Source organism: Streptomyces sp. NPDC020192 (assembly GCF_044388685.1).
Taxonomy (GTDB): Bacteria; Actinomycetota; Actinomycetes; order Streptomycetales; family Streptomycetaceae; genus Streptomyces.
On the sequence record NZ_JBIRXG010000008.1, the window covers coordinates 225,012 to 335,361 of the forward strand.

Annotated in this window: 116 protein-coding genes, 1 pseudogene and 1 riboswitch (2 of these 118 only partly in view); of the genes and pseudogenes, 68 read left to right on the plus strand and 49 right to left on the minus strand. The window is 70.5% G+C overall.

Annotated elements, in window-relative coordinates; translation table 11 throughout:
* Window positions 1–705 carry the 5' portion of a helix-turn-helix domain-containing protein gene (locus ACH47Z_RS18085; protein ID WP_399074612.1) on the minus strand. Its footprint begins 81 nt before the window's first position, so 705 of the gene's 786 nt are visible here — the first part of the coding sequence; its start codon is at window positions 703–705; its stop codon lies off the left edge, out of view.
* A 122-nt stretch (window positions 706–827) separates the two neighbouring features.
* Between ACH47Z_RS18085 and ACH47Z_RS18090 the strand changes: the two genes are divergently transcribed.
* The 16 genes from ACH47Z_RS18090 to ACH47Z_RS18165 all read left to right on the plus strand — a co-directional run bounded on the left by ACH47Z_RS18090 (window position 828) and on the right by ACH47Z_RS18165 (window position 12,485).
* On the plus strand, window positions 828–1,058 hold the full coding sequence (locus ACH47Z_RS18090; protein ID WP_399074614.1) for a helix-turn-helix domain-containing protein: 231 nt from the start codon (window positions 828–830) through the stop codon (window positions 1,056–1,058).
* On the plus strand, window positions 1,055–1,231 hold the full coding sequence (locus tag ACH47Z_RS18095; protein ID WP_399074616.1) for a hypothetical protein: 177 nt from the start codon (window positions 1,055–1,057) through the stop codon (window positions 1,229–1,231). Before ACH47Z_RS18090 ends, ACH47Z_RS18095 begins: the two co-directional genes overlap by 4 nt.
* 128 nt (window positions 1,232–1,359) lie before the next feature.
* The gene (locus ACH47Z_RS18100) at window positions 1,360–1,866 is read left to right on the plus strand and encodes a hypothetical protein (RefSeq protein ID WP_399074618.1); all 507 of its coding nucleotides are present in this window, start codon (window positions 1,360–1,362) and stop codon (window positions 1,864–1,866) included.
* Between the two features lie 160 nt (window positions 1,867–2,026).
* Window positions 2,027–2,341, plus strand: coding sequence for a hypothetical protein (locus ACH47Z_RS18105; RefSeq protein ID WP_399074620.1), 315 nt, complete (start codon window positions 2,027–2,029; stop codon window positions 2,339–2,341).
* Window positions 2,338–4,386 (plus strand): AAA family ATPase, encoded by a 2,049-nt coding sequence (locus ACH47Z_RS18110; RefSeq protein WP_399074622.1) that lies wholly within the window; start codon window positions 2,338–2,340, stop codon window positions 4,384–4,386. Before ACH47Z_RS18105 ends, ACH47Z_RS18110 begins: the two co-directional genes overlap by 4 nt.
* Before the next feature lie 9 nt (window positions 4,387–4,395).
* On the plus strand, window positions 4,396–4,746 hold the full coding sequence (locus ACH47Z_RS18115; RefSeq protein WP_399074624.1) for a hypothetical protein: 351 nt from the start codon (window positions 4,396–4,398) through the stop codon (window positions 4,744–4,746).
* The gene (locus ACH47Z_RS18120; protein ID WP_399074626.1) at window positions 4,743–5,102 is read left to right on the plus strand and encodes a hypothetical protein; all 360 of its coding nucleotides are present in this window, start codon (window positions 4,743–4,745) and stop codon (window positions 5,100–5,102) included. Before ACH47Z_RS18115 ends, ACH47Z_RS18120 begins: the two co-directional genes overlap by 4 nt.
* A gap of 40 nt (window positions 5,103–5,142) precedes the next feature.
* Window positions 5,143–5,319, plus strand: a complete 177-nt coding sequence (locus ACH47Z_RS18125; protein ID WP_399074628.1) for a hypothetical protein — start codon at window positions 5,143–5,145, stop codon at window positions 5,317–5,319.
* 151 nt (window positions 5,320–5,470) lie between these two features.
* Window positions 5,471–5,752, plus strand: coding sequence for a hypothetical protein (locus tag ACH47Z_RS18130; protein WP_399074630.1), 282 nt, complete (start codon window positions 5,471–5,473; stop codon window positions 5,750–5,752).
* Between the two features lie 8 nt (window positions 5,753–5,760).
* Window positions 5,761–6,363, plus strand: a complete 603-nt coding sequence (locus ACH47Z_RS18135; RefSeq protein WP_399074632.1) for a hypothetical protein — start codon at window positions 5,761–5,763, stop codon at window positions 6,361–6,363.
* Window positions 6,363–6,617, plus strand: a complete 255-nt coding sequence (locus ACH47Z_RS18140) for a hypothetical protein (RefSeq protein ID WP_399074634.1) — start codon at window positions 6,363–6,365, stop codon at window positions 6,615–6,617. Before ACH47Z_RS18135 ends, ACH47Z_RS18140 begins: the two co-directional genes overlap by 1 nt.
* Window positions 6,614–7,000, plus strand: coding sequence for a hypothetical protein (locus tag ACH47Z_RS18145; protein WP_399074636.1), 387 nt, complete (start codon window positions 6,614–6,616; stop codon window positions 6,998–7,000). The genes ACH47Z_RS18140 and ACH47Z_RS18145 overlap by 4 nt, the downstream gene beginning before the upstream one ends.
* A gap of 53 nt (window positions 7,001–7,053) precedes the next feature.
* The gene (locus ACH47Z_RS18150) at window positions 7,054–7,548 is read left to right on the plus strand and encodes a hypothetical protein (RefSeq protein WP_399074638.1); all 495 of its coding nucleotides are present in this window, start codon (window positions 7,054–7,056) and stop codon (window positions 7,546–7,548) included.
* Window positions 7,490–8,068 carry a hypothetical protein gene (locus ACH47Z_RS18155; protein WP_399074640.1) on the plus strand — a complete coding sequence of 193 codons (579 nt, stop codon included), beginning with the start codon at window positions 7,490–7,492 and terminating at the stop codon, window positions 8,066–8,068. Before ACH47Z_RS18150 ends, ACH47Z_RS18155 begins: the two co-directional genes overlap by 59 nt.
* A gap of 190 nt (window positions 8,069–8,258) precedes the next feature.
* Complete coding sequence (locus tag ACH47Z_RS18160; protein WP_399074642.1) at window positions 8,259–8,699, plus strand: hypothetical protein; 441 nt, start codon at window positions 8,259–8,261, stop codon at window positions 8,697–8,699.
* A 3-nt stretch (window positions 8,700–8,702) separates the two neighbouring features.
* The gene (locus ACH47Z_RS18165; protein ID WP_399074644.1) at window positions 8,703–12,485 is read left to right on the plus strand and encodes a phage tail tape measure protein; all 3,783 of its coding nucleotides are present in this window, start codon (window positions 8,703–8,705) and stop codon (window positions 12,483–12,485) included.
* Between the two features lie 56 nt (window positions 12,486–12,541).
* Here ACH47Z_RS18165 and ACH47Z_RS18170 read toward each other — a convergent pair whose 3' ends face one another.
* Both ACH47Z_RS18170 and ACH47Z_RS18175 read right to left on the minus strand, forming a co-directional pair.
* Window positions 12,542–12,898, minus strand: a complete 357-nt coding sequence (locus ACH47Z_RS18170; protein WP_399074645.1) for a hypothetical protein — start codon at window positions 12,896–12,898, stop codon at window positions 12,542–12,544.
* An 81-nt stretch (window positions 12,899–12,979) separates the two neighbouring features.
* Entirely contained in the window at window positions 12,980–13,567 is a 588-nt protein-coding gene (locus tag ACH47Z_RS18175) for a hypothetical protein (RefSeq protein WP_399074647.1), read from the minus strand.
* A 352-nt stretch (window positions 13,568–13,919) separates the two neighbouring features.
* On the opposite strand from ACH47Z_RS18175, the gene ACH47Z_RS18180 reads away from it, so the two are divergent.
* The gene (locus ACH47Z_RS18180) at window positions 13,920–14,138 is read left to right on the plus strand and encodes a hypothetical protein (RefSeq protein WP_399074649.1); all 219 of its coding nucleotides are present in this window, start codon (window positions 13,920–13,922) and stop codon (window positions 14,136–14,138) included.
* Between the two features lie 201 nt (window positions 14,139–14,339).
* Complete coding sequence (locus tag ACH47Z_RS18185) at window positions 14,340–14,732, plus strand: hypothetical protein (protein WP_399074651.1); 393 nt, start codon at window positions 14,340–14,342, stop codon at window positions 14,730–14,732.
* A gap of 36 nt (window positions 14,733–14,768) precedes the next feature.
* Here the strand turns inward: ACH47Z_RS18185 and ACH47Z_RS18190 are convergent, their stop codons facing one another.
* Window positions 14,769–14,960, minus strand: a complete 192-nt coding sequence (locus ACH47Z_RS18190) for a hypothetical protein (protein WP_399074653.1) — start codon at window positions 14,958–14,960, stop codon at window positions 14,769–14,771.
* A 104-nt stretch (window positions 14,961–15,064) separates the two neighbouring features.
* Window positions 15,065–15,277 (minus strand): hypothetical protein, encoded by a 213-nt coding sequence (locus tag ACH47Z_RS18195; RefSeq protein ID WP_399074655.1) that lies wholly within the window; start codon window positions 15,275–15,277, stop codon window positions 15,065–15,067.
* A 234-nt stretch (window positions 15,278–15,511) separates the two neighbouring features.
* On the opposite strand from ACH47Z_RS18195, the gene ACH47Z_RS18200 reads away from it, so the two are divergent.
* Window positions 15,512–15,715 carry a cold-shock protein gene (locus ACH47Z_RS18200; RefSeq protein ID WP_399074656.1) on the plus strand — a complete coding sequence of 68 codons (204 nt, stop codon included), beginning with the start codon at window positions 15,512–15,514 and terminating at the stop codon, window positions 15,713–15,715.
* A 98-nt stretch (window positions 15,716–15,813) separates the two neighbouring features.
* Here the strand turns inward: ACH47Z_RS18200 and ACH47Z_RS18205 are convergent, their stop codons facing one another.
* The 22 genes from ACH47Z_RS18205 to ACH47Z_RS18310 all read right to left on the minus strand — a co-directional run bounded on the left by ACH47Z_RS18205 (window position 15,814) and on the right by ACH47Z_RS18310 (window position 28,231).
* Complete coding sequence (locus tag ACH47Z_RS18205; RefSeq protein WP_399074658.1) at window positions 15,814–16,062, minus strand: hypothetical protein; 249 nt, start codon at window positions 16,060–16,062, stop codon at window positions 15,814–15,816.
* A 949-nt stretch (window positions 16,063–17,011) separates the two neighbouring features.
* Window positions 17,012–17,485: a hypothetical protein gene (locus ACH47Z_RS18210; protein WP_399074660.1), complete on the minus strand. Its 474-nt coding sequence runs from the start codon at window positions 17,483–17,485 to the stop codon at window positions 17,012–17,014.
* Window positions 17,482–17,811 carry a hypothetical protein gene (locus ACH47Z_RS18215; RefSeq protein ID WP_399074662.1) on the minus strand — a complete coding sequence of 110 codons (330 nt, stop codon included), beginning with the start codon at window positions 17,809–17,811 and terminating at the stop codon, window positions 17,482–17,484. The genes ACH47Z_RS18210 and ACH47Z_RS18215 overlap by 4 nt, the downstream gene beginning before the upstream one ends.
* On the minus strand, window positions 17,808–18,044 hold the full coding sequence (locus tag ACH47Z_RS18220) for a hypothetical protein (protein ID WP_399074664.1): 237 nt from the start codon (window positions 18,042–18,044) through the stop codon (window positions 17,808–17,810). Before ACH47Z_RS18220 ends, ACH47Z_RS18215 begins: the two co-directional genes overlap by 4 nt.
* A 102-nt stretch (window positions 18,045–18,146) precedes the next feature.
* Window positions 18,147–19,376 (minus strand): multiprotein-bridging factor 1 family protein, encoded by a 1,230-nt coding sequence (locus ACH47Z_RS18225; protein WP_399074665.1) that lies wholly within the window; start codon window positions 19,374–19,376, stop codon window positions 18,147–18,149.
* Between the two features lie 112 nt (window positions 19,377–19,488).
* A complete protein-coding gene (locus ACH47Z_RS18230; RefSeq protein WP_399074667.1) occupies window positions 19,489–19,914 on the minus strand; it encodes a hypothetical protein in 426 nt (141 codons plus the stop codon).
* Window positions 19,915–20,220: 306 nt separating this feature from the next.
* Window positions 20,221–20,667 (minus strand): hypothetical protein, encoded by a 447-nt coding sequence (locus ACH47Z_RS18235; RefSeq protein WP_399074669.1) that lies wholly within the window; start codon window positions 20,665–20,667, stop codon window positions 20,221–20,223.
* A gap of 64 nt (window positions 20,668–20,731) precedes the next feature.
* Complete coding sequence (locus tag ACH47Z_RS18240) at window positions 20,732–20,932, minus strand: hypothetical protein (protein ID WP_399074671.1); 201 nt, start codon at window positions 20,930–20,932, stop codon at window positions 20,732–20,734.
* A gap of 14 nt (window positions 20,933–20,946) precedes the next feature.
* Entirely contained in the window at window positions 20,947–21,480 is a 534-nt protein-coding gene (locus ACH47Z_RS18245; RefSeq protein WP_399074673.1) for a hypothetical protein, read from the minus strand.
* A gap of 211 nt (window positions 21,481–21,691) precedes the next feature.
* The gene (locus ACH47Z_RS18250) at window positions 21,692–23,824 is read right to left on the minus strand and encodes an FtsK/SpoIIIE domain-containing protein (protein ID WP_399074675.1); all 2,133 of its coding nucleotides are present in this window, start codon (window positions 23,822–23,824) and stop codon (window positions 21,692–21,694) included.
* A gap of 85 nt (window positions 23,825–23,909) precedes the next feature.
* A complete protein-coding gene (locus ACH47Z_RS18255; protein ID WP_399074677.1) occupies window positions 23,910–24,086 on the minus strand; it encodes a hypothetical protein in 177 nt (58 codons plus the stop codon).
* 1 nt (window position 24,087) lies between these two features.
* A complete protein-coding gene (locus ACH47Z_RS18260) occupies window positions 24,088–24,297 on the minus strand; it encodes a hypothetical protein (RefSeq protein ID WP_399074679.1) in 210 nt (69 codons plus the stop codon).
* A gap of 95 nt (window positions 24,298–24,392) precedes the next feature.
* Entirely contained in the window at window positions 24,393–24,584 is a 192-nt protein-coding gene (locus ACH47Z_RS18265) for a hypothetical protein (protein WP_399074681.1), read from the minus strand.
* Between the two features lies 1 nt (window position 24,585).
* Window positions 24,586–24,918, minus strand: coding sequence for a hypothetical protein (locus ACH47Z_RS18270; protein ID WP_399074683.1), 333 nt, complete (start codon window positions 24,916–24,918; stop codon window positions 24,586–24,588).
* A complete protein-coding gene (locus tag ACH47Z_RS18275) occupies window positions 24,915–25,088 on the minus strand; it encodes a hypothetical protein (protein ID WP_399074685.1) in 174 nt (57 codons plus the stop codon). Before ACH47Z_RS18275 ends, ACH47Z_RS18270 begins: the two co-directional genes overlap by 4 nt.
* Window positions 25,088–26,215 carry a hypothetical protein gene (locus ACH47Z_RS18280; RefSeq protein WP_399074687.1) on the minus strand — a complete coding sequence of 376 codons (1,128 nt, stop codon included), beginning with the start codon at window positions 26,213–26,215 and terminating at the stop codon, window positions 25,088–25,090. Before ACH47Z_RS18280 ends, ACH47Z_RS18275 begins: the two co-directional genes overlap by 1 nt.
* The gene (locus ACH47Z_RS18285; RefSeq protein ID WP_399074689.1) at window positions 26,212–26,466 is read right to left on the minus strand and encodes a hypothetical protein; all 255 of its coding nucleotides are present in this window, start codon (window positions 26,464–26,466) and stop codon (window positions 26,212–26,214) included. The genes ACH47Z_RS18280 and ACH47Z_RS18285 overlap by 4 nt, the downstream gene beginning before the upstream one ends.
* Complete coding sequence (locus tag ACH47Z_RS18290) at window positions 26,463–26,657, minus strand: hypothetical protein (RefSeq protein ID WP_399074691.1); 195 nt, start codon at window positions 26,655–26,657, stop codon at window positions 26,463–26,465. Before ACH47Z_RS18290 ends, ACH47Z_RS18285 begins: the two co-directional genes overlap by 4 nt.
* Window positions 26,654–27,031 carry a DUF6907 domain-containing protein gene (locus ACH47Z_RS18295; RefSeq protein WP_399074693.1) on the minus strand — a complete coding sequence of 126 codons (378 nt, stop codon included), beginning with the start codon at window positions 27,029–27,031 and terminating at the stop codon, window positions 26,654–26,656. The genes ACH47Z_RS18290 and ACH47Z_RS18295 overlap by 4 nt, the downstream gene beginning before the upstream one ends.
* Complete coding sequence (locus ACH47Z_RS18300; protein WP_399074695.1) at window positions 27,028–27,495, minus strand: hypothetical protein; 468 nt, start codon at window positions 27,493–27,495, stop codon at window positions 27,028–27,030. Before ACH47Z_RS18300 ends, ACH47Z_RS18295 begins: the two co-directional genes overlap by 4 nt.
* Complete coding sequence (locus ACH47Z_RS18305) at window positions 27,492–27,791, minus strand: hypothetical protein (protein WP_399074697.1); 300 nt, start codon at window positions 27,789–27,791, stop codon at window positions 27,492–27,494. Before ACH47Z_RS18305 ends, ACH47Z_RS18300 begins: the two co-directional genes overlap by 4 nt.
* Entirely contained in the window at window positions 27,791–28,231 is a 441-nt protein-coding gene (locus ACH47Z_RS18310; RefSeq protein ID WP_399074699.1) for a hypothetical protein, read from the minus strand. The genes ACH47Z_RS18305 and ACH47Z_RS18310 overlap by 1 nt, the downstream gene beginning before the upstream one ends.
* 133 nt (window positions 28,232–28,364) lie before the next feature.
* On the opposite strand from ACH47Z_RS18310, the pseudogene ACH47Z_RS18315 reads away from it, so the two are divergent.
* The 4 genes and pseudogenes from ACH47Z_RS18315 to ACH47Z_RS18330 form a co-directional block, all read left to right on the plus strand.
* Window positions 28,365–29,750, plus strand: a pseudogene (locus ACH47Z_RS18315) (YifB family Mg chelatase-like AAA ATPase); the annotation flags it as partial.
* Complete coding sequence (gene dprA, locus ACH47Z_RS18320; RefSeq protein WP_399074701.1) at window positions 29,747–30,907, plus strand: DNA-processing protein DprA; 1,161 nt, start codon at window positions 29,747–29,749, stop codon at window positions 30,905–30,907. The pseudogene ACH47Z_RS18315 and the gene dprA, both read left to right, overlap by 4 nt.
* 337 nt (window positions 30,908–31,244) lie before the next feature.
* The gene (whiG, locus tag ACH47Z_RS18325; RefSeq protein WP_225099267.1) at window positions 31,245–32,087 is read left to right on the plus strand and encodes an RNA polymerase sigma factor WhiG; all 843 of its coding nucleotides are present in this window, start codon (window positions 31,245–31,247) and stop codon (window positions 32,085–32,087) included.
* A gap of 116 nt (window positions 32,088–32,203) precedes the next feature.
* Complete coding sequence (locus ACH47Z_RS18330; RefSeq protein WP_399074848.1) at window positions 32,204–32,761, plus strand: TetR/AcrR family transcriptional regulator; 558 nt, start codon at window positions 32,204–32,206, stop codon at window positions 32,759–32,761.
* Between the two features lie 141 nt (window positions 32,762–32,902).
* Here ACH47Z_RS18330 and ACH47Z_RS18335 read toward each other — a convergent pair whose 3' ends face one another.
* Window positions 32,903–33,481 (minus strand): murein hydrolase activator EnvC family protein, encoded by a 579-nt coding sequence (locus ACH47Z_RS18335; protein WP_399074703.1) that lies wholly within the window; start codon window positions 33,479–33,481, stop codon window positions 32,903–32,905.
* A gap of 273 nt (window positions 33,482–33,754) precedes the next feature.
* Here ACH47Z_RS18335 and rpsB point away from each other — a divergent pair, with 273 nt between their 5' ends.
* The 6 genes from rpsB to ACH47Z_RS18365 all read left to right on the plus strand — a co-directional run bounded on the left by rpsB (window position 33,755) and on the right by ACH47Z_RS18365 (window position 39,159).
* Window positions 33,755–34,651, plus strand: a complete 897-nt coding sequence (rpsB, locus tag ACH47Z_RS18340) for a 30S ribosomal protein S2 (RefSeq protein WP_399074705.1) — start codon at window positions 33,755–33,757, stop codon at window positions 34,649–34,651.
* Between the two features lie 185 nt (window positions 34,652–34,836).
* Window positions 34,837–35,673, plus strand: coding sequence for a translation elongation factor Ts (gene tsf, locus ACH47Z_RS18345; RefSeq protein ID WP_399074707.1), 837 nt, complete (start codon window positions 34,837–34,839; stop codon window positions 35,671–35,673).
* 227 nt (window positions 35,674–35,900) lie between these two features.
* Window positions 35,901–36,659 carry a UMP kinase gene (gene pyrH / locus ACH47Z_RS18350; protein WP_399074709.1) on the plus strand — a complete coding sequence of 253 codons (759 nt, stop codon included), beginning with the start codon at window positions 35,901–35,903 and terminating at the stop codon, window positions 36,657–36,659.
* 177 nt (window positions 36,660–36,836) lie between these two features.
* Window positions 36,837–37,394, plus strand: coding sequence for a ribosome recycling factor (frr, locus tag ACH47Z_RS18355; RefSeq protein ID WP_399074711.1), 558 nt, complete (start codon window positions 36,837–36,839; stop codon window positions 37,392–37,394).
* Window positions 37,394–38,572, plus strand: coding sequence for a phosphatidate cytidylyltransferase (locus ACH47Z_RS18360; protein ID WP_399074713.1), 1,179 nt, complete (start codon window positions 37,394–37,396; stop codon window positions 38,570–38,572). Before frr ends, ACH47Z_RS18360 begins: the two co-directional genes overlap by 1 nt.
* 140 nt (window positions 38,573–38,712) lie before the next feature.
* The gene (locus ACH47Z_RS18365) at window positions 38,713–39,159 is read left to right on the plus strand and encodes an SRPBCC family protein (protein WP_399074715.1); all 447 of its coding nucleotides are present in this window, start codon (window positions 38,713–38,715) and stop codon (window positions 39,157–39,159) included.
* 12 nt (window positions 39,160–39,171) lie between these two features.
* On the opposite strand, the gene ACH47Z_RS18370 is transcribed toward ACH47Z_RS18365, so the two are convergent.
* The gene (locus tag ACH47Z_RS18370) at window positions 39,172–39,837 is read right to left on the minus strand and encodes a YceI family protein (protein WP_399074717.1); all 666 of its coding nucleotides are present in this window, start codon (window positions 39,835–39,837) and stop codon (window positions 39,172–39,174) included.
* A 156-nt stretch (window positions 39,838–39,993) separates the two neighbouring features.
* Here ACH47Z_RS18370 and rlmN point away from each other — a divergent pair, with 156 nt between their 5' ends.
* The 4 genes from rlmN to ACH47Z_RS18390 all read left to right on the plus strand — a co-directional run bounded on the left by rlmN (window position 39,994) and on the right by ACH47Z_RS18390 (window position 45,060).
* Window positions 39,994–41,100 carry a 23S rRNA (adenine(2503)-C(2))-methyltransferase RlmN gene (gene rlmN / locus ACH47Z_RS18375; protein WP_399074719.1) on the plus strand — a complete coding sequence of 369 codons (1,107 nt, stop codon included), beginning with the start codon at window positions 39,994–39,996 and terminating at the stop codon, window positions 41,098–41,100.
* A gap of 25 nt (window positions 41,101–41,125) precedes the next feature.
* Window positions 41,126–41,234, plus strand: a riboswitch (TPP riboswitch).
* Between the two features lie 81 nt (window positions 41,235–41,315).
* A complete protein-coding gene (locus tag ACH47Z_RS18380; RefSeq protein WP_399074721.1) occupies window positions 41,316–42,392 on the plus strand; it encodes a thiamine ABC transporter substrate binding subunit in 1,077 nt (358 codons plus the stop codon).
* Window positions 42,393–42,439: 47 nt separating this feature from the next.
* Window positions 42,440–44,041 carry an ABC transporter permease gene (locus ACH47Z_RS18385; protein ID WP_399074723.1) on the plus strand — a complete coding sequence of 534 codons (1,602 nt, stop codon included), beginning with the start codon at window positions 42,440–42,442 and terminating at the stop codon, window positions 44,039–44,041.
* Window positions 44,041–45,060, plus strand: a complete 1,020-nt coding sequence (locus tag ACH47Z_RS18390) for an ABC transporter ATP-binding protein (protein ID WP_399074725.1) — start codon at window positions 44,041–44,043, stop codon at window positions 45,058–45,060. The genes ACH47Z_RS18385 and ACH47Z_RS18390 overlap by 1 nt, the downstream gene beginning before the upstream one ends.
* Before the next feature lie 372 nt (window positions 45,061–45,432).
* On the opposite strand, the gene ACH47Z_RS18395 is transcribed toward ACH47Z_RS18390, so the two are convergent.
* The 6 genes from ACH47Z_RS18395 to ACH47Z_RS18420 form a co-directional block, all read right to left on the minus strand.
* Window positions 45,433–46,122, minus strand: a complete 690-nt coding sequence (locus ACH47Z_RS18395) for an LAETG motif-containing sortase-dependent surface protein (protein WP_399074727.1) — start codon at window positions 46,120–46,122, stop codon at window positions 45,433–45,435.
* Between the two features lie 188 nt (window positions 46,123–46,310).
* Window positions 46,311–46,718 (minus strand): VOC family protein, encoded by a 408-nt coding sequence (locus ACH47Z_RS18400; protein WP_399074729.1) that lies wholly within the window; start codon window positions 46,716–46,718, stop codon window positions 46,311–46,313.
* Between the two features lie 120 nt (window positions 46,719–46,838).
* Window positions 46,839–48,167, minus strand: a complete 1,329-nt coding sequence (locus ACH47Z_RS18405; protein ID WP_399074731.1) for a hypothetical protein — start codon at window positions 48,165–48,167, stop codon at window positions 46,839–46,841.
* Window positions 48,149–48,889 (minus strand): ABC transporter ATP-binding protein, encoded by a 741-nt coding sequence (locus ACH47Z_RS18410; protein ID WP_399074733.1) that lies wholly within the window; start codon window positions 48,887–48,889, stop codon window positions 48,149–48,151. Before ACH47Z_RS18410 ends, ACH47Z_RS18405 begins: the two co-directional genes overlap by 19 nt.
* A gap of 191 nt (window positions 48,890–49,080) precedes the next feature.
* On the minus strand, window positions 49,081–50,463 hold the full coding sequence (locus ACH47Z_RS18415) for an aspartate aminotransferase family protein (protein WP_399074735.1): 1,383 nt from the start codon (window positions 50,461–50,463) through the stop codon (window positions 49,081–49,083).
* Window positions 50,448–50,966 (minus strand): Lrp/AsnC family transcriptional regulator, encoded by a 519-nt coding sequence (locus ACH47Z_RS18420; RefSeq protein ID WP_039656427.1) that lies wholly within the window; start codon window positions 50,964–50,966, stop codon window positions 50,448–50,450. Before ACH47Z_RS18420 ends, ACH47Z_RS18415 begins: the two co-directional genes overlap by 16 nt.
* Before the next feature lie 171 nt (window positions 50,967–51,137).
* Here ACH47Z_RS18420 and ACH47Z_RS18425 point away from each other — a divergent pair, with 171 nt between their 5' ends.
* The 4 genes from ACH47Z_RS18425 to ACH47Z_RS18440 all read left to right on the plus strand — a co-directional run bounded on the left by ACH47Z_RS18425 (window position 51,138) and on the right by ACH47Z_RS18440 (window position 55,204).
* Window positions 51,138–52,577 (plus strand): gamma-aminobutyraldehyde dehydrogenase, encoded by a 1,440-nt coding sequence (locus ACH47Z_RS18425; protein WP_399074737.1) that lies wholly within the window; start codon window positions 51,138–51,140, stop codon window positions 52,575–52,577.
* 430 nt (window positions 52,578–53,007) lie between these two features.
* Complete coding sequence (locus ACH47Z_RS18430; protein ID WP_399074739.1) at window positions 53,008–54,201, plus strand: extracellular solute-binding protein; 1,194 nt, start codon at window positions 53,008–53,010, stop codon at window positions 54,199–54,201.
* Window positions 54,202–54,245: 44 nt separating this feature from the next.
* Window positions 54,246–54,770 (plus strand): hypothetical protein, encoded by a 525-nt coding sequence (locus ACH47Z_RS18435; RefSeq protein WP_399074741.1) that lies wholly within the window; start codon window positions 54,246–54,248, stop codon window positions 54,768–54,770.
* 155 nt (window positions 54,771–54,925) lie between these two features.
* On the plus strand, window positions 54,926–55,204 hold the full coding sequence (locus ACH47Z_RS18440; RefSeq protein WP_399074743.1) for a hypothetical protein: 279 nt from the start codon (window positions 54,926–54,928) through the stop codon (window positions 55,202–55,204).
* On the opposite strand, the gene ACH47Z_RS18445 is transcribed toward ACH47Z_RS18440, so the two are convergent.
* Window positions 55,201–55,887: a glycerophosphodiester phosphodiesterase gene (locus ACH47Z_RS18445; protein ID WP_399074745.1), complete on the minus strand. Its 687-nt coding sequence runs from the start codon at window positions 55,885–55,887 to the stop codon at window positions 55,201–55,203. The genes ACH47Z_RS18440 and ACH47Z_RS18445 overlap by 4 nt on opposite strands.
* Window positions 55,888–55,916: 29 nt before the next feature.
* Entirely contained in the window at window positions 55,917–57,086 is a 1,170-nt protein-coding gene (locus tag ACH47Z_RS18450) for an adenosine deaminase (protein WP_399074850.1), read from the minus strand.
* A gap of 99 nt (window positions 57,087–57,185) precedes the next feature.
* Here ACH47Z_RS18450 and ACH47Z_RS18455 point away from each other — a divergent pair, with 99 nt between their 5' ends.
* Complete coding sequence (locus ACH47Z_RS18455; protein ID WP_399074747.1) at window positions 57,186–57,944, plus strand: DUF4190 domain-containing protein; 759 nt, start codon at window positions 57,186–57,188, stop codon at window positions 57,942–57,944.
* 23 nt (window positions 57,945–57,967) lie between these two features.
* Here ACH47Z_RS18455 and ACH47Z_RS18460 read toward each other — a convergent pair whose 3' ends face one another.
* Window positions 57,968–58,519: an NADAR family protein gene (locus ACH47Z_RS18460; protein ID WP_399074749.1), complete on the minus strand. Its 552-nt coding sequence runs from the start codon at window positions 58,517–58,519 to the stop codon at window positions 57,968–57,970.
* Between the two features lie 208 nt (window positions 58,520–58,727).
* On the opposite strand from ACH47Z_RS18460, the gene ACH47Z_RS18465 reads away from it, so the two are divergent.
* The 8 genes from ACH47Z_RS18465 to ACH47Z_RS18500 all read left to right on the plus strand — a co-directional run bounded on the left by ACH47Z_RS18465 (window position 58,728) and on the right by ACH47Z_RS18500 (window position 66,923).
* The gene (locus tag ACH47Z_RS18465; protein ID WP_399074751.1) at window positions 58,728–60,263 is read left to right on the plus strand and encodes a gamma-aminobutyraldehyde dehydrogenase; all 1,536 of its coding nucleotides are present in this window, start codon (window positions 58,728–58,730) and stop codon (window positions 60,261–60,263) included.
* Window positions 60,264–60,312: 49 nt separating this feature from the next.
* Window positions 60,313–61,560, plus strand: coding sequence for a PotD/PotF family extracellular solute-binding protein (locus ACH47Z_RS18470; protein WP_399074753.1), 1,248 nt, complete (start codon window positions 60,313–60,315; stop codon window positions 61,558–61,560).
* 8 nt (window positions 61,561–61,568) lie between these two features.
* Complete coding sequence (locus ACH47Z_RS18475) at window positions 61,569–62,717, plus strand: ABC transporter ATP-binding protein (protein WP_399074755.1); 1,149 nt, start codon at window positions 61,569–61,571, stop codon at window positions 62,715–62,717.
* The gene (locus tag ACH47Z_RS18480) at window positions 62,717–63,652 is read left to right on the plus strand and encodes an ABC transporter permease (protein WP_399074757.1); all 936 of its coding nucleotides are present in this window, start codon (window positions 62,717–62,719) and stop codon (window positions 63,650–63,652) included. The genes ACH47Z_RS18475 and ACH47Z_RS18480 overlap by 1 nt, the downstream gene beginning before the upstream one ends.
* Window positions 63,653–64,453: an ABC transporter permease gene (locus tag ACH47Z_RS18485; protein WP_399074759.1), complete on the plus strand. Its 801-nt coding sequence runs from the start codon at window positions 63,653–63,655 to the stop codon at window positions 64,451–64,453. It abuts the gene before it with no gap.
* Between the two features lie 22 nt (window positions 64,454–64,475).
* Window positions 64,476–65,906 (plus strand): NAD(P)/FAD-dependent oxidoreductase, encoded by a 1,431-nt coding sequence (locus ACH47Z_RS18490; protein ID WP_399074761.1) that lies wholly within the window; start codon window positions 64,476–64,478, stop codon window positions 65,904–65,906.
* A 156-nt stretch (window positions 65,907–66,062) separates the two neighbouring features.
* Window positions 66,063–66,344, plus strand: coding sequence for a hypothetical protein (locus ACH47Z_RS18495; protein WP_399074763.1), 282 nt, complete (start codon window positions 66,063–66,065; stop codon window positions 66,342–66,344).
* A 126-nt stretch (window positions 66,345–66,470) separates the two neighbouring features.
* Entirely contained in the window at window positions 66,471–66,923 is a 453-nt protein-coding gene (locus tag ACH47Z_RS18500; RefSeq protein ID WP_399074765.1) for a hypothetical protein, read from the plus strand.
* 13 nt (window positions 66,924–66,936) lie between these two features.
* Here the strand turns inward: ACH47Z_RS18500 and ACH47Z_RS18505 are convergent, their stop codons facing one another.
* Window positions 66,937–67,596 carry a phosphatase PAP2 family protein gene (locus ACH47Z_RS18505; protein WP_399074852.1) on the minus strand — a complete coding sequence of 220 codons (660 nt, stop codon included), beginning with the start codon at window positions 67,594–67,596 and terminating at the stop codon, window positions 66,937–66,939.
* Window positions 67,597–68,069: 473 nt separating this feature from the next.
* Window positions 68,070–69,404 carry a 4-aminobutyrate--2-oxoglutarate transaminase gene (gene gabT, locus ACH47Z_RS18510; RefSeq protein ID WP_399074767.1) on the minus strand — a complete coding sequence of 445 codons (1,335 nt, stop codon included), beginning with the start codon at window positions 69,402–69,404 and terminating at the stop codon, window positions 68,070–68,072.
* 402 nt (window positions 69,405–69,806) lie between these two features.
* On the opposite strand from gabT, the gene ACH47Z_RS18515 reads away from it, so the two are divergent.
* A complete protein-coding gene (locus ACH47Z_RS18515; protein ID WP_399074769.1) occupies window positions 69,807–72,074 on the plus strand; it encodes an ATP/GTP-binding protein in 2,268 nt (755 codons plus the stop codon).
* A 125-nt stretch (window positions 72,075–72,199) separates the two neighbouring features.
* Window positions 72,200–73,831, plus strand: a complete 1,632-nt coding sequence (locus tag ACH47Z_RS18520; RefSeq protein ID WP_399074771.1) for a PucR family transcriptional regulator — start codon at window positions 72,200–72,202, stop codon at window positions 73,829–73,831.
* Window positions 73,832–73,834: 3 nt separating this feature from the next.
* Here ACH47Z_RS18520 and ACH47Z_RS18525 read toward each other — a convergent pair whose 3' ends face one another.
* Window positions 73,835–74,740, minus strand: a complete 906-nt coding sequence (locus tag ACH47Z_RS18525) for a LysR family transcriptional regulator (protein ID WP_399074773.1) — start codon at window positions 74,738–74,740, stop codon at window positions 73,835–73,837.
* Between the two features lie 93 nt (window positions 74,741–74,833).
* Here ACH47Z_RS18525 and ACH47Z_RS18530 point away from each other — a divergent pair, with 93 nt between their 5' ends.
* The 3 genes from ACH47Z_RS18530 to ACH47Z_RS18540 all read left to right on the plus strand — a co-directional run bounded on the left by ACH47Z_RS18530 (window position 74,834) and on the right by ACH47Z_RS18540 (window position 78,941).
* Complete coding sequence (locus ACH47Z_RS18530) at window positions 74,834–76,081, plus strand: EamA family transporter (protein WP_399074775.1); 1,248 nt, start codon at window positions 74,834–74,836, stop codon at window positions 76,079–76,081.
* Window positions 76,078–77,364: an MFS transporter gene (locus ACH47Z_RS18535; protein WP_399074777.1), complete on the plus strand. Its 1,287-nt coding sequence runs from the start codon at window positions 76,078–76,080 to the stop codon at window positions 77,362–77,364. Before ACH47Z_RS18530 ends, ACH47Z_RS18535 begins: the two co-directional genes overlap by 4 nt.
* A 131-nt stretch (window positions 77,365–77,495) precedes the next feature.
* Window positions 77,496–78,941 (plus strand): aldehyde dehydrogenase family protein, encoded by a 1,446-nt coding sequence (locus ACH47Z_RS18540; protein WP_399074779.1) that lies wholly within the window; start codon window positions 77,496–77,498, stop codon window positions 78,939–78,941.
* 90 nt (window positions 78,942–79,031) lie between these two features.
* On the opposite strand, the gene ACH47Z_RS18545 is transcribed toward ACH47Z_RS18540, so the two are convergent.
* Both ACH47Z_RS18545 and ACH47Z_RS18550 read right to left on the minus strand, forming a co-directional pair.
* Entirely contained in the window at window positions 79,032–79,562 is a 531-nt protein-coding gene (locus tag ACH47Z_RS18545) for a hypothetical protein (RefSeq protein ID WP_399074781.1), read from the minus strand.
* Window positions 79,563–79,610: 48 nt separating this feature from the next.
* On the minus strand, window positions 79,611–80,216 hold the full coding sequence (locus ACH47Z_RS18550; RefSeq protein WP_399074783.1) for a hypothetical protein: 606 nt from the start codon (window positions 80,214–80,216) through the stop codon (window positions 79,611–79,613).
* 214 nt (window positions 80,217–80,430) lie between these two features.
* On the opposite strand from ACH47Z_RS18550, the gene ACH47Z_RS18555 reads away from it, so the two are divergent.
* Window positions 80,431–81,801: a S8 family serine peptidase gene (locus tag ACH47Z_RS18555; protein WP_399074785.1), complete on the plus strand. Its 1,371-nt coding sequence runs from the start codon at window positions 80,431–80,433 to the stop codon at window positions 81,799–81,801.
* A gap of 87 nt (window positions 81,802–81,888) precedes the next feature.
* Here the strand turns inward: ACH47Z_RS18555 and ACH47Z_RS18560 are convergent, their stop codons facing one another.
* Window positions 81,889–84,732, minus strand: coding sequence for a glycoside hydrolase family 3 C-terminal domain-containing protein (locus ACH47Z_RS18560; RefSeq protein ID WP_399074787.1), 2,844 nt, complete (start codon window positions 84,730–84,732; stop codon window positions 81,889–81,891).
* A gap of 340 nt (window positions 84,733–85,072) precedes the next feature.
* Here ACH47Z_RS18560 and ACH47Z_RS18565 point away from each other — a divergent pair, with 340 nt between their 5' ends.
* The 8 genes from ACH47Z_RS18565 to ACH47Z_RS18600 all read left to right on the plus strand — a co-directional run bounded on the left by ACH47Z_RS18565 (window position 85,073) and on the right by ACH47Z_RS18600 (window position 96,684).
* The gene (locus ACH47Z_RS18565; protein WP_399074789.1) at window positions 85,073–86,758 is read left to right on the plus strand and encodes an extracellular solute-binding protein; all 1,686 of its coding nucleotides are present in this window, start codon (window positions 85,073–85,075) and stop codon (window positions 86,756–86,758) included.
* Between the two features lie 27 nt (window positions 86,759–86,785).
* Window positions 86,786–87,832, plus strand: coding sequence for an ABC transporter permease (locus ACH47Z_RS18570; RefSeq protein WP_399074791.1), 1,047 nt, complete (start codon window positions 86,786–86,788; stop codon window positions 87,830–87,832).
* Window positions 87,829–88,773, plus strand: a complete 945-nt coding sequence (locus ACH47Z_RS18575; RefSeq protein ID WP_399074793.1) for a carbohydrate ABC transporter permease — start codon at window positions 87,829–87,831, stop codon at window positions 88,771–88,773. The genes ACH47Z_RS18570 and ACH47Z_RS18575 overlap by 4 nt, the downstream gene beginning before the upstream one ends.
* Before the next feature lie 207 nt (window positions 88,774–88,980).
* Window positions 88,981–91,170 carry a WD40/YVTN/BNR-like repeat-containing protein gene (locus ACH47Z_RS18580; RefSeq protein WP_399074795.1) on the plus strand — a complete coding sequence of 730 codons (2,190 nt, stop codon included), beginning with the start codon at window positions 88,981–88,983 and terminating at the stop codon, window positions 91,168–91,170.
* Window positions 91,167–93,137, plus strand: a complete 1,971-nt coding sequence (locus ACH47Z_RS18585; RefSeq protein WP_399074797.1) for a beta-galactosidase — start codon at window positions 91,167–91,169, stop codon at window positions 93,135–93,137. Before ACH47Z_RS18580 ends, ACH47Z_RS18585 begins: the two co-directional genes overlap by 4 nt.
* A complete protein-coding gene (locus ACH47Z_RS18590; protein ID WP_399074799.1) occupies window positions 93,134–95,326 on the plus strand; it encodes a glycosyl hydrolase family 95 catalytic domain-containing protein in 2,193 nt (730 codons plus the stop codon). The genes ACH47Z_RS18585 and ACH47Z_RS18590 overlap by 4 nt, the downstream gene beginning before the upstream one ends.
* Window positions 95,327–95,362: 36 nt before the next feature.
* The gene (locus tag ACH47Z_RS18595; RefSeq protein ID WP_399074801.1) at window positions 95,363–96,076 is read left to right on the plus strand and encodes a hypothetical protein; all 714 of its coding nucleotides are present in this window, start codon (window positions 95,363–95,365) and stop codon (window positions 96,074–96,076) included.
* A 35-nt stretch (window positions 96,077–96,111) separates the two neighbouring features.
* Window positions 96,112–96,684 carry a chorismate mutase gene (locus ACH47Z_RS18600; protein ID WP_399074803.1) on the plus strand — a complete coding sequence of 191 codons (573 nt, stop codon included), beginning with the start codon at window positions 96,112–96,114 and terminating at the stop codon, window positions 96,682–96,684.
* A 63-nt stretch (window positions 96,685–96,747) separates the two neighbouring features.
* On the opposite strand, the gene ACH47Z_RS18605 is transcribed toward ACH47Z_RS18600, so the two are convergent.
* Together ACH47Z_RS18605 and ACH47Z_RS18610 are read right to left on the minus strand one after the other, a co-directional pair.
* Window positions 96,748–98,805 (minus strand): TIM-barrel domain-containing protein, encoded by a 2,058-nt coding sequence (locus ACH47Z_RS18605; RefSeq protein WP_399074805.1) that lies wholly within the window; start codon window positions 98,803–98,805, stop codon window positions 96,748–96,750.
* A gap of 76 nt (window positions 98,806–98,881) precedes the next feature.
* Window positions 98,882–99,895: a LacI family DNA-binding transcriptional regulator gene (locus tag ACH47Z_RS18610; RefSeq protein WP_399074807.1), complete on the minus strand. Its 1,014-nt coding sequence runs from the start codon at window positions 99,893–99,895 to the stop codon at window positions 98,882–98,884.
* A 632-nt stretch (window positions 99,896–100,527) separates the two neighbouring features.
* On the opposite strand from ACH47Z_RS18610, the gene ACH47Z_RS18615 reads away from it, so the two are divergent.
* A complete protein-coding gene (locus ACH47Z_RS18615) occupies window positions 100,528–100,827 on the plus strand; it encodes a hypothetical protein (RefSeq protein ID WP_399074809.1) in 300 nt (99 codons plus the stop codon).
* A 143-nt stretch (window positions 100,828–100,970) separates the two neighbouring features.
* The gene (locus ACH47Z_RS18620; protein WP_399074811.1) at window positions 100,971–102,908 is read left to right on the plus strand and encodes an acyl-CoA dehydrogenase family protein; all 1,938 of its coding nucleotides are present in this window, start codon (window positions 100,971–100,973) and stop codon (window positions 102,906–102,908) included.
* 2 nt (window positions 102,909–102,910) lie between these two features.
* Here the strand turns inward: ACH47Z_RS18620 and ACH47Z_RS18625 are convergent, their stop codons facing one another.
* Both ACH47Z_RS18625 and ACH47Z_RS18630 read right to left on the minus strand, forming a co-directional pair.
* Window positions 102,911–103,384 carry a hypothetical protein gene (locus ACH47Z_RS18625; protein WP_399074813.1) on the minus strand — a complete coding sequence of 158 codons (474 nt, stop codon included), beginning with the start codon at window positions 103,382–103,384 and terminating at the stop codon, window positions 102,911–102,913.
* Between the two features lie 85 nt (window positions 103,385–103,469).
* Window positions 103,470–103,928, minus strand: coding sequence for a lamin tail domain-containing protein (locus ACH47Z_RS18630; RefSeq protein ID WP_399074815.1), 459 nt, complete (start codon window positions 103,926–103,928; stop codon window positions 103,470–103,472).
* A 175-nt stretch (window positions 103,929–104,103) separates the two neighbouring features.
* Here ACH47Z_RS18630 and dxr point away from each other — a divergent pair, with 175 nt between their 5' ends.
* The 3 genes from dxr (at window position 104,104) to ispG (ending at window position 108,002) form a co-directional block, all read left to right on the plus strand.
* Complete coding sequence (gene dxr / locus ACH47Z_RS18635; protein WP_399074817.1) at window positions 104,104–105,375, plus strand: 1-deoxy-D-xylulose-5-phosphate reductoisomerase; 1,272 nt, start codon at window positions 104,104–104,106, stop codon at window positions 105,373–105,375.
* Between the two features lie 8 nt (window positions 105,376–105,383).
* Window positions 105,384–106,676 carry a M50 family metallopeptidase gene (locus ACH47Z_RS18640; protein ID WP_399074854.1) on the plus strand — a complete coding sequence of 431 codons (1,293 nt, stop codon included), beginning with the start codon at window positions 105,384–105,386 and terminating at the stop codon, window positions 106,674–106,676.
* Between the two features lie 168 nt (window positions 106,677–106,844).
* On the plus strand, window positions 106,845–108,002 hold the full coding sequence (gene ispG, locus ACH47Z_RS18645) for a flavodoxin-dependent (E)-4-hydroxy-3-methylbut-2-enyl-diphosphate synthase (protein WP_399074819.1): 1,158 nt from the start codon (window positions 106,845–106,847) through the stop codon (window positions 108,000–108,002).
* 23 nt (window positions 108,003–108,025) lie between these two features.
* On the opposite strand, the gene ACH47Z_RS18650 is transcribed toward ispG, so the two are convergent.
* Window positions 108,026–108,445, minus strand: a complete 420-nt coding sequence (locus ACH47Z_RS18650; RefSeq protein WP_399074821.1) for an ATP-binding protein — start codon at window positions 108,443–108,445, stop codon at window positions 108,026–108,028.
* Window positions 108,446–108,579: 134 nt separating this feature from the next.
* Between ACH47Z_RS18650 and ACH47Z_RS18655 the strand changes: the two genes are divergently transcribed.
* From ACH47Z_RS18655 to ACH47Z_RS18665, 3 genes are all read left to right on the plus strand, one after another.
* Window positions 108,580–109,425, plus strand: coding sequence for a Scr1 family TA system antitoxin-like transcriptional regulator (locus ACH47Z_RS18655; RefSeq protein WP_399074823.1), 846 nt, complete (start codon window positions 108,580–108,582; stop codon window positions 109,423–109,425).
* Window positions 109,422–109,619 carry a DUF397 domain-containing protein gene (locus tag ACH47Z_RS18660; RefSeq protein WP_399074825.1) on the plus strand — a complete coding sequence of 66 codons (198 nt, stop codon included), beginning with the start codon at window positions 109,422–109,424 and terminating at the stop codon, window positions 109,617–109,619. Before ACH47Z_RS18655 ends, ACH47Z_RS18660 begins: the two co-directional genes overlap by 4 nt.
* Before the next feature lie 124 nt (window positions 109,620–109,743).
* Window positions 109,744–110,350, plus strand: partial view of a GNAT family N-acetyltransferase gene (locus ACH47Z_RS18665; RefSeq protein ID WP_399074827.1) — the 5' portion only. 242 nt of this gene lie beyond the right edge of the window; 607 of the gene's 849 nt are visible here — the first part of the coding sequence; the start codon lies at window positions 109,744–109,746; the stop codon falls past the right edge of the window.

Genomic DNA, 110,350 nt, shown 5'->3' on the forward strand with positions numbered 1-110,350 from the left:
AGAGATCATCCCGGGGTACTGGCGCTTGACCTCGTCCAGGCCATCCCCGTGGGTCAGTGCTTCGCCGACCTCTTCGAGGTTGAGCCTGAGCTGCTCGACCCGGCGGAGCGCCATCCGGGACCACCTTGCGCGGTCATCGCGGTCACCTCGCGGTCCGACGATGTCCTCGACAAGTCCCTCAAGCTGTTGGGTCAAACGCACGAGGGGATGATCTGCGGTGCGACGGAGCCCCTGGGGGAGTGCCAGAGTCATGTACTCGGCTCGCCGGCGGTCGTACTCCTGCTCCCGTTCGTACGCCTCCCGTGCCATGGCGGGATCCGCGCCAGGCTCAGCCAGGCTGACCCCTTCGCCTGGTTCCCAGTCCATCGCTGGCCGTTGCCCTGCGCTCCACTGCCAGGCCGTGCGGCTGGTGACCTCATGGTTGTCAGTGAGCTTGACCGGATCGTCGCCAAAGGTGGCCGGAAGCAGGAGTGTCGCCGGCGAGACGTTGAGGGCGTCGGCGAGCGCGACGAGGTCATCCGCATCGACGCGGCGAGTCCCTGCCTCAATCCGGGAGATCCCGAGCGGCGGGATAGGCCGGCCGAGCTCGCGGGTTCTGTCCGCTAGATCCTTCTTGCTCAGCCCTCGCGCTTCCCGGAGCCGTAGCACGTTGGCTTGGACCCGCTGTCCGGTGGACCCCAAGGGGTTCTTCTTCTCGTCTGCCACCCACCCAAGGTACGCATCGAAATGATGCGTCCGCAACTCAACTTGCTTCCCGGACATTCCATGGATTACCTTCGATCTGTCAGCGCATCGAAGTGATGCGTAGACGGATCAAGGGAGATTTCATGCCTTCAGGGTTGATCTCCGTGCTGTCGGATGTCGGAGACGACTGGCTGACCGCACGCGAGGCCGGCGCTATGGCGCGAGTCAGCGAGAAGACGCTCGCCAACTGGCGTTCCCTCGGGAACGGGCCGGCGTACACGAAGCTGAGCCCCGGCCGCGGAGGCCGCATCCGATACCGCCGCCGCGACGTCGTCGCATGGCTCAACGGCGAGCGCAACGCGGAGGCCGCGTGAACGCCGAGGAGCTCGCCGCAGAGTGCGAAGCGCGGGGCGACATGGCCGGCGCCCGCTACTGGCGCCACGTCGAGGCCGTCGTGAATGCGGCTCCTCCGCTCTGCCCCGAGCAGGTCGCGCGGCTCCGAGTCCTCATCTGGTCGTCCGACTCCGAGCCCGCCTCGGCCGCATGAGAACGGCCCTCAGCTGGCGCGCCAACGCCGAGTGCTGAGGGCCGGAAGCCCACACATCCACCCATGAATGCCGAACGGCCGCGCGGGATGCCCGTCCCATATGCGCGGCCGATCGAAGGGAGCTTCACATGAAGAATACGGTTTCGTCGCCGCTGGCGGCCACCACCTTCGTCGTCCCCGCCGTCGATCTGACCCCGACCGGCCACGTCGCATACGCCGCCGATCCGGCCAGCCGAGCCGACACCGACGTCCCCCAGGACCCGGGGCAGGCCGCCCGCGTCGAGGCGCACGTCGACCGCATCATCGGCGCGCTGAAGGCGTGCGAGTGGCAGGAAGCCGCCAGGGGCGCCAGCAATTGCCCCGTGTTCCGCGACTGCACCGAGACCGAGCCCGGCCACTACGACCACCACAACCACGATCTCCGGGTCATCGACAACGCCGACGGCAACGCGATCCTCAGCGCCGGCATGGTCGCTCTGTCCGGCTCGGACCGCGCCGCGATCGTCTACCTGCGGAACGCCGAGTTCGACGACGCCGCCTCGGTCCACGCGAAGACGGCCGAGATCCGGCGGATGCTCGACGAGGTCGACGCCATGGCGGACCGGGTCTTCGCCGACCACGAGGCGCGCGGGTGACCACCCGCACCGCCGGCCGCCGTCCCTGCCTGGCGCTCGTGGCCAGGCGGGAGCGGTGGCACCGGTACTGACCATTCCGTCTCGCGAGGCGCGGCCTTCCGGCAACCCTCAACGCGCCCCGCCCTCGCGACAAGGCAAGTACGTGAGTACGACAGACAGATTGGCTGCGGCTGTGGCGTGTGCGGCACGGTCCCAGCAGCAGCGCTCCACCACGGCGGAGGGCTCCAGCGTCGACCTGGACGCGGCCTTCGCCAGGATCCCCGACCTCGACGACGGCCAGCTGCGAGACCTCGTCGACGACCTCGACACCGCCCTGCGCGGCTGCCGGGGTGGCCTGCTCGACGACACCGACAGGGACCTCATCTCGGTTGCTGCCGCTGCCCGTATCGCCCTACGCCGCCGCGAGGCCTCGGCTGGCAGGCGCCGAGCAGCCGACCGCGTCCGCCAACTGACCAGCACGGAGACCACCGAGTGAGCGCGTTCGAGCGCGTCATGGACGCCCTGCGGGATCACAGCGAACGAGTGATCCCGCGCGGCGGCATGGCCCGTGTACGCGGCATCTGCCACGACGGCGACGCCCCGGACACCGTTTCCATCGGCATCGGCAAGGACAAGCGCGTCCTGATCCACTGCCACAAAGAGTGCCCGGTCGAGGACTTCCTCGCTCCGCTCGGTCTCACCATGGCGGACCTGCACGACGAGCCCAAAGCCAGCAACGGGAGCCTCGGCACCCGGGTCAAGACCTGGACGTACAAGCAGGTTGACGGCAGCGTCGTCCAGTACGTCCACAAGTACTTCCCCAAGGACTTCCGGCCGGAGTTGCCCAACGGCGACAAGAAGAGCCCGCCGAAGGAACAGCGGGTGCTGCTCAACCTGCCCGAGGTGCGCGCCCAGGCGGAGGCCGGCGGCGTCATCACCCTGTGCGAGGGCGAGTCCGACACCGACAACGCCATCAAGGCCGGTGCTGCGGTCGCCACCACGATGCCGGGCGGCGCCGGTATGGGGTGGCAGGAGCGGTACACCGAGATGCTCCACGGCGCGTCCGAAGTGCGGATCGTCGCCGACCGGGACCCCAATGGCGAGGGCATGAAGCATGCCCGGAAGGTCGCCAACTCCCTCGGTCGTGCCGGTATCCCGTGGCGCATCTACCTGCCCGCCGCAGGCAAAGACCTCTCTGACCATCTGGCCACGGGCGCCACCCTCCGAGACCTCGTCGAGGTACGAGACGACGCCGATGCGGCCCCCGAGGACCCCCAGGATCCCGGCTCAGGAGACGACTTGAGCCCGCAGGGCACGTCCTCTGAGGAGTACTTCGAAGCGTCCGTCGAGCGCCTGCTCGGCGAACTCCTCGACACCGACGGCCTCGACAAGATTAAGCCGCTCGAACCCCTCGTCGGCGACCTGCTCGCCCTGAACACGCTCGCCCGGATCATCGGCCCGTCCGGCACCTTCAAGTCTTTCGTCCTGCTCGACATGGCCGGCCACATCGGCACCGGCATGAAGTGGCACGGTCACTACGTCCGCCAAGGCACCGTCGTGTACCTCGTCGCCGAGGGCGAGCAGGGCGTCCGTAAGCGGGTGCGGGCATGGGAGCAGCACCGCGGCCTGCGCATGGACAACGTGCGCTTCTTGCCCCGGCCCGTACAGGCTGCGAGCCCGGAGTGGGACGTACTGATCGAGGCCATGCGCCGTGTCCGTCCGGCCCTGATCGTGATCGACACGCAGGCCCGCGTCACGCTCGGGGTCGAGGAGAACTCCAACACCGAGATGGGCCGCGTCGTCGACCGCATGGACCAGCTACGGATCTCGACTGGTGCCTGCGTCACACTCGTTCACCACACCGGCCACGTCGGCGAGCACGGCCGCGGCGCCTCGGCGGTGAAGGGCGCGCTCCAGTCCGAGCTGCACGTGTCGAAGAAGGGCGACCGGATCCCGAACACGGTCCTCACCATCAAGTCCGCCAAGCAGAAGGACGAGGACCAGGACGGCGACCTTCAGTTCGGGCTGAAGAAGATCTCCCTGGACGGCGAGTTCAAGCCCGACGGCCGCCCCGTGACGTCCCTGGTGCTGGAGTCCCTGGACAGGCCGCAGGCTGGGCCGCTGCCAGCTCCCGAGGGCAGCGTCGAGTGGATCGTGCAGCGACTCGACGAGGCTGGCGTGCCCGTGGAGTACGGCCGCCGAAGGCTCGTCGCGGAGTGCCAGAGGCTCGGATTCAAGGCCGGAAGCGACCGCCTGAACGAGGCGGCGGCCATCCGGAAGAATCGGTCCCGAGACCGGTCCTACCCGTCAGTAACAGAAACGGTCCCGAACGACAGGACCGGACCAGACGAAACCGCAGATCAGACCGGTCCCGGACCGGTCGAGGACCGCTCAGGACCGGCACCAAAAAACCGGCGGTCCTCTCCCCTCTCCCTAGGGAGAGGACCGGTGGTGCAGGAGGGACCGGAGTGCGCCGTATGCCACACGCGTCTCGACGCTGAATGGGCCGCCCTCGGCCACGACCGCCACGTCGGATGCTGAGGGTCAGCCATGGACATCACCCCCTGGCTCATGCTCGCCGACCGCGTACGAGCAGACGGCCGGTACAGCTATGCGGACTTCGCGCGGGACCTGGTCGGGCAACTCACCTGGACTGGTGCCGTAGACGTCGCCACCGCACTGCGGTCGTTTGTGTACGGCCAGCCCGGCGGCAGCGAACTGCACAAGGCCGTCGAGCCGCTCTACCGCCGTCTCGGCTGGCAGCAGTCCGCCCTCGTCGTCTGTTGGTTCCGCGACTGCCGCAACTGGCCGCAGAGACGTCGTGGCGGCTGGCCTGTGGACGCTCCGGTCGACCTCGACGACGTCGCCGACTCTCCAGGCTTCCGGAGGACCGCCGCATGAGCAGCTACGTGGAGCAACAGATCGCCGCCCGTATCGCCCGTGCCCGCGCCGAGGAAGAGCGGAAGCGCCGGGAGCGGGCCGAACTCGCCGCCGCACGGGCCGCCGGCCTCGAGCGCAGGCACGCGCAGAAGCTCGCCCGCCTGGCCGAAAACAACGAAGGGACCCCCATGGCAGCCACACCGTTCCGCAGCGTCCTGTGCCCGTCCTGCCGGGCTCAGCGCACCGTCAGGCGCGTCGGGACCGCCACCGTCGCTGGGAGCCCCTATGACGTCCTCCGCTGCCCTGACAGCAGCTGCGAGTTGCAGTGGCTCGTACGCGCCGAACGGCCCCGTACCGCCCCCGCCGCGGCGGCCTGACCCTCGACCCTCATGACCTTCACGCGGAGGCCCCACCGTCATGACCCGCCACACACTCACGCTCCTCGCCTTCGGCGACGACATCGCCCTGATCGCCGTCGCAGCCTGGCCGCTCATCGCCGAGCTGCGCTGGCGCCGTCGCGAACGCCGCGCCTCAGCCTCCGACACCCACACCCCCAGGACCACCCAATGCCCCGTGACCACCCCACCCAGGTGACTGGCCGACCGCTCGTCACCGCCGGCCGCGAGCAGCTGCTCGTGGACTGCCCGCGCTGCGGCGCAGTGCACCGCCACCTTAACGCCGGCGTGCGCCGTGGACCGTGCGGCGCCCGCTACCTCATCGACCGACCCCTCACGGAGGGAACCCCATGAACACCACCCCCGATCGTCCCGGCGACGCCATGGAACCCGCCCGGGCCGCCCTTCGCGACCTCAGCCACATCCCGGGTGCCACCCCCGTCCGCCAGCTGCGCCAGCTCGGCGCCGACGCCCTCGAGGACGCGTCCCAGAGCGCCCCCACGTCGGCCGATGTCCGTCTTCTGCAGGCGGCCGTCACGGCGCTCGGCCTGCTCACCGAGACCGAGCTCGACGAGATGGAGCAGGCCGCGCTCGCCGAGGCGTTCGGCCTGGACCAGTCGGGCGGGGCGTGAGGACTGTCATGACCTTTGACGAAAACGGCACCCGTCATGACCTGACGCAGTGCGGGGCGAAGAAGCGGCAGGGACTTGGCACCTGTGGGCGGCCGGCTGGGTGGGGGACGGATCATCCAGGTGTCGGGCGCTGCAAGTTGCATGGCGGGGCGACGAAGAACCAGGTGGTGGCCGCTGAGCGGGTGCGTGTGGAGCGTGAGGCGCGCCTGTTGCTGGCCGAGCTGGGTGAGGCGCGGCCGGTGACGGATCCGGCTGCCGAGTTGCAGCGTGTGGCTGGCGAGGTCGTCGCGATGAAGGATGCGGCTGCTCGGATCGTGCAGGGGCTGTCGTCGATGCGGTACGTCGGGGCCACCGGTGCGGAGCAGCTACGCGCTGAGGTGGCCGTGTACGAGCGTGCGTTGGACCGTGCGGCCCGGGTGCTGGCCGACATGGTGAAGCTGGGCCTGGAGGCGCGTCAGGTGGGTCTGGCGGAGGCCCAGGGCGCTCTGGTGGCGCAGGCGATCCGGGCGATCCTCGGCGAGCTGGGTCTGACGCCGGAGCAGCAGGCCCGGGTGTCTGAGGTGGTTCCGCGGCATCTTCGCGCGCTGGCGGCTGCGGATGGGGGTGTGTGATGCCCGGTGAGGAGATCTCGCGGCGGGGTCTGCAAGCGGCCGTCGCTCTGGTGACCGCGTCGAACAGTGGGTTGGAGATTCCGCAGGCCGAGCTTCTCGGCGAGACGCCAGCGGAGGAGGCGTTGTCGGCGCTGGTGGTGCTGGCGTCGTGCTTTCTGGGGTTCGGGGCGCCGTCGGTGCCTGTGGTGGCGTTGCAGACGGCTGGCCGGATCGCGGGTCGTCTGGAGGCTGAGGAAGGGCGGGGAGACCGGTGACGGGTGTCGAGGAGCGGCCGGAGGGTCGGCCGGTGATCCGTACGTTCGTGGGGAAGCGGCCGGGCCGGTATCGGGCACAGGGCGACGTGTCCGGGGAGGCGATGCCGACGGTCCGGGACGGCGGTGTCGTCCGGGTGTCGGTCGGCCAGGGGCTGTGGCCGCAGGACATCCCGCGGACTGTGGCCTTCGCTCAGTCGGTCCGGAACGCGGCGCGCGTGGAGATCCTGGGGGACTCGCGGCGGGCGGTCGAGCACGCGCGGCGGGTGTTCCTCGCGGCGTGGGGCATGGATCTGCCGGCGAGCGCGGAGTCCGGTGGTGTGGGGGCGTGGGCTGCGCTGATGCTGGCGCAGACGCGTGATGGCGGGAAGGGCGCGGAGCGGTGACGGGCGGGCCGTTTCGGGGCGGCAGCGGGGCGCGGGACGACCGTCCGGCCCCGGTGCTGCTCCATGACGGCCTGGTCGTGCCAGGCGTCCTCGCTGAGGAACTGGCCGCTGCTCTGGACCTGGTGGAGGCGTACGGGGCGGCCTCGTCGAATTTGCCTGGCCGTCGGCGGGGCTTGTCGCGTGGTGTGTGGGCGGTCCGTGAGGTCGCCCGGCAGGCTGCTGTGCAGTTCCGTGAGCAGCAGCAGGCCCACGCCGCTAACGCTGCCGCAAACGCCCCGGTGGTCACGGTTCTTGTGCCTGCGAAAGCCGCCGCAGAGTCGGTCTCGGAGATCACGACCGAACAGGCCGCGACGATCGCCGGGGTGACCGAGGCCCGTATCCGCCAGCTGGCAACGGCTGGTGTGATCGAGGGCCGTAAGACGAGCCGCAACGTGTGGCTGCTGGACCCCGGGTCGGTGCGTGCCTACGCGCACCGAAGGGGCGGACACCATGGCGACCACACTCACCGCGGCGGACATCGCGGGCCAGCTGGAGCAGGCGCAGCGTGAGGCCGGTGAACTGGGGACCGAACTCGCCCGTCTGATGGGCGAGCTGGAGCAGGCGGCCGCGGCGAAGGACTACGGCCGGGCGGCCGAGCTGAAGCAGCAGGCGGACGCTCTCCGGCCGCGAGCGATGCTCGCCCAGAGCCAGGCCGTAGCGATCCGGCAGACCCTCGACGGCCTTCAGGAACACGCCCGGCAGGAGCATGCCGCGCAGATCGAGGAGGAGCGGCAGGAACGCGCCCGTGAGGCGCACGCCGTCGCGACGGCCTCGGAGAAGGCGGCGGTCGCCGAGTCCGAGCGGCTGCTCGCGCAGGTGAAGGAACGGCTGGCGGACGTCCGGCAGTCGCTGCGGGCCGCGCTGGCCGCCGAGGCCACGGCCGGCCAGTTCCGGCAGGAGGCATATCAGATCGCCGTCGATGCGGGCTGGCAGGAGCCGTCGGCGTTCGGTGTAGCCAGGCCCAACGCTGTCGAGGCCGCCATCGACTTCCGGCCGCTGCTGCGGGCCGTTCTGCAAGCCGCCGAGTAACCGCCGGGGCCGCGCGACGTACGGGCGTCAAAGTCGCCCGCAGCGGCCTTCATGGCGGACCGCTGTCGGGATCCAAGGGCGGGAAGTGGGGTCCTCCTTTCCCCCGCCGTGATCCGTCCTGCGCCACCGCGTCGCGCGGCCCTCAACGCCCTCACCTTTCCCGTCTGTTCGAGCGGCTGAGGAGCCGATCATGAGCAACGCATCGCAGCCGGCCGTGCCGGAGCCGTGGGCGCAGGCCCGGCGGATCGCTGCTGAGTGGGAGGAGGCCGGCCGCGGTGTCGACCGGCCCACCCAGGTGGCCCGCGTCAAAGCGGCCCGAGCCGCGAGGGTCTGGGCCGCGCAGGAGTCCCGCCTGAAGGCGGCCGTCGACAAGGCCGTCCGTGAGGCACTGGCGCGGCCGGAGTTCGGGCAGGCCGTGGATCGGCTGGCTGAGTCCACTCAGCCCGAGGCCCCGGCCCCGTCGTCGGCCGCTGTCCCGGCCGCGGTGCCTGAGAGGCCGCTGCACGAGATGACGCTGGAGGAGTTGCGGGCTCACAGTCGCGTGTACTGGGACGGGCGGCAGCCTGCCCCGTATCGGCCGCTGACGATCGGGGAGCTGACGGCTGGCCGGTACGACGGAGACGAGGCGTAGCCCGTGTCCGAGGTCGCAAACCTGTGGGTCACGCTGCGCGCCGAGACTGCGCCGTTCACTCGCGGGCTGGGCGATGCCGCTGCCAAGGGTGAGTCCTTCACGCAGCGCATGGGCGGCGTCGGCGGCATGATGACCAAGGTTGGCAAGGCCACCACCGTGGCCGGTCTGGGCATCGCCGCTGTCAGCATCAAGATGGCTGGCGACTTCCAGGCCAGCATGCAGAAGCTCGTCACCACGGCGGGCGAGTCGCAGTCGAACCTCGGCAAGGTGTCCTCGGGCATCAAGTCGATCGCCGTCCAGACCGGTACGGGCACCAAAGAGCTGTCCGACGGCATGTACATGGTGGAGTCCGCCGGATTCCACGGCGCCTCGGGCCTCAACGTCCTCAAGGCGGCTGCCGAGGGTGCGCGCGCCGAACAGGCGCCGCTGCCCGAGGTGACCAACGCGGTCACCTCTGCGCTGAAGTCGTACCACCTGCCCGCGTCGGCCGCCGTACAGATCACCAACCAGATGATCGCCGCGGTCGGACACGGCAAGATGACCTTCGGCGAGTTCGCGGGCTCGCTGTCCACCGTGCTGCCGATCGCCGCCTCCGCGCACCTGTCCTTCGCACAGGTCGGCGGCGCCATCGCCACCCTCACCAACCACGGCACCAGCGCCCGGGAAGCCACGCAGGAACTCGCCTTCACGATCCGCTCCCTGCAGGCCCCGAACAACGTGGCCGTGCAGGAGATGCAGCGCCTCGGCATCTCCAGCAACGACGTCTCCACCAAGCTCGGCCAGCGAGGCCTCACGGGCACGATCGACATGCTCCAGAAGGCAGTGCTCTCCCACATGGGTCCGGCCGGAACGGTCCTGCTCAACGCGTTCAACACCTCGAAGCAGGCCGCGGCAGACGCGAACACGATGATCTCGCAGATGCCGAAGAGCATCCAGGCGCTTGCCGAGTCCTACTCCAAGGGCTCGATCTCCATGGGTGACTGGCGGAAAACGCTCAAGGGCCTGCCTGCGGACCAGGCCAACCTGCTGTCCCAGTACGCCGGTTTGATCAACAAGTCCCACGGTTTCAATCAGCAGTTGAAGAACGGCGGCCCGGCCTCCGAGACGTACAACGCCGCGATGAAGAAGATCATGGGCGGGGCCACGGGCTTGAACACCGCGCTCATGCTCGGCGGTGAGAACGCCAAGGACTTCAACAAGAACGTCGCCGCCGTCGGCGAGGCCGGCAAGCACGCCGGGAAGGATGTCGAGGGCTGGGCCCAGACCCAGAAGACGTTCAACGTGCAGATGGCGCAGCTCAAGGAGCGCGTGGAGACCACGGCCATCACCATCGGCACCAAGCTGATCCCGGTGGTCACCTCCGTGATCGGCTTCTTCGCTCAGCACCAGGCGGCGACGAAGGCTCTCGCCGTCGTGATCGGCGCTGTGCTCGCGGGAGCCGTCCTCAAATTCGTCGGTGGCGCGCTGAGCCCGTTGGTGAAGGGGATCGGCGGTGCGATCAAGGGCACGGCGAATCTTGCCCGCGGCTTCCTGAGCGCGGAGGCGGCCGCTTCGGACTCCACCGGCAAGATCGGCAGCTTCGGTGGCGCAATCCGAACAGGCGTCGATGCCGCCGTGTCCGGCGTGAAAACGGCTGGCTCGGCCGTGAAGGACCTGGCGTCCGCCTGGGGCTCGGCACTGGCAACCGGCGGGAAGATGGCCTGGACCAGCATGGTTTCGGGCCTGAAGGCCGTCGGTACGGCGATGAAGACGGCGTCGCTGGCGGCGCTCGAATTCAGCAAGTCCATGCTCACGTCGGCTGTGTCGGCGCTGCGGACCGCAGCGGCCTGGGTCGCGGAGAAGGTCGCACTGGTCGCAACCACGGTCGCCGAGAAGGCCGCGGCTGTCGCCCAGTGGGCGCTGGACGCTGCGATGAACGCGAGCCCCATCACGATCGTGATCCTGGCGCTGATCGCACTCGTAGCCGCCGTCGTCTACGCCTACAACCACTTCAGCTGGTTCCGCACCGGCGTTCAGGCTGCCTGGTCGGGGATCGTAGCGGCCGGAAAGGCTGCCTGGGCGGCGCTCAAGGCGGTCTTCGACGCCATCGTCGGCGCGCTGGCCTCTGCGGTCGGCCACGCCGTCTCTGCCTGGCACTCCATCGCATCAGCCTTCTCAAACGGGTACCACCAGGCTGTTGCAGTTGGAAGCCTCCTGCTCGGCTGGGTGAAGGCCCTCCCGGGCCGGATCGTCGGCCTCCTGGCCGCTCTCGGTGGCTGGCTGGCCTCACAGGCATCCAGCGCCTGGAACTCCTTCAAGAACGCGGCCGTCAACAAGGCGTTGGAGCTGGTGTCGTGGGTGCGGAGCATCCCACGCCAGATCACGTCAGCGCTCGGCAACCTGGGCAGCCTGCTGTTCAACGCCGGTGCCAGCGTCATCAGCGGTTTGATCTCCGGTATCAAGTCCGCGCTCGGCGGCCTTGGTGACGCGCTGGGCAGCGTGACTTCGTTCATCACGTCCCACAAGGGGCCGCCCGAGTACGACCGGGTGATGCTGACCCCCGCAGGTCAGATGATCATGCAGGGTCTGATGGACGGCCTCAACAGCCGCCTGCCCCACCTCGCCGCCACCACTGCGGCCGTCGGCCAGACCGTCCAGGACTCGTTCGCGAACAACCTCGGCATCGCCAGCCCGAGCAAGGTGTTCCGCTCCCTGGGCATCTACCTCAACGAGGGACTCGTCGACGGCATCACCGGCAGCACGGCGCGGGTCAAGTCGGCGACGAGGCGGCTTGAGTCGCTGCTGATGGAGACCTACAACCGGGTCTCCGACCTGCGCGGCACCCGGGGTGTCAGCAACCGGTGGGTGAACGCCCACGAAGCCACGCTGCGGCACCTGGAGTCCTACGTCGGCCGTGAGGACCGGCTGCTGCGCTCTCTGGCGGCGAGGCGGGACGCTATCACGCCGCGGATCAAGGCCGCGCAGAAGGCCCTTGCGGCCGTGCAGAAGCAGTGGAACGCCGAGGTCAAGACCGTGGCCTCCGGCATCATGCAGGGCTTCAGCATCATCACCACAGCCCCGCAAGAGGGCTTCGCCATGTCGGCGGCCGACGTCGTCAACCACATGCAGGATCAGATGGCGAAGGCCACGCAGTTCGCGGCCGAGCTGCAAACCCTGCAACGCAAGGGCCTGTCCGCCACTCTGATCCAGCAGCTCGCCTCCGCGGGCGTGGACCAGGGCGGGGCGACGGCGGCCGCGCTGGCTGGTGCGACGAAGGGGCAGATCGCGCAGCTGAACAAGCTGCAATCGGCCACCCAGAGCGCAGCCAACGGGGTCGGAGCGGCGGTCGCCGACAGCATGTACGGGGCGGGCCTGCATTCCGCTCAGGGCCTGGTCAAGGGCCTGCAGTCGCAGCAGGCGGCGATCGAACGGCAGATGATGAAGATCGCCGAGTCCATGCAGAAGGCGATCAAGAAGGCCCTCGGCATCCGCTCGCCGTCGAGGGTGTTCGAGGAGATCGCCACCTGGATCCCGAAGGGCCTGGCCAAGGGCGTGGACGGCAGCGCGTACCACGCCACAGATTCTGTGAACCGGCTTGCCGGGGCGATGGCTGGCGCTGGAGTCCGCGGGAGCGCGGGTCTGGCCATGGCCGGCGGCAGCGGGGGCACCACGGTGGTGCACCAGCACTACGAATTCCACATCGAGGGCAACGTGCGGACCATCGACGGCCTGGCCAAGGACGTCGAAGCCGCCTTCCTGCGGCGCGGTATGCGGAACTCGCAGACGTACCCGTCGTACAGGCGCTGACAGGTCACGATGCAGTCCGGCCGCCCTGCGGTGGCCGGACACGCCCGGTCCGGTCGTTAGTCCGCATCAAAACTGTTGGCCCGGAGGGCGATCTCCCGGAGCACGTCGGCCGCCGTCCTCTCGGGCCCTGCGGCATCGTGGTACTCCGCCAACTGCGTGAAGGCGAAGGAGAAGGCCGACACCATCTTGGCAATAGCCGGGAACATCTCAGCCGCAATCGCCTCAGCGACCTCTTGGGGAGAAGCACCGGCTGGAACCTCGAAGCGGAGCGGGACCATGTCCTGCACGAACTGATCGGCGAGCCCGTCCACGGAGATACTCACGCCACTCGGGTCCTGGCGTAGCTGCTCGTTGATCTCCATATTGCGGGTGAGCACGCCGACCACGCGCGGCATGATCTCTGCATAGTCCATGCCCCGAGCCTAGAGCGGCATGGACGCTGGATGCCGTTGAACAGCAGATGCTGCGCCTCGTATCGGTACTGAGGGCAACGGTCAGCGACGTGGTCGGCCGTCGTAGGCGCGTGCGGCTTCGCCAAGCCGGCCGACGGCCTCGTCGACGTCGCGTTCCGCGCAGGTCCGGGCATCTGACCCGGGCCTGTCGGCGTACGCACTGACAAGCTGTCCGAGCGCATTCGTGACAGCCGTCGCGGCCTCGCGGAGCTGGGCGTCGTCGAGCATCGCGATACGGGCCGCAGCGGCAGCCATGCGGGACATGGGGCCGGTGACGACGGCTTCTTCGGCGGCGTCCACCGCGCTGCGCCAGGCGATCGCCGACCCAAGGCTTTCGGCCATGCCGCGGTAGGCGCGGTCCTCGGCATAGCCGGCCAGCAACTGGGCGAACGAGCGCGCCAGAACGCTCGCGGTCGACCTCTTGTCTCGCCAGCGGGTTTCCCAGACGGCCAGCGAGGCTTTGACGTCGAGGGCGGCCCGCATCAACTCCTGCACGGCCGTGCGGGCTTCAGCGGCGGCCGTGGCACGGTCCTTGGCCCGGTCCTTGAGGGTGCTGGCCCACGCACCCGCTATGAAGATCGCCACCGATGCCGCGGCGCCGATGAGGGCGGCCCATATCGTCGAATCCACGGCTGAGCACTCTGCCACTCGGCCGCCCGAGGCTGCGTAGTTGTCTCGTCACGGTCCGGCAACAACGGCCCGCGCTTCTTACCCGGCTGGCACTGTGACCGCACGCAACCGCACCACCGAGGGGGGCCTCGTGCGTCGTACCGTCCTGCCCATCGCCGCCATCCTGTTGACCGCCGCCTGCGGGCCCGGCGCCGTGAACGCCACACCCGCGCCGGAGCACGCCTCATCTCGGCCGCCCACGAAGAGCAGTCATCCCGCAGCTGCGCCGACCCGCGGCGCATCACGTGCCGCTCAGCCGAAGCCGTCCACGACCACGGATCCGTGCCCTCCCACTCGGGACGTCATCCTGTGGATGAAGGTCCCCGGCATCCCCGACAGCGCGCAGGTGGTGGGGAACTATGACCAGATGCACTGTGAGCCGACGTTCCAGAACCTCACGCACACGTCGCCGACCGGGCCTGGGTACTGCACGGAAGCTGCGTGGGCGAGCGACAACCCCGGCTACAACGCCGACGCCACGCCGGCCGCGCGCCTCAAGAAGGTGCAGGTGTCCGTCGGCCCCGCCTGCTGAGACCGTTCGGACGCGACTACGCTGCCACTGTCCCGCCACGAGGGTGTCCGGGACCGCCGGGGCCTCCGATAGGCCCCGGCTCCACTATGACCGGCGGGGGGCGGCGTGAGCCAGTGCACGGCGACTACGACCAGAGGCACGCGCTGCCGTAAGCAGCAAATGGCCTGGTACGGCGTAGGCCCGGATCCCGGGGTCTGCGGAGTGCACGCCACTCCGGAGCAGAAGGCCGCTTCAACAACGTTGCTGGACATACCCCTCGACATCGCTACGGCCGACCCCGCGGCGGTGTTCCCCGAGGTGTCCATCACGCCGCAACGGCTCATCTGCGAGGAGACGTACGGCTGGGCGGCCAAGATCCGTGGCACGAACGAGAAGTACGTATACGCCCGTACCTTCCTCAGTCGTGGCCGCACCGAGCCCTACGGCTGGCCGCTGCCCGGGAACGGCCTGTACGAGTGCCGAGAGATCGGACCGCATGGCAAGCTCTCGTGCTTCTTCGTGGTCAAGGGGATGTTCCGCCGCAGGGTGCAGCTGGTGACCCCGGAGCAGGCGGCACGGATGGCCCGCCGGATGGGGCGGCAGCCCTCCGAGTGATCGAGGCCGGGCCCGTGTTGTCGGGGCCTTCTGCGCTCAAGGGCAGTCGGTGGGGAACGCGCTGGCTGCGTGAGCTACGCCGCCGGGGTCCATCGTCACGCCGTCGCACGCGTTCTGGTGTTGCTGCTCCCGTCGGTGCTGATCCTGCACCACAGAGCTGATCACAATCCCGCCGACGACCGCCGCAATCAAGGTCACGGCCAGAGCGATCTTCTGTGCGGTGTTCATGCGCCCCCGATTGCCGCAGCTTCGGACGGCGGCAGCCTAGCCGCGCAGGGGCTCGGCAGTGAGGCGAATGGCTACACCCGGCCACCAGCACCACAGCGGGGTGCTCAGTGCTCCCAGACCTCCGGGCCGCCGCCATGCCACTCGATCAGCGGATGCTCCATCACATCCACCTCATCCACGCCCTCCAACCCGGCACGCTGAAGGAACACGCTCAGATCGTGCAGGCTGTACGCCTTACCGAGGAACTCGCCGTCGACATGGACCTGCCGGCCACCGCCCTCCCCGGGCGGATCCACGATCACGCGACGCTCAGCCATAGCCTCAGCCTCACCCAGCGGCAGGTGAGGCGCATTCGGGGGACGGCTATTTGTGGCCGTGCTCCACCAGCCGGTGTAGCGTCGTGATCAGCAGTCGTGGTCTGAAGTCCCGTTCGCCCGTGCTCGCAGTCACGGGCGTTTTTGCTGTTCAACGCCTCTCCGGACCAGGGCGATCACCTCCGGGTCCCGCACGGTGCGGGGCCCGATACGAGTCCCCTCGAAGGAGACAGGCACATGGCTACAGGCACTGTGAAGTGGTTCAACGCCGAGAAGGGCTTCGGCTTCATCGCCCAGGACGGCGGCGGCCCCGACGTCTTCGTGCACTACTCCGCGATCAACGCTGGCGGTTTCCGGTCCCTCGAAGAGAACCAGGTGGTCAACTTCGACGTGACCCAGGGCCCGAAGGGCCCGCAGGCGGAGAACGTCACTCCCGCCTAACGACGCACGAAGAAGCCTCGGCCGGTGTACCGGCCGGGGCTCGCCTGTCTCGCCCTGCCTCCAGATCTGCGCGGCCCGGACGGCGGGGGCGTTGTACGCTACCGGCCGACGTCGCGGCGGCTGCGGACGGCCTTCCACGCCGGCCCGGTGAGATCGACGACCGTCATCCCGTCTGCGGCCTCGCGGACGAGGATCCAGCCCTTCGCCTTGAGCCTTTCGAGCTGCTGCCGAATGTCCGGGCCGAGCTCCTCGACGAGCTGCGCCTGTCGCGGTTGCGTGCCGGCGTCCAGGAGTTCCGCGAGCCGGAAGACGAGCGCTTCCTCCTCAGCGGTGATACGGAAGTCCATGCGCCGACGCTACGTCCCCGCCGGCCACGGTGCGCGGCCACCCCCTCTACGGCGACTGAGCACAGCACACCGTGCCAGCCGAGGTGTTCCAGAAGAGCCGCAAGCGTGACTACTCAAGGGCATGAACCTTGCCCAAAAGAGACATGGCTGCCTCGACGAGCCTGTCCGGGTGCCCTCCTCGTTGCTCCCAGATCTCGTCAAACGCATTCACGGCGTCCATGACAGGTTCCACGAGTTGCGGCCACTTCGATTCAACGTCGGGTACAAGGTCTTTGAGGTCGTCCCGCGCCTCTTTCCCGCCTGAGGCGGACCACCAGGCAGCATCACGAGGGATAGAACGCGCATCGAGGCCGACACGACGCAAAGCCGCTGCATGATCACACAGGGTGCGCAACTCCCGACGCGACCGTTCCCTCCGTCGATCGACTACACCCCAAACGGCGCTGAGAGCACCAACCGCACCCCCTATCGCACCCACCCAGTCCGCCGCCGACATACGTCCACCATGCGGGGCCTACCAGACGGCGGCACACTCAGGCGTCCAAATGAGGGATGGCCCTGAAACGAGGGGGAGACACCGACGGCCCGCTGCCGGGTGGGTGCAGCGGGCCGCGAGGGTCGTGAGCGCAGTTTAGGGCGCCTCCAGCAGGGCGAGCGTCTTGAGCGGCCGTCCCCGTCGGGGGAGGCGAGGACGGCCGCGTCTCCAGCACTGGCTCCCGATCGCCGTCAGCGGGCCTGCTGGAGTCCTGCCCGCTCCCGGCGTGGTCGGCGTCGCGGCCGGGAACGGGGGGTCATTCGTAGAGGCGACGCGTGGGCGCCGTCTGCTGGGTACGGCGACGGCAAGGCGTTCGGTGCCGTACCAGGTCGGCAGCCACGCCGGAGCCAACCTCTACCGCGACGACGTCGTACTCCTCCCTGGGCTGAATCGGGTGCCCGCACCAGCAGCACCTCATCGCACCCTCCGACGAGCCGCACATCGCAGATGGATGTACCCGAGGTACGGGGCCGTGTCGCCGTCCCATCGCCGCGGCACGGCCATCTCGGTCCGCAGGATCGGCCCCGTGCAAGATCCGCACGACAGCTCGGGCTGGCCGGCATCGGTGATGGTCTGCTCGTGCGTGGTCCGGCGCCCGTGCGAGACGAAGCACATGCTGCCGCCGAGGCAGTACTCGCACTCGGCGATGTGGTCCTGCCAGTCGTACCAGCTGGTGATCCAGTTGAGCCGGGCCCAGTAGCAGTCGGAGCAGCCCCTCGGCGTCATGCCGACCGCGTGGAGGTCGGCGGTAGCCGGCCCCGGCTTCCCGCCGCACCACGCGCACGCAGATCCGGCGCGCTGCTCGGCGGTGAGCTGGGCGGGCATCGTGAACTGGGAGACCAGCAAGCGGAGCCGCTCGACCTCGGCCAGTACGTCCTGCTCGGTCATCGGCGGCACTCCCGCTGGAGCCGGTAGAGGCCTCGGAGGATGGTGCAGTCTTCGGAGGTCGCGCACTGCGGGCACTGAGATCCGTGGTCGAGCATGGCGCGGTGGGCGCGGTGCGCGGTGCACTTGCGGCAGGCGCGGGGGAACCAGCGGCCGTCCTCGGTGCGCCGCTCGCCCAGGTCCACGGCGCTCTGAAGGGTGAGCCGTTCGGCGTCCCAGACGCACGCGCGGCCGGCGGCCTGGTCCTCGGTGAGAGCGTCCAGCGTGGGCAGTTCGGGCGCGAGGGCCTCCAGCACCTCCGCTGCGATGTCGAGGGTTGGCGCGCTCACTGCACCGCCTCCAGCGCGCGCTGGGCGGGCATCATCGGGTTCACCAGGCCGAGGGCCTCGGCGAGTTGGGTGAACAGGTGCTGTCCCTCGGCGCGGGAGAGGACGAGGTCGAGGTCGCCGCGGTTCTCGTCCAGGGCGTACAGGGCGAGGGGGACGCGGACCTCGCCGGTGGCCTGCTGGGTGTGCAGCGGCTCGTCGCGGCGTACGGACGCGTGCAATCGCGTGGGAAGCATGGCGGCCCCTCTGTAGGTGACTGATCGCGGAGCGTCACCGTAGGGCCGTAGGCGAGAGAGAAGGGGGACAGATTGTCCCCCTGTCCCAGGCTGTCCCCCTTCTCAGCCGGTGCTCACGCCCACCAACTCGGCCAGGCGGCCGGCCTCTTGCCGCATCGACCTGGGGGCACTGCGCCACAGCTCGGCGGCGACAGTCCGCGCCGAAGGGGTGTAGGAGACGGTTTCCGCACCGATCTGGTGCGCCATCTGCATGACGTGCAGGGCGGCCGTGGTGTCCCCGCGCTGGAGGTGCCCGCGAGCCACCTCGACCCACAGGCGGGCCCGCCGCTCACGCGAGGGCATCGTGTCCGGGTCCAGGTCATCGGCCAAGCCCAAGGCCTTCTGCGCCTTGCGCAGGTCGGTGGCGACGGAGACGGCGTGGAAGTCGACGTTGGCGCGGCCGAAGACGGTGGACGGGTGCACGTAGTTCGCGGGGAGGCTCTTGGCCACCTGGTCGCCGCGGTCCCAGTACCGCCAGGCGTCGCCGTCCCGGCCCTCACGTGCCACTGTGACGGCGGCGTGCAGCTGCAGCGCGCCGTAGATGCCGCGCCAGTCCTCCGGAGCGCCGTCGAGGTGAGGGCGGAGCAGCTCGGCAGCCTCGTTGACGACGCGCAACGCCTCTTCCGGATAGGCAGTTTCCCTGAGGATGTTGCCCATGTTCCAAGCGGCGGCCGCGATCGCGGCGGGCTGGTCGGCATCCTGCGCGGCAGCAAGGGCACGGTCGGCGACTACCCATGCCATCTCGGCGGGGGCGACATAGGCGGTGGCCTGCCCGGTGATCCGGTAGACGTCCGACAGGGCCACGAGGGCGGCCCGCCGCTGGTCGCCGTCGAGGGCGCGTACGGCATTCTCGGCGTCTCGGATCAGGTCGGGCAGCAGCGCGCCGACCTCGGTCCGGTTGTGTTCTGAGGTGTGCCACAGGTGCCACGTCTGGTCCACGCGGCCTTGGAGAATCGCAGGGTCCGCGTGAGCCGGGGCGCTGCTGGTGAGGCTGCGCTGCATCACGGCGGTCCAGATCGCGGGCATGGCCGGATGGGCGATCCGACCAAGCGGGACGCTCGCCGCTGGCCCGTCGTCCTGGCCGGTGATCACGGCCAGGTCGTGGACTTGGAGGGCGGCGGCGAGGCGGAGCAGCAGCGTGTGACTCCTCAGTTCCCGCTCGCCGGACTCGATCTTCTTAAGCCAGTCGGTGCCGCGCCCGCACAGTTGGGCGAGAGACGCCCGGGACATGCCGCGGGACTCCCGTAGTACGCGGATACGTTCACCGGTGCTGAGGTCTGCTGACAGGTCCACGCGTGCCCCCTTGGGTGCCGGTGCCGGGTCCTGTCAGCGTACGGCCGCATCTGATGCCCGGGAATGGCGAAAGCCCCGCCAGCGGTGCCGGCAGGGGCCGCGGTGGTGCGGGTCAGTCTGTGGTGTAGGCGCGGCGGCATGCGGCGAACACGGTGTTAACTGCGTCCTTGAACGCCTCCTGGTCGGGGGCGAGCGCGGGGACGCCGGTTTTCTCGGCGTAGGCCTTGGCCTGCCTCATCTGCGAGGCCGCGACCGACAGCGCATCGGCCAGGGAAGTCCAACCCTTATCGCGTACGGCGGCGTCTGCGGCCCAGTCGGCGGCCTCCTTGACGCTCCTGAGGGTGTCTACGTCGTCGGGGGCAATGCCCTGCCCGTTTGGCTGGAAGGTGCTTCCGGGGTTGATGCGGGCTGCTCTGCATGCTCTGCGGGCATCGGCTGCGGCGGCGCGGGAGGCGGGTGTTTCCGGGGCCTGTGAGCATGCGGTGAGGCTGGCGGCGAGCGCGGCGGCTATGACCGCGACCGTGGTGGTGGTGCGCATGAGCGTCCTTCGAGGAGTTGCTGGGGCGGCGGTTGTGAGACTTCTGTGATGGTGCCGAGGTTGTAGTGCTGGAGCGCCTCTGCCTGGGGTCTTCGTGAAATGACGGCGGCCCCGGCCCTGCACGACATCCGCGCGATGCTCGCCGATCTGGGCATCGGGGCCGAGGATCTGACACGGGAGACGTATACGGGCGCTGTGGCGGCCCAACGACGGTGACGGGAGCCCAGGCACGGAAAGGCCCCCTGCACGGAAGTGATGGCCGCCCAGGGGGCTTGTTCGTTCAGAGCCGTGCCAAGGCCCGCTCCGTCACCGGTCGTTGGGGCAGGGCGCCTCATTGCCGCCGGCGTTGTGGTGGACGGTCTTCGGGTCGATGCCGGGGCGAACCGGGGTGATGACGCGGTAGCCGCCGCAGCCGCAGGCCTCGACGGTGTTGCTGGAGTCGGTCACGAGTTTCTCCTTCAGAGGCGCCGTGGCCGGCTCTACGAAAACGATGGTGAAGACCTCGACACGCCCCTTCACCGGCCCGTCCTCGGTGAGGTCGTACTGGGTACGGACATCGAGAACGCGAACGTACTCCTCGTGCAGCTGGACGACTTCGCCTATGGCTGGGATAGGGATCGGGCCGTCGGCCCAGAGATCGGCGAGCGTCACCCAGTGGCCGTCGGCGCGTTCCCACACGAATGACAGGGTGCACCGTGGCGACGTCTCGGCGGCCAGCGGCGCCCGGTTATCGAAGCGGTCTTGGTTGCGCACGATGATCCGGCGTAAGGAGTCCGGGATGTCGGCATCGTCAAGGGACATGGACTGAGTCTCTCGTTCAAGCGGCCTTGCTCGCTGCCTGTTTGGTAGCGAGGCCAGTCACGTCTGCGACGGCGTACCAGGGTTGGCGTGGGCTGCCGCTGGAGCGCTTCAGTTGGCGGCGGCGAACGAGTTGTCGGACACCTTCCAGGGTGATGCCGAGGACTTCGGCGGTCTGGTGGGCGGTGAGGTGGCCGGGCCGCAGAATCTGGGACTCCATGAGGCCAGTGTGGTTCATGCTTCCGGCGGAGTGGACGTCCCCTGACCACGCCGTGCGTGGTCCACACGCTGCAGCCAGTGCGTCAGAGTGCGGTCCCTGTCTCCCAGCCGGTCCAGGTCGACTACAGAAGCGAATCCGATCTCGGGTTGTCCGTCAGCGTTCCACTGGATGGCCGGGTTGGGCGGGTTCTTGAATCCCATCTGTGCCATTGCCCAACCCCATTGGGCGGCACTGGTCATGACCGCTTCGACAGCTTCGCGTCGGATCTGCGCCACGTCAGGCTGGCCTGTGGTGGTCGGCTGCGCCGCTTGGGCGAGTTCCTCGTCGGTGCGGGCGGCAAGCTCTCCTGCTGCTGCTGCTGTCGTTTCCGCCTTGGTGGCTTCAACATCCGCACCGAAGGCTTGGAGTCGGAAGTTCCTCGACATGACGAAGGACTTGATGGTCTCGGATATGCCGGGGTTGCGCTTGGATTGCCAACTGGTGAAGCCCACGAGGATCAGCAGGGTGATGGGCCACTTCACGGAGGAGATGAACTCCAGGACACTCACGGCTGCTCCAGAGGCTGTTCTGCGCGGAAGGCACATTGTGCCCGAGCATCAGTGAGTGAGGCTGCGGAGGATGGCAGAGAGGCCGCTTCCTGGACCACTCGGCGTCCCTTGAGGTCGTGCCACTTCCTCCCTTGATCGCCATTTCTGCTGATCAACGGCAGTGAGGCGGGGCAGTGACCTTCCGAGTGAAAAGTCACTGCCCACTGCCAGGTCACTGAGCCTCTGCCAGCTCGCTCTCGCGCCGGTCGAGGGCCCTCTCGACGCTGTCCAGCTTCACCACCGGGTAGCCGTCCCGAAGGCTGGTGTCCTCGCCGTACTCGACGAGGAGGGCCTTGACCCGGGGGCCGTTCCAGTGCTCGTAGACGGCGTGGTTGCGGGTCTTGAGCCGGTGGATGACCTCGGTGGTCCGCACGAACTGTTCCCGGCCGACGACGGCGGCCAGGTCGGCGAGATGGTCGACGGGCTGGACGATTTCGAGCTTGTGGACCGTGGCGACGGTCTCGCGGCGAGCCTTGGCCCGGTCGGTGAGGACGACGGCGTCGTCTCCGGACAGGAAGTGCGTGCGGACGGTCACGGAGACCTGTCCGGGCTCCATTTTGACGCCGCCGGCGACGACGAGGGTCCCACGGTCGAGGTCGCGGCGCAGCCGGTGCGGTGCGGCGCCGGCATCGACCGGGGCTTCACCAAGCGCCATCTTGGCCTGCGATTCGGTGCCCAGGACGAGGCTGCCGCGGATGTGGTTGCCCTCGCGGGACCGCTTGGGCAGGTTCTCGTCGGTCGGGTCCTGGGTGCCTTCCCAGATCGTGACGTTGACGGCACGCCCCTGATCATGGATTTTCTTGACGGCCTGGAAGTAGCGACTGGTGGCCTTCGCGCCGCCGTAGGGCCTTCCATCAAGGCTTTTCGCCGTGCAGCCGTAGGCGACCTGGGCCTCGTCGACGATCAGGACGATCGGACGGAACCGCGGGTCGGTCCGGGCCATCTCGCGGGTAACGCCCTCGGTGGATCCGGACTCCTCGAGGAGAGCGATGCGCTTCTGCATCTCTTCGACGCCCCACTCGACCATGTCGGTGGCCTGGGCGACATGGTCGTCCGTCGGGCCCTGGATGAGGACTTGGGCCAGCCCCAGGAAGGCTCGCCAGTCGCCGACGCCCTTGAGGTCGGCGATGTAGAAGTCCACGGTCGGGTCGAGGGCGAGCCACAGCGCGAGGGCGCGAAGAGCGGCCGTCTTCCCCTGGTTCGACAGGCCGGTGAGCAGGATGTGCCGCTGGAAGACGCTGACGTCGACCAGGTCACCGCGCAGGTTCTGCCCCCACGGTGCCGCACCGGTGTAGTAGTCGGCGGTCGCGTCCTCGTCGAGCATGAGCGGCGACGGGCCGATCGGCTCGTCGAGAGCGCCGGAATCAGCGATCCACAACCGGACGGTACGAGGCTGCGGCGGGATGGTGATGAACACCTCGTGTTCGTGCCGGTTGAGGTTCTCGGCGAGCTTGCGCCGCTTGTTCTGGATCTCCAGGGTGTCGACGCCGGATGGCAGGTGAACGTCGACCTCGACGCCGCAGCCGGCGGTCTTGATGCCGGAGAGCATCGCGGCGCCGACGTCGCCCATGCCCTCGATGGCCTTCCGCAGGGCGGAGATGCCCAGGTCGCGGAAGGCGACGACGACGATGGACGGGGTGATGGCGTCGCCGATGGTACGGGCGCTGACGGGCAAAGCCCACTGGGGTGCGGTGTGACGGTGCTGGCCGACGGTCCAGCATGCGGCGAGTCCGATCCATGGGGCGGCGAACATCAGCGGTCCCCAGATGACGCCGCCGATGAATGCGCACCACTGGACCAGTTCGACGATGGTCTCGATCGGGGTGAGGACGTCTCGGATGTTGTGGTTGGCCCAGGCGAGCAGGATGCCGAGCATGAGCAGGATGCCGCCGCCAGCCGCGGTGCCGGAGGCCACGGCCTTCGGTGCGTTCAGGGCGAGCTGGAGCATGTCCATGCGCCGCTTGTGCCGGGCGGCCCGGAAGGCGTGGCCGCGGGCTTCCCACTCCTTGACTTCTTCGAGGAGGCCGGCGGATTCGGCGGCGCGGATCATGCGCTCGTATCGGGACGCGGTGCGGCCGTCCCACATTCGGCGTCCTACGACGCGGACGCCTCCGGCGGTGTAGGACGCGTGGCGGACGGCGAGGCGTCCGGCGGTGCGGACGCGGTCGTCTTCGAGGGCGGCCTGGGCGATGCGCCGGTAGCGGGCGCGGCGTCGTTCGGGACGGGTCGGGGACGCCTCGGGCGCGGCGGCGTGCTGGCCGTCCTGGGGGGCGTCCCCTTCCGGTTTGATCAGGGTCACGGTCATGCTGGTGGTCTTCCTGCCTCTTGCTGGGGTACGGAGGCCCGGGACGGCCGGTGTCCTGGCCGGGAGACGGCCGTCCCGGGTGTAGCTACTTGCGTCCGCGGGCGTCCTCACGCTTCTGCGCGTTCTCGCGGATCTGGTCGGCCTGACGCTCCAGCGCGGCCGTGGGCTTGCCGTAGGCGCGGCGTCGTTCGATCCGAATCCCGAGCGCGATGATCCGGGCGATCTCGCGGGCGTTGTACGGGTCGTGCTTGGACACCGGCATGTCAGGCCTCCGGCTTCTCGACGGCGGCCAGCTGCTCGGCGAGGGCCGTGTACGAGCGGGAGACATCCGCCCAGGCCGCGCTGGCCGTGGTGTAGACCGAGGTACGCCCCTGACTCTCCGTGTACGTGGCCGCGTCGTGGGCCTGGCGGGCGAGGGACTTGGCCTTCGCGGCGGCAGCGATGGCCTCGGCGAGGGCCTGCGCGCGGGTCATGGGAACTCTCCTGTCTGGACCGGACTGTCCGGCCCCACCGCGCCCCCGCAACCGCGGTCGTGGTGACCGTGGTTGGCGGAGGACGGAAGGGCAGGTCAGTCGCCCTTGCTGAGTTCGTGGGAGTGGCAGAGGACGGTGCCGATCCAGAAGTTCACCTTGACCGTCCACCGGCCCTGGGTGAGCGGTCCCGGCAGAACCTCGTCGACGATCTCGCCGGTCTTCCCGACGGCCCGCGAGTCGTCCTCACACCGCGCGATCAGGACGCGGTCACCTGCGCTGAAGCTCACGTCACCGCCCCCTCTGGAAGTCACGCCACAGGGCACGGAGGATGAGCAGGCAGGCCGTTGCGCAGGCACCGCCGACGGCGACCGCGACGGCGACGAGGGCGAGCGCGGCGGCAAGGAAGCAGGCGACGCAGCCGCCGACGATGACGAGACCGCCGATCGTCAGCCACTTCCTGGTGTCAAAGGGCTGCGTGGTCTGCTGCACCACGGAGGTCGGCTGCTGCTGGGCGGTCTTGGCCAGCTCGACGGCGGCCAGGGCGAGCCGGATGACGTCGGTGTTCGTCGCCGCTTCGGTCACGGCGGCCTCGGCCTTGGCCAAGGGGGTGGACTCGTTCACCGCGACCACCGCCGCAACCGGTGCAGGTGCGGACGGGCGACGAGACCGAGGGTGAACGCGACGACCAGCGGCTTGCAGACGACCGCCGCGGCGACGGCCGCCACGAACGCGAGCAGCGGAGGGAAGAGGAGTAGCAGCCCGAGGAGGGCACCGAAGATGAGCGCGCGCATCAGACGTATCCGCCTTCCATGTTGTCGCGGTGGGTGTCGTCTTGCTGCTTGCTGCGCGCCCTCGACAGGGCCGTCCGCACGTAGGGCTCGGTCACCACAAGGCGCCGGTTCCGGGCGACGTGCTCGGCGATCTCGCGGGCTGATGCGTCCGGGCCGAGAACGGATGCGGCCTCGACGATCGCGCCCTCGGCGGTGAGGGGCTCCAGCGCGGTGACCTGCGGCGCATCAGCCGCATCAGGACGGTCCACCTCGTACTCCGGCGGCCGGGTGCCGAGGACCAGGGCGACCGCGACAGCGTCCACGTGGACGTCGTACGTGCCGAGGATCGCGGCCAATTCGGCCGGGGGCGCATCAGGTCGCGCATCAGCCGCGAACCGGATCGCTTCGGCCGGGTCCATGCCGGCGAACTGACGGCGCAGAGCTTCCGTCGCGGACGCCGGCCGCGCCATGGGTGCCGGAGTGGGCGCATCACCCTGGGGAAGGGCGAGCATCCGGCCGAGAGCGACGCTGGCGCCCTGAGTGAGCTTGTCGCGGGACACCTCGGTCAGGCCCTCGGCAAGCTGTGGGTCACCGACCCCGACCCGGCCGATCAGCTTCCACGCGTTCCGGGTCGCGTCCTCTCGTTTTCCCTCGTCGGGGTGTCCGTTGGCGAGCGCCTGCTGATAGGCCAGCCGCTGCACGACGTCGGCGTTACGGCGGTCCGCCTCAGCGTCGCGGCCGGTCCGGTAGACGACGATCCGGCGGGAGATCAGGCCGAGGCCTTCGGCGGCCCCGGACATGGCGAGCGGGGTGACGGCGTACACCACGGCGTCTGTGTACGTCTCGGCCATGGACAGGCCGGTGAAGCACGCGGTGAGCGGGGCGAGCCACAGGCCTGCGCGGATCACGCTCGGCGCGGCCTGGCCGAGCATGGTGAGGCCGAGCATGGTGAGGGCGAGGATCAGGGTGAGGCCCTCGCCGGCGGCGACGACACCGGCCGCGGTCGCCTGCCGGTGGAACTGGGCCATCACGTTGCTGTACGTCCCCCAGGCGCCGAACCCGCCGACGGAGGCGATGACGGCTGCGGCCACGCCGAGGACGATGCCCTGTCCCCAGGTGAGTTCTCTTCTGACGGTGGCGCTGGTCACTGTGGTGCGTCCTTACGGAACGTGGCGTACTCGCCGGGCGGATAGACGTAGTTGGACAGGGCGCCCTCGGCGGCCACGGCTACGGCGCCGAGCGAGGACAGCGCGGCGGCCGTCCCCGTGTGCCCGTGCCGGGAGGCGGCCTGCGCGAAGACGGAGGCGGCCTGCGTGGCGCGGCGGGCGCCGGCCGGGTCGCCGGTGCTGGTGGTGGCCGCGTTGTAGGCGGCCTCGCGGATGCGGTCGCGGAGGCTCACTGCTCGCCCACCTCCGGGGCGGCGACGCGCACAACTCGGTGCGCGCACAGGGTCACGGCCTCGCGGTCGCCGCGGTCGTTCGCGACGAGCAGCGCGGCCAGCAAGGCGGGAACGGAGGGGAGGGGCCGGGTGGACCGGGCCGCCGCGCGGATGGCGGCGGCCTCGGTCGGCCGGCGGACGAAACCGCTCACTGGCTGCCCCCGTCGAGGACCCGGGCCAGTTCCCGACCGAGTGCGCGCAGCTGCTCGGCAGCCTGGGCGAGCGCGTCGGCCAGTGCGCTGACCTCGTCGGGGTTGTAGGAGCCGGTGAAGTCGCCGGTCTCGACGTAGAGCTGAACGTCGGTGCTGGCGCGCTCGGCGAAGGGCGCCTGCGCGAGCATCGCGCGGAACAACTCGCCCCCGTCGGGCCCGGGGATGACCTGCTCGGGACCGAAGTGGGTGATGTCGACCTTGTACTCGGCGCGGTCGTTGGTGTGACCCGCGCACCAGTCCGGCTCGTCGATCTCCAGGGACTTGGTGACGAACACGCTGACCTGCGCGGTACGGGGCTCGTTCGGCGTGCTCACTGGCCCTCACCCCCGCGCCTGTTCGGGTCGCAGATCGGGCAGGCGTGGAATGCGTCCGTCGACTCGTGGCAGCGGTCGACGCACCACCGGCACCAGGGTGTCTCGCCGTGGCGGGCGTGGCCGTCGAACCGGGTGTCGGTGGGGTCGAACGGCTGACGGCAGCGGCCGCACTTGTTCTTCTCGCGCTCGGCGGCTTCGGCCTGCTCGGCGGTGAGCTTGCTGCGGAGGTAATCGGCGTTCCAGCCGATGTCCTCACCAGGGTTGTCGAGGACGGCGTCGGCGACGGTCCGCGCCCAGCTGACGCGCTCCACCAGCCGCCGCTCGTAGTCGGCGGTGTGGAACGGCAGGGCGATCGCCTCGCGGATGGCGGCGAGCAGGGAGCGCAGTTCGGCGCACTCGGTGGCGGCCGGGGGCAGGGCGCCCGCCGTGTTGGCGGGCGCCTGCGTGGCCTTACGGCTGCTCATCGCACACCACAGGCGGTGGCGGCGGCCTTGGCCTCGTACATCTCGCGGAGGTTGGCGAGGGCGCCCTCCGCGAGCTGCGCGGCCTTCTCGGGCGTGTAGTAGTCGGGCAGCGTCTCCCGCATGGCCTCGTCGACCACCTCGGGCAGGGCGGCAGTCAGCTTGCCGAAGTCGACGCCCTCACTCGGCCGGGCGGTCGTGTTCTCGGGGTGCTCGCGCGGCGGCTCGGGGATATAGGGGAGGGCGTGGCCGGTCGGCGTGAGGTCGAGGCCAGGGACGGTGGGGGCCTTGGCGTTCATCAGGCAGCCACCACCGTCAGGGTCTCGTCGGCGGGAGCGGCCTCGACCAGCTCGACCTTCAGGGACGGCGCGCACGGCTTCATGGGGACCGGGCCGAGGCCGTTGGCCTTGAAGATGCGGGTGATCTCGGCGAGGTCGGGCGTCTGCCGGGACGACGGGGTCCGGAAGATCCGCCACGTGCCGTAGAGGCCGGCCGGGAGCTTGTCGAGGACCTTCTTCGCGGCGCGCTTGCCGCGGTCGGCGCGGCGGGCCTGGTCGGCGGCGCGCTCGTACTCGCGGGCGGCGGCCTCGATGACGTCGGTTTCCGGCATCTCGTCGAGGGTGTAGACGTCGGCCGGGTCCGGGGCGATGACGTCCTCGGCCGCCTGCTCGGCAGCGGGGGCGATGGCGCGGATGGCGTCGGCCGCCGACTCGACGAGCGAGCCGATCAAGCCACGCACACTACGAGAGGTGCGAGGGGACATGAGAAGCTGAAGCACAGCGGACTCCTGTTGCGATCAGGTTGTTCCGTCAGGCCCCGGCTGGTGCTGGTAACACCGCCGTGGGCCGTTTGCGTTTAAGGAGCGTCTCAGTTCAGGTATTGCCCTGGCCGTGGCCTGCGCGGTGCTCGGCGCCGCCGAACGCATCGACCCCCGCGTCCTCGCCGACATCGTCATGATCGGAGAGCTGGGCCTGGACGGCCGGGTACGGCCGGTGCGGGGCATCCTGCCCGCGGTGCTGGCGGCCGCCGACGCCGGATACGAGCAAGTGGTCGTACCCGAGTGCGCCGCCGCCGAGGCCTCGCTGGTCCCCGGCGTGTCCGTGCTCGGCGTCCGCAGCCTGCGCCAGCTCGTCGCGGTCCTCACCGAGGAGCCCGTCCCCGAGGAAGAACCCGATGAGCTGGGACGCCCGGATCCGCTGCTGGCCGGTCTGCGCATGCCCGGCACGGGTGCGGCCACCGGCATGCACAGCGTCGGTGCCGCACAGCACGATCATGACCTGGCGGACGTCGTCGGCCAGACCTCGGCCCGTACGGCCGTGGAGGTGGCCGCCGCGGGCGGACACCACCTCTTCCTCGAGGGCCCGCCCGGCGCGGGCAAGACCATGCTCGCCGAACGGCTGCCCGCCGTCCTTCCCCGGCTCACGCGGGAGGAGTCGCTCGAGGTCACGGCGGTGCACTCGGTGGCCGGACTGCTGCCACCGGGCAAGCCGCTCATCGACGTCGCCCCCTACTGCGCCCCGCACCACTCGGCCACCATGCAGTCGCTCGTCGGCGGCGGCCCCGGCATCGCACGCCCCGGCGCGGTCTCCCTCGCTCATCGGGGCCTGCTCTTCCTGGACGAGGCGCCCGAGTTCCACAGCCAGGCCCTCGACGCCCTGCGCCAGCCCCTGGAGTCGGGGCACGTCGTGATCGCGCGCAGCGCCGGCGTCGTCCGCTTCCCGGCACGCTTCCTGATGGTGCTGGCGGCCAACCCCTGTCCCTGCGGACGTTTCTCGCAACGCGACTCGCTGTGCGAGTGCCCGCCGTCGGCGATCCGCCGCTACCAGTCACGCCTCTCCGGGCCGCTGCTGGACCGGGTGGACCTGCGCGTCGAGGTCGACCCGGTCACCCGGGCCGAGCTCACCGAACCAGGGGCCCGGGGCGAGTCCACGGGGACCGTGGCCGACCGGGTACGACGGGCCCGCGAGCGTACGGCGGCCCGTCTCGCCGGGACCCCGTGGCGCACCAACAGCGAAGTACCCGGCCGGGAGCTGCGCAGCCGCTATCACGCGGCGCTCGGCGCGATGGACGAGGCCGAGCGCAACCTCGAGCGGGGCGTGCTCACCGCCCGCGGGATCGACCGGGTCCTGCGCGTGGCCTGGACGGTCGCCGACCTCGTCGGGCACGACCGGCCGGACGCGACCGACGTCGCGCTCGCCCTGCAACTGCGCACCGGAGTCCCCCGCGGGGTGCCGATGGCCATCGGGGCGCTCACATGACCGCGGGCGACGGCCCCGACCCCGACCTGCTCGGGCGGGTCTTTCTCACCCGGGTCATCGAGCCGGGGGACGAGGTCGGAGGGAGGTGGGTGCGGGAGTCCGGGGTGGGGGAGGTGGTGCGGCGGTTGCGGTGTGGCGGGGAGGCGTTGGCGGGGGTGAGTGCGGTGCGGTGGGCCGGGCTGGTCGCGCGGGCGCGGCGGGCCGAGCCTGAGCGGGATCTTGAGGTGGCCCGGGGGGTGGGGGCGCGGTTCGTGGGGCCCCAGGACGCGGAGTGGCCTCGGCAGCTCGATGATCTCGGGGACGCCCGGCCGCTCGGGCTCTGGGTGCGGGGGCGGCCCAGTCTGCGGATGTGGGCGCTGCGGTCCGTCGCCGTCGTGGGTGCGCGGGCCTGTACCGAGTACGGCGCCCATGCCGCCGCCACCCTGGCCGGTGGACTCGCCGAGCGGGGGTGGGTGGTGGTGTCGGGTGGCGCGTACGGGATCGACGGGGCCGCTCACCGGGGTGCGCTCGCCGCCCGCGGAGCCACCGTCGCCGTCCTGGCCTGCGGCGTCGACCGGCCCTACCCTCGCGGTCACGCCGCGCTGATCGACCGGATGGCGGAACAGGGACTGGTCGTCGGAGAGCTGCCGCCCGGGGACCATCCGACGCCGAGCCGGTTCATCCTGCGCAACCGCGTCATCGCCGCGCTCACCAGAGGCACCGTCGTCGTGGAGGCCGCTCACCGCAGCGGCTCCCTGTCCACCGTCCGGGCCGCGCAGCGCCTGGGCCGGTTCACCATGGGCGTGCCCGGCCCCGTCACCAGCGCCCTCTCCGCCGGTGTGCACGAACTGCTGCGCGGCGAAGCCACCCTGGTCACCGATGCCGCGGAGGTCGTGGAACTCGTCGGTGACATGGGTGAGCTGGCACCGGTCCGGCGCGGGCCCGTGCTCCCGCGCGATCTGCTGGAGCCCGCCGCCCGGGCCGTGCTCGCCGCCCTGCCCGGCGACCGGCCGGCCACCGCGGCGGACATCGCGCTCGGCGCGCGGACCACCCGGGACGAGGCGATCGCGAGACTGTACGAACTCCGAGCACTTGGTTACGTCGAACGACACGGCGACGGCTGGAAGTTGACACGCCAGGCGGTGATGTCGGTCCGTACCGGTCGCGGCCCCCGCTGACCCAGGGTGTTCGGCCGTCCGGGGGAATGCCCGACGCCCTTGGAGTTTCCCGGAGTTGGCGCCACCGGCCGGTCACGCAGAGCGAGTCACGGAACGCGCCCGCGAGACCGGCCGGAGGCCCCGCGCACGGGTGGAGCCTCACTGTTCGCACACCGCGACACCTCAGTCACGCTACGCTCACGCAGAGGCAGACACAGATCGCGTCAACTCGACATCAGACCGACAGCTCACCCAGGCAGCCCATTCGCCCACCAAACCGACCAACGCCCCCTCCCCTTTCTCATCTCTCTCCCTGGCACTTCACAGCACTTCACGGCAGAACGGCACAAGGCGACGAATGCCCCAGCACACCTCCGGGTCAGACCGGGCGGCGATCCCCCCAGCCGCCCGCGACGGTGGCAGCGTGCGGCCGCCCGCTCCCTCGACGCTCGACGAGCTGTGGCGGTCGTACAAGGCGACGGGGGACGACCGCCTGCGGGAGCAGCTGATCCTGCACTACTCGCCGCTCGTGAAATACGTGGCCGGCCGGGTGAGCGTCGGCCTGCCGCCCAACGTGGAGCAGGCCGACTTCGTCTCCTCCGGGGTCTTCGGGCTGATCGACGCGATCGAGAAGTTCGACATCGACCGGGAGATCAAGTTCGAGACGTACGCGATCACCCGGATCCGGGGCGCGATGATCGACGAGCTGCGGGCGCTGGACTGGATTCCGCGGTCGGTACGGCAGAAGGCGCGGAACGTGGAGCGGGCCTACGCCACGCTGGAGGCGCGGCTGCGGCGCACCCCGAACGAGTGCGAGGTCGCCGCCGAACTGGGTATGGAGGTCGACGAACTCCACGCCGTGTTCAGCCAGTTGTCGCTGGCGAACGTCGTCGCCCTGGAGGAGCTGCTGCACGTCGGTGGCGAGGGCGGGGACCGGCTCAGCCTCATGGACACACTGGAGGACACCGCCGCGGACAATCCGGTGGAGGTGGCCGAGGACCGGGAGCTGCGGCGGTTCCTCGCGCGGGCCATCAACACGCTGCCCGAGCGGGAGAAGACCGTGGTCACGCTGTACTACTACGAGGGGCTCACGCTCGCCGAGATCGGCAATGTGCTCGGCGTCACCGAGAGCCGGGTCAGTCAGATCCACACCAAGTCGGTGCTCCAGCTGCGGGCCAAGCTGGCGAGCTTCGGGCAGTGAGACCGGCGCCCGGCCGGGGAGTTCGTGCCGGTGAGGTCTGTGCGGGTGAGTGGCTCTCCCGTTCGGCTCGGGGCGTCCGTAAAGTGGTCGACGTGCCAAGGATTCGAGCGGCCTCCGTGGCCGAGCACCGGTCGATGCAGCGAGCCGCCCTGCTGGACGCGGCTCGGTCTTTGCTGTCCGAGGGCGGGACGGAGGCGCTGACCTTCCCGGCCCTCGCCGAGCGGACGGGGCTCGCACGGTCGTCCGTGTACGAGTACTTCCGGTCGCGGGCCGCCGTGGTCGAGGAGCTGTGCGAGGTCGACTTCCCGCTGTGGGCGGCGGAGGTGGCCGCGGCCATGGAGCTCGCCGACTCGGCCGAGGGCAAGGTCGAGGCCTATGTACGGCAGCAGCTGGCGTTGGTCGGGGACCGGCGGCACCGGGCGGTCGTGGCCATCTCGGCGAGTGAGCTGGACGCGGGGGCGCGGGAGAAGATCCGGGCGGCGCACGGCGGATTGGTCACGATGATCGTCGAGGCGCTCGGGGAGATGGGGCACGAGCAGCCTCGGTTGGCGGCGATGCTGCTGCAGGGGGTTGTGGACGCGGCGGTACGGAGGATCGAGCTGGGGGCGGCGGAGGATCCTGCGGCCATCACCGACGCGGCCGTGGCCATGGTGCTGCGGGGTGTGAAGGGCTGAGGCCGGGTGCGCTGGGCTGCCCTGGTGCCTGCACGGTGCCCTGTACCGAGGCCGGCCGGGTGTCGGAACGCTTGCCGGCGCTGACAGGGTGCCGCCTTTCCCCGGGACGGGAGCCGCCCCCAGCGGCACGACTGCCCGCAGCTACGACGGCAGCGGCACGCCCAGCACCGGCAGCAGTCTCGACGGTCCCCTCCGCAGCAACCACGGCGGCAACAGCAGCAACGGGTCCATGTAGGTCTCGCCCCGCAGCAGACCCCAGTGGACACATGTCGTCGGGCAATGAGCACCCGGCGCCTCGACCGTGCCCACCACATCCCCCGCCCGCACCTCCTCGCCCTTCTCCACCGAAGGACTCACCGGCTCGTACGTCGTGCGCAGATCCGTGCCCGCCAGCTCCACCGACACCACACCCCGTCCCGCCACCCGCCCCGCGAAGGACACCCGGCCCGGCGCCACCGCCCGTACCGGGGAGCCCGCCGGGGCCGACAGGTCCACGCCTCGGTGGCCCGGGCCGTACGGGGTCGACGGGGGCTCCCAGCCCCGTAGGACCACCGGTCGTACGCCCACCGGCCACGCGCGGGCGATCGGCGGCACCCGGACGGGGGCCGGAGCGGGTGCCGGGGGCGGGGGCTCCGCCCAGGCCGGCGGGGCCAGGGTCAGGGCCGCCAGGGCCAGCAGCAGGGCCGTCCACCACGCCGTGCATCGTGTCGCTTCTCGCATGCGACAAACCGTCCCCCACCTCCACCGATCATGGCCGGAGTCTGTGGACTACTCCCCGGTTGTGGAGAGCGGCGTCACCCGGTGCCTCGGCGGTCCCGTACACTTCTTCTGGCGATCCGGGTCACCGGGTCGACTTCGCACGCCCCGACACCGGGCCGTTCAGCGGTCGGTGTCAGCGCCTCTCGGTCCTCAGCGGCACGGCGCATCGCGGGCGTCAGGCGCGGAAGCCGTCCGGCATTCGCGGCACAACCGAGAACTCAAGGAGATACGGCCATGGCCGTCGTCACGATGCGGGAGCTGCTGGAGAGCGGCGTCCACTTCGGTCACCAGACCCGTCGCTGGAACCCGAAGATGAAGCGCTTCATCTTCACCGAGCGCAACGGCATCTACATCATCGACCTGCTCCAGTCGCTGTCGTACATCGACCGCGCCTACGAGTTCGTCAAGGAGACCGTCGCCCACGGCGGCACGGTCATGTTCGTCGGCACCAAGAAGCAGGCGCAGGAGGCCATCGCCGAGCAGGCCACCCGCGTCGGCATGCCCTACGTCAACCAGCGCTGGCTGGGCGGCATGCTCACCAACTTCTCGACCGTCTACAAGCGTCTGCAGCGCCTCAAGGAGCTCGAGCAGATCGACTTCGAGGACGTCGCCTCCTCCGGTCTGACCAAGAAGGAGCTCCTCGTGCTCTCGCGCGAGAAGGCCAAGCTGGAGAAGACCCTCGGTGGTATCCGCGAGATGCAGAAGGTGCCGAGCGCCGTCTGGATCGTGGACACCAAGAAGGAGCACATCGCGGTCGGCGAGGCCCGGAAGCTCAACATCCCGGTCGTCGCCATCCTCGACACCAACTGCGACCCCGACGAGGTCGACTACAAGATCCCGGGCAACGACGACGCGATCCGCTCCGTCACCCTGCTCACCCGTGTGATCGCCGACGCCGTCGCCGAGGGCCTCATCTCCCGCTCTCGCGTCGCCACCGGTGAGAAGGGCGAGAAGGCCGCGGGCGAGCCGCTCGCCGAGTGGGAGCGCGACCTGCTCGAGGGTGAGAAGAAGGCCGAGGAGGCCCCGGCCGCCGAGGCTGCTCCGGCCGCCGAGGCCCCGGCCGCCGAGGCCGCTCCGGCCGAGGAGAAGGCCGCCGAGGCCACCGAGGCCGCCGAGGGCGAGCAGGCCTGACGCCGGTCGGTCAGCGATCGACGGCGGGGGCGGCACTTGCATCCACCAGCGCCTCGGCGCGGTGAAGTCCGCCCCCGCTGTTCACCCGTAGGTCGGCACGACGTATGTGTTCCGCGACTACATGTGGAACGCAATACCGTGCGGATCTGAAGATCTTCCAGACTTCGAGAAAGACTCACAGACTCATGGCGAACTACACCGCCGCCGACGTCAAGAAGCTCCGTGAGCTCACCGGCGCCGGCATGATGGACTGCAAGAAGGCGCTGGACGAGGCCGAGGGCAACGTCGAGAAGGCCGTCGAGGCGCTGCGCATCAAGGGCCAGAAGGGCGTCGCCAAGCGCGAGGGCCGCTCCGCCGAGAACGGCGCCGTGGTCTCCATCATCGCCGACGACAACTCCTCCGGCGTCCTCGTCGAGCTGAAGTGCGAGACGGACTTCGTCGCCAAGGGCGAGAAGTTCCAGGCCGTGGCCCAGGCCATCGCCGAGCACGTCGCCAAGACGAACCCGGCCGACCTCGAGGCCCTGCTCGCCTCCGAGATCGAGGCCGGCAAGACCGTCCAGGCGTTCGTGGACGAGGCCAACGCCACCCTCGGCGAGAAGATCGTCCTGGACCGCTTCGCGCAGTACTCCGACGGCTTCGTGCTCGCCTACATGCACAAGACCATGCCCGACCTGCCCCCGCAGATCGGTGTCCTGGTCGAGCTCGACAAGCCGAACGCCGAGGTCGCCAAGGGCGTCGCCCAGCACATCGCCGCCTTCGCGCCGAAGTACCTCTCCCAGGACGAGGTCCCGGCCGAGGTCGTCGAGTCCGAGCGTCGTATCGCCGAGGAGACCACCCGCGCCGAGGGCAAGCCCGAGGCCGCGATCGCCAAGATCGTCGAGGGTCGCCTCAACGGCTTCTTCAAGGACGCCACGCTGCTCGGCCAGCCGTACGCGCTGGACAACAAGAAGTCGGTCCAGAAGGTTCTGGACGAGGCCGGTGTCACCCTGAAGCGCTTCGCGCGCATCAAGGTCGGCATCTGAGTCCGTACCGCGATCGACGCACGGCCCGTGGAGAGATCCGGGAACAATCCCAGGTGAATTCCCGATAGGGTCGTAAGCAGTCGTCCGCGAACACCGCCACACCCCGGCGTGCGGCGGACGGCAGCAGATCTGACGAGGAGGCCATTGCCGCGCATGGGAGCGAAAAGCGACCCCACCGGCAATGGCCTTCTTGGTATGTGCAACACGTGAAAGAGGCGGGATCTCCCATGACCACCAAGGCCCAGAAGAGCGACGACGGCAAAGTACGCGGCCGGTTTCTGCTGAAGCTGTCCGGAGAGGCCTTCTCCGGTGGCGGGGGCCTGGGCGTGGACCCGGACGTGGTGCACAAGATCGCCCGCGAGATCGCGGCCGTCGTCCGGGACGGCGCGCAGGTCGCGGTCGTCATCGGCGGCGGCAACTTCTTCCGCGGTGCCGAACTCCAGCAGCGCGGCATGGACCGGGCCCGCTCCGACTACATGGGCATGCTCGGCACCGTGATGAACTGCCTCGCCCTCCAGGACTTCCTGGAGAAGGAGGGCATCGACAGCCGGGTGCAGACCGCCATCACCATGGGCCAGGTCGCCGAGCCGTACATCCCGCTGCGCGCCGTGCGCCACCTGGAGAAGGGCCGCGTGGTCATCTTCGGCGCCGGTATGGGCATGCCGTACTTCTCCACCGACACCACCGCCGCCCAGCGCGCCCTGGAGATCGATGCCGAGGCGCTGCTCATGGGCAAGAACGGCGTGGACGGGGTCTACGACTCCGACCCGAAGACCAACCCCGACGCCGTCAAGTTCGACGCCCTCGGCTACGGCGAGGTCATCACCCGCGACCTGAAGGTCGCCGATGCCACCGCCATCACGCTGTGCCGTGACAACAAGCTTCCGATCCTGGTCTTCGAGCTGCTCGCGGAGGGCAATATCGCTCGGGCCGTCAAGGGTGAGAAGATCGGCACGCTGGTGGGCGACCAGGGCAGCCGGAACTGACCCGGCATCGATCCGGCCGGTGCGGTACGGCCCCGTAAGGGGGCCGGCTCCCTGGCCGGGGGATGGACAATGTCCTGCCGGTCCGGAACCGTGCAGGAAGAAGACGCGACGCAGCCGGCCGCCGACCGACTCAAGGAACCGCAGCCGGGCCTTACTCAAGACACGCAGGAGCAAGTGGTGATCGAAGAGACCCTCCTCGAGGCCGAGGAGAAGATGGAGAAGGCCGTCGTGGTCGCCAAGGAGGACTTCGCCGCGATCCGCACCGGCCGTGCGCACCCGGCGATGTTCAACAAGATCGTGGCCGACTACTACGGCGCGCTGACGCCGATCAACCAGCTGGCCTCGTTCTCGGTGCCGGAGCCGCGCATGGCGGTTGTGACGCCGTTCGACAAGAGCGCACTGCGCAACATCGAGCAGGCGATCCGCGACTCGGACCTGGGCGTCAACCCCAGCAACGACGGCAACATCATCCGTGTGGTCTTCCCGGAGCTGACCGAGGAGCGCCGCCGCGAGTTCATCAAGGTCGCCAAGCACAAGGCCGAGGACTCCCGGGTCTCCATCCGCTCCGTGCGCCGCAAGGCCAAGGACACCATCGACAAGCTCGTCAAGGACGGCGAGGTCGGCGAGGACGAGGGCCGGCGCGCGGAGAAGGAGCTGGACGACCTCACGGCGAAGTACGTCGCTCAGGTGGACGAGCTGCTGAAGCACAAGGAAGCGGAGCTGCTCGAAGTCTGATGAGCGACTCTTCCTGGGGGGCGCCGTCGGCGGGTCAGGCCGGCTACTGGGGGCCCACCGGGGGTGGGCCTGTCCAGGGGGCCGCCCCGGCGGGTCCCGCGTACGATGCGCCTGAGGCCCAGCACACTCGCCCCATGCCCATCGTGCCCGACGTACCCGCGTATGGCGGAGACCAGGACGACGACCGGGGGGCCGCTCGGCTGAGTGGCCCCTTGTTCCGCGACGAGGCCGCCGACGGGGCCATCGACGGGGCTGCCCACGAGGTATGGCCCGAGCCCGCACCGGCCGGGTCCCTCCCGGCCGAGAACCAGAATCCGGAGCCCATGCCCGACGCCCCCCAGCCGGCGCCAGTGCCGCAGAAGAAGAGCGCGGGCCGTGACCTCAGCGCGGCCATAGGGGTCGGGGTCGGGCTCGGTGTGGTGATCGTCGCGTCCCTGTTCATCCGCAAGGCCGTGTTCGTGGGCGTGATCGCGGTCGCCGTGGTCGTGGGCCTGTGGGAGCTGACGAGCAGGCTGCGGGAGCGCAAGGAGATCAACGCGCCGCTCGTGCCGCTCGCGGTGGGCGGCGCGGCGATGGTGGTCGCCGGGTATGTGCGTGGTGCCGAGGGGGCGTGGGTCGCCATGGCCCTGACGGCCCTCGCGGCCCTGGTCTGGCGGATGGCTGAGCCACCCGAGGGCTACCTCAAGGACGTCACGGCGGGCGTCTTCGCCGCGTTCTACGTGCCGTTCCTCGCCACGTTCGTCGCGATGATGCTGACGGCGGACGACGGCCCGTGGCGCGTGCTGACCTTCCTCCTGCTGACGGTCGTCAGCGACACCGGCGCCTACGCGGTCGGCTGGCGCTTCGGCCGGCACAAGCTGGCCCCGCGCATCAGCCCCGGCAAGACCCGCGAGGGCCTGCTGGGCGCGGTGGCCTTCGCGATGGTCGCGGGCGCGCTGTGCATGCAGTTCCTGATCACCGACGGCACCTGGTGGCAGGGCCTGCTCCTCGGCCTCGCGGTCGCGGCGAGCGCCACCCTGGGCGACCTCGGCGAGTCCATGATCAAGCGCGACCTGGGCATCAAGGACATGGGCACCTTGCTGCCGGGCCACGGAGGCATCATGGACCGCCTGGACTCGCTGTTGCCGACGGCGCCGGTGGTGTGGCTGCTGATGGTGGTGTTCGTCGGCTCGGCGTGAGGCGGGCTGGTGTGCGGCTTTCGGGTCCCCGTTCCTTTGTGCAGGGTGGGGGCCCGTTGGCGTACGGGCCGGGGGTTGTGGTCCCGCGACCGCCGGAGTGGGACGATGCTGGCGTAAGCCCTCTACGAAAGGAGGGCGCCATGTTCGCCTTCCACGAAGAGATCGATGTCGACCGGGCTCCCGGCGAGGTCTGGGCCTACTTCAGCGACCCGAACCATCTGCCGGAGTGGCAGGAGAGCGCGGTGTCCGTCGAGCAGCTGGACAAGGAACCCTACGGCCTCGGCTCCCGGCTCCGTGTCACCCGCCATGTCGGCCGCCGGGACGTGCCCATGACCATGGAGGTCACCGGATACGACCCGCCTCGCTCATGGGACATGCGCGGCATCGACGGGCCGGTCCGGGGCAGCGTGCACGGCGAGGTCACCCCCCTCCCCGACGGTCGTACCCGCGTGACCATGGACCTGGACTTCGAGGGCCACGGCATCGGCAGGATCCTGCTGCCCCTCGTCGTGAAACCCCAGGTTCGCAGGGAACTCCCGCACAACGAGCAGTTGCTCAAGGAGAGGTTGGAGCACACGGCCGCGTAGCCGAAAGGGTCCTCAGGCGCCGGTCGTGACGCGGATGGCCGCGATGTCGAACTGGAGGCGGACCGTCTCGCTCACCATGGCGCCGCCCTGGGCGATCCGGGCCTCGTAGGTCAGACCCCAGTCCAGACGGTTGATCGTGGTGGTGCCGTCGAAGCCGACCCGCTCGTCACCGAACGCGTCGGTGACATGACCGATGTAGGTGAGGTCCAGGTCGACCGGGCGGGTGGTGTCCTTGATCGTGAGGTCGCCGGTCATGCGGTAGACGTCCTTGCCCACGAGCCGTACGGCGGTGCTCGTGAAGGTCATCCGCGGATAGCTCGCGGAGTCCAGGAACTGCCGGCCGACCAGGTGCGCGTCCCGCTGCTCGACGCCCGTGTCGACACTGGCCGTGTACAGCACGAGGTCGGCCCGGGAGCGCTCCGGCTCGCGGCCGTCGAAGTACAGCCGGCTCTCGTACTGCGGGAAGGCGCCGCGCACCGTCGTCACCATCGCGTGCCGCACCGAGAAACCGACCCTGCTGTGCGCGGGATCGATCATCCACTCGCCGGTCAGGTGCGCCAGCGCGGGATCGGGCAGTACGGCGGTGGCGGTGGCACCGGCCACCGGAGCGGTGGTCGCCACGGACGCGTCAGGGGGCTGCGCGTGCCGGTGGGGGGAGTTGCGGCCGAAGAGCTTCATGGCGCCAGTTGTTACGGCATGGCAAAGGGCGGGACAAGGGCCGACCAGGAAACCCGACCGTTCGCCAGCAGAATTTCACAGGTCGGTGGCCCCCTGTGCCCCTCGTGAGACGAGCGCGGCGGGCTACTCCATTCGATCTGCGACACTGGTATGGCCATGCCTAAGCCCGGAGAACTCACTTTCGTCGCCCCGCGCGGAGCCAAGAAGCCGCCGCGGCACCTCGCCGACCTCACGCCCGCCGAGCGCAAGGACGCGGTGGCCGCGACCGGCGAGAAGCCGTTCCGTGCCAAGCAGCTCTCGCAGCACTACTTCGCGCGGTACGCGCACGACCCGGAGCAGTGGACCGACATTCCCGCCGGGTCGCGCGGGAAGCTGCAGGAAGCGCTGTTCCCGGAGCTGATGACCGTCGTCCGGCATCTGTCGACCGACCAGGGCACCACCCGCAAGACGCTGTGGCGACTGTTCGACGGGACGCTGGTCGAGTCCGTGCTGATGCGGTACCCGGACCGGGTCACCATGTGCATCAGCTCGCAGGCCGGATGTGGGATGAACTGTCCCTTCTGTGCCACCGGACAGGCCGGTCTCGACCGGAATCTGTCCACCGCCGAGATCGTGCACCAGATCGTCGACGGGATGCGCGCGTTGCGGGACGGCGAGGTGCCCGGCGGTCCGGCCCGGCTGTCCAACATCGTCTTCATGGGCATGGGCGAGCCCCTCGCCAACTACAACCGGGTCGTCGGAGCCATCCGGGCGCTCACCGACCCCGCCCCCGACGGGCTCGGGCTCTCGCAGCGCGGGATCACCGTGTCCACCGTCGGGCTCGTGCCGGCCATCCACCGGTTCGCCGACGAGGGCTTCAAGTGCCGCCTCGCGATCTCCCTGCACGCCCCCGACGACGAGCTGCGCGACACCCTCGTCCCCGTGAACACGCGGTGGAAGGTGCGCGAGGTGCTGGACGCCGGGTTCGAGTACGTCGAGAAGAGCGGCCGCCGGCTGTCGATCGAGTACGCGCTGATCCGCGACATCAACGACCAGGCGTGGCGCGGTGACCGGCTCGGCCGGCTGCTCAAGGGCAAGCCCGTGCACGTCAATCTGATCCCGCTCAACCCGACGCCGGGGTCCAAGTGGACCGCCTCGCGGCCCGAGGACGAGAAGGCGTTCGTGGAGGCCATCGCCGCCCATGGCGTGCCCGTCACCGTCCGGGACACCCGCGGGCAGGAGATCGACGGAGCCTGTGGTCAGCTCGCGGCCACCGAGCGGTAATCTGGCCACCGTCACTCATATCTTCATATTCCGACAGGGGAGCGCCACAGCGCTGAGAGTGCGGCGGACAGGGCCGCAGACCCTCTGAACCTCGCCCAGGTCATTCTGGGTAGGAAGTTCGGTCATCACTCAAGCTGTTGCGCCCTGCCCGGGTCTCCCCAGCGGAGCCCGGGCAGGGCCGCGTCTCTTCCTGGCCAACCCCAGGAGGACATCCAGTGCACAACAAGACCTTCGTGGCCGCGGCGGTCGGGCTCGGCCTGATCACGCTGTCCGCGTGCGGTTCCGGCGGCGACACCACGTCGTCCACGGACTCCAAGACCGTCACCCTCGTCAGCCACGACTCGTGGGCCGTCTCCAAGAGTGTGCTCCAGGACTTCGAGAAGCAGTCCGGGTACCACGTCAAGGTCCTCAAGGACGGCGACGCCGGGCAGGCCGTCAACAAGGCCATCCTCACCAAGGACAACCCGCAGGGCGACGTCTTCTTCGGCGTCGACAACACCCTGCTCTCCCGCGCCCTCGACAACGGCCTCTTCCAGCCGTACCAGGCCAAGGGCCTCGACAAGGTCGGCGCCGCCTACCAGCTCGACCAGGGCAAGCACCGGGTCACCCCGATCGACTACGGCGACATCTGCGTCAACTACGACAAGGCGTACTTCAGCAAGCACAAGCTGACCCCGCCGCAGTCCTTCGCCGACCTCGCGAAGCCCGAGTACAAGAACCTCCTCGTCACCGAGAACGCGGCCACCTCCTCGCCGGGCCTCGGCTTCCTGCTGGGCAGCGCGGCGCAGTTCGGTGACAACGATTGGCAGGACTACTGGAAGAAGCTCAAGGCCAACGGCGTCAAGGTCGTCGACGGCTGGGAGCAGGCCTACTACCAGGAGTTCTCCGGCTCGTCCGAGGGCAAGAAGGCGGGTGGCGACCGGCCGCTCGTCGTGTCGTACGCCTCCTCGCCGCCCGCCGAGGTCATCTACGCCAAGAAGCGGCCCAGCACCGCCCCGACCGGTGTCTCGAACGGCACCTGCTTCCGGCAGATCGAGTTCGCCGGGCTGCTGAGCAACGCCAAGAACCCCAAGGGCGCCCAGGCGTTCATCGACTTCCTGGTCTCCAAGGAGTTCCAGGAGGACATGCCGCTGAACATGTTCGTCTACCCGGTCCTCAACGGGGCCGCGGTGCCCGCGGACTTCACGAAGTACGGCCCGGCCGCCCAGCACCCCGAGACCATGGCCCCCGGCAAGATCGCCGCCAACCGCGACCAGTGGGTCAAGTCGTGGACCTCTCTCGTACTGAAGTAGCCGAAGTAGCGAAACCCCGGCGGGGGAACGCGGCGCGGCTCGGGCTCATGGCCCTGCCCGTCGCGTTCTTCGCGCTGTTCTTCGCCTGGCCCGTGGCCGCGATCGTGACGCGCGGACTGAAGGTGGACGGCGCCTGGCAGTTCGGGCGGATCGCGGACGTGGTCACGCAGCCGGACATCCGGCACGTGCTGTGGTTCACCACCTGGCAGGCGCTCGCCTCCACCGCGCTCACCCTGCTCCTCGCGCTGCCCGCCGCCTATGTCCTCGCCCGCCTCGACTTCCCGGGCAGGCAACTGCTGCGGGCCGTCGTCACCGTCCCGTTCGTGCTCCCGACCGTCGTCGCCGGCACCGCCTTCCTGGCCCTGGTCGGCCGCGGCGGCCTGCTGGACGAGCTGTGGGGCGTACGGCTGGACACCACGGTGTGGGCGATCCTGCTCGCCCACGTCTTCTTCAACTACGCGGTCGTCGTACGGACCGTCGGCGGGCTCTGGGCCCAGCTCGACCCCCGCCAGGAGGAGGCCGCCCGGATGCTGGGCGCCTCGCCGCTCGGTGCCTGGCGGAAGGTCACCCTGCCGGCGCTCGCCCCCGCCGTGGCCGCCGCCGCCCTGATGGTGTTCCTGTTCACCTTCACCTCCTTCGGCGTCGTCCAGATCCTCGGCGGCCCCACCTTCTCCACCCTCGAAGTGGAGATCTACCGCCAGACCTCCGAGGTCTTCGACCTCTCCACGGCCGCCGTCCTCACCCTCCTCCAGTTCGCCGCCGTCGGCGCGATCCTCGCCGTGCACGCCTGGACGGTACGGCGCCGGGAGACCGCCCTGCGGCTCGTCGACCCCAGCATCACCGCCCGCCGCCCGCGCGGCGCCGGACAGTGGGCGCTGCTCGCCGGTGTCCTCGCCACCATCGCGCTGCTCCTCGTCCTGCCGCTCGCCGTGCTCGTACGAAGGTCCCTCGACGCCCCCGGCTTCGGCTACTACCGGGCGTTGACGAACTCCGACGGCGGTACGTTCCTGGTGGCGCCGGTGCACGCGGTGTGGACGTCACTCCAGTACGCCCTCGCCGCCACCGCCGTCGCCGTCGTGATCGGAGGTCTCGCCGCCGCCGCGCTCGCCCGCCGGGACGCCGGACGGCTGGTCCGGGGCTTCGACGCGCTGCTGATGCTGCCGCTCGGCGTGTCCGCCGTGACCGTCGGCTTCGGCTTCCTGATCGCGCTCGACAAGCCGCCGCTGGATCTGCGGCAGTCCTGGATCCTCGTGCCGCTCGCCCAGGCGCTGGTCGGCGCCCCCTTCGTCGTACGGACCATGCTGCCCGTGCTGCGTGCGGTGGACGGACGGCTCCGGGAGGCGGCGGCCGTGCTCGGGGCCTCGCCCTGGCGGGTGTGGCGGGAGGTGGATCTGCCGCTGGTGCGCAGGGCTTTGCTGGTCGCGGCCGGGTTCGCGTTCGCCGTCTCGCTCGGCGAGTTCGGGGCGACCGTGTTCATCGCCCGGCCCGACCACCCCACGCTCCCGGTCGCCGTGGCCCGGCTGCTCAGCCGCCCCGGTGACCTCAACTACGGCCAGGCGATGGCCCTTTCGACCATTCTGATGGTGGTGTGCGCCGCCGCGCTGCTCATCCTGGAGCGGCTGCGCACCGACCGGACGGGGGAGTTCTGATGCTGCTGAGCCTCGACGCCGCGACCGTGCGCTTCGGCCGGCGGGCCGTGCTCGACGCCGTCGGTCTGGACGTCGCCGAGCACGAGGTGGTGTGCGTGCTCGGGCCCAGCGGCAGCGGAAAGTCGACGCTGCTCAGGGCGGTCGCCGGGCTCCAGCCCCTGTCCGGTGGGCGGGTGTTGCTCGACGGTCGCGATCAGACGGGCGTACCCGCGCACCGGCGGGGTGTCGGCCTGATGTTCCAGGACCACCAGCTCTTCCCGCAGCGGGACGTCGGCGCGAACGTGGCCTTCGGGCTGCGCATGCATGGCGTGGCGAAGGGTGAACGGGACGCCGAGGTGGGCGAGTTGCTGGAGCTGGTCGGACTTCCGGGCGCCGCTCGGCGAGCCGTGGCCGGACTCTCCGGCGGCGAGCAGCAGCGTGTCGCCCTCGCCCGCGCGCTCGCGCCGAAGCCCCGGCTGCTCATGCTGGACGAACCCCTCGGCCAGCTCGACCGCTCGCTGCGCGAACGCCTGGTGGTCGAACTGCGGGAACTGTTCGGCCGGTTGGGTACGACCGTGCTCGCCGTGACCCACGACCAGGGCGAGGCGTTCGCGCTGGCCGACCGGGTCGTGGTGATGCGGGAGGGCCGGATCGCCCAGTCCGGCACGCCGCTGGAGGTCTGGCAGCGGCCGGTGGACGAGTTCGTGGCCCGCTTCCTCGGCTTCGACAACGTGGTCCCGGCGACCGTCGCCGGTACGGCCGCCGACAGCCCGTGGGGCAAGCTGCCGGTGCCCGACGGCTCCCCGCAGGGCGCGCGCACGCTGCTGGTCCGGCCCGCCGGGGTACGGCTCGTGGCGGCCGACGAGGGTCTGCCGTGCACGGTGACCGCCCGCACCTTCAAGGGCACCCATGTGGCCGTCCACCTCCAGCCCGGGGACGGGCCTCGCCTGGAGGCCGCCTGTGCGCTGCGGGACGCGCCGGAGGCCGGGGACGCGGTGGGCGTGGAGTTCGACGCGGCCGAGATCGTCGTACTCGACTGAACCGCGCTCGAACGCATTCGAGGGCCGTGGTGACGTCCGGCGCCGATCTGTCCGCGACCGTGCCGACCTGCCCGGACCGGACGCCGGAGCAGCTCGTGCGCACTGCGCGAGGCAGGGCCGGACACGAAGGTGTGCGCCCGGACCGGATTGCCGAACACCGGCTTCCGGGCCCGCCGTATGGCCCACGAGATCACCGTCCACCGCGCCGACGCCACGCTCGCGGCCGGACTGCCGTGCGAGGTCGCGCCGGACATCGCCGGGGGCACGAGAAGGCCACGGTCGCTCTGCGCGGCCCCCTCGCCTTCCGTACGACCGCGGCCCGTCCCCTGGGGATAGGGGGACGGGCCGCGGAGGTGTGGTGAGGGCAGGGCGTCAGCTGTTGCCGCGCGCCCCGCGACGGCGCATGCCGAACCAGACCGCGCCACCGCCGACGACGACCAGCGCGCCCGCGATACCCGCGATCAGCGGGGTGTTGGAGCTCGCACCGGTCTCGGCGAGGTTCGAGCTGCCGGCCGCCGGGGACGGCGCGTTGCTCGGGGCGGCGCTCGCCGGGGCGGAGTGGGAGGCGGAGTCCGACGGGGTCGGGGACGCCGACTCGGCCGGGGCGGACGTCGACGGCGACGGCTTCGGGGAGGCCGGCGGGGTCGGGGTGGAGCTCTCGGTCTTGCAGGCGGTGGACGGGGTCGTCAGGTCGGGCGTGTCCTCGTCGAGGATGTTGCCCGCCGCCTTGATGTGGACGCGGTAGGTCGCGCTCGGCTTCCAGTCCTCCGGGATGGTCACCGACGTACCCGCGGCCGAGCCCTTGACCTCCTTCTCGCCCACCTTCGTCTCGACACCGCTGGTGTCCTTGCGGAACACGGTGATATGGGCCGGGGTGCCGATGGCGTCGTTGTCGGTGACGACGATGACACCCTTTGCGCCGTCGCACTTGGCTTCGGCCTTGAAGTCACCGATCACACATGCGGACGCGGTGCTGGACAGGCCCAGCACCACGGCTGCGGAGGCGGAGGCAACACCCAGGATGCGCACGGAACGGCGTGCGTTGCGGCGAGTTATGGACACGTTTGTCCTTTGCATTTGCACAACTGCGGGGGGCTGGAGGGGTGTTGGGGCGACCGATGAGGCGAGGCCCCAACATCCCCAGGAGGCTCACAGATCTATAAGCGCTCCGTCAGCAGTGTCAATGCGTAGGCCGTCAAGGGGCGTTGGCTTTGCCTTCTTATTAACTGCCGGGACGTTTGGCCGGAGTGTCAGCTCTGGACCGCCGCCGGGTCCATCCACATGACCTCCCAGGTGTGGCCGTCGAGGTCGTCGAAGGCGCGGCCGTACATGAAGCCGTGGTCCTGGGTCGGGCCGGTCTCCTTGCCGCCCGCCGCGATCGCCTTCTCGACCAGCTCGTCGACCTTCGCGCGGCTCTCCGCGCTCAGACAGACCAGCACCTCGCTGGTCGTCGTCGCGTCGGCGATCTCCTTCTTGGTGAAGGTCGAGTAGAACGGCTTGGTGAGCAGCATCGCGACGATGGTGTCGCTGATCACCACGGAGGCCGCGTTCTCGTCGCTGAACTGGGGGTTGATCGTGTAGCCCAGCTCCGTGAAGAACTTCTTCGAGGCGTCGAGGTCGGTCACGGGCAGGTTCACGAAGATCATCTGCTGGTACATGAGCGTCTCTTCCGTCGGGGCGTGATGCCGGTGTCGGTGTGTTCGGTGGGTAGACCGGGGGCCCGGCTCGAACTCATCGGCGACGGGAGATCTTTTTTCGGCAGATCTCTTCAGATCTCCTCAGCGGTCCACGGGGAGCGCGGCCAGGGCGGCGACGACGAGGGTGAGCGGGCCGAACAGCGCCAGCAGGGCCGCCGCGCGCAGGGCCGCGGCCGCGCGCAGCATCGAGGACGGGGCGCCGAGGCGGAGCAGCGCGGCCGTCGTGTCGGCCCTGGACTGGCGGGTCTCCACGGCGGCGGTGAGCAGGGTGGCGACCGTGCAGCCGGCGATCAGCAGCGCGCCGAGGGTGGTCAGGGGGCCGAACGCCGGTGCGGAGCCGGCGTACAGCGTGGTCATGGCGTACCCGGCGGACGCCACCGCGCAGACGACGCCCAGGGGGCGGCCGATGCGGGTGGCCTCCGCCATGAGGACCCGGCCGGCGAGGAGGCGGAGGGCACCGGGGCGGGTGGACTGCAGGAGCCGTCCGCACAGGTGGGTCAGGCCGGGGGCGGCGAGGACCAGGCCGATGGCGATGAGGAGCCAGCCGAGGAGTACGGCGACCTCGGTCTCGCGGTCGGCGTAGGCGTGGACCGCGAGGCCCACGGCGAGGAAGGTGATGCCCCAGGGGAGGCCGGTGGGGGTGGTCTGTTGGAGGGCGGGGAGGGGGTTGGCCGGGGCGTGGTCCGGGGTCGGGGGCTCGGGGTCGGTCGCGGTGTCCGGTGCTGCCTGGTCGTCGCTCTTCTTCGCGTCGGGAGCCGCCCCGGCGGCACGGCTGCCCGTCGGCCTGCGACCCAGCCGCGCCCCGAACCTCCCGTACGTCCCGAACGTCTCCCTCTCCGCCGAGTGCCCGTACGCCCCGAAGCGGCCGAATCTGCGCGGGCCCGGGGTGGTGGGGCGGGGGTCTCTCGGGCGCAGGGACAGGGCCACCGTGGTCGTTGCCGCGGCCGGGACCAGGGTCAGCAAGGTCAGGGTCGCCGGGACCGGGAGGTACCGGTCGGAGGCCAGGAAGTCGGAGGCGGCGCCGTCGAAGGGCATGCCCGTCAGGTCGCCGCGCAGGTGGAGGAAGACCAGGAGGGCCAGCATCGAGCCCAGGGTGCAGGCCAGGGCGGTGGTCAGGGCGGAGAGGGCCATGAGGCGGGCCGGGCCGAGGCCGACCGCGGACAGGCCGGGGCGGGGCCGGGTGCCGGGGTCGGTGCGGGCGACGGCGAGCGCGAGGTACACCGTGGCGGCGAGCGGCACCGCGCACCAGACCAGGCGCAGCGCGCCGGCACCGGCGGACTCCGGGTGGCCCAGGGCGTAGCCGAGGCAGGACAGCAGCAGGAACCCGGTGCCCGCCGAGGCCGAGGCCACCAGCAGGCGGCGCAGCTGGACGGCGGGCCGGGCCGCGCGGGTCAGACGGAGAGCGAGCACGCGGCCCGGCCTTCCGTCTCCGGTGTCTCCGGCAGATGCAGGGTGTGGACGCGCCGCCCGTCCAGCAGGGAGACCGTCCGGTCGGCGAGGGCCGCGGTGTCGGGGTCGGCCGTGGCCAGGACGACGGTGATGCCGTGCGAGCGGGCGGCCGTGGTGAGGGTGCGCAGGACATGGTTGCGGTCGGCGCGGTGGAGCGGCGCTGTGGGCTCGTCGGCGAAGAGGACCGTCGGGGCCGTGGCCAGGGCCCGGGCGATGGCGACCCGCTGGCGTTCGGCCTGCTGGAGTTCGTGCGGGCGCGCGCGGGACCTGTCGCCGACGTCGAGGCGCTCCAGCCACTCCAGCGCGGCGACCTTGGCCCTACGGCGGCCGGTGCCGCGCAGCATCAGGGGGAGCGCGGCGTTCTCCCAGACGTTCAGCTCGGGGACCAGGGCCGGAGCGGGGTCGATCCAGCCGAAGCGGTCCCGGCGCAGCCGTTCCCGGGCCATCGGGCCGAGGGTGTGCACGGGCCCGCTGTTGAACCAGACCTCGCCGCCCCGGACCGGCACCAGGCCGGACAGACAGCGCAGCAGGGTCGTCTTGCCGCTGCCGCGCGGGCCGGTGACGGCGAGGATCTCGCCCTCCCGCACCCCGAGCGAGATCCCGGCGAGCCCGGGGGAGCCGTCGGGGTGCCTGAAGTGCAGCGCGCGTGCCCAGAGCACGTCGTTGTCCGGCGGGGCCTCCATGGGCGTACACCTCGGTTCTGATCCGTTTTTCCCGTGCCTGATCCCTCGTGTGGGGGAACGAAGGCTGGGCCGATCGGTCACTCGGAACGCTAGGCAGCCACTACCGGGAGCCCGGACAGCACACGGCCCCGGGCCGCCGTTCTCACTCGAACGGAGGGCACCGGGGCCGGTTTGATCATCCGGTCGGATGATCAGAGCTTCGTCCACGCCTCCGTGAGGGTGGCGCGCAGGATCTGCTCGATCTCGTCGAAGGTCTCCTGGTTGGAGATCAGCGGCGGGGCGAGCTGGACGACCGGGTCGCCGCGGTCGTCGGCACGGCAGTACAGGCCGTTGTCGAAGAGCGCCTTGGAGAGGAAGCCGTACAGGACGCGCTCGGTCTCCTCCTCGTTGAAGGACTCCTTGGTGTGCTTGTCCTTCACCAGCTCGATGCCGTAGAAGAAGCCGTTGCCGCGGACGTCGCCGACGATCGGCAGGTCGTGCAGCTTCTGCAGGGTCTGCAGGAACGCGCCCTCGTTGTCCAGCACGTGCTGGTTCAGGCCCTCGCGCTCGAACAGGTCGAGGTTGGCGAGACCCACGGCCGCGGAGACCGGGTGGCCGCCGAAGGTGTAGCCGTGCAGGAAGGTGTTGTCGCCCTTGTAGAACGGCTCGGCGAGCTTGTCGGAGATGATGCAGGCGCCGATCGGGGAGTAGCCCGAGGTCATGCCCTTGGCGCAGGTGATCATGTCCGGGACGTAGCCGAACTTGTCGCAGGCGAACATCGTGCCCAGGCGGCCGAAGGCGCAGATGACCTCGTCCGACACGAGCAGCACGTCGTACTGGTCGCAGATCTCGCGCACGCGCTGGAAGTAGCCGGGCGGGGGCGGGAAGCAGCCGCCCGCGTTCTGGACCGGCTCGAGGAAGACGGCCGCGACGGTGTCCGGGCCCTCGAAGAGGATCTGCTGCTCGATCTGGTCAGCGGCCCAGCGGCCGAAGGCCTCGGGGTCGTCGCCGAAGATCGGGGCGCGGTAGATGTTGGTGTTCGGCACCTTGTGCGCGCCCGGGACGAGCGGCTCGAACGGCGCCTTCAGACCGGGCAGACCCGTGATGGACAGGGCGCCCTGCGGGGTGCCGTGGTAGGCGACCGCACGCGAGATGACCTTGTACTTGGTCGGCTTGCCCTTGAGCTTGAAGTACTGCTTGGCGAGCTTCCAGGCGGTCTCGACGGCCTCGCCGCCGCCGGTGGTGAAGAAGACCTTGTTCAGGTCGCCCGGGGCGTAGTCGGCGAGGCGCTCGGCCAGCTCCACGGCCTTCGGGTGGGCGTAGGACCACACCGGGAAGAACGCCAGCTCCTGGGCCTGCTTGAAGGCGGTCTCGGCGAGTTCCGTGCGGCCGTGACCGGCCTGGACCACGAACAGACCGGCGAGACCGTCGAGGTAGCGCTTGCCCTTGTCGTCGTAGATGTAGGTGCCCTCACCCCGGACGATGGTCGGGACGGGGGAGTTCTCGTACGAGGACATGCGGGTGAAGTGCATCCACAGGTGGTCGTACGCGGTGCGGCTGAGGTCCTTCTGGGTCACGGTTATCGGGTTCCCCACATGTAGGTCTGCTTCTTCAGCTTCAGGTAGACGAAGCTCTCGGTGGAGCGCACCCCGGGCAGGGCCCGGATGCGTTTGTTGATGACGTCCAGCAGGTGGTCGTCGTCCTCGCAGACGATCTCGGCGAGGATGTCGAACGAGCCCGCGGTCATCACCACGTACTCGACTTCCGACATGTCAGTCAGCGCGTCCGCGATCGACTCGACATCGCCCTCGACGTTGATCCCGACCATCGCCTGCCGGCGGAAGCCCACGGTGAGCGGGTCCGTGACGGCGACGATCTGCATCACGCCCTGGTCCAGCAGCTTCTGCACGCGCTGGCGCACGGCCGCCTCGGACAGGCCGACGGCCTTGCCGATCGCGGCGTACGGCCGGCGGCCGTCCTCCTGGAGCTGCTGAATGATGGCGAGGGAGACGGCATCCAGCTGGGGGGTGCCGTTCCTGGACTCGCGGGAGGAGTCCCTCTGGTCTGCGCTTCGACTGGCCACGACCTCACTGTGCACGACGTCTCGACAGTTTCGCAAGCCCCAAGCGATGAAATTCGTTGTCTGAGACTCCGAACCTTGCGGATTTCGCAGAACCAGTGCCATCAGGGGTGTTGAAAACGTGGGCCTGACGACTAGGGTGGGTGTCTCAGCAATCGGACAGCGAGAACCTGATTCAGGAGGCCGGCAGTGAGCACCGAGCTGCGTCGTCTGCGCAACTACATCGACGGTGAGTTCCGGGACGCCGCCGACGGACGGACCACCGAGGTGGTCAACCCCGCGACGGGCGAGGCGTACGCGACCGCGCCGCTGTCCGGTGAGGCGGACGTCGACGCCGCCATGGAGGCCGCCGCCCGCGCCTTCCCGGCATGGCGCGACACGACCCCGGCCGAGCGGCAGAAGGCGCTGCTGAAGATCGCGGACGCGTTCGAGGAGCGCGCCGAGGAGCTGATCGCGGCCGAGGTGGAGAACACGGGCAAGCCGGTCGGGCTCACCCGCTCCGAGGAGATCCCGCCGATGGTCGACCAGATCCGCTTCTTCGCGGGCGCGGCGCGGCTGCTCGAGGGCCGCTCGGCCGGTGAGTACATGGAGGGGATGACCTCGATCATCCGCCGTGAGCCGGTCGGCGTCTGCGCCCAGGTCGCCCCCTGGAACTACCCGATGATGATGGCCGTGTGGAAGTTCGCCCCGGCGATCGCCGCGGGCAACACGGTCGTCCTGAAGCCGTCCGACACCACGCCGGCGTCGACGGTCCTGATCGCCGACATCATCGGCTCGATCCTGCCCAAGGGCGTCTTCAACGTCATCTGCGGCGACCGTGACACCGGCCGCCTGATGGTCGAGCACTCCGTGCCGGCGATGGCGTCGATCACCGGCTCGGTCCGCGCGGGCATGTCCGTGGCCGAGTCGGCGTCGAAGGACGTCAAGCGGGTCCACCTGGAGCTGGGCGGCAAGGCCCCGGTCGTCGTCTTCGAGGACACCGACATCGCCAAGGCCGTCGAGGACATCTCCGTCGCGGGCTTCTTCAACGCCGGCCAGGACTGTACGGCCGCGACCCGTGTCCTCGTCCAGGAGTCCATCCACGACGAGTTCGTGGCCGCGCTGGCGAAGGCGGCCGCCGAGACCAAGACCGGCCAGCCGGACGACGAGGACGTCCTCTTCGGCCCCCTGAACAACCCCAACCAGCTCAAGCAGGTGAGCGGCTTCATCGAGCGTCTGCCCGCCCACGCCAAGGTCGAGGCGGGCGGTCAGCGGGTCGGCGACAAGGGCTACTTCTACGCCCCGACCGTCGTCTCGGGCCTGAAGCAGGACGACGAGATCGTCCAGAACGAGGTCTTCGGCCCGGTCATCACCGTCCAGTCCTTCTCGGACGAGGACCAGGCCGTCGAGTGGGCCAACGGTGTCGAGTACGCCCTCGCCTCCTCGGTGTGGACCAAGGACCACGGCCGCGCGATGCGCATGTCCAAGAAGCTCGACTTCGGCTGCGTGTGGATCAACACCCACATCCCGCTGGTCGCGGAGATGCCCCACGGCGGCTTCAAGAAGTCCGGCTACGGCAAGGACCTGTCGGCGTACGGCTTCGAGGACTACACGCGGATCAAGCACGTGATGACGTCGCTGGGCGAGTAACTCCCCCGGAACGAGAGCGGCTCCGGACAGGTCACCTCCCTGACCGGAGCCGCTCTTCGTTCACTGGGCCGCCGCCGGCTGCTCGGGGCCGTGGTGGGACAGACCGACTGCCCGCAATGTCCGGCCAGTGCACCTGGTACAGGTCGATCACCTGCGCGCCCCACGTGCTGTGCTTTCTGAGGGACACCCCCAGATCCCCGGCCGGCCGTCGCCGCCGAACGCCCGGGCGCCGAGCCCGGTCCCCCTCAACAGGCATGTTTTATAAGGGGAAAGACTCGGACCGTGCTACCGGGACCTATTCGCCGACAGCCGGCGGGCCACGGCCGGCCGGAGGGTGACCGGTACTGATCGACAAGGTGTCGGGTCACACTCGGTGCGCTCGACGCAGCGTCGATTGTCCCTCCGGTGGCCGGGCGGGCATCCTTCCGGGGTGCCCCAGACTTCCTCTCGTACGTCCGTGACGTCCCGCCGTACCCTCCTGCGTGCCCTCGGCGGCACCGCCGCGCTGGGCGCCCTGGCCGGCTGCGGGGTGCCCGCCGCCTATGTCGCGCCCGGCGACCGTGCCGTGGCCGACGACTCCGCGGCCGACAAAAAGCTGACCTGGGCGAACTGGCCGCTGTACATCGACACCGATGACAAGAACCCGAACCGGCGGCCCACGGTGGACGCGTTCGAGAAGCGCACCGGGATCTCCGTCGACTACGTCGAGGAGATCAACGACAACGACGAGTTCTTCGGCAAGATCAGCCCGGCGCTGATGAACCACCAGTCGACCGGCCGCGACCTGATCGTCATCAGCGACTGGATGTGCGCCCGGTTCGTGCGCCTCGGCTGGGTGCAGCGGATGGACCGCGCCCACCAGCCGAACGTGGCGAAGTATCTCGACCCCCTGCTCCGCTCACCGGCCTTCGACAGGGGCCGCCTCTGCACGGTCCCCTGGCAGTCGGGCATCACCGGCATCGCCTACAACCGCAAGAAGCTGGGCCGCGAGATCCGGCACGTGAAGGACCTCTGGGCGAGCGACCTGAAGGGCCGCGTGACCCTCCTGTCCGGCCTGGACGAGTCGTTCGCGCTGCTCATGCAGGGCAACGGCGTGGACATCACGAAGTGGACGGCGGACGACTTCCACCATGTCTGCGACGAGGTGGAGCGCGAGGTCCACCGCGGCCAGATCCGCCGCTTCACCGGCAACGACTACACCAAGGACCTGGTGAGCGGAGACGTGTTGGCCTGCCAGGCCTACTCCGGCGACGTCATCCAGCTCCAGGCGGACAACCCCGACATCCGCTTCGTCGTCCCCGAGGAGGGCGCCGAGCTGTGGTCGGACTCCCTGATGATCCCCAACCGCGCCCACCACAAGGCCAACGCCGAGCGCCTGATCGACTACTACTACGACCCGGCGGTCGCCGCGAAGCTCGCCACCTGGGTCAACTACGTCTGCCCGGTCCCGGCGGCCAAGGAGATCCTGGCGTCCTCGAAGGACAAGGACACCGCGTCCCTCGCCGACAACCCCCTGATCTTCCCGGACACGACGATGCGGAAGCGCCTCGCCATCGCCCGCGACATCACCTCCACGGAACGCGTGGACTTCGCGAAGCGCTGGAACAGGATCGTGGGGCTCTAGAGGGTACTTTTGAACGTGTTCAACTCCAGGCGTACGCTGCTGCCATGAGCGACAGAGCCGCCCTGCTCAAGGGCATTCGCGTCTGGTTGGTCCTCTTCGTCGTGTGCCTCGTCCTCAGCGGGGCCACCGCCTTCCCCCTCGTGCACGAACTGCGCTGGACCGAGAGTGCGTTGCGCGCGCTGTCCGTGCCGGACCTCCTGCCGGGGCTGATGGACTGGATCGAGCGGGTGCGCCACGGGCTCGACACCGCCGACGCCGACTACCCGTTCCTCCTCTACGGCACCGACTGGCTGGCCTTCGCGCACCTCGTCATCGCGGTCGCCTTCTACGGGCCGTACCGCGACCCCGTGCGCAACATCTGGGTCGTCGAGTTCGGGATGATCGCCTGCGCCGGCATCGTCCCGCTCGCCCTCGTCTGCGGGCCGATCCGCGGAATCCCCTTCTGGTGGAGCCTGATCGACATGTCCTTCGGGGTGTTCGGGGTCATCCCGCTGTACGTCGTACGGAAGAAGATCAAGCGACTGGAGGCGCTCGGCGAGCCGAAGCCGGTTCCCGTCCCCGCTGCTTGACGGCGGGCGGCACGATCCGCTGGGCCACCGACCGAGTGGACGAGGGTGCGGCTGAGGTCCCGGGTCGCGACGATGCCCGCGGAACAGCCTTACCGCGCACCGGACTTGACCCAGGATGCCGTGCCCTCGTACTCGAACCGCCGCAGCCCGGCACCGTGAACATCTCCCGCAGCCGCGGCCCGGGCGCGATCCCGCCCGAGAACAGCGCCGTGACCAGCCGCTCCAGGCCGGCCGTCGGGGAGATCATGTCGCCGGCTGCCCGGCGATCGCCGGGGGAGAACTCCGGGCCCTTCGCCACCGCCGACGCCACCACCTTCGTGCGACCCGGCCCGGAAGCGGGCGTCCGGGTCCGCAGCCCGGCCGCTCGCCAGGTCGTGCACGCCCGCGCCGCCCCGGCCGACCCGGCGACGGTGGCCCAGCGGTCGCGGGTCTAGCCGCGGGAGCGGAGGGCGTGCAGGACGTCGACCCGGTTCGTCGTGATCGAGTCGACGCCCAGGTCCAGCAGGCGGCTCATCGAGCGGCGGGTGTCCGGCGTCCAGACGGAGAGGAGGTGTCCGTCGTGGTGGACGCGGGCCGCCAGCTCCCGGCTGACCAGTGAGAAGCGGTAGTTGAGCCAGCGCGGCTTGACCACCTCCAGCAGCGCGGGCCGGGGCGGGGCGAGGGTCGTCCAGGTCAGGGCGATCTCGGCGGCCGGGTCGGCGGCGCGGACGGCGAGCATGGCCTCGGCGTGCGCGCAGTAGTAGACGCGGTCCTGGGCCCCGCTCTGCCGGACCACGTCCATGACCCGGTCCACCACCCCGCGGTCGACCCGCCCGCACAGGTCCACCATCACCCGGGCGTCGCCGGTCGCGGCCAGCGCCTCCGCGAACGTCGGCACCCCGCCCGCCGTGAGCCCGCGCAGCTCCTCGGCGGACAGGGCGCTCAGCGGTCGCTCGACGTCCCAGAGCCGCTCGAGCGTCCCGTCGTGCAGCAGCACGGGGACGCCGTCTCGGGTGAGCCGTACGTCGATCTCGACCGCGTCCGCGCCCTGGTCGAGCGCGGAACGCAGCGAGTCGGTGGTGTTCTCGCGGAAGCGGTAGGGGTCGCCGCGATGGGCCACGGCGGTCACGGTCTGCATGGCCCCATTGTGGTCTGCCGTGGTCCGCGTCAGGAGGCCAGCCACGTGGTGGTGTACGTGTCGATCTCCGCCGCGATCCGCGCCTTGCCCGCCGCGTCCAGGAAGGACGCCTCCACGGCGTTCCTGGCCAGGTCGGCGAGGCCGCGCTCGTCCAGGCCGAGGAGCCGGGCCGCCACCGCGTACTCGGTGTTGAGGTCGGTGCCGAACATCGGCGGGTCGTCGGAGTTGATCGTGACCAGGACCCCGGCCTCGGTGAACTCCTTGATCGGGTGCTCGTCCAGGGTGTGCACCGCGCGGGTGGCGATGTTGGAGGTCGGGCAGACCTCCAGCGGAATGCGGTGCTCGGCGAGGTGGGCGAGCAGCTTCGGGTCCTGCGCGGAGCTGGTGCCGTGCCCGATCCGCTCGGCGCGCAGCTCGGTCAGCGCGTCCCACACCGTCTGCGGGCCGGTCGTCTCGCCGGCGTGCGGCACCGAGTGCAGTCCGGCCGCTATGGCCCGGTCGAAGTACGGCTTGAACTGCGGCCGGGGTACGCCGATCTCGGGCCCGCCGAGCCCGAACGACACCAGGCCCTCCGGCCGGATCCGGTCGTCGGTGGCCAGCCGGGCCGTCTCCTCGGCGGACTCCAGCCCGGCCTCGCCGGGAATGTCGAAGCACCAGCGCAGTACGGTCCCGAACTCGGCCTCGGCCGCCTTGCGGGCGTCCTCGATGGCCGCCATGAAGGCCAGCTCGTCGATGCCGCGCCGGGTGGAGGAGAACGGCGTGATGGTCAGCTCGGCGTAGCGCACCTGCTGCCGGGCCAGGTCACGGGCCACCTCGTAGGTCAGCAGCCGGACGTCCTCGGGGGTGCGGATCAGCTCCACCACCGACAGGTACACGTCGATGAAGTGGGCGAAGTCGGTGAAGGTGAAGTACTCGGCCAGCGCCTCGGGGTCGGTGGGGACCTTGGAGTCGGGGTGCCGGGCGGCCAGTTCCGAGACGATGCGGGGGGAGGCCGAGCCGACGTGGTGGACGTGCAGTTCGGCCTTGGGGAGGCCGGCGATGAAGGTCCGCAGATCGCGGTCGGCCGTGCCGGTGGCGGCTGCGGAGCTGTGGTCGGTCAAGGGGTCCTCCCCGGAAGCGGGCGCCCGTGGAACCAGGTCCCTGGACCGGGTCCGTGGAACCGGTCCGTGGGACCGGGTCCGTGGTGCGGGCGCGGTGATCGGCTGATCGGTTGCGCGGGATCATCGTAGGCCCCGGCTCGTGCGGCCCGGGGCTGCCCGTAGCATGAGGCACATCCAGCAGAGGGGGATACGTTCACGATGTCCGACGAGGTGCCGCAGTCCACGCCATCGGATCAGCAGCCTGCCGGCGCGGGGCCCGCGACACCCTGGGTGTCCCTGGGCAAGACGGCGGACGCGACACCGGCGACTCCGCAGGACACCGCTCCGGGGTACGGCCCCGGCCCCGGCTCCGTCCATGACCAGCAGACGCTGACGTCGCTGCCCACGGACGCCGTACCCGCCGCCTGGGCCCCGCCGTTCGCCGCCGCGTCCCCGGCGAACTCCTTCGCACCCGCGGCGGACCCGTTCGCCCCGCCAGCGGCCACCCCGGCCGCCCCCGTGAACCCGTACGCCCCTCCGGCCGCGCCGGTGAACCCCTTCGCGCCGCCCGCCGCACAGCACCCGGCGACCGAGCTGGTCCCCCCGCCGCCCATCGCACCCGACGGGCCCGGCCAGGTGCCGTACGGCTACCCGGGCACCCCGTCGGCGTACGGCTACCCCGGCGCCTACCCGGCCGCGAACGCCTACGGCTGGCCCGGCATGCAGCCGGCCCCGAGCAACGGCATGGGGACGGCCGCCCTGGTCTGCGGCATCCTGGCCACGGTCGGCTTCCTGATGTGGCCGGTGGCCCTGGTGCTGGGCATCCTCGCGATCATCTTCGGCGCCGTGGGCCGCGGGAAGGCCAAGCGCGGCGAGGCGACGAACCCGGGCATGGCCCTGGCGGGCCTGATCTGCGGCGGGGCGGGCATCGTGCTGGTGCTGGGCTTCTTCGCGTTCGTCATCGCGATCACGACGTAGCCCAACGGGACCGAACCGCGGAACTAGGCCAACCGCTCCCGCGCCTCCATCAGCGCGAACCCCAACAAGTTCGGCCCCCTCCACCGCTCGGGGTCGAACGCGGCCTCGTCACTCGCCGCGAGCCCGATCCCCCACACCCGGTCCACCGGGCTCGCCTCCACCAGGACACGGTCACCGGTACCGAGGAGGAACCCCCGGAGGGCACGGTCGGCCGCGAACTTGTGCACGCTGCCCTCGACCACGATCCGGAACCGCTCCCGCTCCCATATCGCCTCGTCGAAGCCCCGGACCAGCCGGCCCGCCTTCTTGGCTTCGGCGGGATGCCCCGCGGCCAGCACCCGCCGCTCCGCCTCCGCGTCCTCGAAGAGCCGTGCCTTCCCGGCCATCATCCAGTGCTCGGCCGTCGCGTACTCCACCCCGTCCACCACGAACGGCGACGGCCACCACTGGCTCAGGCAGCTCGAGCCGATGCTGCCGTCCTTCCTCGGCCGATGCCCCCAGAAGTGCAGGTACTTCACCTGGGCCCCGGCCCGGACCTCGCTGATCAGGGCTTCCACCCCGTCGATCTTCCCCATGCACGCGAGTCTGGCACGCACCACTGACACTCCGTCCGCCCTTTTCCGTCCCGACTCGACACCTGGTCGACAGATTCCGTCGCGTAACCAAAAGGCAACAACGGAATCACTTGTTGGAGTCCTCTTGCTCTGTCAGGATCGGCACTCAAATCGAGCTGGAGCTACGCCACCCACCCCCGGGACGGGGCACACGGCGGAGGAGAGCGACATGCACAACCCGGGTACCGCCACCCCGGAACGATTCCCCGCGCAGGACCGATTCGCCGAGGGTGCGCAGTTCATCGCGGGCCGCCCGGCGAAGGGCACCGCGGGCCGTACCCACGCCGTGGTCGACCCTGCCACCGGCGAGGAGGTGTACACCTACGAGCTGGCCGGCGCCGACGACGTCGACGCGGCCGTCGCCGCCGCGCGCGAGGCGTTCCCGGGCTGGTCCTCGGCCACCCCGGGCGAGCGCTCCGACGCCCTGCACCGCTTCGCCGCCGTGCTCGCCGACCGCGCGGAGGAGTTCGCCCGCGCCGAGTCCCTCCAGTGCGGCAAGCCGCTGAAGCTCACGCGCGAGTTCGACGTGCCGGGGACGATCGACAACACCGCCTTCTTCGCGGGCGCCGCCCGGCACCTGGCGGGGCAGGCGGCCGCCGAGTACTCCGGCGACCACACCTCGTACGTCCGCCGGGAGCCCATCGGCGTCGTCGGGTCCATCGCGCCCTGGAACTACCCCCTCCAGATGGCCGCCTGGAAGATCCTCCCGGCGATCGCCGCGGGCAACACCATCGTGCTGAAGCCCGCCGAACTGACCCCGCTGACCTCGCTGCTGTTCGCGCAGGCCGCCACGGACGCCGGGATCCCCGACGGCGTGATCAACATCGTCACCGGGACCGGGAGGGAGGCCGGCGAGCACCTGGTCGGCCACCCCGACGTCGCCATGACCTCCTTCACCGGGTCCACCGCCGTCGGCAGGCGCGTCGCCGAGATCGCCACCGCCACGGTGAAGCGGCTGCATCTGGAGCTGGGCGGCAAGGCGCCCTTCGTCGTCTTCGACGACGCCGACCTCGAGGCCGCCGTCCACGGGGCCGTCGCCGGCGCGCTCATCAACACCGGACAGGACTGCACGGCCGCCACGCGCGCGTACGTGCAACGCCCGCTGTACGAGGCGTTCGTGGAGCGGACCGCCGCGCTGATGGAGACGGTGCGGCTGGGCGATCCCTTCGCCCCCGGCACCGACCTCGGGCCGCTCATCTCACACGTCCAGCGGGACCGGGTCGCCGCCTTCGTGGACCGGGCGCGTGCCTACGCGCGCGTGGTGACCGGCGGCGAGGTGCCGAAGGGCGAGCTGGAGAACGGCGCCTACTACCGGCCGACGCTGATCGCCGACGCGGCCCAGGACAGCGAGATCGTCCAGTCCGAGATCTTCGGCCCGGTTCTGGTCGTCCTGCCGTTCGACACCGATGACGAGGGGATCCGGCTGGCCAACGACACCCCGTACGGCCTCGCCGCCTCCGCGTGGACCGGGAACGTCTACCGCGCGAACCGCGCCACCCGCGAGATCAAGGCGGGCTGCGTGTGGGTCAACGACCACATCCCGATCATCAGCGAGATGCCCCACGGCGGCTACAAGGCGTCCGGCTTCGGCAAGGACATGTCCGCCTACTCCTTCGAGGAGTACACGCAGGTCAAGCACGTAATGTTCGACAACACCGCGGTGGCCGCGAAGGACTGGCACCGCACCGTCTTCGGGGACCGTTAGCCGACCGGGCCCCGACCAGGCCCACCCCTCCCGAAAGGGCACCACGCGCATGGAGCAGTACGAGCCCGACCGCCTGACACCGGTCGACGTCGCCGCCGTACGGCGCGGTCCGCGAACCGGCCGGGCCGCGTTGACCCGCAGGTCGCTGCTGCGCGCCTCGGCCGGCGGCGCGCTCGCGGTCGGCGGACTCGGGGCGCTGAGCGCCTGCGGGATCCCCGCGGCGGCCAAGAACGGGGGCGGTGTGTCCGCCGACGACCACTCGGCCAAGGAGAAGATCGTCAACTTCTCCAACTGGCCCGAGTACATCGACGTGGACGACAAGGGCAAACGCCATCCCACGCTCGACACCTTCGGCAAGCGGACCGGCATCCAGGTCAAGTACACCGAGGACATCAACGACAACGACGAGTTCTTCGGCAAGATCCAGCCCGAGCTGGCCGCCGGCCACGACACCGGCCGCGACCTCCTCGTGCTCACCGACTGGCTGGCCGCCCGCATGATCCGGCTCGGGTACGTCCAGAAACTGGACCCGTCCAACCTGCCGCACGCCTTCGCCAACCTGTCGGACCAGTTCCGGGCGCCCGACTGGGACCCGGGGCGCGCCTACTCGTACCCCTGGCAGGGCATCTCGACCGTCATCGCCTACAACAAGAAGGCCCTGGACGGCATCGAGGTGAAGTCGGTCTCCGACCTCCTCGACAACCCCAAACTCAAGGGCCGCGTCGGCTTCCTGACCGAGATGCGCGACAGCATCGGCATGACCATGCTCGACATGGGCAAGGACCCGGCGAAGTTCACCGACGACGACTTCGACGCGGTGGTCGCCCGCCTGCAGAAGGCCGTCGACAAAGGCCAGATCCGCCGCTTCACCGGCAACGACTACACCTCGGACCTCACCAAGGGCGACTTCGCCGCGTGCATCGCCTGGGGCGGCGACATCGTCCAGCTCCAGTCGGACAACCCGGCCGTCGGCTACGTCATCCCGGACAGCGGCTACATGACGTCGACCGACAACCTGCTCATCCCCAACAGGGCGCGCCACAAGACCAACGCCGAGCGGCTCATCGACTACTACTACGAGCCCGAGCCCGCCGCCGAGCTGGCCGCCTACATCAACTACGTCAGCCCCGTCGCCGGAGTACAGCCCTACCTTGCGAAGATCGACGCGTCGGCGGCGAAGAACCCGCTGATCATTCCCGACAAGGCCATGCAGGCGAAGTCCCATGCCTTCCGCGCGCTGACGCAGAAGGAAGAGACGGCCTACCAGCAGAAGTTCTCGAAGCTCACAGGGGCGTGACGACGACGATGACGACACCAGACAACAGCGGCGACGTCCGCCTCTCCGGTATCTCCAAGACCTACGGCGCCTTCACCGCCGTACACCCGCTGGACCTGACCGTGCCGCAGGGCTCCTTCTTCGCCCTGCTCGGCGCATCCGGCTGCGGCAAGACCACCACCCTGCGCATGATCGCGGGCCTGGAGGAACCGACGGGCGGCACCGTGCACCTCGGCGACCAGGACGTCACCCACCTGCCGCCGTACAAGCGGCCGGTGAACACCGTCTTCCAGTCCTACGCCCTCTTCCCGCACCTCGACATCTTCGAGAACGTCGCCTTCGGCCTGCGCCGGCGTGGCATCAAGAGCGTGAAGAAGCAGGTCGAGGAGATGCTCGACCTGGTCCAGCTCGGCGAGCAGGCACGCAAGAAGCCGCACCAGCTGTCGGGTGGTCAGCAACAGCGTGTGGCCGTGGCCCGCGCCCTCATCAACCACCCCAAGGTGCTCCTCCTCGACGAGCCCCTCGGCGCCCTCGACCTCAAGCTGCGCCGCCAGATGCAGCTGGAGCTCAAGCGCATCCAGACCGAGGTCGGCATCACCTTCGTGCACGTCACGCACGACCAGGAGGAGGCCATGACGATGGCCGACACGGTCGCCGTGATGAACGCGGGCCGCGTCGAGCAGCTCGGCTCGCCCACCGATCTGTACGAGAACCCGAACACCACCTTCGTCGCGAACTTCCTCGGCACCTCCAACCTCATCGAGGCCGAGGTCGACACCAAGAACGGCGGCGACATCGTCCTCAAGGCCGGCGGCGGCAAGCTCGTCCTGCCGAAGGCGCGATGTTCGGCGCCCACGACGGCCGGCGGCAAGGTGCTGGTCGGCATCCGCCCCGAGAAGATCTCGCTCACGCACGCCGACGACGCAGGCGAGATACCCGAGGGCCGCAACCGCCTCACCGGCACGATCGCCGACGCGAGTTTCATCGGCGTCTCCACGCAGTACGTCATCGACAGCCCGGTCTGCGACGAACTCGCGGTGTACGTCCAGAACCTCGAGCGCGACGGCCGTCTGGTGCCCGGCGCCGACGTCGTCCTGCACTGGAGCCCGGCGCACACCTTCGGCCTGGACGCGTCGCAGGACATCGACGCGGGCACCGAGGAAGAGGCGGCCGCCTGATGTCGACGCTGACCGAAGCCGAGGCGCCCCCGCCCCTCGCGCCCACCGCACCGGAGAAGAAGCCCCCGCGGGGGCGCGGCCGTTGGACGCCGTACTGGCTGCTGCTGCCCGGCATGCTCTGGCTGATCGTCTTCTTCGCGCTGCCGATGATCTACCAGGCCTCCACGTCCGTGCAGACGGGCTCCCTGGAGGAGGGCTACAAGGTCACCTGGCACTTCGTGACCTACTGGAACGCGCTGAGCGAGTACTGGCCGCAGTTCCTGCGGTCCGTCTTCTACGCGGCCGCGGCCACGGTCCTGTGCCTGCTGCTCGGCTACCCGCTGGCGTACCTGATCGCCTTCCGCGCGGGCCGCTGGCGGAACCTGATCATGATCCTGGTGATCGCGCCGTTCTTCACCAGCTTCCTGATCCGCACCCTGGCCTGGAAGACGATCCTCGCGGACAACGGCCCCGTCGTGCACACCCTGAACTCGCTGCACATCCTGGACCTCACCAACTGGCTCGGCTGGACGGCCGGCCACCGCGTGCTGGCCACACCGCTGGCGGTGGTGTGCGGACTGACGTACAACTTCCTGCCGTTCATGATCCTGCCGCTGTACACCTCGCTGGAGCGGATCGACGGCCGGCTGCACGAGGCGGCCGGCGATCTGTACGCCAAGCCGTGGACCACCTTCCGCAAGGTGACCTTCCCGCTGTCGATGCCGGGCGTCGTCTCCGGCACGCTGCTGACCTTCATCCCGGCGGCCGGTGACTACGTCAACTCCGAACTGCTGGGCTCGACCGACACCCGCATGATCGGCAACGTGATCCAGACGCAGTTCCTGCGCATTCTGGACTATCCGACGGCCGCGGCCCTGTCCTTCATCCTCATGGCCGCCATCCTGGCCATGGTCACGATCTACATCCGCCGGGCCGGGACGGAGGATCTGGTCTAAATGCCCTTCGTCAACTGGTTCAAGCGCCGTCTCGTCGTCATCGCGGGACTGCTGACGCTCGCCTATCTGCTGCTGCCGAACGTCATCGTCACGGTGTTCTCCTTCAACAAGCCGAAGGGACGCTTCAATTACGAGTGGCAGCAGTTCTCGCTGGACGCCTGGAAACAGCCGTGCGGGGTCGCCGACATGTGCGGCTCGCTGTCGCTCAGCCTCCAGATCGCCATCTGGGCGACGGTCGGCGCGACGATCCTCGGCACGATGATCGCGTTCGCGCTGGTCCGTTACCGCTTCCGGGCGCGCGGCGCCGTCAACTCGCTGATCTTCCTGCCGATGGCGATGCCCGAGGTCGTCATGGCCGCCTCGCTGCTCACCCTGTTCCTCAACATGGGCGCCCAGCTGGGCTTCTACACGATCCTGATCGCCCACATCATGTTCTGTCTGAGCTTCGTCGTCACCGCGGTCAAGGCCCGTGTGATGTCGATGGACCCGCGCCTGGAGGAGGCCGCCCGGGACCTGTACGCCGGTCCCGTGCAGACCTTCCTGCGGGTCACCCTGCCCATCGCGGCACCCGGAATCGCCGCGGGCGCGCTGCTCTCCTTCGCGCTCTCCTTCGACGATTTCATCATCACCAATTTCAACGCCGGCTCGACCGTCACCTTCCCCATGTTCGTCTGGGGTTCGGCGCAGCGCGGAACTCCGGTCCAGATCAATGTGATCGGTACGGCCATGTTCCTCGTCGCCGTCCTCATCACGCTGTTCTCGATGCTCATCACCAATCGCCGTAACAACCAGAAGGCATAAGCCCCTGTAGGGAGTTGAAATCATGGCCCCGAGCGCCATGAGCCGTGGCAAAGACAACTGGATCGCTTCTCTCTCCGAGGCCCAGCCGGTCCCGTACTGGCTGGAAGACCCCGGCAAGCCCCACGCCGAGCCCGCCCTCACCGGCACCGACACCTGCGACCTGCTGGTCGTCGGCGGCGGCTACAGCGGACTGTGGGCCGCGCTGGGCGCCAAGGAGCGCGACCCGCGGCGCGATGTGGTGCTGCTGGAAGGCCGCGAGGTGGGCTGGGCCGCCTCCGGCCGCAACGGCGGCTTCTGCGCCGCCTCCCTCACCCACGGTCTGCCCAACGGCCTGACCCGCTGGCCCGACGAGATCGGGAAACTGGAGGAGCTGGGCCGGCGCAACCTCGACGAGATCGAGGCCGCCGTCGCCCGGCACGGCATCGACTGCGACTTCGAGCGCACCGGCGAGATCGACGTCGCCACCGAGACCTACCAGGCCTGGGAACTGAGGGACTGGCACCGGGAGCTGGCGGAGAAGGGCCTCGCGGACGGCATCGAGTTCCTGGACGCCGACGCCGTGCGCGAGCAGGTGCACTCGCCCACCTTCGAGGCCGGTCTGTGGGACCGCCGGGGCGTGGCCATGCTGCACCCCGCGAAGCTGGCCTGGGGCCTGAAGAAGGCCTGCCTGAAACTCGGGGTGCGGGTGTACGAGCACACCCCCGCCCTGACGTTGAAGCAGTACGGCGCCGGGATGGCCGTACGCACCCCGTACGGCGCGGTCCGTGCCCGCCAGGTCGCCCTCGGCACCAACATCTTCCCGAGCCTGCTGCGCCGCGTGCGCTCCTACACCGTGCCGGTCTACGACTACGCGCTGATGACCGAGCCGCTGGGGCCCGAGCAGATGGCGGAGATCGGCTGGAAGAACAGACAGGGCCTCGGGGATTCGGCGAACCAGTTCCACTACTTCCGGCTGTCCGCCGACAACCGGATCCTGTGGGGCGGCTACGACGCGATCCACCACTACGGCGGCCGGGTGCGCGCGGAGTACGACGACCGCCCCGAGACGTACGCCAAGCTCGCGGGCCACTTCTTCACCTGCTTCCCGCAGCTGGAGGGCGTCCGTTTCACCCATGCCTGGGGCGGCGCGATCGACACCTGCTCGCGCTTCTCGGCGTTCTTCGGTACGGCCCACCAGGGGAAGGTGGCGTACGCGGCGGGCTACACCGGCCTCGGCGTCGGCGCGACCCGGTTCGGCGCCGACGTGATGCTGGACCTGCTGGACGGGGAGCGCACCGAGCGGACCGAGCTGGAGATGGTCCGCAAGAAGCCGCTGCCGTTCCCGCCGGAGCCGTTCGCCTGGACCGGGATCGCCCTGACCAAGTGGTCCCTGGCCCGCGCGGACGCGCACGGCGGCCGCCGCAATCTGTGGCTGCGCACGATGGACCGGCTGGGGCTGGGCTTCGACAGCTGAGGCATATGCGGCCTTCGCGGGCCTTAACCCGGTCCTTATGGCCGCGTCAAGCCACGAGTTTCCGGAGCATGACCCCGCTGCCGCACTCCGGCGTACTGGAGTCACGGGCCTCGCCGGGAGGCACCGGCTTCCGCACCGGATCGGCAGGAGAAGACCATGAACCGCAGCACCCGTGTCGCTCACAAGGACGACGACTCCCGTACCAAGCGCCGTCTGGGCCTCGGCCTGGCGACGGCGGTGGCCTCCGTCGCCGCCGTCGCAGGCGTCATGCTGCCGGTGGCGGCGGCCTCGGCGGCGCCGATGCACCAGCCGGTCGCGGTGAGCGTGGCTCCCCGGCATGACCACCACCACGACTGGGACGACGGGGACCATCACGACCACGGGCACTACTACTGGGACTGGGACCACCACTGCTGGAACTGGGAGTACGAGTGGTAGGTCCCAGGCAGCCTGTGACCTAGGTCACTCCAAGGGGAACGCGGAACCCGCGTAATGCCCCCGGACAGCCTCCCTCTCTCCTGCTGACGCGACCGCGTCGACAGGAAGAGCAGGGAGGCCTTCTTGATGACTGGGGCGAAGACGGCCGTCGAATGGCTGGCATCCGTCGCACCGGACCCCGAGGCCTGCCGCTGGGAATGGGAGCGCAACCCGGGCGGGGTCGCGCTGCTGCCCGCCGGAAAGGCCTGGGACGTACTGATCCTGCCCGGTGAGCTGGGCTGTCCGACCCTGGACGTGCTCATCCGGGTGCTCGACCAGCCCGGCCCGGTACTCGTCGACTTCGGCGACAACCGTGTCGGGTTCTTCGTGCCGCCCGGCACCGCGGCCCGCTGGCTCGGCACCGGCATCCGTACCGCCGGGCCCGGCACCTGGATCGTCGTGCCGTACCCGGGCCGGGCGACCCACGGCGTGCGCTGGCTGGTGCCGCCGGACGGTTCGGGCACGCTGACCGACCCCGCGCTGCTGGAGCTGGCGATGCACGAGGCGGCGGCGGGGCTGGCCCGGGGCGGAGGAGGTTAGTGCCGCCGGGATGTCACCAAGGCCCTGGGCTGCCTGACGAGGAAGACGAACTGCGGCGCGTACGCGACTCGTGGGACCTGGCCGGGGCTGCTGCGGGGTCCGATGACGTGGTCGGTGATGTGGGACCGGTACGCGCGGTACCTCGGGTGGTCACCAGGGACAGGGTGGTCAGCAGCACGGTGCACAGACACCAGCTGGCCACCACGTCGAGCGGCCAGTGATAGCCGTGCCGGACCAGCCCGTACGACACCCCGAGGACCAGGGCCGTACAGCCGGCGACCAGGTTCCGGCGTGCGGCCGCCGACGGCAGCCAGGGGAGCAGCAGCAGGGTCGCGGAGCCGTAGGCGATGGCCGCCGTCGCCGTATGGCCGGAGGGGAAGTAGCCGACGGCCGGTGGCACCACGGGGGTCCCCGGCCGTGCGGTCCAGTCCTTGAGGGGTACGACGATCGCCGGGACCAGTGCCATCAGGACGGCCGCGGCGAGCGGCGGCAGCCACCAGCGCGCGATGCCGGCGTCATGTCCCCGCCAGAGGACGTAACCAATGGCGAAGAGGAGGACCGGGACGGCGATCTGGATGTTCCCGAAGTCGGAGAGGATCTCGGAGAACCGGTCCGGATGGACGAGGTCCCGGCTGAGGCGGGAGTCCAGCCGTAGCAGCGGGCCGTGATCCATGACCTGCCAGGTGAGCAGGGCGAAGAGCACGGCCGGGAAGGCGAGCAGCGGGACGCGGCGGACGACGGTCGACACAGCGCCAGCTTCGCAGGTTCCTTGGCGTGGTGGCGGGGCGAGTTCGGCCAGAAGGAGGTCGGCCGCCCCGGAACAGGGGGGGGTGGTTCCGAAGCGGCCGTCCGGATCGGAACGTCGCGCGCCCCGGGGGGTTTGGGGCGGCGACCGTCCGATCGGTGAGGAGATCCCGGAGCCGTCAGGCGCCGGTTGTGTGCGCGAGGGCACGACCAGGCCGTAGCTGGGGAGGCCCCGGCCTGAGATCGCCCACAGTCCCCTGTGGGCGGGGTGTATCTCTCATCTGCGTAGAACCTACGGCAGGCCGGAGCGCTTGGGCAGACGGAAACGCGTCCCGTCATCCACCTCGCACACCTTCTTCACACGGCCTGCCGCAGGTGACGGCAGACGGCCGGGCGGGCCGCTCAGATGCGCGCGAAGGCCTGCTCGATGATGTCGAGGCCCTCGTTCAGCAGGTCCTCGCCGATGACCAGCGGGGGCAGGAAGCGCAGCACGTTGCCGTAGGTGCCACAGGTCAGGACCAGCAGGCCCTCCTGGTGGCAGGCCTTGGCGAGCGCGGCGGTGGCCTCGGAGTTGGGCTCCTTGGTGGCCCGGTCCTTGACCAGCTCGATGGCGATCATGGCACCGCGCCCACGCACGTCACCGATGATGTCGAACTTCTCGGCCATGGCGGTGAGGCGACCCTTCATGATCTCCTCGATGCGCTTGGCCTTGCCGTTGAGGTCCAGCTCCTTCATGGTCTCGATGGCACCGAGCGCACCGGCGCAGGCGACCGGGTTACCACCGTAGGTACCGCCCAGGCCACCGGCGTGCGCGGCGTCCATGATCTCGGCGCGCCCGGTGACGGCGGCGAGCGGAAGCCCACCGGCGATGCCCTTGGCGGTCGTGATCAGGTCCGGGACGATCCCCTCGTCCTCACAGGCGAACCACTGGCCGGTCCGGCAGAAGCCGCTCTGGATCTCGTCGGCGACGAAGACGATGCCGTTGTCGTTGGCGAACTTCACGATCTCCGGCAGGAAGCCCTTGGCCGGCTCGATGAAGCCGCCCTCGCCGAGCACGGGCTCGATGATGATCGCGGCGATGTTGTCCGCGCCGACCTGCTTGGACATCTGGTCGATGGCCTGCTTGGCGGCCTCGGGACCGGCGTTCTCGGGACCGGTCGGCCAGCGGTAGCCGTATGCGACCGGCACGCGGTAGACCTCGGGCGCGAACGGCCCGAAGCCGTGCTTGTACGGCATGTTCTTGGCGGTGAGCGCCATCGTGAGGTTGGTCCGCCCGTGGTACCCGTGGTCGAACACGACGACGGCCTGGCGCTTGGTGTAGGCGCGGGCGATCTTGACGGCGTTCTCGACGGCCTCGGCGCCGGAGTTGAACAGCGCGGACTTCTTGGCGTGGTCACCGGGGGTCAGCTCGGCCAGAGCCTCCGCGACCTCCACGTACCCCTCGTACGGGGTGACCATGAAACAGGTGTGGGTGAAGTCGGCGAGCTGGGCGGAGGCACGCCGCACGACGGCCTCGGCGGACGCGCCGACGGAGGTCACGGCGATACCGGACCCGAAGTCGATGAGCCGGTTGCCGTCGACGTCCTCGATGATCCCGCCACCGGCGCGGGTCGTGAAGACCGGCAGCACGGAGCCCACGCCCTGCGCGACCGCGGCGGTACGGCGGGCCTGCAGCTCCTGCGACTTCGGGCCGGGGATGGCGGTGACGACGCGGCGCTCCTGCGGAAGTGCGGTCATGGGGGCTCCTGATGATCTTGCGTACGGTGCGGTCTGTCCGAGCTTCCCGGGCGGCCCCGGGCGGTGCGTTTTCGGCCGCTTACCTCTCTTTCTTCGCAGGCTAGGGCCGGGAACGGGGGGTGGGCATGCTCCATGTGGGCGTTGTCGCCGCCGCCGCTTGTCCGCGATGGACATAGCGACCCGGCGGGGCGGGATTCGGTCCTTGAGCCATGTCGGCCACGTAATCGCTGAACTCCCCTTGCCGGGGCGTTAGATTGCTCGCTGATGGTGGACGGAACGGCTGGTCAGGGGGCAAGGGCGATGGACAGCGACGGCACACGAGACGCCCACGGCACACACGCGCATCCGGTACCTCGCCCGGCATCGCCGGCGGAGGGGGCGGGGGTGCCGCCGATGCCGCCGATGCCGGCGATGCCCCCCGGCGTCCCTCCCAAGCCCGACGCGTCGGCGTTCCTGACCTGGCTGCGCACTCCCCGCCCCGAAGCCACCCCCGGTCTCTGGCGCTTCGGCTACCGGCCCCGGGCCCAGGAGTCCGCCGGCCGGGTCTCCGACCGGGCGCTGCTGACGGGAGCCGTCGGCGCCCTGCTCGCCGCCCTGCTCGTGTGGTCGCTGTGGAACAACAACCTGGTGCCGCACAAGAGGATCCTGCTGGAACTGGTTACGCCGTCCGACTGGTGGAGCAGCCTGGACCCGCCGCGGGCGGCACTCACCGCGGTCGCCGTCTACGACAGCCTCTTCGCCACCCTCGTCCTCTATTACTTCGCGCGCGTGGGCAACTGGAAAGAGGTGGTCCGGCGGTACGTGACCGACCGCCCCCAGCCGTCGCGCGCACTCCGTGCCGCCGTTCTCGGGGCGCTCATCGCCTGGCTGGTCGCCTGGCGCGGGCTGCTGTCGTACTACACGCTCGCCGCGGGCGTGACACCCCATGACTGGCTCTGGGTGCCTGGGGACCCGCACGCCACCATCCACCGGCTCAACATCCTGAAAACCGTGCTCACGCTGCTGGCCTTGTACCCCTTCGCCGTGGCGGGTAACTGGCTGGGTCTGCTCCGCGGCATGCAGCGGGCCCGGACGCCGGCCGAGAGCCGGGAGCCCGCGGCGCCCGCCACCGGCACGGACTGGCCCGAACTGCGTGACCACGGGCAGAACGCGCTGGCCGAGCGGCTGACCGACGAGGGGCGCACCGGCCGGATGAACGACGTGGACTACGCGCGGATCCGCCGCGCCTGGAGTTCCGTGGTGGCCGACCCGGGGCGGCTGAACGCGTTCTCCTCGGCCGTGTTCAGCGAAGGCGCCCGCGCCTGCCTGCACCCCTCCGGACAGCGTGACCTTCCCTTCCGTACGGCCACCCACGACCTGCTGACCTCACAGGTCCGCATCGGCCGGTACGCCGACGTCGAGCGCACACCGCCCGCGCACCGCGCCGCGGGCGTGGCCGTGGAGCCCGCGACGCTGGGCACGTCCCTGCTGGTGGTCGGCCCGTCCGGCTCGGGCAAAACCGATCGCCTGGTGCGGCCCGTCGCCGAGTCCCTCGCGCTTCAGGCCCTCGCCGGACAGGCGGCACTCGTCATGGTGTGCGCCGCCGGCACGCCCATGGGAGCCGACCAGGCGTACGACATCGTGATCAAGCCGGGGGACCGGACCTCAGAGTACGACCTCGATCTCTACGGCGGTACCGATGACCCCGACGAGGCGGCCGCGCTCCTCGCGGACGTCCTCGCCGGCGACTGGGCCGAGGTCGACCTGCGCCGTGCCGGGACGGTGCTGGCACAGCTGCTGGGGCCCTTCCAGGCCGTCCACGGCCGGTTCCCGTCGGTACCCGAACTCCGGGAACTGCTGGACGGGGAGCCGTCGGCGCTGAACCGGCTGAAGGAGATGCTCGACCCGCACGCGCACTCCCTGCTGCACCGGGAACTGGAAGCGCGAGTGCGCCAGGCGGGCGTCCCGGGGGACCCCGGGATAATGCTCGCCGACCGGCTCGGCTGTCTGGACCGTCCGGTGTTCACGGGCTTCTTCGACACCTCCGCCGACGCTCAGCCCTTCACTCTGCGCTCCCTCGACCACCCGTTGCGGGTCCGGATCGACCTGCCGGAGCGGGCTCATCCGGAGGCCGCTCAACTGCTGGCCCGGCTGCTGCTCGCCCAGTTCGCGGCGAGCATGGCCACGCGCCCCGACCGGTCCCTGTTCGCCTGCCTCGTGCTGGACGACGCGACACACGCGATCACCGCCGGCTCCGTGCGGGCCCTGCGCAGGCTGCGGGAGAGCCACGCCGGTGTGGTCCTCAGTCTGCGGGCCCTCGGCGATGTTCCGGAGCACCTGAGGCAGCCGCTGATCGCGGCCGTCGGCTGCCACGCCGCCTTCCCGGGCATCACCACCTGGGAGGGCGCCCTGTTCGCCCAGGCGTGGGGAACGGAGTGGGTGGAGACGACGGAGGTCGCCAAACACACGGTGTTCGCGGACCAGCCGCTGACCCGGCTCATCCACGCGGTGCGCAAACTCGGCACGGGCAAGCCGGTCACCACGGACGCCGTCACCGTCCGGCAGGTCGAGCGGGAGAGGTGGTCTGCTTCCGAGTTGGCTCATGGGGTGCCCGCCGGGCATGCCGTGTTGTCGTTGACCAGTGTGCGGGGGGAGCATGCGCCGCCTTTGCTCGTGGATCTGCGGGGGTGAGGAGGGGGCGGGGGATCGTACGGTGAGGCAGAATCGGGGTAGGTCGTTCGTACGTTGCGGCCAAGAGATCACCCACGTTCACAGCAGCACCGTGATCGGCGGATTCCCCTCACCGTGAAGGTCCCATGCCCCCCACCCTCGCCTCGCTCGTCCACCACTCCGCGCTCAAACTGACCGTGCGCGCGGGCGAGGACCGCCTCGACGTGCCCGTCCGCTGGGCGCACGTCAGTGAGCTGGCCGACCCCGTGCCGTACATGGAGGGCGGCGAGCTGCTGCTGATCACCGCGCTCAAGCTGGACGCGGAGGACCCGCAGGCCATGCGGCGGTATGTGAAGCGGCTGGTCGGAGCCGGGGTCGTCGGGCTCGGGTTCGCCGTCGGGGTGAACTACGAGGAGATTCCCGAGGCGCTCGTCGGTGCCGCCCGGGAGGAGGGGCTGCCGTTGCTGGAGGTGCCGCGCCGCACCCCCTTCCTCGCCATCAGCAAGGCCGTCTCCGCCGCCATAGCCGCCGATCAGTACCGGTCCGTCACGGCAGGGTTCGCCGCCCAGCGTGAGTTGACCAAGCAGGCCCTCAACGCCGGGCCCGAGGGGCTTCTCGGCGCGCTCGCCGCGCAGGTCGACGGGTGGGCGGCCCTGTACGACGCCTCGGGCGCGGTCGTCGCGGCCGCGCCGGAGTGGGCGGGGCGCAGGGCCGCGCGGCTCACCGCCGAGGTCGAACGGCTGCGGGAGCGGCCCGCGCCGGCCTCGGCCGTCGTCGGCGGGCCCGATCACGAAGACCGGGTCGAGCTGCACTCCCTCGGGACGGGGAGGCGGCCCCGGGCGGCGCTCGCCGTGGGTACCGCCGCCGCCCTCGGCACCGCCGAGCGCTACGCCGTGCACTCCGCCATCGCCCTGCTCACCCTGACCACCGAACGCTCCCGCTCCCTGCACGCGGCCGAACAGCGCCTCGGTACGGCGGTGCTGCGCATGCTGCTCGCCGGCGAGCCCGACCACGCCCGGGCCGTCGCCGGGGACCTGTACGGCGGGCTGCTCGACGCGCCGTTCCGGATGATCGTCGCCGAGTCCGGGTCCGGTTCGGCGGCGCGGGCGCACACCCCCGCACGTTCGGCGGGTGCCTCCGTCGACCCCGTCGGTGATCCCCTCGGCGCGCTCACCGAGAGCGTGGAGTCCGCCGCCGCCCGCTCCGGCGAGGCCGTGCTGGTCGTGCCCGAGGGGGAGCGGCTGGTGGTGCTCGCCGCCGACGGGGGAGCGGCGGTGGCCGCCTGCGCCCAGTACGCGGCGGCACTGGAGGCGGCGCGCGCGGTGCCCGAGCAGGCCGCCGGGGCCGACGAGGAGGAACTCGTCGTCGGACTGTCCGCACCGGCCGGCCCGATCGCCGCGGCCGCCGCCTACAAGCAGGCCGAGCAGGCACTGTCGGTGGCGCGGCGGCGGGGGCGGGTGCTGGTGGAGCACGAGCAGCTGGCCGCCGGTTCGGTGCTCCCGCTGCTGGCCGACGACGCGGTGAAGGCGTTCGCGGACGGGCTGCTGCGCGCGTTGCACGAGCACGACGCGACCGGGCGGGGGGATCTGGTCGCCTCGCTGCGGGCATGGCTGTCCCGGCACGGGCAGTGGGACGCGGCCGCGGCGGACCTGGGGGTGCACCGGCACACCTTGCGGTACCGGATGCGCAGAGTCGAGGAGATCCTCGGGCGGTCGCTGGACGATCCCGACGTACGGATGGAGCTGTGGCTCGCCCTCAAGGCGACCTCGGCGGAGTGACCGCTAGGCGCCCCGCGCCGTCTCCCGCAGCGCCTCCGCCAACCGGCTGAGCACCGGCTGCCCCCACGCCCCCTCCCGTACCGCCACCTGGATCGTGCGGACCGGTTCCGGGTTGCGCAGGCGGCGGATCGTCACGCCGGGGTGGCGGTGGCCGAGGCCCAGCAGGGGGACCAGGGCGACGCCCAGGCCCGCCGCGACGAAGCCCTGGGCGGCGCCGTAGTCCTCGCCGTCCACCGCGAACTCCGGCCGGAAACCGGCCACTTCACACGCGTCCAGCACGGTGTCCAGGCAGGGCCCCGGCCGCTCGCCGCCGACCCACGGCTCCCCGGCCAGGTCGGCCAGGTCGAGGACCCGCCTGGCCGCCAGCGGGTGCCCCTTCGGCAGCACCGCGCGGTACGGGTCGTCGAGCAGATGCACCAGCCGCAGCCCGGGATGTTCCGCCGTACGCGGCCGTACCACCACCGCCAGGTCGGCGCGGCCGTCGAGCACCTCCGGCAGCGGGTCGGCGGGGTCGGTCATGCCGAGGTCGAGCCGTACGCCCGGATGGTCCGCGCGGAACGCGGCCACCGCCGGAGCCACCAAGTCCGCGGCAGCGGTGGCGAAGTAACGGACCGTCAGGTGTCCCGCCCGCCCCGCCAGCAGGTCGGCCAGCGCGGCACCGGCCTCCGCCAGCTGCCGTTCGATCGCGGCCGTGTGCTCGGCGAGCAGCAGCGCGGCCGCGGTGGGCCGTACGCCCCGCCCGGCCCGCTCCAGCAGTGCCGTGCCCGTCTGCCGCTCCAGCGCGGCCACCTGCTGGCTCACGGCCGACGGGGTGTAGCCGAGCGCGGTGGCGGCGGCGCTGACCGAACCGCTGGTCACCACCGAGCGGAGCACCTGCAGGCGTCGTACGTCCAGTCCTTCCAGCAACATGTAGTTCAGCTTAATAGTTCCGAAGAAAGTTTCACTTGTCCTCACATCTCTCGGACCGCACTGTTGCGGACAGCCGACGAGAGGGGGATTCCCGTGGTGCGTGTGACCGTGCTCGCCCTGCTGTGGGGCTCGGGCTATCTGTGGACCGGACTCGCCCTGCGCCACGGTCTGTCCCCGCTGCACATCACCGTGCTGCGCGCCGCGCTCGGGGCCGCCGTCCTGCTCGTGCTCGCCCGGGCCGCCCGGCAGCGGCTGCCGCGCGGGGCCGGGCTCTGGCGCCGGCTCGTCGTGGCCGCGCTGCTGTGCAACACGCTGCCGTTCTTCCTGGCCGCGCAAGGTGTACGGACCGTCTCCACCGGCCTCGCCGGAGTGCTGAACGCGACGACCCCGCTGTGGTCGCTGCTGCTCGGCCTCGCGCTCGGCACCGAACGGGACCGGAACCCGCTGCGGTTCGCGGGGCTGCTGCTCGGCTTCGCCGGTGTGCTGCTGATCTTCTCGCCGTGGAGCGCGGGGGACTCCACGGCGGGCGGCGGCGCGGCGTTCGGCCGGGGCGTGCTCGCGCTGCTCGGTGCCGCCGTCTCCTACGCGGTGGCCTTCGCCTACATGGGCCGCGTCCTCACCGACACCGGCACCGGACCGCTCGCTGTGTCCGCGGCCCAGCTGACCGCGGCGACGGGGCTCGCGGTGCTGGCACTCCCGGCCGGCGGCACCGCGTCGTCCGGGACCGGGTGGACCGATCCGGTCGCACTGGTCGCCGTCGCCGTGCTCGGGGTCTTCTGCACCGGGTTCACCTTCCACCTCAACTACCGCCTGATCGCCCTGGAGGGGCCCACCGCGGCAGCCACCGTCGGCTACCTGCTGCCCGTCGTCTCCACCGCCCTCGGCGCGCTCGTCCTGCACGAGCCGCTCGGCGCGCGGACCGTCGCGGGGATGGCCGTGGTCCTGACCGGCGTCCATCTGACCCGCCGCCGCCCCGCATCGGCGACGGCGCCCACAGCTGCCGCCGTCGCCGACAGCCCGGGCACAACCGCCGCACCGACGCGCCCGGCTCCGGCTGCTGACAGCCCGGGTGCAGCCGACGCACCCACCCGCCCCGCTCCGGCTGCTGAGTGCCCGGGTGTAGCCAGCGCATCCACCCGTCCGGCTCTGGTCGCTGACTGCCCGGGTCTAGCCGGCGCACTCACCCGTCCGGCTCCGGCTGCTGACTGCCCGGGTCTAGCCGGCGCGCCCACCCGCCCCGCTCTGGCCGCCGACTGCCCGGGCACAGCCGCCGTACCCACCCACCCTGCTCCACCGCCCCCTCCCCCCACTCCCGCCCCCGGCAGGTACCGCACCCGATGAATCCGGCCCCCGCCTCTGCCTGGCGGCTGCGTGACTTCCGCACGCTCTTCGCCGCCAGTGCGCTCAGCCATCTCGGTACCAACATCGGCTACGTCGCCGTACCCCTGCTCGCCGTCACCACGCTCCACGCGGGCCCCGGTCAGGCGGGGGCGCTCGCGGCGCTGTCCACGGCCGCGTTTCTGCTGATCGGGCTGCCCGCGGGGGCCTGGGTGGACCGGTTGCCGGGGCGGTGGGTGCTGGTGGCGGCCGATGCCGCGCGGGCGCTGCTGCTCGGGTCGGTGCCCGTCGCCTGGTGGCTGGGGGCGCTGTCGCTGCCGCAGCTGTACGCGGTCGTGCTGGTCAACGGCTGCGCCACCGTGTTCTTCGACGTCGGCTCGCAGAGCGTCCTGCCCGAACTGGTCGGCCGTGAGCGGCTGGTGCCGGCGAACGGCGCGATCGGCACGCTGATGGGCGGCGCCAACATCGCCGGCCGCGGCGCCGGTGGCCTCCTGGTCCAGACCCTGACCGCCCCCCTCGCCCTGATCACGGCGGTGGTCGCCTACCTGGCCTCCGCCGCAGGCCTCACCCGGATCCGCAGAGGTACAGCCCACGTCGCCGTAGCCCCCACAGGGGGAACGCGGCTGCGCGCCGACATCGCCGAAGGCCTCCGGCACGTCCTCGGCAGTCCCGAACTGCGCGCCCTGGCCCTCACCGCGACGCTCACCAACCTCGGTGCGCAGATGGTCAACGCCCTGCTGCCGGTGCTGTTCACCCGGGAGCTGGGGCTGCCCGCGGGGGCGCTCGGGCTGTACTGGGCGGCCGGTGGGCTCGGGCTGCTGATCGGGGCCGTCGTCGCCGGGCGGCTCGCCCGGTGGCTGGGGCACGGGCGGGTGCTGGGGCTGGCCGGGCCGTGGTGCGCGCCGGCCGCACTGGCCGTCGCGCTGACCGGGCGCGGACCCTGGCTGTGGGTGGCCGGCGCCGGATGGCTGGCCGTGATGACCAAGACCGGTATCGACAACGTGCTCGGCGTCAGCCTGCGCCAGCGCCTGACCTCGGACGCGTTGCTCGGCCGTATGAACGCCACCTTCCGCTTCCTGCTCACCGGCGCGCTCGCCGTCGGCTCCGCGCTGGGCGGTCTCGTCGGCCAGTTCGCGGGGGTGCGTACGGCGGTGTGGGCGGGCGCGCTGTGCCTGGCGGGCGCCTTCCTGCCCGTCTTCTGCTCACCGGTGCGGAGGACGCGGACCCTTCCCCCGGCCGCCACGACACCGCCGGCCGGCCGAGCCGTACAAGAACACCGCGGCTGACCCCGCCATTACGGAGTACCCCCCACCCCGACTGCTACGACTCGGACAAACGACCCCCGGCCGCCCCCGCCCTACCGTGGACCACGAAAGCCAAGCACACCTCCGACACGGAAGGGCCGGGACTCGACCTTATGACTTCCACCCACGCCTTCTGGCTCGCCGGCCGCCAGGTCACCGGCGAGGACACCTTCGACGTCACCTCCCCGTGGGACGGCCGGCTCGTCGGCAGGGTCGGCGTGCCGACCGACGCCCAGGTCGAGGAGGCCGTGGCCGCCGCGTACGCCGTGCGGGACGAGTTCGCCGCCACCCCGGCGCACGTGCGCGCCGCCGCCCTCGACCACGTCAGCAAGCGGCTGGCCGAGCGCACCGAGGGGATCGCCCAGCTGATCTCCGCCGAGAACGGCAAGCCCATCAAGTGGGCCCGGGGCGAGGTCGGCCGTGCCGTGTCCGTGTTCCGGTTCGCCGCCGAGGAGGCCCGCCGGTTCAACGGCGGTGAGGCCCAGCGGCTCGACACCGACGCCGGCGGCCAGGGGCGTCTCGCGCTCACCCGCCGCTTCCCGAAGGGCGTCGTGCTCGGCATCGCGCCGTTCAACTTCCCGCTGAACCTGTGCGCCCACAAGGTCGCCCCCGCGATCGCCGTCGGCGCGCCGATCATCCTCAAGCCGGCGCCGGCCACCCCGCTCTCCGGCCTGATCCTCGGTGAGCTGCTGGCCGAGACCGACCTGCCGGCCGGTTCCTGGAGCGTCCTGCCGGTCGCGAACGACCGTATGCCCGCCCTCGTCCAGGACGAGCGGCTGCCGGTCATCTCCTTCACCGGTTCCGACAAGGTCGGCTACGCGATCATGGACTCGGTGCCGCGCAAGCACTGCACGCTGGAGCTGGGCGGCAACGGCGCGGCCGTCGTCCTCGGCGACTTCGCGAGCGACGAGGACCTGGACTGGGCCGCGACCCGCATCGCGACCTTCTCCAACTACCAGGGCGGCCAGTCCTGCATCTCGGTGCAGCGCGTGATCGCCGACGCGTCCGTCTACGACCGGCTGCTGCCGCGCATCGTCGCCGCCGTCGAGGCCCAGGTCACCGGTGACCCGTCCGACGCCAAGACGGACGTCGGCCCGCTGGTCAGCGAGGACGCGGCCAAGCGCGTGGAGTCCTGGGTGAAGGAGGCCGTCGAGGCCGGCGCCACGCTGCTCACCGGCGGCGACCGCGACGGCGCCTCCTACGCGCCGACCGTCCTCACCGACGTACCGGCGAACGTGACGATCGCCTGCGAGGAGGTCTTCGGACCGGTCCTCACCGTGCAGAAGGTGGACGGCGAGGCGGAGGCCTTCGCCGCCGTCAACTCGTCCAAGTACGGCCTCCAGGCAGGCGTGTTCACGCACGACCTGCAGGTCGCCTTCCGCGCCCACCGCGCCCTCGAGGTCGGCGGCGTGGTCATCGGCGACGTCCCGTCCTACCGCGCCGACCAGATGCCGTACGGCGGCGCCAAGCAGTCCGGTGTGGGCCGCGAAGGCGTGCGGTTCGCCATGGAGGACTACACCTACGAGCGCGTCCTGGTCCTGACCGGTCTCGCGCTCTGACCTGCCACGGACAGGTCGGAAACAGAACGGCCGCAGCCCACTGTGCGGGGGCTGCGGCCGTTCTCCGTTCCCGGCGCGAGCCGACGACGGTCAGCTGAATATGTCGAGCAGGGAAGAGACGATCGTGGCCAGTGCGCCGGGGGCGCCCGCTCCGAAGGCGAACACCATGGCCTGGCCGATCGCCACGTCGGTGGGGTCGAGGCCGTGGGACCAGGTCAGCTGGGCGTCGATGCCGGGGATGCCACGGAGGGAGAGGTACGCGCTCAGGGTGCCGTGCGCTTCGGCGATGGGCGCGCCGTTGCGCAGGAGCCGGGCCCGGCACAGGCCGGTGGGCCGCAGCTCGTAGGTGCGCTCGCCCACCACGGCCGTGCGGGTGTGCGATCTGCGGCGCAGGGCCCAGCGCTTGCCGTTCCCCCGGCGCGTGGGGATCACCTGCCCGTCGACCTTGATCTGGCCGTGGTCACGGCCGGGCACGACCGTGACGGGCGGCATGCCCGGGCCCTGTACGAGCGCGATGACGGCGGGCCCGCGGTTGAAGCTGATCCGTATCGGCCCGAACGGGCTGTCGGCCGTACGGTGCTGGGACAGCCGGACGGTACGGCGCCTGCTGAAGAGGGACATGGTCGGATCGGCTCCGGAGAGGGGGAGTTGGGGACGGGGACGGATGCCTCAGCCGCGGGACCGGCCGGGATGCCCGGTGCGCAGCAGGGCCTCGAACCCGGCGTGCAGCTCACGGGCCTTGTCGGGCGGGGCGGCGTAGGCGACGACGGATCCGTCGGCGTGCTGGAGCGTCACCACGGGGTTGGTGCCGGGAGCCGCCTGGCTCAGCCACACGCCGCCGAGGGCGGTGGACGGTACCCACCCCGGCTCGGTCTCCGGGCCGGCAGTGCCCGGGCGGCGCAGCACCTTCCGCTGGTAGCCCGGGATCAGCAGACCGGGGAGCGTCACCACGGCGAGGAGGAAGAGCAGGATGCCGCCCACCACTCCGGCCATCCACCGCAGGAGTGCGAGGAGTGCCGCGTAGCAGACCGAGACGAGGAACACCCAGAGGCAGACCGTGAGGACGACCTGCGGCGCACCGGCCTTGTTCAGCAGGCCGTAGAGGGCTACCGAAGCGAGCAGGACGAGCACGGTGACGCATCCGGCCTCGTCGCCGATGAGCGCGTCGGCGATGCGGCCCGCGGTCCGGTCGCGTACGGCGACGAAACCGCGGTCGTGGAAGCGGACGCGTATACGGCCGCCGGGCGCGGCTGTGACGCCGGTGATCTCGCTCATGCCGCTCACCTTAGACGTGGTCGGTCCGGGTTCCGGCGTCGCTGCTCACTCGGTGAACGCGCAGGCCAGGGAGGGTCATTCGGCGGTGCGGCGCGGGTAAAGGATTTGGCATCGGCCGGTCAAGAATCTTGTTCTGTGCATGACTCGCGTAAGGGTCTGCGTGTCGACTGAGGCGACCGATTACGTCCGACACCGGACCAACTCAGGGGAACACATGCACATAGCCCGTACCGGGCGCGGCCTCGCGGCCTCCGCCGCCACCGCCGCACTCGTCGCCGCAGGACTGGCGACCACCCTCTCCTCGGCCGGCGCCACCACCGCCGCGCCCGCCGGCGTACCGCACACCTTCGCGCAGCCGGCCGTCTCGGGGCACACGCTCGTGCGTGACGTGGCCAGCCCCCTCCCCATCGCCCAGTGCCAGGCCAAGTGGCACATCAACTGCTACAGCCCGCTCCAGTACAGAACCGCGTACAACCTCAACGCGCTGTACAAGAAGGGCATCACGGGCAAGGGGCGCACGATCGTCATCGTGGACTCGTTCGGCTCGCCGACCGTCCAGCACGATCTCGACGTCTACAGCAAGCAGTTCGGGCTGCCCAGCACCAAGGTCAAGGTCGTCAAGTGGGGCAAGGTCCCCGTCTTCGACCCCAAGAACTCGGACATGACCGGCTGGGCCGGCGAGACCACGCTCGACGTCGAGATGGCCCACGCCGTCGCGCCGGACGCCAAGATCGTCCTGGTGGAGACGGCCGTCGCCGAGACCGAGGGCACCACCGGTCTGCCGGAGATGATGTCCGCCGAGAAGTCCCTCATCGACCACGGTGTCGGCGACGTCATCAGCCAGAGCTTCGGCGCCACCGAGAACACCTTCCCCGGTTTCTCCAAGGGCGACTTCTCCAGCATCAAGAAGCTGCGGTACGCCTTCGAGGCCGCGCAGCGCAAGCACGTGACCGTCCTCGCCTCCTCCGGCGACGGCGGCGCCACGGACCTCCAGGCCGACGGCAAGTCGTACTACAAGCAGCCCGTCAACTCCTGGCCCTCGTCCGACCCGCTGGTCACCTCCATCGGCGGCACCCAGCTGCACCTGAACGACAAGGGTCAGCGCGTCAAGCCGGACAGCGTCTACAACGACTACGGCGCGGGCGGCGGCGGCCAGTCCCACGTCTTCACCCGACCGGCCTACCAGAACGGTGTGAAGAACGTCGTCGGCACCCGCCGCGGCACCCCGGACATCTCGATGGCCGCCGCGGTCAACGGCGGCGCCTGGGTCTACTCCAGCTACGACCCGACCGCCACCGGCTGGGACGTCGCCGGCGGCACCAGCGAGGCCAGCCCCCTCTTCTCGGGCATCGTCGCCCTCGCCGACCAGGCGGCCGGCCACCGCGTGGGCAACATCAACCAGGCCCTCTACACCCTCGAAGGCCGCAAGGGCTCCGGCATCGTCGACGTCAACGACGGTACGGACAACAGCTACGAGGGCGTCAAGGGCTACAAGGCCGTCAACGGCTACGACATGGCCACCGGCGTGGGCACCCTCAACGCCCTGACCTTCGTCCCGGCTCTCGCGAAGGCCAGCCGCGGCTGACACGCAGGCGCTCTCGCAGGTGAAGGGGTCCGGCACCGCTGCCTTCCGGTGCCGGGCCCCTTCCCGTCGTCGGTCTCCTCCGGACCCTCAACCGGAGAAGCCGACGTGCGCGAGCCGCAGCGGGCCGCGCAGTCCGATGCGGACGTCCTGCACGCCCTCGGCGACGATGCCGGCGCCCAGGGTGGTGTAGGCGTAGGGGCCGTCGGTGGGGGTCTCGAGGCGCAGGGTGGCGAGCACCGGGCCGCCGTCCAGGGAGAGTTCGAGGACGCCCTCGCCCGCCACCTGCGCGGTCAGCTCGGTCACGCCCGGGCCGAAGTCGCAGGCACGGTAGACGAGTTCGGCCGTACCTCCCTCGGCGGGAGTCACCGCGTCGCCCGCCGTCCTGGTCCGGTCCACGATCTCGATGCCCGACTGCTCGTCGAAGTCCGCGCCCGCGAGACCGCGTCGGACCACCGGGCGCGGGGCCGGTGCGGTGCCGTCGAGGTGGAGCGTCGTACGCAGCCGGACGTCCTCGCTGGACGCGCCGACGAGGAGGTCGTACGGTCCCGTCTCCAGGCGGGGGCCGCCCAGTGCCACGTCCCAGAACTCCAGTGCGCGGAGCGGGACTTCGAAGGTCACCTCGGCCGTCTCGCCGGGGGTCAGGCCGATGCGGCGGTGGGCCAGCAGTTCCCGGCGCGGGCGGGCCACCGACGGGTCCACCGCCCGGCCGTAGAGCTGGACCACCTCGTCCGCCGCCCGGTCCCCGGTGTTCGTCACCGTGCACGACACGCGCAGTGAGCCGTCGGTGACAGCGGCCACCAGGTCGCCGTAGCCGAACGACGCGTACGACAGGCCGTGGCCGAAGGGGAACAACGGGGTGCCCTCGAAGTAGAGGTAGGTCTGGCGGCCGCCGATCACGTCGTAGTCGAACAGGTCGGGCAGGTCGGCGTCGGAGGCGTACCAGGTCTGCGGGAGCCGGCCCGCGGGAGAGACGTCGCCAGCCAGGACGCGGGCCAGGGCCGTGCCCGCCGCCTGGCCGCCGTGCGCCGTCCACAGCACGGCCGGCACCCGTGCCACGTTCACCGCGTACGGATAGGCCGAGGTCAGCACCAGCACCGTGCGCGGGTTGGCGGCGCGGGCCGCGCGCAGCAACCGCAGCTGGTGGGGCGGCAGTTCGAGGGTCGTACGGTCCTCGGTCTCGCGCCCGTTGATGTGCGGGTCGTTGCCCGCGACCACGAGGACGACCTCCGCCGCCTCCGCGACCCGGGCCACGGCCTCCTCGCCCCGCTCGACCGTGATCACCTCGAGGACGTCCCCGGAACCCTCGGCCTCGGCAACCTTCACGCCGTCGGCGGCGACACGGACATGGCGACCCGTGCCCAGATGCTTCAGGAGGTGACCGTTGCGGTGAGGTTCGAGGCGGAAGGTCTCCTGGACCACCCAGCCCCCCGGCTGGTCGGCGGAGGCGCGCACGTACCCGTCGTCGGCGACCGACAGGTACCGGCCGTCCGGCGCGCGCAGGGTCAGGCAGCCCTCGCCCCAGTCCACCAGCGCGAACTCGGTGCCGGCCGGGTCCGTGGTGAGCGGGGGGAGGTCGGTGCGGCCGGACAGCAGGGCCGGGTCGAGGGCGCCCTCGGTGCCGCGCACCTCGTCCGGCGCGTCCGTCGACGGCACGTGCAGGAACGCCCCGTCGGTGGTGCGCAGCCGGACCCGGTCCACGCCCTCCGCGAACTCCACGCGCTCGGCGCCGAACCGCTCGTACAGGCCCTCCAGGGGAGTGGAGCGGTGCAGGAGGGTGCCGCTGTACCAGTCGAGCTTGCACTCGTCGGCGAGCAGGCCGACCACCGCGATCCGGGTGTCGGGCGCGAGCGGCAGCAGGTCCTCGTCGTTCTTCAGCAGGACGACCGCCTGCTCGGCGGCCTCGCGCGCGAGCGCCCGGTGCGCCGGGGTGTCGAACTCGCCGGTGCCGCTGTGCGGGTCGTAGTGCGGGTCGAACTCGCCGAGCCGGAACCGGACGGAGAGCTGGCGGCGTACGGCGGTGTCGATGTCCGCCTCGGTCAACAGGCCCTGTTCGTAAGCCCTCTTCACCCGCTCGGCGATCTGCGAGCCGTCCGTGCCGTGGTCGGTGAAGCTGTCCACGCCGGCCAGCAGGGCGGCCGCGGTGGCCTCCTCGTGGGTGTCGAAGTAGTGCTCGGCGTCGACGAGGTTGGAGGGCGCGCCCGCGTCCGAGCAGACCAGCAGCTCCTCGTCGGTCCAGGTGCGCAGGGGGTCGCGCAGATACGGCGAGACGTGGTTGGGGCGGCCGTTGACCAGGTTGTACGCGGGCATCACCCCGGCCACGGCGCCCGCCTCGACCGTCTCCCTGAAGGCGCGCAGATCGTACTCGTGCAGCACGCGCGGACGGACGGAGGCGGACGAAGTGGCCCGGTCCGTCTCGTTGTTGTGGGCGAGCCAGTGCTTCAGGACGGGCGCGGTACGCCAGTACAGCGGGTGGTCGCCGCGCAGGCCGTGGGTGTACGCAGTGGCGATCGCCGAGGTCAGCGTCGGGTCCTCCGCGTAGCCCTCCTCGTTACGGCCCCACAGCGGATGGCGCAGCAGATTGACCGTCGGGGCCCAGACGTTGAGGCCGACCCGGTCGTCCCGGGCCCGCATCGCGCGGACCTCCTTCGACACCGCCTCGCCGACCCGCCGGACCAGCTCCGGGTTCCAGGTCGCGCCGAGCCCGACGGCCTGCGGGAACACCGTCGCCGGGCCCATCCAGGCCACCCCGTGCAGCGCCTCCTGGCCGGTGCGGAAGGCGGCGATGCCCAGGCGCTCGACGGCCGGCGCGAACTGGTGCAGGAAGGAGATCTTCTCGGCCAGGGTGAGCCGCGCCAGCAGGTCGTCGATGCGCTTCGCGATCGGCAGATGCGGATCGCGGAACGGCAGGGCGGACGGCGAGTCAACGGTCACGAGCGGTTCCCCTTGCGGATGGAGCGACGAGACGCTTTCGAAGCGCTTCGATGCTCAGTGGAGGGAGGGCGAGGTGTCAAGGTGTCGTGCGTGAAGAAGACGCGTATCCGACGTGCACGGCAAGGGGCATAGGCCTTCGTGCGGCTTTCCGGCGCACAGCGGAAATCTTGGAAGCGACCCTTGTGCGCCCTCAGGTGTTCACTTAACCTCGCAGCAACATCGAAGCGCTTCGACTGGCCGCATTTCGTCGAAGCACGTTCCAGCTCAGCCAGATCCACTCGAGACACCGCAGCCGACGGCCACCGCCGGGTGTCCTGGTGCGCCATGAAGGGTTGACGCAATGACGCCGAACGCCGCCTCTTCCGCCCCCAGTCGGAGAAGCTTCCTCGCCTCCACGGCTGTCGCCGCCGCAGCGGTGGCGGGCGGCATGCCGTTGCTCACCGCCTGCGGCAGCTCGGACAACGGCTCGGGCGGCGGCTCCTCCGGCAGCAAGGGCGAGAAGAAGCTGCTCCCCACCTACGTGGCGAGCAACGTGGTGGTACCGGACATCCCGTCCAAGAACGGCTCGCCGATCGGCTTCACCGGCAAGCTGGATCTCGCGACCCTGAAGACCTCGGTTCCCAAGAAGCTCGGCAAGGGCGGCAAGGTCACCGTCATGTCGCCGTTCTGGGGCTCCCCGCCCAAGAGCGACAACGCCTACTACAAGACGATGAACGACATGATCGGCGTCGACGTCGTCTGGCAGAACCAGGACGGCAACACCTACGACCAGAAGCTCGGCGCGGTCCTCGCCTCCAGCGACGTACCGGACGTCGTGGTCGTCCCCAGCTGGAACATGGGCGGCAAGATACCCACCGCCATCATCAGCAAGTTCGCCGACCTCGGCCCCTACCTCTCCGGCGACGCGGTCAAGGAGTACCCGAACCTCGCGGCCATCCCGACCGACGCCTGGCAGCGCTGCATCATCGGCGGCAAGCTGCGCGGTCTGCCGATGCCCCAGTCGTACGTCACCGGCATCGTGCCCCTCTACCGCAAGGACATCTTCGACAAGCAGGGCTACCAGGTCCCGCGCTCGGCGGACGAGTTCATGGCCCTGGCCAAGGAGATCACCAACGCCAAGGCCAAGCGCTGGGCCTGCCTGGACATGAAGTGGACCGCCTTCCAGATGTTCGGCGTGCTGTCCGGCAGCGAGAAGCCGCTCGGCTGGAACCTCGTCGACGGCAAGCTGATCAACCGCATCGAGACCCAGGAGTACCTCGAAGCGCTGGAGTGGACCCGCAAGCTCTTCGCCGCCGGATACGTCCACCCCGACGCCATGATGGGCAAGAGCGCCCCCGACCCGGGCCCCAAGTTCGCGGCCGGCGAGTTCCTGATCTACTCCAACAACATCAGCCAGTGGTGGGGCCGCACCGCCGAACAGGCCACCCAGAACCCGTCGTTCAAGATCTGGGGCATGGACGTCTACGGTCATGACGGCGGCGACCCGACGCTCTGGGCCGAACAGCCCGCCGGCATCTTCGCCTTCATCAACAAGAAGGCCTCGCAGTCCGTGATCCGTGACGCCCTGGCCGTCGCCAACGTCACGGCCGCGCCGTACGGCACCAAGGAGTACATGGCCACCAACTACGGTGTCCAGGGCGCCGATTACACGGTCAAGAACGGCGTGCCCGTCAAGACCACCCAGGGCAACAACGAGGTCATGAACGCCTACGTCATGGTCGCGAGCCCCGCCCCCACCGTCGCTCACCCCGACTTCCCCGACGTCGCCAAGGCCCAGGTCCTGTGGCAGCAGCGGATGGGCTCCTTCACCAAGAAGTCCAGCTTCTACGGCCAGATGATCACTGAGCCGTCCCGCTACACCAACCTCGGCGACAACTTCGAAACGCTCGAGGACGACATCACCCGCGGCCGCAAGAAGATCAGCGACATGCAGCAGGCCGTCTCCGACTGGAAAAGCAGGGGCGGCGACAAGCTGCGCGACTGGTACAAGAAGCTCCTCGACGAGAACGGCACGGCGGCCGGCTGACCCGAGGCACGAGGCAAGGAGAATGCCGTGTCCCACAGCACGGTGCCTCGGAGCAGGGCCGGGGCGGACGACAGGGCGGGGAAGGCCACGGCGGCGTCGGACGGCGCCGCGGCGACCCGGAAGAACCGGAAGAAGACGAGGACCGGGAAGCTCAGCCTGCGCCTGCGCTTCAGACGCGACCGCCTGCTGCTGCTGATGACGCTGCCGGCGATCCTGCTGATTCTGCTCTTCAACTACCTGCCGATCCTCGGCAACGTCGTCGCCTTCGAGGACTACGACCCCTACGTCAGCGACAACGGCATCGTCTCGATGCTGCACAGCCCCTGGGTCGGCCTGGAGAACTTCCAGCAGCTCTTCGCGGACTCGTCCTTCTGGCACGCGGTCCAGAACACCCTGGTGCTGTTCATCCTCCAACTCGTGCTGTTCTTCCCGGTCCCGATCCTGCTCGCGCTGCTGATCAACAGCGTGATACGGCCGAGGGTGCGGGCGGTGGCGCAGGCGGTCCTCTACCTCCCGCACTTCTTCTCCTGGGTGCTGGTCATCGCCGTCTTCCAGCAACTCTTCGGCGGCGCGGGCGTCCTGTCCCAGCTACTGCGCCAGCACGGCTACAACGGCCTGGACATCATGACCAACCCGTCCACCTTCAAGTTCCTCGTCACGGCGGAGGGGATCTGGAAGGACGCGGGCTGGGGGATCATCATCTTCCTCGCCGCGCTGGCCTCGGTGAGTCCCGATCTGTACGAGGCCGCGGCCATGGACGGCGCCGGCCGCTGGCGCCGCATGTGGCACGTCACGCTGCCCGCGCTGCGCCCGGTGATCGCGCTGTTGCTGGTCCTGCGGGTGGGTGACGCCCTGACCGTCGGCTTCGAGCAGATCCTGCTCCAGCGTGACGCCGTCGGACCGGGCGCGGCGGAGGTCCTCGACACCTTCACCTGGTGGAACGGCGTGCGCAACCAGGACTTCGGCTACGCGGCCGCCGCCGGTCTGATCAAGGGCGTGGTCAGCCTCGGACTGGTCCTCGCCGCGAACAAGGTGGCCCATCTCATGGGCGAGCAGGGGGTGTACAAGAAATGACCGCCGTCATCGACAAACCGCCCGTCCGGGAGCGGGAGCCGTCCCGGTGGGCCGCGCCGCCCCGCCCGGTGTGGGAGGAGGAACCGAGCAAGGCGGGCCTGGCGGGCAAGGGCCTGGTCCTCACCCTGGCCTGCCTCGGCATCCTCTTCCCGCTGTGGATCGTGATCGTCACCAGCCTGTCCTCCCGGAAGACGATCGACCAGGCGGGCGGCCTGGTGATGATCCCGAAGGGCATCACGTTCGTCGCGTACAAGGAACTGCTGAGCGGCGGACAGGTCACCCGGGCCGCGCTCATCAGCATCCTGGTCACCCTCGTCGGCACGCTGTTCTCGATGACGGTGTCCGTGCTGTGTGCCTACGGCCTCTCGCGCATCGGCTCACTCGGCCACCGCTGGTTCCTGATGCTGCTGCTGGCGACGATGTTCTTCAGCGCGGGCCTGATCCCCACGTACCTGCTGGTGCAGTCCCTCGGCCTGATGAACAGCTACCTGGCCCTGATCCTGCCGAGCGCGGTGAGCGTCTTCAACATCCTCGTCCTGCGCGGGTTCTTCATGGGCATCTCGCAGGAACTGATCGACAGCGCACGCATCGACGGCGCGGGGGACTTCAGGATCCTCCGGCAGATCGTGATGCCGCTGTCACGGGCGGTGCTGGCGGTGATCACGCTGTTCTACGCGGTCGGGTACTGGAGTGCCTGGTTCAACGCGTCCTTGTACCTGAACGACCAGGACAAGATGCCGCTCCAGAACGTCATGATCCAACTGGTGCAGAAGCAGCAGGCTCCGGTGGGTCTGGGGCAGGCCATCAAGACGGGTGAGCTGTCGGGTCTCGCCGTGCAGATGGCGGTGATGGTGATGGCGCTGCTGCCGGTGGCGGTGCTGTCCCCGTTCGTCCAGAAGCACTTCAAGAAGGGGATGTTGACGGGGGCGGTGAAGGGTTGACCGGGCGCCCCTAGGGAGTTGCAGTTCCGTCGGCTCCATGGTGCCCCCGCTGCGGGCAAACAGCATGCCGTCCTAGCTGCGGGCAGCCGCGCCGCTGGGGTGGCACGGGTGGGCGCAGCGGCCCCCCGCAAGCGCGGGCAAGCGCCCCCACCCCCGCCCAGCACGCACCCCGGTCCACCAACCCACCCACGTCCACCGAGGTACCCGATGCCCACCCCCACCCGCAGAACCGTCCTCGTCGGAACGGCCACCGCAGCCGCTCTCCTCACGCTCCCCACCCGGGCAACGGCAGCCGAAGCCGCAGCCGCCCCGCGGACATACCGCTGGCGCACCGCCGCGATCGGCGGCACCGGCTTCGTCACCGGCATCCTCTTCCATCCGACCACCCCCGGCCTCGCCTACGCCCGCACGGACATCGGCGGCGCCTACCGCTGGGACGAGGACACCGCCCGCTGGACCCCCCTCACCGACCACCTCGGCTGGGACGACTGGAACCTCCTCGGTGTGGAGGCCCTGGCCGTGGACCCGGCCCACCCGGACCGCCTCTACCTCGCCCTCGGCACCTACGCCCAGTCCTGGGCCGGCAACGGAGCCGTCCTCAGATCGGAGGACCGCGGCGACACCTGGCGGCGCACCGACCTCACCGTCAGACTCGGCGCCAACGAGGACGGTCGCGGCACCGGTGAACGCCTTCTCGTCGACCCCCGCGACAGCGACACCCTCTGGCTCGGCACCCGCCACGACGGACTCCTCAAGTCGACCGACAGGGGCGCCACTTGGGCCAAGGACACGGGGTTCCCCGGCACCCCCACCAGCACCGGCCAAGGCGTCACCCTCCTCCTCTCCGCCGGCCGCACCGTATACGCCGGCTGGGGCGACTCCGACGGCACCACCCCGAACCTCTTGCGCACCACCGACGGCGGCACCACCTGGGAACCCGTCCCCGGCCAACCCACCGGCACCTCCGCCAAGGTCCCGGTCCGCGCCGCCCACGACCCGCACACTCGGGCGCTGTACGTGACGTACGCCAACGCGCCCGGCCCCAACGGCCAGACCGACGGCAGCGTGCACAAGCTGGACACCGCGACCGGCACCTGGACCGACGTCACGCCGGCCACCCCACAGGGCACCGACACCTTCGGCTACGGCGGAGTCGCCACAACCGCCCACCGCCCCGGCACGGTCGTCGTCTCCACCAACAACCGCTGGTCCGCCGGGGACACCCTGTACCGCAGCACCGACGGCGGCCGCACCTGGGTCTCGCTGAAGGACACCGCCGTCCTCGACGTCTCCGAGACGCCCTACCTCACCTGGGGCGAGGCCGAGCCCAAGTTCGGGTGGTGGATCCAGGCCGTGGCCGTCGATCCGTACGACTGCCGGAACATCCTCCACGGCACCGGCGCCACCATCTACGGCACCCGGGACCTGCGGCACTTCGCCCCCCGGATCCGCGGCCTGGAGGAGACGTCCGTACAACAGCTGATCTCCCCGCCCACCGGCACGGCCCATCTGATCAGCGGCAACGGGGACATCGGCGTCCTCTACCACGAGCGGCTCACCGCCTCCCCGGCCCGCGGGCTCGCCGCCAACCCCGTCTTCGGCACCGCGACCGGACTCGCACAGGCCGCGGCGAAACCGTCGTACGTCGTCCGTACCGGCTGGGGAGACCACGGCAACGGCGCCTTCTCGACCGACGGCGGACAGACCTGGACGCCCTTCCCGAGCCAGCCGCCGCTCGCCAAGGACGCCCCGGGGCCCGTCGCCGTCAGCGCCGACGGCAGCGTGCTGCTGTGGACCTTCGTGCACGGGGACGGCACCAAGTACCCCGCCCACCGCTCGGCCGACGGCGGCGCGAGCTGGGCCGAGGTGGCCACCTGCCCGAAGGGCGCCACCCCGCTCGCCGATCCCGCCGACCCCACCCTCTTCTACGCCTACGACACCGACGCAGGCACCCTGTACGCCAGCACCGACGGCGGCCGTACCTTCACCGCCCGCGCCACCGGACTGCCCTCCGGGGACAGCCAGTTCCAGCTCGCTGCGGCCCCGCAGGGCAGCGGTGATCTGTGGCTCAGCACCAAGGGGAACGGGCTGTACCGGTCCACCGACGGCGGGGCCACCTTCACCAAGTCCGGCAGTGCCCGGGCCGCGTACACCCTCGGCTTCGGTAAGGCCGCCCCCGGTGCCGGCTACCCGGCGATCTACCTCGTCGGCAGCACGGACAGCGCCCTCACCGCCGTCTACCGCTCCGACGACCAGGCCCGGTCCTGGGCGCGCATCAACGACAACGCCCACCAGTGGGGCTGGACCGGGCGGGCGATCACCGGTGATCCGCGTATCCACGGCCGTGTGTACCTCGCCACCAACGGGCGCGGCATCCAGTACGGGGAGCCGGCATGAGACCGACCCTCGCCGACGCCACCGGGGGCCGCATCCTCTTCGGCGGTGACTACAACCCCGAGCAGTGGCCCGAGGAGACCTGGCACGAGGACGTCCGGCTGATGAAGGACGCCCACGTCAACTCCGTCACGCTCGGCGTCTTCTCCTGGGCCACGCTCGAACCCGAGCCGGGGGACCGGGAGTTCAGCTGGCTCGACCGGCTCATGGACCTCCTGCACGCGCACGGGATCGGCGTCGTGCTCGCCACACCAACCGCCTCCCCGCCGCCCTGGATGGGCCGCCTCCACCCGGACACCCTGCCCCGGGACGCCGACGGGCGGACCGAGTGGTGGGGCGGCCGGCAGCACTTCTCGCACTCCAGCGCCACCTACCGGCGCTACGCCGCCGCCATCACCGAGGACCTGGCCGCCCGCTACGGCACCCACCCCGCCCTCACGATGTGGCACATCAACAACGAGTACTGCACCTTCGACTACGGCGACGAGGCGGCCGCCGCCTTCCGCCGCTGGCTGCGCGGGAAGTACCAGACCCTCGACGCCCTCAACTCCGCCTGGGGGACGGCCTTCTGGAGCCAGGGCTACGACACCTGGGACGGCATCCTCCCGCCTCGCCACGCGCACTATCTGAAGAACCCCACCCAGGTGCTGGACTTCCGGCGCTTCACCTCCGACATGCTCCTGGAGTGCTTCACCGCCGAACGGGACATCGTCCGCCGGCACACCCCGCACATCCCCGTCACCAGCAACTTCATGCCGCTGTGGATCGGCCAGGACGCCTGGCGCTGGGCGGGGGAGGAGGACGTCGTCTCCGTCGACCTCTATCCCGACCCGCGTGACCCGCTCGGCGGGCAGCGCGGTGCGCTGGTGCACGACCTGACCCGCTCGCAGGCCCGCGGGCCGTGGATGCTCATGGAACAGGCGGCCGGTCCGGTCAACTGGCGCGGGGTGAACCATCCCAAGCCCCGCGGCCTCAACCGGCTGTGGTCCCTCCAGGCCGTCGCCCGCGGCGCCGACGCCGTCTGCTACTTCCAGTGGCGCCAGTCCCGCCAGGGCGCCGAGAAGTTCCACTCCGGGATGGTCAGCCACGCGGGGGAGCACGGTCGTACCTACCAGGAGGTACGGCAGCTCGGCTCCGAACTCGCCGCCATCAGCGGGGAAGTGGTGGGTCATCGGAGTCACTCCGACATCGCCGTCCTGCACGACTGGCACTCCTGGTGGGCCGGAGCCCACGAAGGGCGGCTGTCGGCCGAAGTGGATCTGCCGGAGGTGCTGACCACCTGGCACCGGGCGCTGTGGGAGGCCCGTCTCGCCACCGACTTCGCCCACCCCGAGCGCGATCTGTCCGGCTACCGGCTCGTCGTCGTCCCGCAGCTCTACCTCCTCACCGACACGGCCGTCGACAACCTCCTCGGCTACGTCCGGGGCGGCGGCACCCTGGTCTGCGGCTTCCTCACCGGTGTCGCCGACGAGGACGACCGGGTCAGGCCCGGCGGCATGGACGCCCGGCTGCGCGAGCTGTTCGGCATCCGCACGCTGCACGAGTGGTGGCCGCTGGAGGCGGGGGAGACCGTGCGGTGCGAGGGCTTCCGCGGGGCGCTGTGGTCGGAGGAGATCGAGGCCGAGCCCGGGGTCGCCGAGACCGTGCCGTACCGGGGCGGCGAGCTGGACGGGCTGCCCGCCGTCCTGCGCAACGGCCGCGCCTGGTACGTCTCCACGCTCCCCGAGCCGGACGCCCTGCGCGACCTGCTCACCTCCGTCGCCGCCGGGGCGGGGGTGCGCCCGGTGCTGGAGGGGCTGCCGGACGGAGTCGAGGCGGTGCGCCGGGGCGAGCTGCTGTTCCTGCTCAACCACGGGCGGGAGCCGGTCACCGTCGAGGTGCCGGGCAGCCACCGCGACCTGCTCGGCGGCGAGAAGGTCACCGGCTCGGTCACCCTCGGCCGCTACGGCGTGGCGGTGCTGCGGCCATGAGTCACGCACCCGTCCACGGCACGTGGGAACCGGCGCCGGCGGCACGCTGGGAGGACGCCTTCCTGAGCGGGAACGGCCACCATGGCGTTCTCGTGTTCGGCGATCCGAACGAGGAACGGGTCGTCGTCACCCAGGCAACCTTGGTCCGGCCCAACGGCGGCGAGCACGGCCGCCCGCCCCGGCTGGCTTCTCAACTGCCCGCACTCCAGGACCGGTTGCTCGCCGGTGACCTCACCGCCGCCGAGGACTTCACCGACGGCCGCCCGCTGCAGTGGGTGCAGCCCTTCCACCCCGCCTTCCAGATCCGGCTCACCGGGCCCGGCGGCGACCGGTCCGTGTACCGGCGGGCCGTCGACTTCACCAGCGGCGAGGTCACGGCCGTCTCCGGTGACGTCCGCGGCCGGGTCTTCGTCTCCCGCGCCGACGACGCGATCGTGCACGAGATCACCGCCGGCGATCTCCACATCCGCCTCGACCACCGGCTGCCCGGCGCCCCGGCCGGTCTCCGGGTCGGCCACGGCGCGCTGCTCACCCCCGAGGGTGCCCTGCTCAGCCTGCGCGCCCACTACCCCGGCAGCGACCGCGCCTACACCGGTGTGACCCTCGTCGCCGTCCTCGGCGGCCGCACCGAACTCCACCCGCCCGGCGTCCGCGTCACCGGCGCCCGCTCGGTGCTGCTGCTCACCCGCGTACTCCGGCACACCGGCGAGGCCGACGCGGTCGCCGAGGCCCGGCTCCTCCAGGAACTCCTCCAGGGCATCGAGCAGCCGTACGACGTCCTCCTCGGCCGGCACCTGGCCCTGCACCGCACCGCCTACCAGCGGGTCACGCTCGACCTCGGCGCCGACCCCGCCGACCGCGCCCTGCCCGGCTCGGAGCTGCTGCAGCGCCCGGACAGCCCCGCCCTGCTGGAACGGCTCTTCGCCGCCGGCCGCTACCACCTGCTCTCCAGTAGCGGCCGGCTGCCGCCCCGGCTCACCGGCCTGTGGACCGGCGACTGGAACACCGCCTGGTCCGGGGCGTTCACCAACGACGCCAACCTCAACCTCCAGACCGCCTCCGCACCGGCCGCCGCCCTGCCCGAGGTCACCGAGGCGCTCGCCGCCCTCGTCACCGGACAGCTCCCGCACTGGCGGGAGAACGCCCGCGAGATCTTCGGCGCCCGGGGCGTGGTCGCCCCCGCCCACACCGATGGCGAGTCCGGACGGACGTACCACTTCGCCCGCGAGTACCCCCTTCACCTGTGGACCGCCGGGGCCGACTGGCTGCTCAAGCCGCTCGTCGACCACGACGAGACCCGGGGCGAGCCCGATCCGCGCACGGCCGCCGTCCTCGCCGAGATCGCCGCCTTCTACGAGGACTTCCTCACCCGCACCGACGCGGACGGCCGTCTCGTCGTCGTGCCCTCCTACTCGCCCGAGAACCGGCCCGCGAACGGCAGCTGGGGCGCGCTCAACGCGGCCATGGACCTCTCGGCCGCCCGGCACGCCCTGCTCACCGCCGCCCGCTACCACCCGGAACATGCCGAGAAATGGCGGAAGTTGGCCGACCGGCTGCCGCCGCACCGGATCAACGCCGACGGGGCGCTCGCCGAATGGGCCTGGCCGGGACTCGACGACACCTACGACCACCGCCACCTCAGCCACCTCTACGGCGTCTGGCCCCTGGACGAGATCAACCCCTACGACACCCCGGACCTGGCCGCCGCCGCCCACCGGGCCCTCGAACTGCGTGGCGCGGAGAACCACTCGGCGCACGGCCATCTGCACCACGCCCTGATCGCGGCCCGGCTGCGCGACCCCGGCCGCGCCGCGCACGCCCTGCACGAGGTCCTCGGCGGCGACTTCTTCCACGCCTCCCTGATGAGTGCCCACTACCCGCAGCGGGACGTCTACAACGCGGACGCCGCACACACCCTGCCCGGCGTCCTGATCGAGATGCTCGTCCAGTCCACCCCCGACCGGCTGGTCCTGCTGCCCGCCGTTCCGGAATCCTGGCCGTCCGGCGAACTCCGGGGCGTGCGCACCCGGTTCGGCGCCGAGCTCGACCTCAGCTGGGCTCCAGGGCACGCCACGGTCACCCTCAGACCGAGCCGCACCACCCGCATCGACCTGCGGACTTCCTCCGGCGGCGAGCCGCTCGACCTTGTCGCCGGAGAAGACCGCGTCCTCAGCCTGGGGACGTGGTGACTCCCCGCAATTCCCCCCACCCATGGAAGGGACACCATGGCAACACGCACGCTGAGCAAGGTCGCCACGGCCCTCGTCGCCCCCGCCCTGGCCCTCGGCGCCACCGTCGGCCTCGCCGCAGCGCCCGCCTCCGCCGCCGTCTGGTCCTCCTGCGACCAGTGGGGCAGCACCACGCTGAACGGCTACACCCTCTACAACGACATCTGGGGCTCCGGCGCTGGCAACCAGTGCATCTGGGCCAACTCCGGCACCAACTGGGGCGTCTGGGCCAACCACCCCAACACCGGCGGCATCAAGTCCTACCCCAACGCCGACAAGGTGATCAACAAGTCGATCAGCTCTCTGGGCTCCCTCAGCACCAGCTACAACGTCACCGTCCCGTCGTCCGGCGCCTACGAGACGGCGTACGACATCTGGGACACGAACCACAAGTACGAGATCATGCTCTGGGTCAACAAGACCGGCGCCGTCGGCCCGCTCGGCACCTCGCAGGGCACGGTCAGCCTGGGCGGCTCCACCTGGACCGTCTACAAGGGCAACAACGGCTCCAACGACGTGTTCTCCTTCGTCCGCAGCTCCAACGCCGGCTCCGGCACGGTCAGCGTCCTGCCGATCCTGAAGTGGATCAGGGACACCAAGGGCTGGTTCGGCGATGTGACCATCGGCGACTTCCAGTTCGGCTTCGAGATCACCTCGTCCTCCGGCGGGCTGAACTTCACCGTCAACAGCGAGAGCGTCAGCAGCAGTTGACCGAGAAGTAGCCGACGTGGGGTTTCATGGACGCCATGCGAATCCCCACCCCTCTCAGCACCACAGCGATCGCCGCCGCCGCGCTGCTGGCCCTGCCGGGCACCGCAGCGGCGGCACCGGCACACATCTCCCCGTTGCGGCCGGTCGCCTCCCTCGCCGCCGACCGCCTCGCCACCGCCGACCTGGTCGCCGCCGCCAAGTGGGGCACCGACAGCCCCATCGACGACCCGGCCCGCGAGCAGCAGGTCCTCGACTCCGTCGCCGCCCAGGCCCAGCGGATCGGCGCCGACCCCGACGAGGCACGGCGCGTCTTCCGCGACCAGATCGAGGCCAACAAAGCCGTCCAGCGCGCCCTGTTCGCCCGGTGGACGGCCCACCCGGAGCAGGCCCCGACCACCAAGCCCGACCTGAACGTCGTCCGTCAGACGATCAACCACATCAACACGGACCTCGTCCAGGCCCTCGCCGACACCACCCCGGAACGCACCGAACCGACGTGCCCTCCCGAACTCGCCGTGGCCGTCGTCGAGGTCCACCACGAGAAGCACCCGGACCTGTTGCACACCGCAGCCCTGGTCCGCTCCCTGGTTTCCGTCTGCCGCGACTGACGCGTGAGAAGGCGGCCGGCCCCTTCCGTGGGTACGGAAGAGACCGGCCGCCGTTCGGCTCGGCTACTCCCCTACAGGCAGCCGTGCCCCGTCCCGCAGGAACAGCGGGATCCGGTCCAGCGGGGCGTCCACCGTCACCGCCGTACCGCCCTCGTACGTCGCGCCCGTCCACGCGTCCGTCCAGCGCGCGCCCGCCGGGAGGTACGTCGTGCGGGCCGTGGCGCCGGCGGTCAGCACCGGGGCGACCAGCAGGTCCCGGCCGAAGAGGTAGGCGTCGTCCACCGACCAGGCCGCCTGGTCGTCCGGGAACTCCAGGAACAGCGGGCGCAGCACCGGCAGCCCCTCCTCGTGTGCCTCGCGCATGACGGTGAGGATGTACGGCTTCAGGCGCTCACGCAGGCGCAGGTAGCTCTCCAGGATCGCGCCGGCCTCCTCGCCGTAGGACCAGACCTCGTTCGGGCCGCCCGTCATGTCGGGGCCGAGCGGCAGGCCGGGGTCGCGGAAGCCGTGCAGGCGCATCAGCGGGGACAGCGCGCCGAACTGGAACCAGCGGACCATCACCTCGCGGTACGCCGGGTCGTCCGGGTCGCCGCCGTGGAAGCCGCCGATGTCGGTGTTCCACCACGGGATGCCGGACAGCGCGGTGTTGAGGCCGGCCGCGATCTGCCGGCGCAGGGTGGCGAAGTCGGTGCCGATGTCACCGGACCACAGGGCCGCGCCGTGCCGCTGACTGCCCGCCCACGCCGAGCGGTTGAGGGTGATCACCTCCGACTCCCCGGACGCCAGCAGGCCCTCGTGGAAGGTGCGGGCGTTCTCGAGCGGGTAGAGGTTGCCGACCTCCAGGCCCGGGCCCGCCCAGTAGCGCAGGTTCTCCGGGAAGCCGGGCTTCAGCTCGGGTTCGCACGCGTCCAGCCAGAAGGCCGTGATGCCGTACGGGTCCAGGTAGTTCTCCCGGATCCTCGACCACACGAAGTCGCGGGCCTCGGGGTTCGTGGGGTCGTAGAACGCCACCTGGACGGTGGAGGCGACCTCCTTGTCGGGCCAGTCGGCGTGCGCCATCGGGCCGTACTGGGTGCCGACGAAGTAGCCGCGCTGCTGCATGAGTTGGTGGTTCTCGGAGAGCGGGGACACCGACGGCCACACGGACACGACCAGCTTGATGCCCAGCTCCTCCAGCTCGCGCACCATGCCCGCCGGGTCGGGCCACTCCTTGGGGTCGAACCTCCACTCGCCCAGGTGCGTCCAGTGGAAGAAGTCGCACACGATCGCCGCGATCGGCAGGCCCCGGTGCTTGTACTCCCGGGCCACGGCGAGGAGTTCGTCCTGGGTGCGGTAGCGCAGCTTGCACTGCCAGAAACCCGCCGCCCACTCCGGCAGCATGGGTGAACGCCCGGTCGCGGCACTGTAGTTGCGCTGGCCCTCGGCCGGAGTGCCCGCCGTGATCCAGTAGTCGATCTGCCGGGCCGAGTCCGCGACCCAGCGGGTGCCGTTGCCCGCCAGCTCCACCCGGCCGATCGCCGGATTGTTCCACAGCAGGGTGTAGCCCCGGCTGGACACCAGCACCGGGACGCTCACCTCGCTGTTGCGCTGCACCAGGTCCAGCACCAGGCCCTTCTGGTCCAGCCGCCCGTGCTGGTGCTGGCCGAGGCCGTACAGCTGCTCGCCCTCGTAGGCGGCGAAGCGCTGCTCGAGGCGGTGGTAGCCGTTGCCGACCGCCGTGTACAGGCGCGGGCCGGGCCACCAGAAGTGGGCCCGCTCCTCGGCGAGCAGCTCGCCGCCGTCGTCGGTGCGCAGGAAGCGGAGCATGCCCTCGGCGCTCACCTCGACGGTCAGCGCGCCGACCGTCAGCCGCCCTTCTCCCTCGCCGACGTCGACCGTCGCCTCGGCGGCGGGCGGAGCGTCGAGGAGCGCCCCCGGCAGGCCCTGGAGCACCGGGCCGCCGAGCCGGGCCCGCACCCGGACCGCGTCCGGACCCCACGGCTCGATCCGCACCGTCTCCTGACGCCCGCTCCACTCCAGCGCCCCGCCGCGCACCCGGACGCGGCCGACGGTGGGGGAGGACTGGGCGAGGCTGACCTTGGGCTGCGCGAGGGCAGGCTGAGTACCGGCAGGCTGGTTCACGGCGGCTCCTGAGGAGAGACGTGCAGACAGGGACGCAGGCAGGGGTGTGCCCCGGGAAGGGCACGGTCGGTGCGGATCAGGACGCGGCCGGCGCCGGTCCCGTACTCGCCCGCACGGTCAGCTCGGGCGCGAGCAGCACGACCTCGTCGCCGCCCCGCCCCTCCAGCTTGGCCACCAGGTGCTCCACGGCGTGCCGGCCCATCTCCTGGGCGGGGATGGCGACCGAGGCCAGCCGTACCGAGGCCTGGACGGCGACCTGGTCCGGGCAGATCGCGACCACGGACACGTCCTCGGGCACGGCCCGGCCCTGCTGGCGCAGCAGCGCGAGCAGCGGCTCCACCGCCGACTCGTTCTGCACCACGAACCCGGTCGTCCCCGGACGCTCGTCGAAGATCCGGGCCAGGGTGAGGGCCATCGCGTCGTACCCGCCCTCGCACGGCCGGTGCAGCACCCTGAGGCCCGACTCGCGGGCCCGGGAGCGCAGTCCCTCGAGGGTGCGCTCGGCGAAGCCGGTGTGCCGCTCGTAGACGGCCGGAGCCTCGCCGATGACAGCGATGTCACGGTGACCGAGCCCCGCGAGGTGCTCCACGCACAACGCGCCCGTCGCACTCCAGTCCAGGTCCACGCAGGTCAGACCGGCCGTGTCGGCGGGCAGGCCGATCAGCACCGAGGGCTGATCGGTGTGCCGCAGCAGCGGCAGCCGCTCGTCCTCCAGCTCGACGTCCATCAGGATCATGGCGTCGGCGAGGCCGCTGCCGGTCACCCGGCGCACCGCGTCCGGCCCCTCCTCGCCGGTGAGCAGCAGGACGTCGTAGCCGTGCGTCCGGGCCGTGGTGGCCACCGCGATGGCGATCTCCATCATCACCGGCACGTACATGTCGGTGCGCAGCGGGATCATCAGCGCGATGATGTTCGACCGGTTGCTCGCCAGCGCGCGGGCGCCGGCGTTCGGGTGGTAGCCCAGTTCCCGGATGCTCTGCTCGACGCGCTGCCGGGTGGTCGCGGAGATGGACCGCTTGCCGCTGAGGACATAACTCACCGTGCTCGCCGACACTCCGGCATGCTGGGCGACCTCGGCGAGGGTGACCATCCGGCTCTCCAAGCTATGTGAAGCGCTTCGACAGAGCGCGTGACCGACTAAGGCGACTGAGGGTGAGATTGACACTAGCTTCAGCCGGGGTGGGGTGTCCATAGGCTGTCGAAGCGCTTCGACAGTTTTTCCGTACCGGATCCACGGCAACCTTTTCGCCCGCCGGCGGCCACTGGGATGCGGTACACGAACCGTCCCCCTGGAAGGACCCCCGATGCAACACCGCAGACCGCGCCTGTCGAAGAAGGCGAAGACGCTGGTGGCCGCCACGGCGCGCTGGCCGTCGGCGCCGGAGTCGCCGTGGCGCAGGCCGACGCGACGGACAAGAAGTGCACGGCCTTCGACACGATCACGCGCGGCAAGTACTACGTCAACATCAACCTGTGGGGCCAGGACAAGGCCACCGGCAGCCAGTGCGTCTGGGCGGGCGGCCTCAGCGGCTCCACCCTCTCCTGGGGGACCTCCTGGTCCTTGACCACCAACAGCAAGGGCAAGGACTACGACGTGAAGTCCTACGCCGGCACGGTCCTCGGCTGGCACTGGGGCTGGAAGACCGACAAGGCCGCCACCGGACTGCCCCTCCGCGTCGGCGACCGCAGGAAGGTCACCGCGACCAGCCCACCGACGAGATCATGGTCTGGCTCAACCGCCAGGGCGGCGCGGGCCCCCTCGGCACGAAGTACGGCAGCGTCAGCCTCGACGGCGCCATGTGGGACATCTACCAGGGTGACATCGGCTGGAAGGTGTACTCCTTCGTCCGCCGCACCAACACCACGAGCGCGACCCTGAACCTGGACGACTTCACCCAGGCCCTCGTCCGGCGCAAGCTCCTGAGTAACGACAAGTACGTCTCCGGCATCGAGTCCGGCACCGAGGTCTTCCACGGCTCCGGCCGCCTCGACACGACGTCCTACTCCGTCGACATCGGCTGAGCACCCGCCCATATCGGCCGACTATCCGCTGAACGGACGCGTGAGGGGTGGTGGGGTCGGCCCGTTTCGGGTACCAACGATCCAGTAGCACTGATCGGTAGCGAACGGTCCGCAATCATCCTCTTCGCGGTGAGGTGAGCCTCATGTCCGCCCCCACCACCCCACGTACCACCGTCACCGAGCGCGAAGCCCGCCAGGTGGCGGAGGCCGCCCGGGAACAGGACTGGCGAAAGCCCAGTTTCGCCAAGGAACTGTTCCTCGGGCGCTTCCGGCTCGACCTCATCCATCCCCATCCGCTCCCCGGCGAGGAGTCGGTCCAGCGGGGCGAGGAGTTCCTCGGCAAGCTGCGCGCCTTCTGCGAGACGACGGTCGACTCGGCCCGCATCGAGCGCGAGGCCCGCATCCCCGACGAGGTCGTGGCGGGCCTGAAGGAGCTCGGCGCCCTCGGCATGAAGATCGACCCCAAGTACGGCGGTCTCGGCCTCACCCAGCTCTACTACAACAAGGCCCTCGCTCTGGTCGGCTCCGCGAGCCCCGCCGTCGGCGCGCTGCTCTCCGCCCACCAGTCGATCGGCGTACCCCAGCCGCTGAAGCTCTTCGGCACCCAGGAGCAGAAGGACGCCTTCCTGCCCCGCTGCGCCCGCACCGACATCTCGGCCTTCCTCCTGACCGAGCCCGACGTCGGCTCCGACCCGGCCCGCCTCGCCACCACGGCGGTCCCCGACGGCGACGACTACGTACTCGACGGAGTGAAACTGTGGACCACCAACGGGGTGGTCGCCGACCTGCTGGTCGTCATGGCGCGGGTGCCGAAGTCGGACGGCCACAAGGGCGGCATCACGGCGTTCGTCGTGGAGGCCGGCTCGGAGGGCATCACCGTGGAGAACCGCAACGCCTTCATGGGCCTGCGCGGCATCGAGAACGGCGTCACCCGCTTCCACCAGGTCCGGGTCCCGGCCGCGAACAGGATCGGCCCCGAGGGCGCGGGTCTGAAGATCGCGCTGACCACGCTGAACACCGGACGCCTGTCCCTGCCCGCGATGTGCGCCGGTGCCGGGAAGTGGTGCCTGAAGATCGCCCGCGAGTGGTCGGCGGAGCGCGAGCAGTGGGGCAAGCCGGTCGCGCTGCACGAGGCGGTGGGCTCGAAGATCGCGTTCATCGCGGCGACGACCTTCGCCCTGGAGGCCGTCCTCGACCTCTCCTCGCAGATGGCCGACGAGGACCGCAACGACATCCGCATCGAGGCCGCCCTCGCCAAGCTCTACGGCTCGGAGATGGCCTGGAGGATGGCCGACGAACTGGTCCAGATCCGCGGCGGCCGGGGCTACGAGACGGCCGAGTCCCTGAAGGCACGCGGCGAGCGCGGGGTCCCGGCCGAGCAGATCCTGCGCGACCTGCGCATCAACCGCATCTTCGAGGGCTCGACGGAGATCATGCACCTGCTGATCGCCCGCGAGGCCGTCGACGCCCACCTGTCGGTCGCGGGCGACCTGATCGACCCCGACAAGTCCCTGTCGGACAAGGCGAAGGCGGGGGCGAACGCGGGCCTGTTCTACGCGAAGTGGCTGCCGAAGCTGGTCGCGGGCCCGGGTCAACTCCCCACGTCATACGGTGAGTTCAAGCACGGAGTCGATCTGTCCGGGCATCTGCGCTACGTGGAGCGCACCGCCCGCAAGCTGGCCCGCTCCACCTTCTACGCCATGTCCCGCTGGCAGGGCCGGATGGAGACCAAGCAGGGCTTCCTCGGGCGGATCGTGGACATCGGCGCCGAGTTGTTCGCCATGAGCGCGGCCTGCGTACGGGCCGAACGGCTCCGGAGCGAGGGCGACCACGGCCGCGAGGCGTACCAACTGGCCGACGCCTTCTGCCGCCAGGCCCGCATCCGCGTCGAGGAACTCTTCGAGAGGCTGTGGACCAACACGGACGACCTCGACCGCAAGGTGGTCAAGGCGGTCCTGGCAGGCTCGTACACCTGGCTGGAGGACGGCGTCGTGGACCCGTCCGGGGACGGCCCGTGGATCGCGGATGCGACCCCCGGACCGGCCACGCGGGAGAACGAACGCCGCCCCTACGGCGCCTGAGGTCAGTTGCCCCAGGTGCCCTGGTTCACGGCGCAGTTCCAGCCCGTGCCGTGCAGGGTGAACTTCAGTTCGTAAGAGCGGGTGTTGAGCAGATGCGTGGGGATCTTCATGCCGAGGCTTGCCTTGCCCTTGAAGGTCCCCGCGTAGACGGACACGGACGTCGAGGTGTTGTGGGTGATCCTGCCGCCTGTCGGCCTGGCCTTGCCGAAGCGGAGGTTCTTCTCGTCGATGACGGTGAAGGTGACGTTCTTGAAGCTCTTGGTCGTCTTGCTCCTGAGGCCGAAGTACAGGCCCCCGTTGGTGACCCAGCCGTGCGAGTCGATGTAGAAGCGGCTCGGGTAGACGATGTCGATCGGGCAGCCCGTGCCGGTCGACGTCCGGGTGGCGGCCGAGGCGGCTCCGGCGAGTCCGAGCTGAGCGGCGCTCAGAATTCCGGCGGTGGCCAGGACGGCCGCGGCCGCGCGCATGCGGTTCATGGTGGTGGTTCCTCCCCCTGTTTCGCCCTTCGTGATGGGCGCCGGACGGAAGGATGCCATGACCGGTGGCCGAAAGCGCGCGATTTCAGCAGTACGTGTGACCCGCGCCCGGCTTCGTCCAGGAGCACGAGGAGACCTTGGCGCCGTTTGCCCGGGTGAGCGTGGCCGTATCCCGGTCGTTGTTCCAGACGTGGGCGCGTCGGCCCTGGTACGTGTCCGTCGCGGTGTCCGTGCCCCGGCCCGTGTGGATCTTCATGTACGTCCCGGCGCCGATGCTGACGCTCTTGAAGACGTACCGGTGGTCGGCGGAGTCCTTGAGCACCCAGCCCCTCAGTGAGACGGCCGTGCCGCCGGTGTTCTTGATCTGCACCCACTCGGCGTCGAGGCTCCTGTTCGAGCGGTCGTCCTTACCGGGGCTGTCGTACCAGACCTGGTAGATCCGCACGCCCCCGGCCGCCTGGGCCGGGGTGCTGAGCAGGGTGCCGGTGAGCAGGGCCGCGCCGGCGGCGGCGGGCAGGGCGGCGCGCAGGCGCACGGTACGCATGGAGAGATCCCCCCAGGATGTCGTCCGCGAACGGGTGTGCCTGAAGTGTTATCACATGATCTTCACTTGTACTTCACAAAGGGAAAATCGCATCATCCGGCGACGAAACCTGTAAACGCACCCGCCCGGGGGACGCACTGTCCGGAGCTCGGCCCGTTGCGGCAACAATGGAGAGATGACCGACAGTCCCGCCCATCCGGCGCCCCTCGCCGATCCGCACCTCGTCTACGACCCCCTCGCCGGCGACGGCCCCAAGGACGTGGTGATCCTCGGCTCCACCGGATCCGTTGGCACCCAGGCCATCGACCTCGTGCTCCGCAACCCCGACCGCTTCCGGGTCACCGCCCTGTCCGCCAACGGCGGCCGCGTGTCCCTCCTCGCCGAGCAGGCCCACCGGCTGCGGGTGCGGACCGTCGCGGTCGCCCGCGAGGACGCCGTACCGGCCCTGCGCGAGGCCCTCGCCGCCGAGTACGGCGCCGGGGAGCCGCTGCCCGAGATCCTCGCCGGACCGGACGCGGCCACCGAGGTCGCCGCCTCCGACGGCCACACGGTGCTGAACGGCATCACCGGCTCCATCGGCCTCGCCCCCACCCTCGCCGCCCTGGCGGCCGGCCGCACCCTCGCCCTCGCCAACAAGGAGTCGCTGATCGTCGGCGGCCCGCTGGTCAAGGCACTCGCCAAGCCCGGCCAGATCATCCCGGTCGACTCCGAGCACGCCGCCCTCTTCCAGGCGCTGGCGTCGGGGACACGGGCGGACGTTCGCAAGCTGGTCGTCACGGCGTCCGGGGGGCCCTTCCGGGGCCGTACGAAAGCCGACCTGGCCCGGGTGACCGTCGAGGACGCCCTCGCCCACCCCACCTGGGCGATGGGCCCGGTGATCACGATCAACTCCGCGACCCTCGTCAACAAGGGCCTGGAGGTCATCGAGGCACACCTCCTCTACGACATTCCCTTCGACCGCATTGAGGTGGTCGTGCATCCCCAGTCGTATGTTCACTCGATGGTCGAGTTCACCGACGGATCCACGATCGCCCAGGCGACGCCCCCCGACATGCGCGGGCCCATCGCCATCGGTCTGGGCTGGCCCGAACGCGTCCCGGACGCCGCGCCCGCCTTCGACTGGAGCAAGGCCTCCACCTGGGAGTTCTTCCCGCTGGACAACGAGGCCTTCCCCTCGGTGAACCTCGCCCGGCACGTGGGGCAGCTCGCGGGCACGGCTCCGGCGGTGTTCAATGCGGCCAACGAGGAGTGCGTCGAGGCCTTCCGCAGCGGCGCGCTGCCCTTCAACGGGATCATGGAGACCGTCACCCGGGTGGTCGAGGAACACGGCACCCCCGTCACGGGAACCTCACTCACCGTGTCGGACGTCCTCGAAGCGGAGGCCTGGGCGCGCGCCCGGGCCCGCGAACTGACAGTCACGACGGCGAGCGCGGAGGCGCGTGCATGACGACCTTGATGTTCATCCTCGGCATAGCGGTCTTCGCGGTCGGCCTGCTCGTCTCGATCGCGTGGCACGAGCTGGGGCACCTGTCCACGGCCAAGCTCTTCGGCATCCGTGTGCCGCAGTACATGGTCGGCTTCGGCCCGACCGTCTGGTCACGGAAGAAGGGCGACACCGAGTACGGCATCAAGGCGATCCCGCTCGGCGGCTACATCCGCATGATCGGCATGTTCCCGCCCGACGAGGAAGGCCGGGTCTCCGCTCGCTCCACCTCGCCGTGGCGCGGCATGATCGAGGACGCCCGCTCCGCCGCGTTCGAGGAACTGCAGCCGGGCGACGAGACGCGCATGTTCTACACGCGCAAGCCGTGGAAGCGCGTCATCGTCATGTTCGCCGGGCCCTTCATGAACCTGGTCCTCGCGATCGCCCTGTTCTTCACGGTCCTGATGGGCTTCGGCATCCAGCAGCAGACCACCACCGTCGCCTCCGTCTCGCCGTGCGTCATCGCCCAGAGCGAGAACCGCGACAGCTGCAAGAAGTCCGACCCCGCCTCCCCGGCCCAGGCCGCCGGCATCCAGAAGCGCGACAAGATCGTCTCCTTCGACGGCAAGCAGACCAAGGACTGGAACACGCTGTCGGACCTGATCCGCGACAGCGCGGGCAAGACGGTCCCGATCGTCGTGGCCCGAGACGGCAAGGAGCTGACGCTCCACGCCACGATCGCCACGAACCTGGTCGCCAAGAAGGACTCCAGCGGCCAGTACCTCCGGGGCCAGTACGTCAAGGCAGGCTTCCTCGGCTTCAGCTCCGCCACCGGCGTGGTCCACCAGAGCTTCGGCCAGTCCGTGACCTGGATGACCGACCGCGTCGGCGACGCCGTCGACTCCCTCGCCGCCCTGCCCGCCAAGATCCCGGCGCTGTGGAACGCGGCCTTCGGCAACGGCCCGCGCGAACCGGACTCCCCGGTGGGCATCGTCGGCGCGGCCCGCATCACCGGCGACATCGCCACCCTCGACATCCCCGCCTCCCAGCAGGTGGCGATGTTCGTGATGCTCCTCGCCGGCTTCAACCTCTCCCTGTTCCTGTTCAACATGCTCCCCCTCCTCCCCCTCGACGGCGGCCACATCGCGGGCGCCCTGTGGGAGGCGTTGCGCAGGAACCTGGCGCGGGTGCTGCGCCGCCCGGACCCCGGTCCGTTCGACGTGGCGAAGCTGATGCCGGTGGCGTATGTGGTGGCGGGGATCTTCGTGTGCTTCACGATCTTGGTCCTGATTGCGGACGTCGTTAACCCGGTGAAAATCTCGTAGCCATACGACGTTCTCGGCGGCCCGGAAGATGATCCTCCGGGCCGCCTTCCATCGGGTGGGTTTACAGGACGGGATGTGCTGGCGCCCGGGCCGGTGCCGTAATCTCGAAGCCTGGAGCCCGCCGTTACGGGACCGGACCTTGATCCACGACTTGGGGTTGCACAGCAGATGACTGCGATTTCTCTCGGCATGCCGTCCGTTCCGACCAAGCTCGCCGAGCGCCGGAAGAGCCGGCAGATCCAGGTCGGAAGCGTGGCGGTCGGCGGAGACGCACCGGTGTCGGTCCAGTCGATGACCACGACCCGTACGTCGGACATCGGCGCCACCCTCCAGCAGATCGCCGAGCTGACCGCGTCCGGCTGCCAGATCGTCCGTGTGGCCTGCCCCACCCAGGACGACGCCGACGCCCTCGCGACCATCGCGAAGAAGTCCCAGATCCCCGTGATCGCGGACATCCACTTCCAGCCCAAGTACGTCTTCGCGGCGATCGAGGCGGGCTGCGCGGCGGTCCGGGTGAACCCGGGCAACATCAAGCAGTTCGACGACAAGGTCAAGGAGATCGCGGCGGCCGCGAAGGACCACGGCACCCCGATCCGCATCGGCGTCAACGCCGGCTCCCTCGACAGGCGCCTGCTCCAGAAGTACGGCAAGGCGACCCCGGAGGCCCTGGTCGAGTCGGCCCTGTGGGAGGCGTCGCTCTTCGAGGAGCACGACTTCCGGGACATCAAGATCTCGGTCAAGCACAACGACCCGGTGATCATGATCGAGGCGTACAAGCAGCTCGCGGCCCAGTGCGACTACCCCCTCCACCTCGGCGTGACGGAGGCGGGCCCGGCGTTCCAGGGCACGATCAAGTCGGCGGTGGCCTTCGGCGCGCTCCTCTCCCAGGGCATCGGCGACACGATCCGCGTCTCCCTGTCGGCTCCCCCGGTGGAGGAGGTCAAGGTCGGCACCCAGATCCTGGAGTCCCTGAACCTCCGCCAGCGCGGCCTGGAGATCGTCTCCTGCCCGTCCTGCGGCCGCGCCCAGGTGGACGTCTACAAGCTCGCCGAAGAGGTCACCGCAGGCCTCACGGGCATGGAGGTCCCGCTGCGCGTCGCTGTCATGGGCTGCGTGGTGAACGGCCCCGGCGAGGCCCGCGAGGCCGACCTCGGCGTCGCCTCCGGCAACGGCAAGGGCCAGATCTTCGTCAAGGGCGAGGTCATCAAGACGGTCCCCGAGTCGAAGATCGTGGAGACCCTCATCGAGGAGGCCATGAAGCTGGCCGAGCAGATGGAGGCCCAGGGCGTGGAGTCGGGCGAGCCGTCGGTGTCGGTGGCCGGCTGATCTTTTGACTTTCCTGAGTCCCGTCACCGCTCGGTGGCGGGACTCAGCCATACCTCCGCCCAGACGGATTTGCCGGGCTGGCGTGGGGTGACGCCCCATGTGTCGGCGAGCGCCTCGACCAGCAGCAGCCCACGCCCGGACTCAGCGCAGGGAACCCGCACTTCGGGGACCCGCTCGCCACGGGTGTCGGACACCTCCAGCCGCAGGAGCCCATCCGACCCGGTCAGCTGAAGACGGAAGTCCCGCCCTGGTACGTGCCCATGCCGTACGGCGTTCGCGACGAGTTCGGCGGCGATCAGTGTGACGGCTTCATTGACGGGGCCGTCGTAGGGGTGCCCCCACTCGTCCAGCCGGTGTGAGACGAGCCGCCGGGCCAGCCGTGCGCCGCGCGGGGTCGAGGTGAAGCGCATGGTGAATTCCTGGGTGGAGATTTCTGACTTCATGCCGCTTACGCTCCCGCACGCTCAGTAACGTGAACAGCGGCCGCACCTTGACCAACACGCGTTGTACGAGCGTGGGGTGCCGCTGTAGGCATGCGCGCCGTGACCGACGGTGGCGCGAGGGAATTGGGGGTTATGTGAGCGAGCAAGCGCAGGAAGTGCTGGAGCAGGACGAGGAGTCCGAGCCGGTCTCGGGCGTTGCCGTCGCCTTCGGGCGGCTGTTGAAGCGGCTGCGGACTCAGACGGGCATGGAGCGCGCCGAACTGGGCGCCCGTACCGGGTACTCTGCGGCGACTATCGCGTCGTACGAGCAAGGCAGGCGCATTCCGAACGAGAAGTTCATCAGGCATGCCGACGAGGTGTTGAACGCGCGCGGGATGCTGCTCGATTTCATCGAGGACATGGAGAAGGCGCAGTATCCTGCGTTCTTCCGGGATGCGGCGGCGCTGGAGAAGAAGGCGGTGGCGCTGCACGTGTTCGCCGTGCAGGCGGTACCGGGCCTGTTGCAGACTGAGGACTACGCGCGGGCGATGTTCACCATGTGGCGGCCGCTGCTGGACGAGGCGACGATCGAGCAGCGGGTGGCGGCGCGGTTGGCTCGGCAGGAGATCTTCGCGCGGAAACCGGCGCCCACCCTCACCTTCGTGATGGAGGAGGCCGTCGTGCGAAGGCGACTGGGCGGATTGGCTGTCTGGCGTGGCCAGTTGGAGCAGATCCTGCTTGTCGGCCAGCAGCGTAATGTGGAGATCCAGGTCATGCCGGACGACCGCGAGGAGCACGCCTCCCTCAACGGTCCGTTCACCTTGATCGAGACGGAGAAAGGACGCAGGATCGCCTACGTACCGGCACACAAGGCCAGCCGCCTCTTCACCGACCGCTCCACGGTCAGGGAGGTGGAGGAGCAGTACGGTCTCTTGCGCGCCCAGGCCCTGACGCCGCGCGAATCGCTGGCATTCGTAGAGAAGTTGCTGGGGGAGTCATGAACGTCGAAGAGTTGTCGGACCTGATGTGGTTCAAGAGCAGCTACAGCAGTGGAGATGGCGGCGAATGCATAGAGGTCGCCACCACCCCCACCACTATCCACGTACGGGATTCGAAGCAGAACCCCGCCACCGCCCCCACCCTCGCACTGCCCCCGGCCGCCTGGCAGGCGTTCCTCGGGCTTGTGCAATTTTGAGCTGCCCAGGCGACTGCCTTCCGCCGAAGGGCTGACCCCAGCCCCCCAGCCAGAAGGCGCACGGCCAAGCATGCGCAGCTATAGTGCGGAGGATCAGCAGATCCCCAGCCCCTAGGCCCCCTACGTGTTGACCCAGACCACCTCACGGGTGCTCGAACCGAGCGACCTTGACGCCGCGCTCGCCGTCCTCGACCGCGAGCCGGTCGCGAACGCCTTCGTGACCTCGCGCGTCCAGGTCGCCGGCCTCGACCCGTGGCGGCTCGGCGGGGAGATGTGGGGCTGGTACGAGGACGGCATGCTCACGTCGCTGTGCTACGCGGGCGCCAACCTCGTTCCCATCTGTGCCACCCCGCGTGCCGTGCGCGCCTTCGCCGACCGGGCGAGGCGGGCCGGGCGGCGCTGTTCCTCCATCGTCGGTCCCGCCGAGGCCACCGCCGCGCTGTGGCGCCTGCTGGAGCCGCACTGGGGCCCCGCCCGCGAGGTCCGCGCACATCAGCCCCTCATGGTCACCGACCGGATGCCCGCCGACATCGCTCCGGACCCCTACGTCCGCCGCGTCCGCAAGGACGAGATGGAGACGATCATGCCGGCGTGCGTGGCGATGTTCACCGAGGAGGTCGGCGTATCCCCGATGGCGGGGGACGGCGGGCTGCTGTACCAGGCCAGGGTCGCCGAACTCGTCGGCTCCGGCCGTTCCTTCGCCCGCGTCGACGAACACGGCACGGTCGTCT

Coding starts and splice junctions, on each gene's coding strand:
- ACH47Z_RS18250 (WP_399074675.1), bottom strand. CDS start 23,824: ATGACCGTGACCCTGATCAAACCGGAAGGGGACGCCCCCCAGGACGGC.
- gabT (WP_399074767.1), bottom strand. CDS start 69,404: ATGACCGCACTTCCGCAGGAGCGCCGCGTCGTCACCGCCATCCCCGGC.
- ACH47Z_RS18205 (WP_399074658.1), bottom strand. CDS start 16,062: ATGGACTTCCGTATCACCGCTGAGGAGGAAGCGCTCGTCTTCCGGCTC.
- ACH47Z_RS18575 (WP_399074793.1), top strand. CDS start 87,829: ATGACCGCCGTCATCGACAAACCGCCCGTCCGGGAGCGGGAGCCGTCC.
- ACH47Z_RS18480 (WP_399074757.1), top strand. CDS start 62,717: ATGTCGACGCTGACCGAAGCCGAGGCGCCCCCGCCCCTCGCGCCCACC.
- ACH47Z_RS18550 (WP_399074783.1), bottom strand. CDS start 80,216: ATGAGCGAGATCACCGGCGTCACAGCCGCGCCCGGCGGCCGTATACGC.
- dxr (WP_399074817.1), top strand. CDS start 104,104: ATGACCGACAGTCCCGCCCATCCGGCGCCCCTCGCCGATCCGCACCTC.
- ACH47Z_RS18620 (WP_399074811.1), top strand. CDS start 100,971: ATGTCCGCCCCCACCACCCCACGTACCACCGTCACCGAGCGCGAAGCC.
- ACH47Z_RS18255 (WP_399074677.1), bottom strand. CDS start 24,086: ATGCCGGTGTCCAAGCACGACCCGTACAACGCCCGCGAGATCGCCCGG.
- ACH47Z_RS18535 (WP_399074777.1), top strand. CDS start 76,078: ATGAATCCGGCCCCCGCCTCTGCCTGGCGGCTGCGTGACTTCCGCACG.
- ACH47Z_RS18365 (WP_399074715.1), top strand. CDS start 38,713: ATGTTCGCCTTCCACGAAGAGATCGATGTCGACCGGGCTCCCGGCGAG.
- ACH47Z_RS18565 (WP_399074789.1), top strand. CDS start 85,073: ATGACGCCGAACGCCGCCTCTTCCGCCCCCAGTCGGAGAAGCTTCCTC.
- ACH47Z_RS18625 (WP_399074813.1), bottom strand. CDS start 103,384: ATGAACCGCATGCGCGCGGCCGCGGCCGTCCTGGCCACCGCCGGAATT.
- ACH47Z_RS18540 (WP_399074779.1), top strand. CDS start 77,496: ATGACTTCCACCCACGCCTTCTGGCTCGCCGGCCGCCAGGTCACCGGC.
- ACH47Z_RS18660 (WP_399074825.1), top strand. CDS start 109,422: ATGAACGTCGAAGAGTTGTCGGACCTGATGTGGTTCAAGAGCAGCTAC.
- ACH47Z_RS18170 (WP_399074645.1), bottom strand. CDS start 12,898: ATGGACTATGCAGAGATCATGCCGCGCGTGGTCGGCGTGCTCACCCGC.
- pyrH (WP_399074709.1), top strand. CDS start 35,901: ATGACCACCAAGGCCCAGAAGAGCGACGACGGCAAAGTACGCGGCCGG.
- ACH47Z_RS18385 (WP_399074723.1), top strand. CDS start 42,440: ATGGCCCTGCCCGTCGCGTTCTTCGCGCTGTTCTTCGCCTGGCCCGTG.
- ACH47Z_RS18590 (WP_399074799.1), top strand. CDS start 93,134: ATGAGTCACGCACCCGTCCACGGCACGTGGGAACCGGCGCCGGCGGCA.
- ACH47Z_RS18475 (WP_399074755.1), top strand. CDS start 61,569: ATGACGACACCAGACAACAGCGGCGACGTCCGCCTCTCCGGTATCTCC.
- ACH47Z_RS18260 (WP_399074679.1), bottom strand. CDS start 24,297: ATGACCCGCGCGCAGGCCCTCGCCGAGGCCATCGCTGCCGCCGCGAAG.
- ACH47Z_RS18220 (WP_399074664.1), bottom strand. CDS start 18,044: ATGCTTCCCACGCGATTGCACGCGTCCGTACGCCGCGACGAGCCGCTG.
- whiG (WP_225099267.1), top strand. CDS start 31,245: ATGCCCCAGCACACCTCCGGGTCAGACCGGGCGGCGATCCCCCCAGCC.
- ACH47Z_RS18455 (WP_399074747.1), top strand. CDS start 57,186: ATGTCCGACGAGGTGCCGCAGTCCACGCCATCGGATCAGCAGCCTGCC.
- ACH47Z_RS18370 (WP_399074717.1), bottom strand. CDS start 39,837: ATGAAGCTCTTCGGCCGCAACTCCCCCCACCGGCACGCGCAGCCCCCT.
- ACH47Z_RS18360 (WP_399074713.1), top strand. CDS start 37,394: ATGAGCGACTCTTCCTGGGGGGCGCCGTCGGCGGGTCAGGCCGGCTAC.
- ACH47Z_RS18090 (WP_399074614.1), top strand. CDS start 828: ATGCCTTCAGGGTTGATCTCCGTGCTGTCGGATGTCGGAGACGACTGG.
- ACH47Z_RS18190 (WP_399074653.1), bottom strand. CDS start 14,960: ATGAACACCGCACAGAAGATCGCTCTGGCCGTGACCTTGATTGCGGCG.
- ACH47Z_RS18100 (WP_399074618.1), top strand. CDS start 1,360: ATGAAGAATACGGTTTCGTCGCCGCTGGCGGCCACCACCTTCGTCGTC.
- ACH47Z_RS18240 (WP_399074671.1), bottom strand. CDS start 20,932: ATGGAGTCCCAGATTCTGCGGCCCGGCCACCTCACCGCCCACCAGACC.
- ACH47Z_RS18460 (WP_399074749.1), bottom strand. CDS start 58,519: ATGGGGAAGATCGACGGGGTGGAAGCCCTGATCAGCGAGGTCCGGGCC.
- ACH47Z_RS18630 (WP_399074815.1), bottom strand. CDS start 103,928: ATGCGTACCGTGCGCCTGCGCGCCGCCCTGCCCGCCGCCGCCGGCGCG.
- ACH47Z_RS18195 (WP_399074655.1), bottom strand. CDS start 15,277: ATGGCTGAGCGTCGCGTGATCGTGGATCCGCCCGGGGAGGGCGGTGGC.
- ACH47Z_RS18505 (WP_399074852.1), bottom strand. CDS start 67,596: ATGGATCACGGCCCGCTGCTACGGCTGGACTCCCGCCTCAGCCGGGAC.
- rlmN (WP_399074719.1), top strand. CDS start 39,994: ATGCCTAAGCCCGGAGAACTCACTTTCGTCGCCCCGCGCGGAGCCAAG.
- ACH47Z_RS18305 (WP_399074697.1), bottom strand. CDS start 27,791: ATGAACGCCAAGGCCCCCACCGTCCCTGGCCTCGACCTCACGCCGACC.
- ACH47Z_RS18435 (WP_399074741.1), top strand. CDS start 54,246: ATGAGCGACAGAGCCGCCCTGCTCAAGGGCATTCGCGTCTGGTTGGTC.
- ACH47Z_RS18465 (WP_399074751.1), top strand. CDS start 58,728: ATGCACAACCCGGGTACCGCCACCCCGGAACGATTCCCCGCGCAGGAC.
- ACH47Z_RS18585 (WP_399074797.1), top strand. CDS start 91,167: ATGAGACCGACCCTCGCCGACGCCACCGGGGGCCGCATCCTCTTCGGC.
- ACH47Z_RS18500 (WP_399074765.1), top strand. CDS start 66,471: ATGACTGGGGCGAAGACGGCCGTCGAATGGCTGGCATCCGTCGCACCG.
- ACH47Z_RS18140 (WP_399074634.1), top strand. CDS start 6,363: ATGCCCGGTGAGGAGATCTCGCGGCGGGGTCTGCAAGCGGCCGTCGCT.
- rpsB (WP_399074705.1), top strand. CDS start 33,755: ATGGCCGTCGTCACGATGCGGGAGCTGCTGGAGAGCGGCGTCCACTTC.
- ACH47Z_RS18520 (WP_399074771.1), top strand. CDS start 72,200: ATGCCCCCCACCCTCGCCTCGCTCGTCCACCACTCCGCGCTCAAACTG.
- ACH47Z_RS18130 (WP_399074630.1), top strand. CDS start 5,471: ATGAACACCACCCCCGATCGTCCCGGCGACGCCATGGAACCCGCCCGG.
- ACH47Z_RS18230 (WP_399074667.1), bottom strand. CDS start 19,914: ATGCGCACCACCACCACGGTCGCGGTCATAGCCGCCGCGCTCGCCGCC.
- ACH47Z_RS18600 (WP_399074803.1), top strand. CDS start 96,112: ATGCGAATCCCCACCCCTCTCAGCACCACAGCGATCGCCGCCGCCGCG.
- ACH47Z_RS18200 (WP_399074656.1), top strand. CDS start 15,512: ATGGCTACAGGCACTGTGAAGTGGTTCAACGCCGAGAAGGGCTTCGGC.
- ACH47Z_RS18180 (WP_399074649.1), top strand. CDS start 13,920: ATGAAGGTCCCCGGCATCCCCGACAGCGCGCAGGTGGTGGGGAACTAT.
- ACH47Z_RS18610 (WP_399074807.1), bottom strand. CDS start 99,895: ATGGTCACCCTCGCCGAGGTCGCCCAGCATGCCGGAGTGTCGGCGAGC.
- ispG (WP_399074819.1), top strand. CDS start 106,845: ATGACTGCGATTTCTCTCGGCATGCCGTCCGTTCCGACCAAGCTCGCC.
- ACH47Z_RS18120 (WP_399074626.1), top strand. CDS start 4,743: ATGAGCAGCTACGTGGAGCAACAGATCGCCGCCCGTATCGCCCGTGCC.
- ACH47Z_RS18525 (WP_399074773.1), bottom strand. CDS start 74,740: ATGTTGCTGGAAGGACTGGACGTACGACGCCTGCAGGTGCTCCGCTCG.
- ACH47Z_RS18615 (WP_399074809.1), top strand. CDS start 100,528: ATGGTCTGGCTCAACCGCCAGGGCGGCGCGGGCCCCCTCGGCACGAAG.
- ACH47Z_RS18445 (WP_399074745.1), bottom strand. CDS start 55,887: ATGCAGACCGTGACCGCCGTGGCCCATCGCGGCGACCCCTACCGCTTC.
- ACH47Z_RS18115 (WP_399074624.1), top strand. CDS start 4,396: ATGGACATCACCCCCTGGCTCATGCTCGCCGACCGCGTACGAGCAGAC.
- ACH47Z_RS18400 (WP_399074729.1), bottom strand. CDS start 46,718: ATGTACCAGCAGATGATCTTCGTGAACCTGCCCGTGACCGACCTCGAC.
- ACH47Z_RS18275 (WP_399074685.1), bottom strand. CDS start 25,088: ATGCGCGCGCTCATCTTCGGTGCCCTCCTCGGGCTGCTACTCCTCTTC.
- ACH47Z_RS18515 (WP_399074769.1), top strand. CDS start 69,807: ATGCCGGCGATGCCCCCCGGCGTCCCTCCCAAGCCCGACGCGTCGGCG.
- ACH47Z_RS18555 (WP_399074785.1), top strand. CDS start 80,431: ATGCACATAGCCCGTACCGGGCGCGGCCTCGCGGCCTCCGCCGCCACC.
- ACH47Z_RS18410 (WP_399074733.1), bottom strand. CDS start 48,889: ATGGAGGCCCCGCCGGACAACGACGTGCTCTGGGCACGCGCGCTGCAC.
- ACH47Z_RS18595 (WP_399074801.1), top strand. CDS start 95,363: ATGGCAACACGCACGCTGAGCAAGGTCGCCACGGCCCTCGTCGCCCCC.
- ACH47Z_RS18155 (WP_399074640.1), top strand. CDS start 7,490: ATGGCGACCACACTCACCGCGGCGGACATCGCGGGCCAGCTGGAGCAG.
- dprA (WP_399074701.1), top strand. CDS start 29,747: ATGACCGCGGGCGACGGCCCCGACCCCGACCTGCTCGGGCGGGTCTTT.
- ACH47Z_RS18300 (WP_399074695.1), bottom strand. CDS start 27,495: ATGAGCAGCCGTAAGGCCACGCAGGCGCCCGCCAACACGGCGGGCGCC.
- ACH47Z_RS18135 (WP_399074632.1), top strand. CDS start 5,761: ATGACCTTTGACGAAAACGGCACCCGTCATGACCTGACGCAGTGCGGG.
- ACH47Z_RS18390 (WP_399074725.1), top strand. CDS start 44,041: ATGCTGCTGAGCCTCGACGCCGCGACCGTGCGCTTCGGCCGGCGGGCC.
- ACH47Z_RS18495 (WP_399074763.1), top strand. CDS start 66,063: ATGAACCGCAGCACCCGTGTCGCTCACAAGGACGACGACTCCCGTACC.
- ACH47Z_RS18545 (WP_399074781.1), bottom strand. CDS start 79,562: ATGTCCCTCTTCAGCAGGCGCCGTACCGTCCGGCTGTCCCAGCACCGT.
- ACH47Z_RS18490 (WP_399074761.1), top strand. CDS start 64,476: ATGGCCCCGAGCGCCATGAGCCGTGGCAAAGACAACTGGATCGCTTCT.
- ACH47Z_RS18580 (WP_399074795.1), top strand. CDS start 88,981: ATGCCCACCCCCACCCGCAGAACCGTCCTCGTCGGAACGGCCACCGCA.
- ACH47Z_RS18210 (WP_399074660.1), bottom strand. CDS start 17,485: ATGACCGAGCAGGACGTACTGGCCGAGGTCGAGCGGCTCCGCTTGCTG.
- ACH47Z_RS18640 (WP_399074854.1), top strand. CDS start 105,384: ATGTTCATCCTCGGCATAGCGGTCTTCGCGGTCGGCCTGCTCGTCTCG.
- ACH47Z_RS18470 (WP_399074753.1), top strand. CDS start 60,313: ATGGAGCAGTACGAGCCCGACCGCCTGACACCGGTCGACGTCGCCGCC.
- ACH47Z_RS18125 (WP_399074628.1), top strand. CDS start 5,143: ATGACCCGCCACACACTCACGCTCCTCGCCTTCGGCGACGACATCGCC.
- ACH47Z_RS18335 (WP_399074703.1), bottom strand. CDS start 33,481: ATGCGAGAAGCGACACGATGCACGGCGTGGTGGACGGCCCTGCTGCTG.
- ACH47Z_RS18485 (WP_399074759.1), top strand. CDS start 63,653: ATGCCCTTCGTCAACTGGTTCAAGCGCCGTCTCGTCGTCATCGCGGGA.
- ACH47Z_RS18650 (WP_399074821.1), bottom strand. CDS start 108,445: ATGAAGTCAGAAATCTCCACCCAGGAATTCACCATGCGCTTCACCTCG.
- tsf (WP_399074707.1), top strand. CDS start 34,837: ATGGCGAACTACACCGCCGCCGACGTCAAGAAGCTCCGTGAGCTCACC.
- ACH47Z_RS18160 (WP_399074642.1), top strand. CDS start 8,259: ATGAGCAACGCATCGCAGCCGGCCGTGCCGGAGCCGTGGGCGCAGGCC.